Origin of the sequence: Ruminococcus sp. OM06-36AC (genome assembly GCF_003438725.1) — a bacterium.
Classification (GTDB): Bacteria; Bacillota; Clostridia; order Oscillospirales; family Ruminococcaceae; genus Ruminococcus_C; species Ruminococcus_C callidus.
This window is the reverse complement of sequence record NZ_QSTT01000003.1, coordinates 1,612-116,954: the sequence shown is the minus strand read 5'-3', so window position 1 is coordinate 116,954 and position 115,343 is coordinate 1,612. Positions and strand designations below refer to the sequence as shown.

Sequence of the window (115,343 nt, the reverse complement as noted above, 5' to 3'; positions counted from 1 at the left end):
AGCCTTGCAGAGATTCTGGCGTGGACAGGCTGGGACGTACAGCGGGAATTCTATGTCAATGATGCCGGCAACCAGATCGAAAAGTTTGCCACTTCTCTGGAGGTGCGGTATCTCCAGCACTTTGACCCCTCTGTGGAAATGCCGGAAGATGCCTATCACGGGGCAGACATTACAGAGCATGCGGAAAACTTTATCGCTGAAAACGGTGACAAGTATGTCAACACCGATGCCAAGACCAGACGGGACGCACTGGTGGCATTTGCACTGCCGAAGAACATCGCCGGTCTGGAACGGGATCTGAAGAAGTACCGCATTGTCTATGACAACTGGTTCCGCGAAAGCACCCTGCATCAGAATGGACAGGTAAAGTGGGTGGTAGACGAACTGACCAAGCGTGGCTATACCTATGAGCAGGAGGGTGCCGTCTGGTTCAAGGCAACGGATTTCGGTGCGGACAAGGACTTCGTGCTGGTACGTGCCAACGGGATCCCCACTTATGTGGTACCGGACATTGCTTACCACTATAATAAGCTGATGGTGCGGAAGTTTGACAAGGCAATTGACATTCTGGGTGCAGACCACCACGGCTATGTGCCTCGTCTGAAAGCAGCCCTGACAGCACTGGGTGCAGATGCAGCCCGTCTGGACGTGGTGCTGATGCAGATGGTCATGCTGATGCGTGACGGCGAAGTGGTCAAGCTTTCCAAACGTAGCGGCAAGGCGATCACACTGGTCACTCTGCTGGACGAAATTCCGCTGGACGCAGCCCGTTTCTTCTTCAACACCAGAGAGGCAAATTCTCATTTTGAATTTGACTTGGATCTGGCTGTGGAGCAGTCCTCGCAGAATCCGGTATACTATGTACAGTATGCCCATGCCCGCATTTGCAGCCTGCTGCGTGCCATGGCAGAGGAAGGACTGACACTGGAACAGTGCGACCACAGCAACCTGTCCCTGCTGACACAGCCACAGGAACTGGAACTGATCCGGCATCTGGCAGCACTGCCGTCGGAACTGGACGCTGCTGCCAAGGCATATGACCCGTCCAAGGTCACTAAGTATGCTACCGAGCTGGCGACTCTGTTCCACAAGTTTTATGACGTGTGCAGTATCAAGTATGCGGAAACGCCGGAACTGAAGCAGGCACGTCTGCTGCTCTGTGAGGCGGCTCGTCAGGGCGTTGCCAATACCCTCCGGATCCTGAAGGTGACCTGTCCGGAGAAGATGTGATCCTGCTGACAGATGCCGGAAAAAACGGGAAAGATTACAAGCAGGTTACAGCAAAAAAATAGATTCTCTATGGAAAATCGTGCGAAAGCACAAAAAAACGTAGCAATACTCGAAATATCCCATAAAGTTTAACTGCATATTCACAAACATCGTTTCGCAATGTGTTACAATTTGTAATATATTGAACAGGTGGATGCAGTTTGTGATATGCCCGCCGGCCGCAAAACTGGCGGAAGCCGAGATTACAAAAGGAAAGGAAGTTCCATATGTCGAACAGATTATTTCAAGGACTGGTTCACCAGATGCGGGATACCATTGACGCAACCGTTGGCGTTGTCGATGACACCGCGACCATCATCGCTTGCAGCGACCTGACAAAGGTGGGAACGACCAATGAGTTCGTTTCCCTCGACCTCAGTGATGTACATGATATTTTTATCCGCGACGGTTATACCTATAAGCCGTTTGGTTCCCGTGCAAAGCCGGAGTATGCGGTCTTTGTAGAGGGCATGGACGACACTGCTGCGAAGTATGCCAATATTCTGGCAATTTCCCTGTTCAATATCAAGCAGTACTACGATGAAAAGTACGATCGCAACAACTTCATCAAGAATGTAGTACTGGACAACGTACTGCCGGGGGACATCGTCATTAAGGCACGTGAACTGCACTTCAACTCGGAAGTCAGCCGCGTAGTGCTGCTGGTACGCATTGTATCGGCAAATGACGTTTCTGCATACGATGTCATTCAGAATCTGTTTCCGGATAAGAATAAAGACTTTGTCTTTACCATTTCCGAATCGGATATTGTTCTGGTCAAGGAGATCAAGGGTGCTGTGGACACCAAGGATCTGGAAAAGCTTGCCCGTTCCATTGCAGATACTTTGAGCAGCGAGTTCTACACCCGCGTGAACGTGGGTATCGGTACCATTGTGACCGGTGTCAAGGAACTGTCCCGTTCGTTCAAGGAAGCACAGATGGCTCTGGAAGTCGGCAAGGTATTCGATACCGACAAGGCGATTGTCAGCTATGAGAATTTGGGCATTGCCCGCCTGATCTATCACCTGCCGACCACGCTGTGTGAAACGTTCCTTCACGAGGTATTCAAGCGGGGCAGCATTGAATCTCTGGATCATGAAACGCTGTTTACCATTCAGAAGTTCTTCGAGAACAACCTGAATGTTTCTGAAACTTCCAGAAAGCTGTTTGTACACCGGAACACACTGGTGTACCGTCTGGAAAAGATCAAGAAGCTGACTGGTCTGGACCTGCGGGAATTCGACCATGCCATTATCTTCAAGATCGCATTGATGGTCAAGAAGTACCTCTCTGCGAATCCGGCGAAGTTCTGATGAATAAGGACGGGGTGAGGGCGTGAAGCATCGCTCCGGCATAAAAGCCGCCGGTGCAGCGTGTGGCGTTTTGCATCGGCGGCTCTTTGTGCAATTTTATTGGTAAGGGCAGCAACGCAGGAAACCTGTGTGTGCTGTCCGAAAAAGTGGATGTCTGCGATCAACTGAAACGGTATTTCCGGCGGTCTGCCGGAAGTGCCCAGAGAAAGGATGTGTGTGAACTATGGTTGAACTGAAGAACGTGTCTGTGACATACTCCAGCGGCGTAGATGCACTGCACAATGTCAACTTGAAAATCAATGACGGAGACTTTGCCTTTGTAGTTGGTGCGTCCGGTGCCGGAAAAAGCACCATGATCAAACTGATCTTAAAAGAGATCAACCCGACCAGCGGTTCGATCAGTGTCAACGGCTATAACCTGAACAAACTCCGGCGGCGGCGGATTCCTGCCCTGCGGCGTACCATTGGGTTTGTCTTTCAGGACTTCCGGCTGATTCCGTCTATGACAGTGTATGAAAACGTGGCATTCGTGCTGCGGGTAATCGATGCACCGACGAAATATATCCGGAAGCGTGTGCCGTATGTAATCGGTCTGGTAGGTTTGCAGGACAAGACATATGCCTATCCGGACGAGCTGTCCGGCGGCGAAAAGCAGCGTGTGGCAATTGCCCGTGCATTGGTCAACGACCCGCAGCTGATTATTGCGGACGAGCCGACGGGAAACATCGATCCGGAACTTTCTTATGAGATCGTAGAACTGCTGCAGGGCATCAACGACATCGGGACCACCATTCTGATGGTAACCCATGAACACAGTCTGGTGCGGCAGTTCGGCGGACGGATCATCAATATCGATCAGGGACAGATCGTCTTTGACGAAGTGATTGGAGGGAATCTGATCCATGAAAGCTAGTGGTTTCAAGTACCTGATTGGACAGGGTGTGGAAAACATCTGGAAAAACCGGATGATGGCATTCGCTTCATTCTGTGTGCTGTTGGTTTCACTGCTGCTGGTGGGTATGTCGGTGTTGTTTTATATGAACCTGACCTCTATGATCGGCGGCGTAGAAGATAAAAATGAAGTCATTATCTATATGGACGAGGGTACTTCAGATCAGGAACTTGCAGATTTTCAATCGGAATTGGCACAGATTCCGAACATTTCGGAGATTTCTTTTTACTCCAAGGAGCAGGCGTTTGAAGATCTGAAAAACAGCATGTCGGATTATGAAGTGCTGTTCGATTCACTGGGGGACGACAACCCGCTGATCGACAGCTATCGGATCCGTGTTGAAGATATTTCACAGATTTCTGCAACGATTACACAGGTAGAGGAACTGGATCACATTGATTCGATCCGTGCTCCCATGGACTTTGTCAACGTTCTGACCGAGGTACGGAAGATCGTGACTGTTGTATTCGGTGTGATCATTGCAGCATTGGTCGTCATTTCCGTTGTGATCGTTTCCAATGCCACAAAGGCGAGCGTTTTCGCACGGCGGGAAGAAATTCAGATCATGAAATACGTTGGTGCAACCAACTCTTTTATCCGTATCCCGTTTTTCGTGGAGGGTATGATTACCGGCTTGCTTGCTGGTGGCGTTGCACTGGCGATCACTTGGTTCGGCTATGATTCGCTGGTCGGCCTGCTGACCGGACAGGTGGAATTCCTGTCTGTGATCGGCATGGGCAGCATCATTCCGTTCCGTGCACTGGCATGGAAGGTGGCTCTGGCATATCTGCTGTCCGGTACGCTGTTCGGAGCGTTCGGCAGTATGATCTCTATGCGGAAGCACCTGAATGTTTAAAACAATGCCGATGCACATCTTAGGAGGCTATTTTCTATGAGTAAGAAGAAACATCTGAGTCTGCGTTTTACCAGTGCGTTGCTTTGCATGACCATTCTGACAGGCGGCATGGCAGCAAACTGGACACCGATCAGGGATATTCCGGTATCGGCAAAGACGCTGGCAGAATTACAGGAAGAACGCAAGAGCAACGAAAAGAAGATCGCAGAGAAGCAGAAAGAACTGGATTCTTTGCAGTCTGATCTGGAAGAAAAGGAAGCGTACCAGAAGACTTTGCAGGAAAAGATCACCCTGCAGCAGAGCAATCTGGACATCGTTTCACAGGAACTGGATCGCATTGCTCAGTCTATCGACGAAACCACACAGGCAATTTCACAGGCGGAAGATGACATCAAGGTCATGGAAGCCGATATTGCCATTGGACTGGACGAGTTCAAGATGCGGCTTCGTGCCATGTACGTACAGGGCAATGACAGTCTGGCTTCGGCTCTGGTAGGTGCGACTGACTTCTACGACCTGCTTTCCAAGTATGAACTGATGTCCCGTGTGGCAAATCATGACAACCAGCTGGTCAACGACCTGAAGGACAAGCTGGAAACCTGCAACGCAAAGAAGGCGGAACTGGAAACAGAAAAGTCCGATCTGGAAAGCCAGCAGGAAGACCAGCAGGCCAAGAAGGAAGAATTCAAGGCGGCAATCGAGGATCTCCAGCAGACCTATTCTGAAACCGATGAAGCCAAGGAGCAGATGCAGCGGCAGAAAGAGCAGCTGAACGGCGATGTGGCAACACTGAAAGAAAACAACAAGGCTCTGGACGCAGAAGAAGACCAGATCAAGGCAGCAATTGCAGCGGCTGCGGAAGCTGAAAAGAAGAAGCGGGAAGAAGCAGCTGCGGCAGAAGAAGCCAAGAAGAAGCTGGAAGCCCAGAAGCAACAGCAGCAGGAGGAAGCCAAGAAGAATCAGTCCTCCGGCAGCAGCTCTTCTTCGAAAAATGACGATACATCTTCTTCGAACAGCCAGAAGGACAATTCCAGCAGCTCCAGCAGTTCGAACAGTTCTTCCAGCAGCAGTTCAGATTCTTCCAGCGACGACAGCGGCAGTGTTGCACCGTCCGGCGGCGGCTTCACATGGCCCTGCCCGGGATTCTATACCATTTCCAGTACCTTCGGCAACCGCTGGGGTACCACACACGGTGCAATTGATATTGCCGGCGGCAATGCCGGTGCAGCGATCGTTGCAGCAAAGGGCGGCACAGTCGTTCGTGTTGTAACCGGCTGCTCCCACAACTATCCGAAAAGCGGCAGCTGCGGCTGCGGCGGCGGCTACGGCAACTATGTCATTATCCAGCATGACGGTACATATTCTACGTTGTACGGACATATGGCATCGGTGGCTGTTTCTGCCGGACAGACCGTCAGTGCCGGACAGACCATCGGCTATGTGGGAAGCACAGGCTTTTCCACTGGTTTCCACCTGCACTTTGAAGTGCGTGTCAACGGCACCAAGGTGGATCCGATGAAGTATCTGTAATCAAAATGCATTTTTGAGAAAATGAAAAAGGCAGGGGTATGCGTTTGCAGTCCTCTGCCTTTTTTGGAAGAAAGGATTGTAGGTTATATGCGAAAACAATCAGATGCAATGCAGGAGGATATGCCAAAGGAAAAAACAGTGCCGGTGCGGAAATCGACACTGATCCTGCTGTTCTGTCTTTGCGGTGTGCTTGCCGTAGGAACAGGACTGGGCATTTATCGGAACTACGCCGGCAACACGGAGTACAGGGAACTCCGGCAGCTTGCCGCGACTGTAAAGCAGAACTATTATACCGACGTGGACGACGAAGCCGTTATGCAGGGGGCTATGAAAGGCTATGTTGCCGGTCTGGACGATCCTTATTCCCAGTACATGACCAGTGAGGAATATCAGGCTTATCAGACAGAGGAAGCTGGTCAGACCGTGGGAATCGGCGTAACGGTGACACAAACAGACGAGGGCTATTTGCAGGTGGAGGAAGTCAATGCAGATTCTCCGGCAGAAAAAGCCGGTATGCAGCAGGGCGATACTCTCACCAAGGTAGAGGGCGAAGATCTGGCAGAACTGGGCTACGCCGGAGCACTGTCTAAAATTCGAGGCGAAGCAGGTACCACGGTGCAGCTGACGATTCAGCGGAACGGCGACACACTGGAACTGGACGTGGAACGGCAGAACATCGAAGTGACGACTGCCGAGGGACAGATGCTGGACGGACAGATCGGCTATATCCGGATCAGTTCCTTTAAAGGCAACACGCCGGAACAGTTTCAGGCAATCTACGACCGGCTGGTGCAGAACGGGGCAAAGGCGTTGATATTCGATCTGCGGGACGACGGCGGCGGACTGGTGTCGGCTCTGGAGAAGATTCTGGATCCGCTGCTGCCGGAGGGCGAGATCGCCATTGCCACCTATCGGGACGGCACGACCAAAACGCTTGTGGAATCAGATGCCACAGAGTGCAGCTTGCCCATGACGGTGATCGTCAACGGCAACACTGCCAGTGCAGCAGAACTGTTCACCGCTTCGCTGCGGGATTTCGGAAAGGCTTCCGTTGTGGGAACGCAGACATTCGGCAAGGGTATCATGCAGGTGACACAGTCCATGCCTTCCGGCGGAGCACTGACACTGACGGTGGCAACTTATCAGACCACCAAGGGGGAGTGTTATCACAAGGTAGGCATCAAGCCGGACGAGATCGTGGAAGCCGGAGAAGATGCAGTGGACTACAGCGATCCGAATCCAGAAAAAGACCCGCAGCTGAAAAAGGCAATCGAAATGGTGCAGGCGAAGTGATTTTTAAGGCAATACCGCTGGCATAAAATTTTGCCGCAAAAACGTGCATCTCATTTTTGTGTAAATACGTTCTGAATTCTTTTTGAACAGACAGACCGCTGTCCCGCTGCTGTGCTATAATGAAAGAAAAGGAGGCATCATCATGGAAACTGAAAAAAACAGCCGTATGCTGGAACTTTTCTTTCGGGTGCTGCGGGGAGAAACCATCTCTGTAAAAGCAGTGGCAGCGGAATACGGCGTGTCTACCAAGAGCATCGGACGGGACATTGGAAAAATACAGGAATTTCTGGCGGAACACCGCGACCTGATGCAGCAGGCGGAACTGGTGTATTCCTATAAAGATAAAGCGTATCACCTGAACTGTGAGGAGTTCCTCAAAAATAAGGAATTATTTGCATTGGTAAAGGTAATGCTGGGCAGCCGTTGTCTGCCCAAGGAAGACGTGCTGCGGCTGATCTCCAAGCTGAAACGGTTTACCACAACACAGGATCGGGAAAAATTTGACAAGCTGGTACGCAAGGAAATTTACCATTATCACGAAGTCAAGACGGACTGCAATTCGCTGATCGATACGCTGTGGAAACTGATACAGGTCATTGATGAAAAGCGACCGATCACCGTTACTTACTACAAAATGAATCGGGAAGCCGTCAAGCGGAAAATTAAACCGGTTTCGCTGATGTTCAGTGAGTATTATTTTTACCTGATCGCGTATGCATTTGACGACGACCAGTATCTGCCGAAGTTCTTTCGGGCAGACCGCATTGTGTCGATGACAGAGCATCAGGAACACTTTACGCTGGAACGGAAGTACGACTTTGACGAAGGCGATCTGCGGGAGAAGAACCAGTTTTTGTTCCCCGGGAAGACGGAGCGAATCCGGTTTGCCTTTTCCGGTTTGTCGGTACAGGCGATTTTGGACAGACTGCCCACAGCAAAGGTAGTGGAGCAAAACGGCAGAACCAGCATCATCGAAGCGGAAGTCAACCACGGACGCGGCATTATCATGTATCTGCTGTCGCAGGGGGCATGGGTAAAGGTGCTGTCGCCGCAGAGTCTGGTGGACGAAATGCAGGAAGAACTGCATCAAATGCTGGCATTATATGAAAAGGCATAGGAACACGTGGAGTTAGGGCAATACCGCACAAAGAGCGTCTGGCGACTTTGCACGCCATTTGCTTGCAAATTTCCCTTCAGAGCCTGTTTCGCATCTTTCCGCACGCATCTGTCGTACAATCTTTGTGCGGTATTGCCTTAGGGAAACACTAGACCTGACGGGAAATTTTCTCGTCAGGTCTTTTTTGATAACATATCATGAAATTACTACTTTTGTCATGAAAAATAGTATTATCCTTGTGAAAGGTGTGGTATACTAAAGATAATGAATTGTTCGCATAAAGCCGTTTGCACAGAAGATGTGATATTGTTTTTCATACATTCTGTGCAGACAAATTACACAGAAACAGCGGCATGCTGTTTTCAGAAAGAGAGGAAATGAGTATGATGCGAATCAAAGGACTTCGGCAATGTCTGGCAGTGCTCTGTGCGGCAGTGTTGAGCATGGGTAGTCTGGCAGCGATGCCGGCTTCTGCGGAAGTGAAAAATCTGGTCAGCAACTCCACATTTGACAGCGGCACTAGCGGCTGGGACACCTATCAGGCAAGCGGCGGAAAGGCGTCCCTGACTACGGAAAACGGTAAGCTTGCCCTGCAAATCGATTCTGTGGGAAAGCTGAACTATTCTGTACAGTGCAGCTATGATATTATCCCCTTGTACAAAAACGGGGTGTACCGTGTTAGCTATGAGATTTCTTCCACCACAGACCGTTATGTGGAAGCCATGATCCAGCAGAATGGCGGCACCTATCAGGCGTACACCTGGAAAGGACTTGATCTGACCGCAGAACCGCAGACCGTGGATTATGAATTCACCATGAAGCAGGATTCAGATGTCATGTCCAAGCTGGTGTTCAACTGCGGACTGGAAAACGAGGAAGATCTGCCGGCACATACTATTTATCTGGACAATGTAAAGGTAGAACTGGTAGATGATTCCAAGGTGGATTATACTTCTGTTCTGCCTTATGCTCCGTCGATCATGACCGATCAGGTAGGTTATCAGCCGGACGAAACCAAGACAGCTGTGTTCCGCAACGTGACCAGTGAAACCAGTTTTTCCGTCGTCAACGCAGACAGCGGACAGGTGGTTTATACCGGGGAACTGTCGGCTCCGACGTTTTATTCTTCCGCCGATGAAAACAACTGGACGGGAGATTTCTCCGCCGTAACAGAAGCTGGTACATACTATATCACCTGCGGCGGTCTGGATCAGTCGTATTCGTTCACCATTGGTAATGACGTTTACGACAGTCTGCTGGACGACAGCGTGAAAATGCTGTACCTCCAGCGGTGCGGCACGGAGGTGAAGGACAGCACATTCGGGCATGTGGCTTGCCATGACACGCTGGCAACAGTTTATCACACCAACGAAAAAATCGATGTCAGCGGCGGCTGGCATGATGCCGGCGACTACGGCAGATATGTTGTTCCCGGTGCAAAGTCTGTGGCAGACTTGCTGATTGCCTATGATGCCAATCCGGAGTCGTTCAGCGACAGCATTGGCATTCCGGAAAGCGGCAACGGTGTTCCGGACGTGCTGGACGAGGCACGCTATGAACTGGAATGGATGCTGAAAATGCAGGACAGCCAGACCGGCGGTGTGCACCACAAGGTCAGCTGCGAGAATTTCCCCGGTTATGTGATGCCGGAAACGGAAACGGACGAACTGATCGTAACGCCGGTTTCCACCACAGCGACTGCCGATTTCTGTGCGTCGATGGCAATGGCATATGAATACTACCAGAAGGTCGACAAGGACTTTGCGGAAAAGTGCCTGAATGCTGCAAAGAACGCGTGGGCATTCCTGCAAAAAAATCCCAACTTTATCTTCTCTAATCCGTCTGACATTACGACTGGTGATTATGGCGACACTTCCGATATTGACGAACGCTACTGGGCAGCAGCACAGATGTGGCGTGCTACCGGTGAGGACACATATCGTACTGCGTTGGAAAGCATGCGTGTGCAGAATGGCATGGACTGGATGGAAGTGGGAGACTATGGTAATATTGCCATTCTCACTATGGACGGTGTGGATACGAACTCTGACCTCTACACCCGTGCAAAGACTTCCATTCTGAAAGAAGCCGACAAAATGAAAGGTCTTTCCCAGAGCAACCCTTATGGGGTGTCGGTTTCCAAATATAACTGGGGCAGCAACATGGGCGTTGCCACTTCCGGCATGATCCTGAATCTGGCATACCAGATGACTGAGGACAGCACCTATCTGGACACTTCCCGCAGCAATCTCCACTATCTGCTGGGCAATAACGCAATGGGAGAGTGTTTCGTGACTGGCTATGGCACGGTTTCACCGGAACACCCGCACCACAGACCGTCTATGGCCAAGAATCAGGCAATGAAAGGTATGCTGGTCGGCGGTGTCAATTCCGGTCTGGAGGACAGTGCTGCAAAGGCATACTGTGCAAATTCTCCGTCGGCAAAGTGCTATGTAGACCATTGGGAAAGCTATTCCACCAATGAGATCACGATCTACTGGAACTCTCCGCTGACCTGTCTGCTGGCGATGAACAGCACCGCAAGAACACCGGGACATGATGACATCATTTCCGGCGATGTAAATCAGGATCAGACAGTCAACACTGCGGATGTTGTACTGCTGCAAAAGTATCTGCTGGGAGAAGTTTCTCTCACAGAAACACAGGCAAAGGCAGCAGATGTACAGGCAAACAATACGGTAAACGGCTTTGATCTGGCAGTGCTGCGGCAAAAGCTGGTGCAGAAAGATGACAATACTTCCGGCAAGGACGACACCAAGGGCAATGAACCCAGTGCCGATGCGGAAGTACTGGCAGATTTCCGTAAGGGTGCTACCAGTCTGTTTGAAGCTTCGGACGGCTGGACAAACGGCAATCCCTTTGACTGCGGCTGGACAAAGAACAATACTTCTTTCGACAACGGCGTGTTGAATCTGACCATTGACAAGGACAGTTCCGGTCAGTATAACTATACCGGTGCAGAGTACCGTTCTCTGGAGCACTATCACTATGGTTATTACGAAACTTCCATGAAGGCAATCAAAAATGATGGCGTGGTTTCCTCGTTCTTTACCTATACCGGCCCCTCGGAGAATAACCCGTGGGATGAGATCGATGTAGAGGTTCTGGGTAAGGATACCACCAAGGTACAGCTCAACTATTACACCAATGGTGTCGGCAATCATGAGTACATGTACGATCTGGGCTTTGATGCATCAGAGGGATATCATACTTATGGATTCGACTGGCAGAAGGATTACATTACATGGTATGTGGACGGCAAGGCGGTCTACACAGCCACCAGCAATATCCCGTCCACTGCCGGCAAGATCATGATGAACGTATGGCCCGGAATTGGTGTCAACGACTGGCTGAAGCCTTTCGACGGCAAGACACCTCTGACTGCAAGCTATGAATGGGTGACCTACCAGAGCACAGCCAAAGCCAACTAAGCTAGCTTCATTATTCATCTCCATTTCTTTTTACAGGAAATCCGCACCTGTTCCACGCGGATTTCCAAACCCGCAGTTTCGGCTTCTCTGAACTGCTGATTCCAAGCAAACAGCCCCGCATTTCTCTTTCCGGAGAAGTGCGGGGCTGTTGTTTTATGCTGTTGCCTTATCAGAAATGAGTGCTGTCACGGAACTGCTTCCGGTACTCTTTCGGGGTCATGCCCACGTATTTTTGGAATACCTTGATGAAATAGCTTTGAGAGCTGAAACTGAGCAGGCTGCTGATCGAGGCGGCAGTGTGCTCGGTGTACTGGAGCAGGTTCTTGGCAGCTTCTACTTTTTTAATGGCAATGTATTCGCTGATGCTAAGGTGTACTTCGGCCTGAAACAGACGGGATAAGTGCGGTGCACTCACTGCGGCAGCATCGGCAACGTCCTGTAAAAAGATACGGCTGTGCAGGTGAATGCTGATGTAGTCCATAGCTTTCAGCACCAGCGGCGAATAGCGGGTATTGTCTTGCAGCCGCCGCATTTTGCCGGTGAAATCCTGTATTGCCTGATAGTGCAGCACATGGATCTGTGCTTCACTGACGGCAGTGTCCGTTCGCTGAATGTACAGGTCGCTGAGATTGAATGCTTCTTCCTGCGGCATGCCGCCCTGAATGCAGTAGCGTGTCAGCATGGAAATGGTGATGACCAGATGATACTTCAGATTTCGCAGCGGGTCACGGCTCAGCTCGCCGTAGCCTTTTCCGCCAAGGGGTGTGTACAGCAGATGCACAGTGTCGCTGTTTCCAGAAACCACGCTTTCAAAAAAGGCGAGTTCTGTGACAAGCATTGCATGCTGTGTTTCTGCCTCCCGTTGGGCGGCGAGAAAATGGGTGAAGTCCTGTTCTGCCTGTTGGTTCTGCACAGCGGCGTATAGCTGCAAAAACTGCTGCATCTGCTCCAGTGCTTCCTGTTGCAAAACATACCGGCTGCCGGTTTTGGTGAGAAACCCTGCCTGTTCCATGGCGGAGAGCAGTGCCGCAGCAGGGATTTCCGGCGGCAGCAGTTTTTCCAGTTTCGGCAGAGAAGCAGGGCTTTTTTGCAGTGCTGCCAGAAGTACCTGTACTGCCTTCGGATATTGCAGCAGAAGTTTCAGATCCATATTATGCCACCTTTGTCAGAAGCTGTCGCAGAACAGCCAGATCGAAACCGTTGATGCTGTCATCTGCCTGCAAATCAGCTGCCTTTGCCTGTGCTGCTGTCAGGGCAGTTTCTCCCAGCAGGTATTTTTGCAGCAGCACTGCATCTGCCAGATTTGCTGTACCGTCCCCGTTGACATCGCCGGTAACTGCCGGTGTTTCCGTTTCCAGTGTCAGCTTTTTCAGCTGCATCTGCAAGTCAGAGGTGGCGTAAAGGCAGTAGAGAGCCTGCTTCTGTGCTGCCAGTACCGGCTGGTTTACCATGCTCTGTGCAATGGGGTTGCCGGTCAGTGACCATGTGCCGTCTTTGTTTAATCCGTAAAGGACAAATTCTTCCGGATTCTGGGCGTTTACCGTCATATAGAAGTTTCCCTGTGCCACTGCCGGTGTCATCTGGAATGCCCGTCCTTGGACAGCTTCCGGCAGGGGAATATTTGTAACCGTGCCGGATTCCCAGCGGAAAACGTCTGTCTTGCCGCCGGAGGGAACGATCCAGATGCTGTTTCCGTCTGCCAGAACTGAAATCGTGCCGCAGTCCTGTTCTGAAAGCGTTGTGGTATTCCAGGCCGTTCCGTCCCAGACGGCAAGCTTTGGTACATTGTTGTCGTTCAGGTCGCGGTATCCGATGCCAATGCTGCCGTTTGCAGCGGCGATCTCCATGTTGCAGACATTGTCAGCAATGACATCTCCCAGCAGGGAAACGGTGCCGGCGGCATTGTCAAACCGGAATGCGTGAAGAACATAGGGGAACGAGCCGGTGGTGTAGGTCACGTACACGCCGCTGCTGTCTGCGGCAATATCGGCATATTGAGCCAGTTCTGTGCCGGTGCAGCAATCTTGCCATGCACCGGAGGTGCTGTTCCAGCGGTTCAGGTGCAGGAAATACTGGCTGTCCTGCCAGAGCAGGTAGGGCGTACCGTTGGAGAATGCCAGCTTCGGGTTGTACATAGTACCGGAAAGCACAGTGCTGACTGGCTGTAAGGTGTCGTTTTCCACACAGTACAGTGTGGCACCATCGGTGTTGGCGGACAGCAGATACAGCTTGCCGTCATCGCCGGTCACCATGTCGTAGCCGGTCTGGTCTGCGGGAAAGTTCACGCTGTCCACGGTCTGCCACAACAACCGGTCGGATACATCGGCAAAGTCGGCGGAAAAGCTTAATGTGCCGTCACCGTTCAGCTGAATGTCATGGAGAGCGATGCCGCTGTTGGTGCCGTCGGAATAGACCAGGGCACCGTCTGCAAAGGTGCTTTCCAGATCTGTGGAACCGATCGAATCCGGTGCGTTTTTGCCGCCGTAGCAGGAACGTGTCAGGTCACCGCCGCCGGCATTCAGCGTGGTTTCATCGGGTCGGAATACGTAGATGCCGTCAGTATCACTTCGATAGTTGCCCTGTACGGCAGTGTTGACACGATAGACTACCATGCCCTCGCCGTAGATCTTGCAGTCCAGTTCTTCGGAGTACTGCTTTCCGGGAATACGGTATTCCACCGCAAAAAATTCCGTGTCTGAAAACGGCGTTTTCAGCAGATAGAGCCGATCGCCTGTGCTGGAAGATGCCGGCTGTAATGTGTAGGTGCCGGCAGTGGTAATAGTTTTCGCGTCCAGCCAGCCGGAAACCGCGTAACGCTGATAGGCGAGAGGGTATTGCAGAAAGATGGAGTTGGTTGCCATAAGATCCCACTGTCCCACAGGGTTGCCGGAAGAACTGTCTTTGCGGTAGAGGTCGGGATAACCGATACTGTGCAGGAACTCATGGCAGAGTGTTCCCACGCCGCTGAAAATAGTGGAACTGAGCAGTGTGTAGCTGCTCATCAGGTTGATGCTGCCTACAGGGGTATCTCCAAGATACAGTCCGCCCACCTGGAAAGCTTTTGCCCAAAGCGGGTCACCCATAGACTCTGCCCGTCCGTCGATCACCAGTGTGATGTTGTCTGTCATGCCGTCCTGATTGCCGTCCAGCGGTATGCTGTCAGGAATCCGGATATTCTGCACCATTTCAATGGCGTACTGTTCATAGTTGGTGTATTCCGCTTTGGAATTCTGAAGAATGTAGGGCTGGATCACGCCGTCGGAAAGCTGCGGGAAATAAGAGTTCACGTGCAGCTTGCCATAGGAAATGGCGTCGATATAGCTGGTGAGAGAACGCGGTGTGCTGGTGTCGTTGCAAATGGCGATCGCCGTGTCCGTCTTGTCTGCCATAAAGTTGTCTGTGTCGGCATCTGGAAACTGGGCAAACAGAACGATGTTGTTTAGCTGTTGCGTCGTGTCTGCTGCCTGTGCAGAAATGCTGCCTGCGGGGATTCCTGCAAACAGCAGGATCACACCCAGCAGCAGAGCCGGAATGCGTTTGTGTATACTCATAGTCATGCTCCTGTCTGACAGCGTTAGCTGTCCGTTGATATAATTATTATACCATAGTTTCCTGCACTTTTGCAAGAAAAAATGGGAAATTTGTCATAAACACAAAGGAAAAAACGAAAAAATCCGCTGCGGGATCATTTCGCAGCGGATTTTTTTGGCGAGTACCTGTAAACTGTTTTTGAACGGACAAGCGTCTGTCTGGCTTCCTGTGTATAATAAAAGCATGGACGGAAGAGGAACGCTGAATCAAGTCCGTTTGGTATCTCCCTAATGCTCCTGAAAGCGATCAGAGAGCAGGTCCATGAATGCAAGGCAAAGACGTTTGTTGTCAGGAGAAAGATTTTGAAATTTTTCCAGCAGGATCGCATCATCTTTCGAATAATCTGTTTGACGGACAGTACCGAGAAGAATGTGATCCGGTGTGGTTTCCAAGGCAGTACATAATTTCAAAAAGACCTCCAAGCTGGGAATGGAACGTGCGGTTTCAATGCAGGAAAGGTATTTGTCATTGATTTTGGCACGTTCGCAAACTTCATATTGCTTTAACCGTAGCTCTTTTCGTCGCCTTGCAAGATTTTTACCGATTTGTTGGTAGTCGAGAATCATACTGCTGTACCTCCTTATATTAAGAGTATACAGGCATTTTTGGATTGTAAACAGTGTAAAAGCTGAAAAACAACTTGACATAAGAAAAAATATGGTATATAATAAGAATATGCATGTTTTGTGGCAAAAAATCCAATTGTCAGGCAGTATAGAAAACGGACAGGATCCCAACAGATTTTAAGGCAGCACAGGCTTTGTGTCGTGCTGCCCTAGGGAAACACTGAATAAAGCTTGTGCGTAAGATGCGTAGTCAGATTTTTCGGCAGATTGCATAGAAATTCCGCAGGCATACTGTCGTATGGCAAGGTATTTCTGGGCAATATGACGGAAAATCTGCAAGCAGATTGCGTACAAAGCCGTCAGGCGGGCTTTATTCAGCGTTTTCCTAGATAATCAATCCATTTTGAGAAAGGGAGTTATTCTGATGCCATTAGTGCCAACCAAAAGCAGTCCACCCGTAACCAAGCCGAAGCCGAAACCGCAGCCGCCGCAGCCGGAGAAGCAGTCCATAAGCTTCATGGTTTCCAAGCCCAAGTACCGGCTTTCGGATCTGATCTTGTCGGAGAGCAACTTGGACGAATTGCAGACGGTCATCAAAGCGAAAGAATACTGGAACAAGGTATTTGTGGACTGGAACCTGCAATCCGTGATGAAACAGCGGAAAAGCCTGTTCATCAACCTTTACGGAGAGCCGGGAACCGGAAAGACCATGGCTGCCCACGCAATTGCCAACGCTCTGCACAAGGAAATGATCTGCGTCAATTATGCGGATATTGAATCCAAGTATGTAGGCGAAACCAGCAAGAACCTGACAAATCTTTTCCACACTGCCTCAGAAAAAGACATCATCATTTTCTTTGACGAAGCAGATGCACTGCTGAGCAAGCGTGTGACCAATATGTCCAGTTCCACAGATGTCAGCGTGAACCAGACCCGTTCGGTGCTGCTGACACTGCTGAATGACTATGAGGGCATGGTGATATTTGCCACCAACTTTATCAGCAACTACGATCCCGCATTTATGCGGCGGATCCAGTACCATATCCGGTTTGATCTGCCGGACAAGTCTTTGCGGGAAAAGCTGTGGCGGCTGTACATTCCGCAGGAAATGCCGACAGACCTTCGTATTTCCGAGATTGCCGAAAAGTATGACGGCGTAAGCGGCAGCGATATTTCCAATGCGGTGCTGAAAGCTGCCCTGAAAGCGGCGAAGAATCAGGAATCGTTTGTGAAGCAGGCGGACTTTGAAGATGCCGTTGCGGAGATCGTCAAGAGCAAAAAGGCGAACAAAAGCGGAAGCCCCAGAGATGTTAAGATTACAAAATCCGAGATAGTTCCGGAATCGGAAGTACCGAAAGATATTGTAAATAAATCAAAAGAATTTCAGGAGGTGAACTAAAATGATATTGTTTTCAGTACTTGCTGCAGTCGGAGCCTGTGTGGTTCTGACACTGTTGGACGCATTTTACGACAGTATCATCAAATGGCTGTCCAAGATCGGTGAGGTTGCACAGCGGGTGGTCAAGGGTGTACTGATCGGCTGCAAAACATTTCTTTCTGACGTGCGGAAGAATATCGGGAAGGAGATTTCCAAGAACTATTCCAAGGTCGGTGAAAAATGGCAGGTGACAGAGGTTTCCAGAGAAATTCCTGCGGACAAGATTCCGGACGAGATCTATGACAGAATGGAAATGGAAGACAGCGATTCTCTGGAACTGACAGAAGACATCGAAGCACAACTTTTGAGCAACTATCAGTGAGGTGAAGAAAATGGCTGGATTTTTTGAACGACTGGCAAACATGATCGATGAGGAAGTCAGCAAGGCAGGTGCAAACGGAAACACCGCGTCTGTCCCTGCGGCTGCCCCGAAGAAGCCTGTCACATGGAACGAATTCCTCGAGCAGACAGGTAAGGACATAGATCAGCAGGTCATCAGTCACGCCCGAAAAGAGGGCTTGATCTACGTGGGCGGCAAGTGCAAATTTACGGCGACAAAGTGTGAGGAAGACAAAGACAAGGAAACATTTGTTGTCAACGTAGACGCTGCACTCTACTTCAAGGATCAATTCAAGACGGAAAAGAATTTTCAGCTGTATCCGCTGCACCGCGAGGTGAAGTTCAGCGAATTTACAGAAGATGCGGAAACGCAGGAACAGCTGGAAAAGATCAAGACTGAAGTCATGGAGCTGGACGTGGAAACACCCCAGATCAAGACGGAAAAGGAGTAACACATGGGGTTTTTTAGTAAACTGGGAGAAAAAATCGATAAGGGAATCTCGTGGATTGGTCAGCAACTGAAAAAATTTGCGACGCTTGCTGCGGATTTTTTCAGACGTGTAAAAGACGGAATCCGTAAGTTTGCAATGATTATCGGCAAATTCTTCTCGCTTCTGGCAAAGTGGCTGGATACTGCTATTAAATACGTAGAAGCTACATTCCATGTAATCGTTTCTGGTGTACAGACATTTTTGAAGAAGGTAGGAAACGAGTATCAACAGTTGTCCTATAACTATACCCGACAAGATGACGGTACGTTTTTGAAAAACACCGTGATAAAGCAGACGTTTGTATCAGAAGACGAGATACCGGCAGACATCAGAGAGCAGGCACTCAAGCTGGCAGACGGCAAAATGGTGGATATTACAGAAACTGCGGCAGAAAGAGAAGAAGAAGCATGCACGCAGCTGGGTCTGAGTGCGTAAGGGGGAATGATCGATGCCGTTTATTATCATTGGTATCATTATCGCTCTGGTTTTGATTTTCGGCGGAAAGGCCATTGCCAAAAAGGCAGGTGCACTTGCGAAGAAAATCATTAAGATCGTGGTACTTGGTTATGCGTACATGTTTTACATGTCCCTTGTTGTAGGTTGGTTTGCAGACACCAGCGTTTTTTTGATGTTGTTGTTCTGCGTGCTTCCTGTTGCGGTATGGTTCATTCGCAGAAAGCTGACATTCGGAAGCAGAGTGAACAAGCAGATCACCAATTACATCAATTTTGTTTTGAATGAAGATACGACAGGAAAAACCATTCTGTTGAGTGACTTCTTGGCTCTGGATACCACCAAAAAGCTGATGAATGAACGGAAACAGGTAGACGATAAGCCGGTTTCGCAGTACGTCAGCCAGCAGTTCGATCAGATCTTCTACAGCACGCTCCGCAGCAGAATCCAAGAGGACAAAATTGACCAGAATGAAAGAATTTACTTTTACTGGGAATACTATAAGTTTCTCGATTATCTGGAATGCTGCAACGTAGAACTTGCCGATTACATTGACAAGGTCAGTGCCGTAGATATGAGTTATATTTATGTTTCTGGTCTGGCGTTCTTCAGCAGCAAGATTCTGGACAAGATCACGGAAAGCTTCCTGCCCTTTGTAGAGTCGGTTCCGGAACTGAAAGATGCTCCGTTCTCGACGTATACACTGAAAAACAAAGCGTATCAGGTGGGCTTTCTGGATCCGTATATAAAGGAATCCACATTGCAGGCTTTTGATGATGATCCGGATTTGTACAAAGACGATTTTTCCGATCTGTATCACAACATACTGGATTTTGAGATCGGAAACTGCATTGAGCAGAAAGAAATCGTTCACTCCACAATGCATGCACAAGAAGATGATGACGACGAAGAATACTTCGAACTGAACCACGCAAGTCCGGACGGCATCGAAGAATACGGAAGCGAGATCGAGGCACACAGAATTGCCATGGAAGATGATGAGGACGACCTCGACATGCTGGAAGGCTGTGCCGCATAAAAATCTGTTTTGTACAAGTCCTTAGGCAATACCGCACAAAGAGCGTCTGGCGACTTTGCACGCCATCTGCTTGCAAATTTCCCGTCATATTTCACAAAAATGCTCGTGAATACATCAAGTATTCACTCCGCTTTTTGTTTCATCTGACGAAAAATTTGACGACGCATCTGTCGCACAATCTTTGTGCGGTATTGCCCTTAAAAACCAAAAATCCCAGTCGCAAACAAAATGCGGCTGGGATTTTTTGATGACAGCACCGTATAAAGCCGTCAGGCTAGGAAAATGTATACCACTTTTGCAGCTTTTCCCGATAGGCGTTGACGATCGGGTTTTGATTCGGGTTGTCAAGGAGAAACCGATAAAGGTCTTCTTTTGTGATCACATGGATATGCGGGCTGTTCTTGCCCGAATCAGTAACTGCAATGCCGGAAAAAAGATAGATTTTCCAGTAGGTATCCGTATCGGAACTGTAATCGTCAGCGTGGATTTCTTCCTGATTCTTGACCTGACAGGTGATTCTTCTGATTTTTCCGCTTTCCTTTTCCATGCCCAGCAGCTCGAATTCATACTTCGGCGTGTTTCGTTTGCAGCTGGAGGGGAGCAGGCAGAAGTTCGATTTCTTGTTGTTCTCGTTATTCTCGTCGTTCTTGTTGTCCTCGTTGTTCTTATCGAGAATCCACATGGCTGTAAGGTCTTCCAGTTCATCGGGATTCATAGCCTTGCAGAAATTCTCGGCGTGAATCGGAATCTTTTCGTATGTCGTCTGTGTCGCAACACTGTACAAGATGTCCGCCAGTTTTTGCAAGTCCGTGTCCGCGATTCGTCTGATGGTCTGCTGCCGCCGCTGGGAAAACCGCCCGACTACTGCCGACGGCACATCTGAAATCGGATACCACTTTTCCACACGGCATGCCCATGACAACGGATTAGACGGCATTTCCGCTTCTTTGGCGTTATGGTATGTTTCAAAATCAACAGTATCTTCGGTCAGCCACTGTGCGGTTGTTTTCACTTTTGCAATATAATATTTGGCGTTTCGATCTCGGAAAAGCACAAGATCTCCTGCCTGAATGTTCTGATAGGCGTGATATGCTGTTTTGGAAACATTTCCAGAGCCGGTTTCCAGCCATTTCTGCTGATATTCTTCGTAGTCGGGCATGGGTTCACCGGCGGGATAGGCGTTATCATCGATATTCCAACCCATGCCGAAAAGGTTGTTCCGGATACAGTCCTTCTGAAAATTCAGAACAATGTTTTCGTTTCGCTTCTTCGGTGAGAAAGGTTTGATTTGAATGATCCAGTACTCCATAAAAGTTCTCCTGTTCTGTGTTCTCTTGGATATATCTTTATGTTACCATGTGATTTGTGAAAATTCTACATGGAAATTGTAAAATCAGAGATTTGCAGAACATCTCTATAAGAAATCATTCTTCTGTGAAAAGAATAATAGCACAATTTCTTAGAAAATAGCATCATCTCTAATTGATTTTTTCCAGATATGTGATAAAATATAGGTGTGATTAATGATACAATAGGCTGGAGAAGCGAATATGAGGTATGCTTTCTCGAAAATAAGGGAAACACTGCATAAAGCTTGCAAGCAGATTGCATGCAAAGCCGACAGGCGGGATTTATGCAGTGTTTCTATAAGAGGGAATGGAGAACAGAGAACGGCTCTCAAGTGGGAGAGGCTGTTATAGTTCGGAGTGATGCCGCAGGGACAATTGCAGTTGTCTTTGCGGCTTTGCTTTTTGCTTGCAAGGCTGTTTTCGACAAGGGAACAGCTGTTTCCGGCTGACTTGCACTTTTCTTCTCACAGCAAAAGGAAACGGAACTTTCAAAAATCAAGTGCAGTGGAATTTCTGAAAAAATCTGCAGCATTTTCTTTTTTATAAAAGAAAAAAATAGGCGTTTTTCTTGCTTTTTTCGGAAAAATTGAAAAAAACCTATTGACAAAGCCGGCGGAATGGTCTATAATGAATATTAGCAAAAGCGATCAGAGGATCGCAAAATGAAGGAAAGCAATGACGCTTTATGGAAAGAAACAGGACGTTTCTTTTCATAAGGCGTTTTTTTGTTATTTTGCACATCTTGCAAAGGAGAAGTGATTATGGATAACTACAGAAACCAAGAGCCGTTTGCAAAGAACGGCTTGTATGACCCTCGTTTTGAACACGAGAACTGCGGTATCGGTGCGGTTGTCAACATGGACGGCACATCGGACCGGAAAGTGGTGGACAGTGCACTCCGAATTGTAGAAACACTGGAGCACAGAGCCGGTAAAGATGCCGAGGGCAAGACGGGTGACGGCGTAGGCATTCTGCTGCAGATCTCTCACACTTATTTTTCGAAAGTGGCAAAGGAAGCTGGAATCCAGATCGGCGGCAAACGGGAATACGGTATCGCCATGTTCTTCTTCCCGCAGACCAAGGAAAAATACGAAAAGGCAATGCAGACTTTTGAGGAAGTGCTGAAAGAGGAACATCTGGAATTTCTGGGCTGGCGTGAAGTACCGGTAGATCCGGACGTTCTGGGCACCAAGGCTCTGGACAGCATGCCGCACATCATGCAGGCATTCATCAAGAAGCCGGACGACTGTGAAAAGGGTCTGGAATTCGACCGGAAGCTGTACATCGCCCGCATGGTATTCGAAAAGCGGGACAGCGAAACTTATGTGGTATCCTGCTCCAGCCGTACCATTGTATATAAAGGTATGTTTTTGGTCAAGCAGCTGCGTCTGTTCTACCACGACCTGAATAGTCCGGATTATCATTCGGCGATCGGTATCGTACACTCCCGTTTCAGCACCAACACTAACCCCAGCTGGCAGCGTTCACACCCGAACCGCATGATGGTGCACAACGGTGAGATCAACACCATTACCGGTAACGTGGATAAGATGCTGAGCCGTGAAAATATTCTCCACTGCAAGGCACTGGACGACCGCATGAAGGATATTTTCCCGATGCTGGACGTTCGGGGTTCCGACTCTGCCCGTCTGGACAATACCTTGGAATTCATGACCATGTCCGGCATGGATCTGCCGCTGGCAGTGATGATGACCATTCCGGAACCGTGGCAGCATATCCCCACCATGAGCCGTGAAAAGCGTGCGTTCTATCAGTACTACGCAACCATGATGGAACCGTGGGACGGTCCGGCTTCGATCATTTTCTCCGACGGCGACATCATGGGTGCAGTACTGGACAGAAACGGTCTGCGTCCGTCCCGTTATTATGTGACCGATGACGGATGTCTGATCTTGTCCTCGGAGGTCGGTGCACTGGACGATATTCCGGCAGAAAAGATCGTCAAGAAAGAAAGACTGCACCCCGGAAAGATGTTGCTGGTGGATACCGTCAAAGGCAAGCTGATCGACGACGAAACCATTAAGAATTTCTATGCAAAGCGTCAGCCTTACGGCGAATGGCTGGATCACAACCTGTTCAGCCTGAGCGAACTGAAAGTTCCCAACAAGCGTCCTTTCCGTCATGGCGGAAAGGAACTGCTCCGGTTACAGCGTGCATTCGGCTATACTTACGAGTCCCTGTATCATGTTATGGTGCCTATGGCACTGAACGGCGGAGAACCGACTTCGGCAATGGGTGCAGATACCCCGATTCCTGCAATGTCCAAGAAGAATCCGCCGCTGTTTGATTACTTCAAGCAGATGTTCGCACAGGTCACCAACCCGCCGATCGACTCCATTCGGGAATCTGTTATCACCGATACCACCGTTTATCTGGGCGTATCCGGCAACATTCTGGAAGAAGACGAACGGAACTGCCGTGTACTGAAAGTCAACAACCCGATTCTCACCAATCTGGATATGATGAAGATTCGCGGCATGGACATTGACGGACTGAAAACCGCAGACATTTCCATGCTGTATACCAAGGACGTTTCTCTCCATGATGCCATTGAAAACCTGTATCAGCAGGCAGAGGAAGCACACGCCAAGGGTGCAACGATTCTGATTCTGACCGACCGTGGTGTCGATCACGACCACTTGGCGATCCCGTCGCTGCTGGCAGTGGCTGCACTGGAAACCTATCTGGTACGTACCAGAAAGAATACTGCAATTTCTCTGATCATCGAAACTGCAGAGCCTTGTGAAGTACATCATTTCGCAACCCTGCTGGGCTTCGGTGCAAGTGCAGTCAATCCGTATCTGGCACTGGATTCCCTGTATGACATGATCAACCGCGGTCTGGTGGATAAGGACTATTCGCAGGCAAGCAAGGCATATATTGACGCACTGGTTTCCGGTATCGTCAAGATCGCTTCGAAAATGGGTATCTCCACCATTCAGTCCTATCAGGGCTCCAAAATTTTCGAGGCACTGGGCATCAGCGAGAGCGTTATGAACGAGTATTTTCCGGATACGGTCAGCCGCGTGGGTGGTATCGATCTGGACGATATTGCAAAACGCAGCATGACCATGCACGAGAGTGCCTTTGACCCCAACGATCTGGGAATGGACGAGGGACTTCGCAGCGTGGGCTGGCACAAGGAACGGAGCAATCAGGAAGAACACTTGTACAATCCGGAAACCATTCACCTGCTCCAGCAGGCAACATGGCGGGACGATTACAATCTGTTCAAGCAGTATACCGCCTGTGTCAATGCCGAAGACCGGCACATCACGCTCCGCAGCACGCTGGACTTCAAGTTTGCAGAGGACGGCGGCATTCCTATGGAGGAAGTGGAAAGCGTAGAATCCATTATGCGTCGCTTTAAGACGGGTGCGATGTCTTACGGTTCCATTTCACAGGAAGCCCACGAGTGTATGGCAATTGCCATGAACCGTATCGGCGGCAAGTCCAACAGCGGTGAGGGCGGCGAAGATCTGGAACGTATTGTCACCGCAGGCAGTGCTGTCGATAAGTGCTCGGCAATCAAGCAGGTGGCTTCCGGACGTTTCGGCGTTACCTCGAAGTATCTGACCTCCGCCAAGGAGATCCAGATCAAAATGGCACAGGGTGCAAAGCCCGGTGAGGGCGGACATCTGCCGGCAAAGAAAGTGTACCCATGGATCGCCAAGACCAGACATTCCACACCGGGTGTGGCTCTGATCTCACCGCCGCCGCACCACGATATTTACTCTATCGAAGATCTGGCACAGCTGATCTATGACCTGAAAAATGCCAACAAAAAGGCTCGTATCTCCGTGAAGCTGGTTTCCGAAGCCGGTGTCGGCACCATTGCAGCCGGCGTTGCCAAGGCTGGTGCAGGGGTAATCCTGATTTCCGGTTATGACGGCGGTACCGGTGCGGCTCCGGGCAGCTCTATTCACAATGCAGGTCTGCCGTGGGAACTGGGTCTGGCAGAAACACACCAGACGCTGATCCAGAACAATCTGCGTTCCAAGGTTGTCATTGAGGCAGACGGAAAAATGATGAGCGGACGTGACGTGGTCATTGCCGCAATGCTGGGTGCAGAAGAATATGGCTTCGCAACGGCTCCGCTGGTAACAATGGGCTGCGTGATGATGCGTGTCTGCAATCTGGATACCTGTCCGGTAGGCGTTGCCACACAGAATCCGGAACTGCGGAAACGTTTCCGCGGCAAGCCGGAATATGTCATCAACTTCATGCGGTTTATGGCACAGGAAATGCGGGAATACATGGCAAAGCTGGGAATCCACACCGTAGATGAACTGGTGGGACGTTCTGATCTGCTGGTACAGAAGCAGTATCCGGCAGGCACACACGAGAGCAAGATCGATATGTCTAATATCCTCACCAATCCCTATGCCAAGGAAGAAAGCGATGTCAAGATGCACTTCGTGCCGGAAGACGTTTTCGATTTCAAGCTGGATAAGACCATCGATGAAACCGTGATCATTCCGGAAATGAAAGAAGCACTGGCAAAGAAGCAGAAGAAAGAGATCCGTATCAATGTCAGCAACCTGAACCGTGCACTGGGCACGCTGTTCGGTGCGGAGATCACACGGAAATATTATAATACACTGGAGGACGACACCTTTGTGGTACACTGTACCGGTGCCGGCGGACAGAGTTTCGGTGCGTTCATTCCGAAGGGTCTGACACTGGCTCTGGAAGGGGACAGCAACGACTATTTCGGCAAGGGCTTGTCCGGCGGTAAGCTGGCAGTGTTCCCGCCCAAGGGTTCCAAGTTTAAGGAAGACGAAAACATCATTATCGGCAACGTGGCACTGTTCGGTGCGACCAGCGGTAAGGCATTCATCAATGGCGTGGCAGGCGAACGTTTCTGCGTCCGCAACTCCGGTGCTTCTGTCGTAGTAGAAGGTGTCGGTGAACACGGCTGTGAGTACATGACCGGCGGCTGTGCAGTCATTCTGGGCGAAGTGGGCAAAAACTTTGCCGCAGGTATGAGCGGCGGTATTGCTTACGTACTGGATCGGGAAAATGATTTGTACACCAAGCTGAACAAGTCGCTGGTAGGCTTCGGTGCAGTTACCAAGCCGGAAGATGTGGCACAGCTGAAAGGTCTGATCGAAGAACACGTGGCATGGACAGATTCCAAGCTGGGCAAGAAGATTCTGAAGAATTTCGACACCTGCCTGCCGCACTTCAAGAAGATCGTACCCCATGATTATGCAAAGATGCTGGACAGCATTGCAGAATTTGAGGCAGAGGGCATGAGCCGTGAAGAAGCACAGATCGAGGCATTTTATGCCAACACGAGAAATTAACAGGAGGAGCTATCATGGGAAAATCAACTGGATTTCTCGAATATGAGAGAGTCGAAAATGCTGGACAGGAACCGCTGGAACGAATCAAGACCTATCGGGAATTTCATACCCCGCTTTCCGACGAAGAACGCCGGAAACAGGGTGCCCGCTGCATGGACTGCGGTGTCCCGTTCTGTCAGGCAGGCAAGCCGATCTTTGGCATGGTTTCCGGCTGCCCGCTGAATAACCTTTGTCCGGAGTGGAACGACATGGTCTACAACGGCTTCTGGGAAGAAGCTGCGGACCGGCTGCTGCTGACCAACTGTTTTCCGGAATTCACCTCCCGTGTTTGTCCGGCACTGTGTGAAAAGGCATGTACCTGCGGTCTGAACGGCGATCCGGTCACCGTCAAGGAAAATGAATACGCCATTATCGAAAAGGCATTTGCCAGCGGGCACATCAAGGCAAATCCGCCGAAAGTCCGCACCGGCAAGCGTGTGGCAGTGGTCGGTTCCGGTCCGTCCGGTCTGGCGGCAGCATTGCAGCTGAACAAGCGTGGACATCATGTGACAGTATTCGAACGGGAAGACCGTGTGGGCGGTCTGCTGATGTACGGAATCCCGAACATGAAGCTGGAAAAAACGGTAGTACAGCGGCGTGTGGACATGATGCAGGAAGAGGGTGTAGAGTTCCGCACCAGCGTAGATGTGGGCAAGGACATTTCTGCGGAGCAGCTGCTGAAAGAGTATGATGCAGTCATTCTGGCGTGTGGTTCTTCGAATCCGAGAAACATCAACGCAGACGGTCGGGACGCAGACGGCATTTACTATGCAGTGGACTTCCTGAAAGCCACCACAAAGAGCCTGATCAACTCCAACCTGTCTGACGGTTACTATATCAGTGCCAAGTACAAGAATGTCATCGTCATCGGCGGCGGCGACACGGGTAATGACTGCGTCGGTACTGCCATTCGCCACGGCTGCAAGTCTGTGGTACAGCTGGAAATGATGCCGAAGCTGCCGGACACCCGTGCCGAAAGCAATCCGTGGCCGGAGTGGCCCCGTGTCTGCAAGACAGACTACGGTCAGGAAGAAGCCATTGCCGTATTTGGTCACGATCCGCGAATCTACCAGACAACGGTAAAGCGGTTCATCAAGGACGACAAGAATCACGTTCGTGCAGTGGAAACCATTAAGCTGCAATCTGTACACGATCCCAAGACCGGCAGAATGCGAATGGAAGAAATCGAGGGCAGCGAACAGATTCTGGACGCAGATCTGGTGTTGATCGCCGCAGGATTTCTGGGGGCACAGGCATATGTGACAGATGCATTTGGCGTGGAAACCACACCGCGAACCAATGTTTCCACCAAGATCGGTCACTACAGCACCAGCGTGGAAAAGGTGTTCACCGCAGGCGATATGCACCGCGGACAGTCGCTGGTAGTCTGGGCAATTCGTGAGGGCAGAGAAGCTGCCAAGGAAGTAGACCAGTACCTAATGGGCTATACCAATCTGAATTGATGTTATGGAAACACTGCATACAGTTTGCCTGTGGAATTTTTGTACAATTTACGCACAAGCTTTATGCAGTGCTTCCTTATTATTCTGACAATTTCAAGTTATTCATATACCCTTTGCAAAACAGGCTGCATTTCCGGAAACGGAGGTGCAGCCTGTTTTTCTTGGGAAACACTGCATTCTATCATGACATGGAAAACCAGAGCTCAAAAAAACAGAAAAACTGCTCTTATCACAGAATGTGTCCGTTCAAAAATAATTTACAGGAGCACATGCAAAACATATAGCTGGGAATGTCTGTACTGCAGAATCGCCCGATAGACTTGTGTGCAATCTTTCTGTGCTGCCCTTGATTTTATCCCAGTAATATGGTAGAATAAATACGACAGAAATCGTACAGTTGCGATGATATTTACAAGTGGCTCAGAGCAGCTGCAAGCGGATGCACTTCTTTATAAGAAAAGCTGGCATTCGCGTTACGCGACCAAGGGCAATACCGCACAAAGCCCGCCTGACGGCTTTGCACGCAATCTGCGTGCAGATTTTCCGTCATATTGCCCAGAAATCCCTTGCCATACGGCAGTATGCCTGCGGAATTTCTAGGCAATCTGCCGAAAAATCTGACAACGCACCTTACGCACAAGCTTTGTGCGGTGTTGCCCAAGGAACAATTCCTGCACCGGCAGTGGGGGAAGTTTATGCGGCGAAAATAATGGAGGCATAGAACGTGGAACATCAGAATCCTTTTTCCTATGCGGAATTCCTGCGGATCTTTGAACATGACAACTGGTTTTTGATTGATGAAACGGTGTTTTATCTGGACTATGCTCCGGACGAAGAATATTATTTGGGTTGCCTTCGGGAATACGAGGAACCGTATTGGGCAGGGTACTGCGATATTTCGGAGGGCGGCTGTTTTCGTACAGCTTCGGCACTGTTGAATGCAAAAATTTTTCATGGGCGATCTGTCAAAGAACGTTGGGAAAATGTGAGATTTTTTCAGATTGGCGGGATTCCCGTGGAAACATGGCTGGAACTGTATGAAGAAGATTTGCCGAAAGTGGAACGGGAATCGCGAATCGAAGAACTGTACGGGGAATTTTTGCTGTGGAACTGCGGGTTTCATTCCAGTGAAACTTATTTGTCCATGCTGGATACGCTTCTTTCGGAGTACCCCGAAAACGCCTTACTGCTGAAGCTGAAAAAATTTTCTGAAAGCCGCAAAGTCACTTGTCGTTTGTTTCTGCACCACTGGAACTATGAGAGCGTGTCTGCCGGACGTGCGGATTCTTCCAGTTATGCTGCTTTGGGAAAATATCTGTTTTCCGCATTGCAAAAGCAATATGAGGAAAGCCAATTTAACCCTGAAACATACAGCATCGGCTGCTTTTGCCTATGGCATTACTTGCCGGAAGCGGTCAAGGCAAAAGAACCGTTTTCTACGCTGTGCCGCGTGAAAACGTACTGGGACCGCAACGACACACAAGCTTGGAAATTGCTCCAGCAGGCGTTTGCATTTTATGATTCAGGCAACACTGCATAACGCTTGTGAGCAAGATACGTTGTCAGATTGCGTGCAAAGCCTGTTGCCTGAAACACGTTTTTGTGAATGGAGGAACAGTATGGAACATTGCAGGATTCCGATTCAGCGGATTCGCCCCGCGGCATTGCATTTTATGAGAAAAACGGGTTCCGTCTGACCGGAGAAAAAAGAATCGAAGATGAAGTTATTCCGCTGCTGAAAATGGAGCGTGTCACAGAATAAAAAGGAGAAACACATATGACCAAAAAAGAACGTGCCCTGCTGGCGGTGCAGACGCTGGAAGAAGTCTATCCGCAGGCAACCTGTGCACTGCAATATGAAAAGCCCTATGAACTGCTGATCGCGGTGCGGCTGTCGGCACAGTGTACCGATGCAAGGGTAAACCAGATCACACCAAAGCTGTTCGCAGCTTATCCCACACTGGAATCACTGGCGGCGGCAGACATCGGCGATTTGGAAGAGATCGTCCGTCCCTGCGGCTTCTATCACATGAAAGCCAGGAGCATCAAGGAAATGTCTGCCCAGCTGCTGCTGCACTTCGGCGGCGTGGTGCCGGACAATATGAAAGATTTGCTTTCCCTGTCCGGCGTGGGACGCAAAACTGCAAACCTGATTCTCGGCGATGTCTACGGCAAGCCGGCAATCGTGGCGGATACCCACTTTATCCGGATCACCGGACGGCTGGGACTGACCAAATCCAAAGACCCTGTACAGGTGGAAAAAGATCTCCGCCCGCTGATCCCGCCGGAGCGTTCCTCGGACTTTTGTCATCGGGTGGTGTGGTTCGGCAGAGATACCTGCCGTGCACGAAAGCCCCGGTGCAAGAGCTGTCCCATGGCGGCATTCTGTCCCTCCCGAAGCGAGTAAGGGCGAGTTCCGCGACAGCCGGCAGGGGAAATGTTGCGGAATGCACAGAGAATCTGCTTGAAAATGAATTGCACTTTGTGAAAATATTTCAAAATCTATTGACAAGCAGAGTGGTTCGTGCTATACTAGTTATTGTATATTTCGATGAAAAGGCGGTAAGTCAATGGGCATTTTTAGTAAAGTATTCGGTTCGTACAGTACCCGTGAACTGGCACGTATTGAACCGCTGAAAAAAAAGGTTCTGGAGCTGGACGAGGAGTATCAGGCACTTTCTGATGCAGATCTGAAAGAAAAGACCAATGAATTTCGGGAACGTCTGGAGGACGGCGAATCGCTGGAAAGCATGGAGGCAGAAGCACTGGCAACCGTGCGGGAAGCTGCATACCGTGTTCTGGGCAAAAAACCGTTTCCGGTACAGATCATCGGTGCCATTGTCCTGCATCAGGGACGTATCGCCGAGATGAAAACCGGTGAAGGTAAAACACTGGTAGCCTGTGTGGCTGCATATCTGAATGCACTGACAGGCAAGGGCGTACACGTTGTTACAGTCAACGACTATCTGGCAAAGACACAGTCGGACGAAATGGGCAAGGTACTGCGGTATCTGGGCTTGACTGTCGGCTGTATTCTCCACGGTCTGACCAACGACCAGCGTCGTGCGGCATATAACTGTGATGTTACGTACGGTACCAACAACGAATTGGGATTTGACTACCTGCGTGACAACATGGTCATCTATAAAAAGGATAAGGTACAGCGGGAACACAACTTCGCGATCGTGGACGAAGTGGACTCCATTCTCATTGATGAAGCCAGAACTCCGCTGATTATTTCCGGTAAGGGCGATAAGTCTACTGCTCTGTACGGCGTGGTGGACAAGTTCGCCAAGACTCTGACCGCTGCAACTGTCGTGGAAATGGACGATAAGCAGGATCAGGAAGAAGTCAACGAAAACGCCGACTACATTGTAGACGAAAAGTCAAAGACTGCAACCATTACCCGCCGCGGTGTCAAGAAGGCAGAGGAATATTTTGCAGTCGAAAACCTGATGGATCCGGAAAACATGACCCTGCTGCACCATGTCAATCAGGCATTGAAGGCAAACGGTGTCATGCGGAAAGACATTGACTATATCGTAGAGGACGGCGAAGTTGTCATCATCGACGAATTCACCGGTCGTAAGATGCTGGGTCGTCGTTTCAATGACGGTCTGCATCAGGCAATCGAAGCCAAGGAAGGTGTAGAGGTCGCACAGGAATCCAAGACGCTGGCAACCATCACATTCCAGAACTACTTCCGCCTGTACACCAAGCTGTCCGGTATGACCGGTACTGCAATGACAGAGGAAGACGAATTCCGTGAGATCTACAAGCTGGACGTTATCGCGATCCCGACCAACCGTCCGGTACAGCGTATCGACCACACCGACCTGATCTACCGCACTGAAAAGGGCAAGTATAAGGCAATCATTGAGCAGATCGCTGAGTGTCATGAAAAGGGACAGCCGGTTCTGGTAGGTACCATTTCCATTGAAAAATCTGAACTGCTCTCCAGCATGCTGAAACGAAAGGGCATCAAGCACGAAGTCCTGAACGCAAAGTATCACGCAAAGGAAGCAGAGATCGTTGCACAGGCTGGTAAGCTGGGTGCAGTTACCATTGCCACCAATATGGCTGGTCGTGGTACGGATATTATGCTGGGCGGTAATGCCGAATTCCTCGCCAAGGCAGAAATGCGGAAGCGGGAATATCCGGAAGAAATCATTACAGAAGCAATCGGCTATGCAGATACAGACAATCAGGAAGTGCTGGACGCAAGAGCCGTATATCAGGAACTGTACAAACAGTTCGGCGAAGAAGTCAAGGAAAAGGCACAGGCAGTCAAGGAGGCTGGCGGTCTGTATATTCTGGGTACAGAACGTCACGAATCCCGCCGTATCGATAACCAGCTGCGTGGTCGTTCCGGCCGTCAGGGTGACGAGGGTGAAAGCCGCTTCTTCCTGTCGGTAGAAGATGACCTGATGCGTATTTTTGCCGGCGATCGTCTGGAAAACATGATGCGTACATTGAACGTGGACGAGGATACCCCGATCGAGAGCAAGGCTCTGACCAAGATCATCGAGTCCTCCCAGAGAAAGGTAGAGGGACGGAACTTCAATATCCGTAAGAACGTCCTGAACTACGACGACGTTATGAACACCCAGCGTGAGATCATTTATAAGCAGCGTGCACAGGTACTGGACGGCGAAGACATTCACGACAGCATCCTCAAGATGTTCGAGGAACTGATTGCCGGAACTGTAAAGCAGTACATCAACGAAGAAGAAACCGATCACAACCAGTGGAATCTGGTTGGTCTGCGGGATCACTTCCTGGGCTGGATCACAGAAGAAGGCGATCTGGAATATGATGAAACCGATCTGGCAGGTCTGACTACTGCGGACATTACCGAGGCTCTGACTGAAAAGGCAAAGTCTTTGTATGCTGCAAAGGAAGAAGAATTCGGCTCCGAAGTAATGCGGGAACTGGAACGCGTTGTACTGCTGAAGGTTGTCGATACCAAGTGGATGGCACACATCGACGATATGGACGAACTGAAAAAGGGTATCGGTCTGCGGGCGTATGGTCAGCAGAATCCGGTTGTCGAATATCGTTATGAGGGCTTCGAAATGTTCGATGCAATGGTAGATTCTATCCGCGAGGACACTGTCCGCATGCTGCTGACAGTTCGCCTTCAGAAGAATCAGGCTCCGGAGAGAGAACAGGTTTCCAAGCCGGACGCTCCCAATGCAGGAGCAGGCGACGGCAGCTTCGGCGGTCAGCGTCGCAGTGCAAAGAAGAAGTAAGAATGTTTCGGAAAATGCGGCACACGATCTGGTGAAAGTGTGCTGCCCTACCAAATAAGCAAACGAAAACAGGGGGACATGGCATTCGCTGTGTGCCCTTGTTTTGTGTGGAGGTGGATTCATGCAGGAAACGGGCTATGAAACATTTTCGTTTTACTATGATGCCCTGACGGAAAATGTCAACTATCCGGCACGGGCGGCGTATCTGGACGGACTGGTGCAGAAGTACAAACAGTCTGCCGGCAAAGTCATGCTGGATCTGGCATGCGGTACCGGCACCATGACAGAAGAAATGGCAGAACGTGGCTATGACATGATCGGTGTGGACTATTCCGAGGGCATGCTGGGGCAGGCAATGGAAAAGAAAATCGAAAAGCAGCTGCCGATCCAGTATGTTTGTCAGGATATGCGGGAACTGGAACTCTATGGCACCGTTGATGCCGTGATCTGTACGCTGGACAGTCTGAACCACCTGCCGTCGTTTGAAGATGTCACAACGGTGTTTCAGCGTGTGTGGGAATCCACGGAAACCGGCGGCGTGTTTGTGTTCGATATGAACACGCTCTATAAGCATCGGGAACTGCTGGGAAATCAGGTCTACGTCTACGAAACAGATGCGGTTTACTGCGTCTGGGAAAACGCGTTGTGCGAGGACAACTGCACCGTGGAGATCACACTGGATCTGTTTCAGCTTTGTGCAGACGGTCGCTATCGGCGGACAGAGGAGCAGATCACCGAGCGTGCTTATGCACCGGAACAGGTGCAGGCGGCACTGGAAACCATTGGATTTCACGTGCTGGGCATTTATCATGCAGATACAGAAGAACCACTGCATTCGGACAGCGAACGCATGGTGGTTGTGGCGAGAAAGGAAGCATAAACAATGGGAATTCTGAAACGTGCAATTGCAAAAGATGCATCAGTCGTGGCAACTGCGGTAGATGCCACGGATATTGTCGCAGAGATCGAAAAGATTCACCAGACATCTGCGGTAGTTACAGCGGCACTGGGGCGGCTGTCCATTGCGGCAAGTATGATGGGCTATGATCTGAAGAACGAGAACGATACTGTCACCCTGCGTGTCAAGGGTGGCGGTCCGGCAGGCATGCTGGTAGCTGTGGCAGACAGTCGGGGAAATGTCAAGGCAGACGTAGATCAGCCGGTGGTGGAACTGCCGCTGAATGCCAAGGGAAAACTGGACGTTGGCGGTGCCGTAGGTACAGACGGTACGCTGTCTGTGGTAAAAGATTTGGGGCTGAAAGAGCCTTATGTGGGCATTGTGCCGCTGGTGTCCGGTGAGATCGCCGAGGACGTGGCACAGTATTTTGCCACTAGTGAACAGACACCTACGGTTTGCGGACTGGGCGTGTTGGTGAATCCGGATCTGACAGTCAATGTTGCCGGCGGCTTCCTGATTGAAGTGCTGCCTTTTGCCAGCGATGCCTGCATTGATACCATTGAGAAAAATCTGAAAACACTGCCGCCGGTAACCACTATGATGACACAGGGCATGACAACGGATCAGATCGCTTTGCGGCTGCTGGACGGACTGGAACCGAACCTGCTGGACGAGGGCGAAGTGCACTACCAGTGCGACTGCAATCGGGAACGAACCGAGCGTGTCCTGAAAGCACTGGGCAATCAGGAACTGACACAGCTGATCGCAGAAGGGGAACCGGTAGAGGTCAACTGCCATTTCTGCGGCAAGAAGTATACGTTCACACCAGAAGAATTGCAGCAGCTGCGGGACGAGGAGCCGGAAGAATAACGTTTCTCTAAGGCAATACAGCACAAAGACGTGTCTGGGAAAGGATAAGAGCATGCGGAACTGGAAAAAAATCGTGGGATTGCTTGTCGTTATGGCAGTGTGGCTGGGATTGATGTGGCGGCTGTCCACCGCAGACGGAACGGAAACGCTGCAGGACAGCATGCGTTTTGCCCGAAAAATCGGCAGCTGGATCTATGAATCTCCTACTGTACAGCAGCTGAACCATCTGAACCTGCTGCTGCGAAAACTGGCACATGTTTTCCTGTATGCGATACTGGGCGGCATGATGGCTCTGCTCTGGCAGCTGCTTCTGGAACTGCATCGAATCGGGTGGCGTATTCTGGGAGCGGCAGCTTGCAGCACGACAATTGCGTTTTTGGACGAACTGCAAAAAATCCCGATTGCCGGACGGCACTTCGACTTTTCGGAATCGCTGCTGAATGCCGGCAGTGCCCTTGTGGTCATTCTGCTGTTTTTCGGAATTGCCGGACTGCTTTCCCGAAAGAAGTCAACTTCATAATCTGAAACCAAAAGCATTGGAATTGCAAAAGTGATTTGCGGTTCTGATGCTTTTTCTTTTGTGAAAATTTTCAAAAAATACTTGAATTTTCGGCTTGTATTTTGTATAATATAATGGAATTCAAATGCTTTTCAACTTTTGAGGAAGAAAGGGTCGATTCAGTATGGAAACACAGGAAGCTGGTTTAAAAACCGTGGAAAATGCGTATATGGAATCCAGAAGAATCCTGCGGACACCCTCGGCATTGGCACGGGAGGCTCTGCTGTATGTGCAGGAAATCGGAGAAATGACTTGTAAAGAGCCGCGTCAGAACTGGCGGAATTCGTTGGATTCGTATCTGCTGATTCTGGTGGAAGAAGGCTGCGGAACAGTTACCGTCGGAGAGGAAACTCTTGCCCTGCAAGAGGGGGACGTGGCGTTTCTGGACTGCCACCAACCCTATTCTCATTGCTGTGATGCCAGAGAACCGTGGAAAATCCTTTGGGTACACTGGAACGGACAGGTAATGCCACATTTATACGAGGTCTTTCGGCAGCGGAATGTTTCAGTTGTTCTCGGCGGTGCAGCAGACTGGGTAGAACCTGTGCTCCTGCGTTTGGAATCTATTGCAAGAGAAGAAGCACCGGATTATGAACTGTATGAATCCGAGTGCCTGACTCAGCTGATGACGCTGTTGCTGACCAAAAAACCGGAACGCGGCGGGCATGCTTCGGGGGAAACACTCCAGAAATGGGAACAAATTCATCAGTATCTGGAAGAACACTTTGCAGAAAAAATCACACTGGAGAATCTGGGAAAGCGTTTCAGTGTGAGCAAATACTATATGCTGCGTGGATTCAAACGGCGGTACGGCGTAACGATCGTGCAGTTTATCAACCAGTGCCGTATGAACTATGCCAAAAACGAACTGCGATTTACAGATAAGCAAATCGACACTATTGCAGAGGAGTGCGGCATACACGATTCCAGTTATTTCAATCGGATCTTCCGTACCACAGAGGGGATTTCTGCCGGAGCCTATCGGCGGCAGTGGCGGAACTAAAACATAAAAACAAACGGGCTGCGGCAATTGCTGCAAGCCCGTTTTTGTATACACACCAAAAAGAAAAGGACTGCCCTGCAATGGGACAATCCTTTTCCTTTATAATAGGAGTGTAGAAAATATCAAAATGGCATTACTGAGGATTTACCGGCAGAGAACTTATCAGCTGTACCAGGAACTGGAGCAATGTAGTTGCATCATCGCCGTTGATCTCGCCGTTGAACATGCAGTCTGCGTTTGCAGCAGCCTGTGCGTTCAGGTCTACCTGACCAGCTGCCTTCTTGTTCAGCAGAACCGCATCTGTAATGTCTACCTTGCCGTCCAGATTGACGTCGCCGTAGAGCGATGCACCGATAACCGGAACTTCGCCGCTGTCGCTGGCTGTGGTAGAAGCCGCAGTTGTTGTGGTTTCATCAGTGGAAACAGCTGTCGTATCCGAGGAAACATCAGTATTGGATTCGGTGGTTACGACTGTGGTTTCTGTATCGGCAACAGTTGTTTCTGCATCGGAAACAGTTGTTGCTTCTGTTACGGTAGTTGTTTCCGTATCAGAAACGGTTGTTGCCTCTGTTGTGGTTTCTTCAGAAGAAATTGTAGTAGTTGTTCCAGAGGACTCTGTAGAAGTGCTGCTGCTTTTTGGAAGATATGCTCCAGTCAGCTTGACGTTGGAGGATTCCAACGTATCGCCAGCACCATTAGCGACCCACCAGATCTGTACTTGTGCATTCTTCTGCTTGATTGCTTCATCGGAGATCTTCTTGATCATGTCGGCATCAGTAACTTCGTCCTTGCCGTTGTTGTAGGTGATATTATACGGTTTGTCCAGTTTTGCAGTGACCTCGTCAGTGGAGTCCAGATCCCATTTGTAGTTCAGCCAGTAATCCACGCCGTCTACATTAGCAGAAATACCGATGCAGCCGTTTGCTTTTGAAACGTCATCGCTCAGATCGAATGTCAGATCCACGCTGTTACCAATGGACTGTTTGAATGAAATGTTGTAATTGCCGCTGTCAGCCACGATCTTTGCCGCTTCTCCCTTGCCTTCCGGTACGGTAGTTGTGGTAGTAGGCTGTGTGGTGTGGCTGGGCTTGGTGCCGGTGCCCTGCTGACCATTGCTGTACAGGTCGGTCGGCAGTTCGTCCAGTGTAATGCAGTAGTCACTGGTGTACATTTCCTTCAGGTCGTCCTTTTTGTTGAACAGTTCATTTGTCAGGAAGTTGGTGCTTTCGCTGCCGCCGTCATACCACGGGCAGAAATACAGCCAGCCAGCCTTTTCTGATACCAGATTGTTCAGCGTCGGAATGCTGTCGTTTTCAGCCATAGCTACCATCTTCTTGCAGTTGTACTTCTGCATAATGGAGTAGAAGGTACTGCTGATGGCACTGTCATTATGTGTCAGAACTGCACTGCCGGTAGACCAGTCTGTGCAGTTGTACTTGTCATAAGCCACGATGTCTACATATTCATCGCCCGGATACCAGTTTGCGGAAGTGTCATATGCATAACTGTTCCACTCCCAGATCAGGTTGTGCAGACCGTACTGTTCGGTCAGGGTTTCATAGGTGAGGATCCACAGTTCCTTGTAAACAGTGGAGCCTTCCTTGCCCCACCAGAACCAGGAACCGGTTTCACCGCCGCCGCCTTCTGCTTCATGCAGCGGACGGAAGATCAGCGGAACGTTTGCGTCCTGCAATTTCTGCAATTCTGCTGCCAGACCTTTCAGGCAGAGCATGTAGTATTCCCGTTCCTTTGTGCCTTCTTCCAGAATCTTGGACGGCTCAAAGTCGGTTTCCTTCGGAACATAGGTCGCATTTGCCCAGTCTACCTTATCGCCGATGTTGTAGCTGGAGAAATCCTTCGGTACAGTGATGTGCCAGGAAGAAGTTGCGATACCCTGATTTTCCGAATAGGGGTTGTTGTTGACCCACTGAATGATGCGATCTGTAGTACCGTCTTCGCTGCCGTACAGCGGGTTGCAGTTCAGATAGTCAAAGCCGCGGATTGCCGGATATTTGCCGGTGGTGTCGTTGATGTACTTGAACTCATATTCAAAATCGTGGGGGCCATACTTGTAAATTTCCTGCTGTCCGGAAATGATGTGCTTTCCGTAGACGCTGGACAGATACTTCATCAGGCTGTCCGCTTCTTTGGTTGCCGCCGGATCGCTGCAGGTGGTGTCACTTGCGGTGATGTCCGGCAGAGTAGCTTCTTCTACAGTGAGATAGTCGAAGTTGGTCCAGCCCCAGCTGCCCTTAATGGCAATGGTGTTGTCACCGGCAGTCAGCTTGACAGTACCCAGATCCAGTTCTTTCCACACGCCTTCTGCGGTAGATGCAAAGCTGCACTGTCCCTGATCGACACCGTTGACATACAGGTTCTGGATCTTGTCGCCATAAGGAGCAGAATAGCTTACCTTTACCGTGTACATACCGGTTTTTTCTGACGGAACAGTGAGAGAAATTTCATCACCGCCGGTTTTCAGAAAGACATAGCTGCCGCCGGAAGCGTTGCCGTCATCGGTTTTTACTTCCGCGTCACCGGTGAGCTTACCGCTTTCAAATTCGTACTTGGCAGTTGCTGCACCAGCTTGCAGAACACTGGACAGTGCCAGACAGTTGACAGACATTACGCCGGCAACTGCGGTAGTCAGTGCTCTTTTGAGGTTTTTCTTCATAAATCAGATCTCCATTCTGCTGCGTTCAGCAAGAACGCTGGTTTCATTGCTGCCGCAGTGCATTTTCTTTTTATGTTTTCATAGTGATAAAGTACAGATTCGGAGCCGCCCAGCGATGCGACTGTCCACGTTTAATGCTTATTATATCACAAGTATTGTGCAATGTCAATAGTCCTTTCTGTACATTTTCAGAAAAATTTATGCACATAGAGATTGTCCTTCACGGCAATAAATATAAGAATGTTCTGAAAAGATTATTGAAAAAAATAATGCCTTGGCTCTCCGCAGAGGATTTTTGTAAAGCTATGTGAAAAAATGATGAAAACAGAAAAAGGAAGTGGAAAAAGGCTTGCTTTTCCCGCCGTGGTGTGCTATACTATAGGCAGAATCAACGATAGGAGTGAGGCGTATGCGGCATCGGATACAGCACTGGGAACAGCAGACGCTGCTGTGGTTTCAGGAACGGCTGCGGCGTGCATGGCTGACAGCGGCGATGAAAACGGCAACATTTTTGGGGAACGGCGGAATCTTCTGGCTGACGGCGTGTGCCTGCCTGCTGTTTCGCCAGCAGACAAGACGTGCTTCTCTGACGGCGTTGCTGTCACTGGTGTTTTCTGCATTGGTCTGCAATGCTTTCTTGAAAAATCTGGTGGAGCGTGCCAGACCGTTTGACAAGATTCCAAGCCTGCAATTTCTGATTCGGAAACCTCACGATTTTTCATTTCCCTCTGGTCATACGTCCAGCTCGTTTGCAGTAGCGACTGTGTTTCTGGCAATGCTGCCCCTGTGGGTAGGTGTTGCGGCACTGACAATTGCTGTGCTCATCGCTTTTTCCCGTATGTATCTGGGTGTGCACTATCCGTCAGATGTGCTGTGCGGTGCAGTGCTGGGAGTGCTGTTCGGATTGGCAGCCTTGGCAGTGATGCCGCTGCTGCTTCGCATCAGCTGGCTGCCGGAAGCAGTGCGTACCTGGGTTGGGGCATAAACTGAAGGCTTTTTCATCTTCGAATAAAAACAGCGGATACCCGTTTTCGAATCGGGTACCCGCTGTTTTTTTCTGTGTTTTAATCGTTATTCTTCCGGAATATTCTCCAGATCTTTCTGCCACAATGTCACGCAGGCATCACTGGGCATTCGCCAATCTCCTCTGGGGGAGAGCGTTACGCTGCCCACCTTGGGACCGTCTGGCAGACAGCTGCGTTTGAACTGCTGGGAGAAGAACCGCCAGTAGAATTTTTTCAGCCATTTCAGAATGGTGGCGTTGTCATATGTGCCGGCAAAAGCCAGCTTTGCCAGCCGGTAGATCTTATGGGGAGCAAATCCCAGACGCAGCACATAGTACAGGAAAAAGTCGTGGAGAGCATATGGCCCTACCAGCTCCTCGGTTTTCTGGGCAATGGTGCCGTCCTGTTCCGGCGGCAGCAGTTCCGGACTGACCGGCGTATCCAGTACGTCCCGCAGCACCGCACTCAGAGCCGGCTCTGTCTGGGCAGCTTCATGTGCCACCAGATAGCGTACCAGCGTTTTCGGAATGGAAGCATTTACCGCGTACATGCTCATGTGGTCGCCGTTATAGGTCGCCCAGCCAAGAGCCAGCTCCGACAGGTCGCCGGTACCGATCACAATGCCGCCAGCCTGGTTTGCCATGTCCATTAGTACCTGTGTCCGTTCCCGTGCCTGCGAATTTTCATATGTGACATCGTGGACGGATTCGTCGTGTCCAATATCGGCGAAGTGCTGCCGGACGCTGTTCTGAATCGGCACTTCCCGCAGGGTTGCCCCATAGGCTTCCGCCAGCCGGCAGGCATTCTGGTAGGTGCGGTCTGTGGTACCGAAACAGGGCATCGTCACAGCCAGCATGCCGGCAGGATCCAGCCCGCAGATGCGGAACGCGTGTACCATGACGATCAGAGCCAGCGTGGAATCCAGTCCGCCGGAAAGCCCCACCACAGCTGTTTTGCAGCCGATATGCCGCAGCCGTGTGGCAAGCCCCATTGCCTGTAAGGTGAGGATCTTTTCACAACGCTGTGTCAGTTCATCGGTGCCGCTGGGAACAAAGGGGGCAGCGTCCACATAGCGTTGCAGCACGGTTTCTGTCAGCGGCATGGAGAATTTCACAGCCGGTGTTCCAAAGGGTTCTGACTGGAAGGTGTTGGAACGGCGGCGTTCTCCGGCGAGCCGCTGCACGTCAATATCTCCGTAGAGAATGCCCTGTGCAAACAGCTTGGATTCCGCCAGAACAGAACCGTTTTCCAGAATCAGATCGTGTCCGGCGAAGACCATATCCTGTGTGGATTCTCCGAAGCCGGCATCGGCGTAGGCATAGGCACACAGCAGGCTGCCGGATTTCGCCTTGAGAATGGTGCGGCGGTAATCTTCCTTGCCAATGATCTCGTCGCTGCACGACAGGTTGACGATCAGAGTTGCACCAGCTTTTGCCATTGCAACAGACGGCGTATCGCCTACCCAGACATCTTCACAGATTTCCACGCCGAACGTAAAGTCCGGCATTTCTGCACAGCTGAACAGCAGCTTTGCCCCAAAGGGAAAGGTGTATCCGGTATGGTGGTGCAGGGACTGCTGCTGTGGAACAGCTTCTGCGTCCGGTCCGGCGGTGAAGTGCCGGACTTCGTAGAATTCACTGTAGTTGGGCAGATTCTGCTTGGGCACCATGCCAAGTATCTTTCCGGCATAGCAGACTGCGGCACAGTTGTACAGGGCACCGCCGCAGACATAGGGCAGCCCTATCACCAGCAGCATGGACAGGTCAGCGGTTTCCTGTAAAATTTGTACCAGTCCGTCCTCTGCTCCGCAGAGCAGGGGCTCCTGTAGAAACAGGTCGCCGCAGGTGTATCCGGTCAGGCAGAGTTCCGGAAAAGCCGCCAGTTTTGCACCGGCAGCAGCGGCTTCTCTGGCGTGGGCAATGATTTGTTCGGCATTATAGGCACAGTCTGCCACCCGCAGCGGCGGTGTGACACAGGCAATTTTCAAAAATCCGTCTTTCATGGCAATCGCTCCTTGATTTCAGTGTTTCCTTTATTATACCGGAAATTTGAAAAAATTGCAAGGGTATTGCCCTAAATCACAATAAATTCGCTGCTGGCATAACCCACGGTGCCGCGGTAAGAAACCACGTCCCAGCCGTTGGAACGGCTGTACACCGTGAGAACGCTGCCGTTGGGAATGGAACCGATCACGGCTCCCTGTGTGGAGGGAAACTGCCGCAGATTCAGATTGCTGCCGTCAGTGACGACGGTGCCGCGGAAAACCGGTCCCGCTTCGATCAGCGGAATGCCGAAGTAATCGCAGAGGGACTGGGTCAGGCTGACTGCAATTGCCGTCAGATTGTTCCGGATCCAGTCCGCATCTTCCCGATTGTCGTGGTAGCCGATCTCGCACAGCACTGCCGGAGCTTTGGTCTGTGTCACTTCTCCCAGCGTGGTCGTGGGTTTTGCGGAGCATTTGTCCGGCAGGGGATAGATGCTCATAAAGTTGTTGGCAATAATGACCGCGAGAGTTTCGCTGTATTTGTCGTAGGGGGAATAGTATACATCAATGCCCCGCAGCATGCCTGCCATGGATTCCGGTGCGGCGTTGCTGTGAATGGCAAGGTGTACGTCGAAATCGCCGGCGTTGGAATCTGCAATGGCTCCGGCAACATTCCGGTCGGGGTCGTTGCGGACATAGGTGATGCCGCTGGAACGGAGATAGGGTTCCATGCGGTCGGCAATGAGATTCATGTACTGTTCCTCGTTGCCGCCGTCAATATAGGGGTTCCACTCCTGCGTGGAAGGGCTCAGAAAAACTTTTGGCATAATTCGACACCTCTTTCTGTGGATACCCTGTACAATGTTTTTGTACAGGGCTGTCGTTCCTGTTCCATTTCACTGTATGCACAGCTTACGGAATTGGTGCAGTTGCATTTATCTTTAAAATATGATATAGGCAATACCACACAATCTTTATGCGGTATTGCCCTATGAAAAGCTGGGGCGTACTATGACCATTCTGGACGCATATGGACTCATCAGCGGCAAAAAAGATATGATGTACTGCGTGATTACCCGACTGGAACTCATGGAACTGCGGCGAATCGTGGAAAAGTATGACGGCAGTGCCTTTATTACGGTTTCGGACATCTCGGAAATCATCGGCGACCACATCAAAAAGACCTCCAAAGTGCAGCAGGAAGTGATCGCACAACAAATGGAACAGCGGGAGAAAGCGTTTGCAGAATCGGAAGAATAAGGGAAGCACTGAATAAAGCCCGCCTGACGGCTTTGCACGCAATCTGCTTGCAGATTTTCCGTCATATTGCCCAGAAATCCCTTGCCAGACACCAAGTCTGCCAGCGGAATTTCTGTGCAATCTGCCGAAAAATCTGACTACGCATCTTACGCACAAGCTTTATTCAGTGTTTCCCAAGGAAAAAAGCAAAAAAAGCACGCAGTTTCTAACGAAAATTGCGTGCTTTTTGATTTTCAGATGCTGTTGGGAAAACGGAAATCCGTTTCGATAATGCGGGGAGAAGATTCCGGCGTGTACCGCCAGTAGTCCAGATGTGTTTGACTTTCCGGCACGAAATAACGGGGTGGCTGCGGCGGGTCAGTCTGGGCAAATGTGTCGATCAGAATCAGTTTCACCTTCATTTTTTCCGGCAGGATCGCCTTGATATAGACGCTGGCACACTGTCCGGCAACAGCATCTTCGCAGGGCTCCGCCAGTCCGGCAAGGTTGGGTGCCAGTTCCACAAAAACGCCGTAGCTTTCCACCGAACGAATGATGCCGGCGACAGTCTGACCAGCAGAGAAAGCGGCAGCATTTTCCTCCCATGTTCCCAGCAGTTCCCGATGCGTCAGGTGAATGCGGTGCGGTTCTGTCTGCCGTACCACCGCACGGATTTTCTGTCCGATGACAAACCGGTCGCGGGGGTGGGAGATGCGGGACACAGAAATGGTGTCGATCGGGAGCAGGGACGGGATCCCGCAGCCAATGTCCACAAACGCCCCGAACTTTTCCAGATGCGTTACCGTGGCGGGCAGAATATCCCCTACGCGGCGGCGGGAGAGGTACTGTTCCCAGCATTCTTCCTGTACGGCACGGCGGGACAGGATCGCCACAGGAGCACCGGTTTCGTCCTGACTGATGCGGAGGATCCGGAAACAAACGGGCTTTCCGGCACGGGCGATCAGAGCAATGTCTTTGGTGGTGCCGTCTGTGATGCCCATGGCTCCTTCTTCTCTGGGGATCCAGCCCCGCATACAGGGCAGCTGTACGGTAAGATTGTGTCCGCTGTCGCAGAGGACGGCACGGGCTTCTAAAATGGTTCCGGCGTGCATGGCACGCTCCATGGACGCAACGCTGCGGAGTGCAGCTTGATTTTCCGGCGTGTGCAGCCGGCTGCCTTCTGGTAAGTATTGCATTTTGACCTCCTGACAATTTCCTGAAAGAATCGTGTTTCGGCAACGTAGTGCTGCCGTTCTCTGATGCTGTTCCAGTGTATGTATGAGAAGCCTGAAATATGCGGACAGCATTGAAATGAAGAATGCAAGAATTGGAAAATGCAAATTGCTTTTTATGAAACTTCACCGGATTTCACGTTTGGATTTTATAGCATTTCAACAAAGCGAAAAAAATATCCGCAGAAAATATTGCCTTATTCCGAGAAATGGGGTATAATATAATGTACTTATGATGCAAAAAGGGGAGGGCTGAAAATGGACGTTCGTCCGGCGGATATTCTGGTAATGAAAAAGCCGCACCCCTGCGGCAGCCAGACCATGTATGTGATTCGTGCGGGTATGGATTTCAAGCTGCGTTGCACGGGCTGCGGCAGGGAATTCATGGTGCCGCGAAACAAGATCGAACGGCGAATCAAACAGATTCGGAGAGAAGCCCCCGAATCGTGACGTATCGGAGTGCATGCCGGTACATATCGTGACAGAAAGAAAGGCAGGAACGCAGATATGCTGGAAAAGCTTCGGCAAATGGAAGAAAACTATCACGCGATGCAGGAAAAGATGATGGATCCTGCTGTGGTAGGGGATAATCAACAGTACGCCCAGCTGATGCGGGAATACAAGCATATGCAGCCGATCATTGAAAAATATCACGAGTATTTGCAGGCACAGAACGATTTTACAGAAGCCAGGGAAATTCTGGACGGCGAAGAAGATGCCGAACTGCGGGAAATGGCACAGGCAGAGCTGGAACAGAGCAAGGAACGCATGGACTCACTGCACGGCGAACTGATGCGTCTGCTGCTGCCGAAAGATCCGGACGATGACCGCAATGTCATCATTGAGATTCGCGGCGGTGCCGGTGGTGAGGAGGCTTCTCTGTTTGCCGCGTCCCTCTACCGCATGTACACCATGTATGCAGAAACACAGGGCTGGAAACAGGAAGTGCTTAGTGCCAACGAAACGGAACTGGGCGGCTACAAGGAAATCAGCTTTTCCATTCTGGGTGAGGGAGCATACTCCCGTCTGAAATATGAAAGCGGTGTGCATCGGGTACAGCGTGTGCCGGAAACGGAATCACAGGGACGAATCCACACCTCCACAGTCACTGTTGCGGTGCTGGTGGAAGCGGACGAAGTGGCAGTGGACATCAATCCCACAGATCTGCGGATCGATGTGTTCCGTGCCAGCGGTGCCGGCGGACAGCATATCAACAAAACGGAATCAGCAGTTCGCATCACGCATATTCCCACTGGTCTGGTCGTAGAATGTCAGGACGAACGAAGCCAGTATAAAAATAAAGATAAGGCAATGAAAATTCTCCGTTCCCGTCTGTATGAACAGATGCTTCAGGAACAGAACGACAAGATCGCATCGGAACGGAGAATGCAGGTGGGAACGGGAGATCGTTCCGAGCGAATCCGTACTTATAATTTCCCGCAGGGACGCATGACCGATCACCGCATCGGGCTGACACTGTACCGGCTGGAAGATATTATGAACGGAAATCTGGACGAAGTATTCGATGCCCTTGCCACAGCCGACGAACTGGCACGGCTGGCAGGACAGCAGGGAGAGGCGTAAACACGGTGGAAACAAAGTTACTTTCAGATCATGCAGAAGACCTTTTGGAAGCGGCAGAACTGCTGCGAAACGGTGCCGTGGTGGGAATGCCCACGGAAACCGTCTATGGACTGGCGGCAGATGCCAGAAATCCGGAGGCAGTGCGGCAGATCTTTGCGGCAAAAGGCAGACCGGCAGACAATCCGCTGATCGTGCACATTGCAGAAATGCGGGCATTGGAGCAGGTGGCGGCAACGGTGCCGCCGCTGGCGGAAAAACTGGCAGAACGGTTCTGGCCGGGCCCTCTGACCATGATTCTCCCGAAGCGGAAAGAGATACCGGAGATCACTTCCGGCGGGCTGGATACGGTGGGCATTCGTATGCCCTCTCACCCGGTGGCACGGGCATTGATCCAGCTGTCCGGTGTACCGATCGCAGCTCCTTCCGCCAATATTTCCGGTTATCCCAGCCCGACAACGGCACAGCATGTCATGCGGGATATGCAGGGCAAAATTGCCGCAGTTGTGGACGGCGGAGCATGTTCCGTGGGCGTTGAATCCACAGTCATTGCACTGGAGCCAAACGGTACAGTGCGGATTCTGCGTCCGGGCTTTGTCACAAAGGAGATGCTGGAAGAAGTGGCTCCGGAAGTGACACTGGATCCTGCCATTCTGCACCAGCTGCAAGAAGGGCAGACTGTGCGTTCTCCCGGCATGAAGTATCAGCATTACTCTCCCCGTGCTCACGTGATTCTGGTGGAGGGCAGCTGGCAGAACTTTGCGGCACTGGCGGAACAGAATCGGGCAGACGGCGTTTATGCACTGGTGTTCGACGGGGAGGAAACCATGCTCTCCCTGCCATGTCTGACCTACGGAAGATCCGGCAGGGAACAGGCACAGCAGATTTTTTCAAAATTGCGGGAATTGGACGACGACGGTGCACAGAAAGTGTACGTGCGTGCTCCGAAGCCGGAGGGAATCGGGCTGGCGGTGTACAATCGTCTGATTCGTGCAGCAGGATTTGAGGTGATACAGGTATGAACACGCTGGACGGTGTGATGGTGATCGGTCTGACCGGTCAGACTGGTGCTGGAAAGAGCACTGTTTCTAAGGTCTTTGTGCAGAACGGATTCCGGCTCATTGATGCAGATGCGATTTCCCGTCATGTGGTCGCACGCGGCTCGCATTGTCTGGCAGACTTGCAGGAGTGCTTTACCGACCGGATCCTGACGCCGGACGGGGAACTGGACCGGCAGGTGATGGCGTCGATCGCTTTTTCCGATCATCACAAGCTCGAAATGCTCAATACCATTATGTATCCCTATATCATGGGTGAAATTCTGCGAATGATACATCGGTTTTCCCAGCAGAACCACAAGCTGATCTTATTGGACGCACCGACACTGTTTGAAAGTCGGGCGGACGATTTCTGCGACCTGATCATTTCTGTGGTGGCAAAACCAGAATTGCGAATGCAGCGGATCATGGAACGAGATCATATCTCCATGGCGGCGGCGAAGCAGCGTATGGAAATGCAGCTGACAGAGGAATTCTTCCGGCTGCATTCGGACACAGTTCTGGAAAATAATGCAAGCTTTTCCGAACTGCGGGACGCTGCACAGGAACTTTCCGCCAAGCTGATTTGTTATTACGAAACGGAATACGGTGCATTTGTATAAAAATGGGTTTCATATTCTGGAATACGGAATATGTTCAAGAATTGGAGGCTTTTCAAATGGAATCGAAAGAAACACAGGCAAAACAGAAAAAAGACCAGCTTTTCATGAAGTCTAAGCACGGTGCGACCCGCATTTCTGCGGAAACACAGAAGCAGAGCGATGCGTTTGCAGCGGACTACATGGCATTTCTGAACGCGTCCAAGACAGAACGTGAAGCAGCCAAGAATGCAGCTGCACTGCTGGAAGAAAAGGGCTTTGTGCCTTTCACACCGGATATGCAGCTGAAGGCAGGGGATAAGATCTATGTCAACAACCGCGGCAAGGCGATTATTGCAGCAGTGATCGGTACTGCACCGATTACAGAAGGTGTGCGTCTTTGTGCGGCACATATCGACTCTCCGCGTCTGGATATGAAGCAGAATCCGCTGTATGAGGATCACGAACTGGCAATGTTCAAGACCCACTACTATGGCGGTATCAAGAAGTATCAGTGGACTACGATTCCGCTGTCCCTGCACGGCGTTGTGGTAAAGGCTGACGGTACTTCGGTAGAGGTAAACATCGGGGAAGATGCCGGTGATCCGGTATTCTGTGTGACCGACCTGCTGCCGCATCTGGCACCGCAGCAGATGAAGCGTCCGGCAACGGAAATTGTCCGCGGCGAAGAACTGAACCTGCTGGTAGGCTCTATGCCGTTCAACAAGGACGAGGAGAGCGAACAGGTCAAGCTGAATATCCTGAACATTCTGCATGAAAAATACGGTATGACCGAAACCGATTTCCTGTCGGCAGAACTGGAAGCCGTTCCGGCATTTCCGGTTAGAGAACTGGGATTTGACCGCAGTATGATCGGCGGCTATGGTCATGACGACCGCGTTTGTGCTTATCCGGCACTTCGTGCTTTGCTGGACTGCGAAACACCGGTACACACCGCAGTGACGATTCTCACGGACAAGGAAGAAACCGGCAGCGACGGCAACACTGGTCTGTGCTCCTCTTATCTGCCGTATTTTCTGGAAGATCTGGCAGACTGCTTCGGAGCAAAGGGCCGCCATGTGATGCACGCTTCCCAGTGCCTGTCTGCTGATGTCAACGCAGCATTTGATCCCACGTTCCCGGACGTAATGGAACAGAAGAACTGTGCATATCTGAACCACGGCGTTTGCGTGACCAAGTTCACCGGTGCACGGGGCAAGTCCGGCACGTCTGATGCATCGGCTGAGTTTGTCGGCACCATTCGCCGTGTTCTGGACGAAGGCGATGTGGTATGGCAGACCGGCGAGCTGGGCAAGGTTGATGCAGGCGGCGGCGGAACTGTTGCGGCATATATTGCAAATCTGGACATCGACACCATTGACGTTGGTGTGCCGGTGTTGTCCATGCATGCACCTTTTGAGGTGGTTTCCAAGTTGGACGTTTATATGACCTATCGTGCATTCTGCACCTTTATTGCGTCTTAAGGCGACACCGCCTGACGGCTTTGTGCAGTGCTACCTGAAACACGCTTTCAATTGATGATTTCTGAAGTGCCGGCGGATATACCATTCGCCGGCACTTTGGATATGGAGGTGTTTGCATGCAGCTTTTTCAAAAGCGAGTAAAATCGCAGGCGATTCCGGATAGATTCACGGCGGCGGATATTCGAATGGAATCCAGCACGTGTACTGGTGAAACTGTGATCGGCTTTTATGATGCGGCAGAAAAGCGGCTTTGCTATGCGGAGCTGGTGCGGAACGAGGCGGATGTTGCTGCGTTTTATCGAAAATACGGCGTGAAAAGATAAGGCAATACCGCACAAAGAGCGTCTGGCGACTTTGCACGCCATCTGCTTGCAAATTTCCCTTCAGAGCCTGTTTCGTATCTTCCCGCACGCATCTTGCGTGCATATTTTCCGAGATATTTCGGGAAAATACTCGAAAATCCACAAAGGATTTTCTCCGTTTTTCCCTTCATCTCTCAAAAAATCTGACGACGCAATCTGCATACGTCAGATACGAAACAGGCTCTCATATTTCACAAAAATGCTCGTGAATACATCCAGTATTCACTCCGCTTTTTGTTTCATCTGACGAAAAATTTGACGACGCATCTGTCGCACAATCTTTGTGCGGTATTGCCATAAGGCGATTTTGAGGACTTTTTTGTTGCTTGTTGAAAAAAGACTTGACAAAATCGGGAATCTGTGATATAATAAAATTGTTCGTTATCTGATAAAACAGATAACGGCAGTTTCGAGGTGTAGCTCAGTTTGGTAGAGTGCTTGGTTTGGGACCAAGATGCCGCAGGTTCGAGTCCTGTCACCTCGACCATATGTAAAACGGCTTAAATGCGAAATTTGACGCATTTAAGCCGCTTTTTATAAAGCCGAAAAATATGACAACGCGTCTTACGCACAAGCTTTATTCAGTGTTGCCTAAAGTTTGTAATTTTTTCGTATGAAAAGAGCACTTCATCAATTTGCCTGTTTCTTGCACACGTTTACACCGAAACATAGAATCACCACCTTGACTTTCCCCACTCAATTATGGTATAATACAATAGAACATTCATGAAGCAAAGCACATGACTATACACAAACAAGCAAACACTGCACAAAATGTGGAGGCAACTGATATGACTTTATTGGAAGAATGCTTGGATGTTTTAAAAAAATACAGCATCATAGAGGATAAGGAATTGGAAGAACAAGTTCTTTCTAATTTAAAGTCTACATTTTATGGAAAAATTGATTTTTCAAAGTATGCGGACGCTCATGAAATTAACTTTGAGGAAATCCGTCAGTTATCTGATGAAAGTGAATATTATGTCATATGGGATAACGCAGCAATTCCGATCATCAAGTGCAATATTGAGGATATTTTAGATAATATTTATGATGTATTAGCCGTTTCGTTTGATACTTGGCTAATATCAACTGATATGAAGCGGATAATAGAATTTTATCATGAGGGAAGCATCACCACAGCAAAAATTATTTAAATCATATCACTTTGGAAAGGGATAATTAACTGTTATGTACAGCAAACAAGAGTTAAGGAAACACTGCATAAAGCCGTCAGGCGGGCTTTATTCAGCGTTTCCTTTATTCCATGCAATAGCAAAACATCAAATTCGCCTTGACAACAGCCCCTCAACTATGCTACAATAAAAAGGCAAAAAAAAGAAAAGGGAGCAAAATCCATGGAACAGTGGGATATTTACGATGAAAACAAACAAAAGACCGGACGCACAATGAACCGGAATGACTGGCACATGAAGCCGGACGAGTTTCACCTGACCGTGCTGGGAGTGTTGCAGCGTCCGGACGGCAAATATCTGATTACACGCCGTAATCTGGACAAGGAATGGGCTGCCGGCTGGTGGGAAGTTCCGGGCGGCGGTGTTCGTGCCGGAGAAGACGGAGCCGATGCCGTAAAACGTGAGATTCTGGAGGAAACTGGCATTGATGTCACCGGTGCCAAGGGCGGCTATGCGTTTTCCTATAAGCGTGTCAATCCGGAAGAACAGAACAATTACTTTGTGGATATTTACAAGTACGTGCTGGATTTTACCGAAGCAGATGTAAAAGTACAGCCGGACGAGGTAACAGAATTCGCACTGGCAACTGCCGAGGAGATCCGTGCTATTGCTGCACAGGGCATTTTCCTGCACTATGACAGCATCAGGGAAGCGTTTGTCTGATATAGCTTTGTATACATAAAAAACCCCCTGACTTTCTGGTTCAAACCGTGAAAGTCAGGGGGCTTTTTTATAGAATGGTATTGTTACAAAGTGTAGCTTTTCAGTGTGACGTCTTTCCCCAGCAGATACTGTGTCAGCAGGACAATATCCGCTACGCTGAATACGCCGTCGCCGTTGGTGTCCTGCGGGCTGGCAGTCAGCACATCCTCTGTGCTCTGCCATTTGGTGATGTTCTGCCGCATCAGTGTCAGATCCACACCGTTGACCAGCTTGTCACTGTTCACATCACCTGCAATTATTTTGCTGTCCGGTGCTGTTGTGCTGCTGTTTCCGCTGCCGTAGTAGTCGGAAAGGGAAATGCCGTTGGCACCCAGAGCAATTGTGTGATCCAGACTGATAAACTTACCGTTGTCGTCCTGCCACAATGCCGGCTTGACCAGAGCATATTTGTCCTCGTCCCACTTGCCGAAGTTGTCGTAGACCAGTCCGCCGGTGTCGCCGGAGTTTTCGTTGAAGCACCAGAACGTGTGGTGGATCCGGTTTTCGATCATGAAATCGCGGAGATAGGTCATCCACTGCTCGTTTTTGCCGCCGTCCATAAATCCGCCCCATTCGCCCATCAGCAGGGGAGCCACGCCCTCATCCTGGAGGAAGAACCAGTTGTCATACCAGCAGTCTTTCAGCAGCGTTTCCTGTGTGAAGCCGTCGTAGAACCACTTCTGTTCCCATACCAGCGGACCGTAGTCGTGAGGGGAATAGACCAGCTGGCTCTGATATTTGCCCAGATCAATGGGATATTTTTTCGCTCCGCGGAAATTGCCGCCCCACCATGTGCCGTAATAATATTCTGTCATGGTGGTGTAGTCGATTCTCGGAGCAGTCCAGTCATAGCCCTCTTTGGGGTAGACTTCCGTACCCTCTACCATGACCAGCAGTTCCGGATTCTTTTCCAGTACCCGTGCCGCACAGGTTTCTGCGGCGTATTTCCAGTTGGTAGGGTCGGTGGAATCGTCCCACTTTGCCATTTGGTCTTTTACATCAGCTGTGCCGTGGGGTTCGTTTTTCAAGTCAATGGCAAGAATGGTGTCATCGTCTTTATAATAGTCTGCGAACCATGCCAGTGCATCGCACCAGTCCTCTGTGCTGAATTTGTCCGTATACCACAGGCTGATCTGATGACCGGCGGAAGCCGTTTCTGCACTGTGAATATCGATCATGATCTTGATGCCCAGTTCCCGACACCACTTCACCGCCATGTTCCAGATGTCGAAGCTGTACTTGATCGTGCCGCCCTCAATGCCTTCTTCCGTCAGTTCCGGATTGGTGTACTGGTTGACCTTGGGGGTAGCGGGATCAGGGTCGCCGTTTTTCCACTGGAGCAAAATTTCCGTAGACATGGGAACGCGGAGAAAGTTGAATCCGTGGTCGGCGATCTGCCGGAGCATATCGTGCATGTTCTGGGACCATACTCCGTCGAAAACCTGACTGCCGACATTGTAGCCGAACCAGTTGCAGCCGGTGATCCAGACCGGATTGCCGTCCTTGTCTACGATTTCGGCGTTGTCGTTGACGTGCAGCCAGTCGTCGTGGTAGCTGTCCGGCTGTGTGGCAGCCTGTGCCGCGAGGGACACCGCCGGAGCCGCTGTGCCGGCAAGCATGGTTCCCGCCAGAGCTGCCGGCAGCAGCAATTTCTGAAAAATGTGATGCAGCATAAAGTCCTCCCTGTATCATGTGCGTGCGGAATGCTTCCGCGGCTGATTTCTGTTTTGCCTATATTGTAGCACAATTTGTGGGAAATGTCAATTGTTTTTGTGGGAATCGGAGAACAGAGAAAAACTTTTGCTGGATTTGCCGGAGCAGTTATGTCTTTTCTAAGTATTCCTCCAAGCAAACATTTTCCGACTGGATTTCCTGTGCTGCCTCTTTTCCCACATAGCGATAGTGCCACGGTTCGTAGTCAATGCCGGTAATGTCCTCTTTGCCCTCCGGATACCGCAGAATAAAGCCGTAGCGATAGGCGTTTTGTGACAGCCACTGATAAATGGTGTCGTTGTCGCACCGGCTCTTGTCGGCGTTGATGTCCAGTGCCAGTCCCAGCTGATGCTCGCTGTAGTTTGGCTTTGCCACCCACTTTTCCGCTTCCTTGCGTGCTTTGCGTTCACTGTAGCCCTCTGCAAGGTAGGCATCGATTTTTTCCTGCATCATCTCCTGTTGCTGCTGCTCCGAACGATAACCCTCGCCGACAACAGGGTAGACACCTTCCGTTCGCATGTCATCAAACATACTCTGTAAATCAGGGTAGATGCGGGAATCCACCTGCACACCGTTGGAAAGTGTCGTCAGTTCCGGCGAGTATCCTCTGGGCAAGGCGTGTTCATTGTTGACCAGTATCAGATTCCACGGGGTGTTGCTTTGCGTGGAAAATCTGGTAGGTAAACCGGCATGCTGTCGGAACAGCACCAGTCCGAGAAGCACTGCCAGAATCAGCAGGGGAATAAACAGAAAACGAAAAAATCTGTGTCTTTGTGAAGTCATAAAAAGCACTCCTTTCGCTTCTGATTGTATCACATCTGCGAAAGAAGTGCCTGCGGAAATGCATATGGCTTTCTGTTTTTTTTCTGAAAAAAATCATACGATTTTCTGACGAAGCGGGAGCGTTACGGTGAATCGAATCTGCTCGTTCCGGCTGTCTGCTTTTATTGTGCCACCGTGCAGTTCGGTGATCTGCTTGGCAATTGCCAATCCTAATCCAGCCCCGCCGGTAGCAGTGGCACGGGAACTGTCCCCGCGGAAGAACTGTTCAAAAATGCGGTCTAACTTTTCCGGTGAAATAGTGCGTCCGGTATTGCAGATCGTCAGCACGGTATATTCCTCGGTGGTGTGCATCTCCAGTGAAATGGCGGTATTGGGATAACTGTAGCTGATAGCGTTGCGAATCAAGTTGTCTACAACCCGTTCCAGCTTATCCGGATCACAGGTAAGTTTCACATCAGGGGCAATTTCCGTTTGCAGCTGTAGGTGCTTTTCCTCCAGAATCGGCTGAAATTCAAAGGCAGTTTGCTCCAGCATACGGGAAAAGTGAATCGTTTCCCATTCCAGTTCCATATGCGTCAGCTGAAAACGGGTGATCTCAAAGAATTGGTTAATGAGTTCTTCCAGCCGCTGTGCCTTGTTCAGAGCGATGCCGGTATATTTTGCACGCAGTTCCTGTGAAATTTCCGGCTCGTCCTGCAATAGAGAAAGGTAGCCGATCACACTGGTAAGCGGTGTTTTCAGGTCGTGTGCCAGATAGACGATCAGATCATTTTTCCGCTGTTCGGCTTCCTTTGCGGCAAGTGCATTTTGGTTGGAGGATTCCCGCAGGCGGTTCAGTTCGTCCTGAATCGTCTTGACTGGTGCGGAAAGGGTAATTGGTTTTTCCGGTTCCTGCTGCATTTGCTCTGCTGCTTGTACGATCTCCTGTAAATAGGAGAACGGCTTTCGGAAAAGCAGCAGCGAAATGACGACCACGCCGACAATTGCCAGAAACGGAGTCAAAAAACGTATTGTCTGCAAGATATATGCCATGGAAGCCGAACCGTTCCAAACAATATCCCAGCGAAGCAAAGACGAAATGCCGACAAGCAGCAGAATCATTAGTCCCAGCCACAGCACGATCGACAGAAATAACAGCAGTACCGTTCGCAGCCATAGCCGTCGAATGGCACGGGAACGGTCAGAAACTGCTCTGGGGACATAGAAGAAAAAACGGTAAATCAAAAACCCCCAGCCTGCCAGAAAGAGTACTGGTGCGATGCCAAATTCCGCCATTTTCAACAGGATATAGGGCGTTTCGTAGGACTGCCATGTGACCAGATGACAGAGAATATACCCTAGTCCAAACAAGACCACCATGCCAATGGTGAAGCCGATGCCGCACAGCCAGAACTGTACCAGTTTTTTGTGTTTGCTGTTTTGCTTATTCATCGATCTTGTACCCCACGCCCCATACCGTTTTGATCCACTTGGGCTTGCGGGGCAGTTCGCCCATTTTTTCCCGCAGGCGGGCAATGTGTGCCATAACGGTATTGTTGTTGTCCAGATATTTTTCGCCCCAGACTGCTTCGAACAGTTCTTCGGAAGAAACCACATGCCCCTTGCGGGAACAGAGATACCAGAGGATCTCGAATTCCAGCGGTGTCAGCGAAAGCGGTTTGCCGTAGAGGGTGCATGTATGGCTTTCATGGTCGATGTACAGTCCGCCGCAGTCGTACACTGCCGCCGGAGCAGGTTCCGGTGCAGTCTGGTTGTACCGGATATATCGTCGCAGCTGTGTCTTGACGCGTGCAACGACCTCCAGCGGGTTGAACGGCTTCGTGATATAATCGTCTGCACCCAGTGTCAGCCCTGTGATCTTATCCACATCTTCCGTTTTGGCAGTCAGCATAATCAACGGAAACAAATGCTTTTCCCGAATTTTCCGGCAGAGGGTGAAGCCGTCCAGATCCGGAAGCATCACGTCCAGCAGTGCCAGTGCAATGGGCTGGGTGTCTGCAATATGCAGAGCCTCTGCGGCACAGGAAGCCTTTTTCACCAGATAGCCTTCGTTTTTCAGGTAGACCTCCACAAGGTCTGCAATTTCTGTTTCATCATCGACAACCAATATCATTTCTGCCATAGCTTTTCTCCTAATGATAAAATACAACTATATTATAGCATAGGCTTGGAGAAAATGCAAATGGTGTTCGAATGTTTTCAGATATATGTTTTTTGGTAAAATTTCACGCATCACTTACACCAGACAAGAACCGCTGTGCAGAAATGTACAGCGGTTCTTTCAGTTTCCCCACACTGCACAAAATATTCGTCTGCTGTTCGAAAAATAATTCTTGACAAATTACTTAAATTACTGTATAATTAGCTAAAAAAGCAACTTTGCAAAAAGAAAGGGCGGAGAAACGTGGCAAAAGCAGTACGAATGTCTGACATTGCCGAGCGGCTGCATGTCAGCATTGTAACAGTTTCCAAGGCACTTGCCGGAAAGGACGGTGTCAGCGAGGAGCTGCGGCAGGAAATTCTACAGCTGGCAGAAGAAATGGGTTACAAGAACAAGAAAGCCAAGCCGGTGGCTGCGGCGAAAACCTATACGCTGGGAATTGTGACATCTTATCGATATATTGAAAAAGGACAGTCGTTTTACTGGAGTCTGTACGAGCGGATCCTGTTTTATCTGGCACAGACCGGACATATCGGCATTCTGGAAGTGGTGAACGATACTGCGGAGCAAAACTGTCAGGTGCCGCGGCTGGTGCAGGAAGAACGGGTGGACGGCGTGATCGTCATGGGCAATTTCTCAAAAGCCTATCGAAATATGCTGGCGGAAACTGAAATTCCCTTGGTTGTGCTGGACGCGTTTGACGCACGGTATCATCGGGACTCCGTGATTTCCGACGGCTATTACGGCATGTATACCATGGTGGATTATCTGCTGCAAATGGGACATCGAGATATTGTCTTTGTGGGTTCTGTCAATGCCACCAGCAGTATCACTGACCGCTATTATGGCTATTGCCGTGCCATGCGGGAAGCTAGTGTGACTGTGACGGAAGATCGTATTCTCCCGGATCGTGATGCAGAAGGAAAGGTGACAGTTTCTCTGGAACGTCTGTCTAAGCTGCCCACTGCGTTTGCCTGTAACTGTGATGTTACTGCATATGTGCTGCTGAATGCTCTGAAAGAAAATGGGATCCGTGTGCCGGAGGACGTTTCTGTGGTGGGATTCGATGACTACATTCTGGCAGATCTGGCTGTTCCATCGCTGACGACTTACGCCATTGACGTAGATCATATGGCAAAAGTCAGTGCCCAGCAGCTGATTCGCCGGATCCAGAAGCCCGAAGCCGAAGTTCGCCGCATTGTCGTCAGCGGAAAACTGGTGATTCGGGAAAGCGTGCAGAAACATTCAGGAAACATTGCATAAAGTCCGCCTGACGGCTTTGCACGCAATCTGCTTGCAGATTTTCCGTCATATTGCTCAGAAATCTGTCGAAAAATCTGACTACGCATCTTACGCACAAGCTTTATTCAGTGTTTCCTTAGGAACAATTTTGCTTATATGTCAGTCTGACAGGGGAGAATTTCTCTGTCGGACTTATTTTTTAGCTAAAAAATCGGAAATTCCGAATCACGATACCGAATTGCACAACAAATCCGGCGAAATGTTTGTTGAATATAGCTAATTCGAATAGAATCCTTTTGTGAAAAATGCAGAAAAGCTGTTTTAAGCTTAAATTTAGCTTGACTTTTAGGTAAAAATAGAGTAAGATAGGATCATAGAGAAACGGAATATAAAAAAGATTCCGGAAACCTACACGTGAAAAATCAGCATAAAATTGCGATTCGGCACGAGAACGCAATACCGAAATGGAGGAACTTATTATGAAACACAGAATTCTGGCTCTGGTACTGGCAGGCATGCTCACTGCTGCGGCGACCGCGTGTGGAAGCACCAACAGCAAAACCAGCAAAAATGCAGACGCAAAGCCGACCGTTGCCTATAAGGACATGCAGGTAGGCGAAACGGCTACTGATCTGAAGGCAGACCTGAAGATCCTGACCAACCGCACCGATCTGGTGGATTCCGATTTTCAGGACTACATCAGCGAATTCAATGCCATGTATCCGAACATCACAATTACCTATGAAGGTATTACCGATTACGATACTGATGCTACAACACGGCTGTCTTCCGGTGACTGGGGTGACATCTGCTGTATTCCAACTACGGTAGACAAGAGCGAACTGAGTAATTATTTTGAAAAGATCGGTGACTACGGTGACTTCAAGGATACTTACGAATTTGCAGATAAGCAGATGTTTAATAATGAAGTCTACGGTATCCCTACCATGGGCAATGTCAGCGGTGTCGTTTACAATAAAGCGGTTTTTGAAAAGGCAGGCATCACAGAACTGCCGACAGATCCGGAAACATTTCTGGCAGATCTGAAGCTGATTCAGGAAAAAACTGATGCCATTCCGCTGTATACCAACTACGCTGCCGGCTGGACATTAACAGCATGGGATGCTTATATCAGCGGCGGTGCAACGGGAGATGCGGATTTCAAAAACAACAAGCTGGTACACTCCAAGGATCCGTTTGCAAAGCATGACGATATGACCGGACCGTTTGCCGTATACGATACTCTGTATGAAGCAGTAAAGCAGGGGCTGACGGAAGAAGACCCGACTACAACTGACTGGGAGGGCTGTAAGGCACAGATCAACGAAGGCAATATTGGCTGCATGGTTCTGGGCAGTTGGGCAGTGCCGCAGATGCAGGCAGGCGGTCCCAATGCAGATGACATCGCCTATATGCCGTTCCCGATCAGCGTGGACGGCAAACAGTATGCTTCCGCAAGTGCAGACTATTGCTATGGTGTCAATGTGAACAGTACCAGCGAAGAAAAAACGGCAGCGATGCTGTACATCAAGTGGCTCACCGAGTCCTCCGGCTTTGCGAAAACTCAGGGCGGTATCCCGATCGTAAAGGGCGATGCGTATCCGGATTCTCTGGAAAGCTTTCAGAGTATCACGCTGGTGACCGATAATCCTGCTCCTGCCGGAGAAGAAGACTTGTTCGGTAAGATCAACAACGATTCTGAAATTTCTCTGGATTCTGATTCCACGCATGTGGCTTCGATTATAGAAGCAGCCATCGGCGGCAATCAAACGATGGAAGAAATCGCCGATGAATGGAATGCTGCATGGACCAGTGCACAGGAAAAGAACGGTGTAACTCCGGAATAAAGATAACGCTTGAAGTCAGAAAGGAAGTGCATGGACATGGCAGAACATCACACAGAAGTCGGATTGTCCAAACGAAAGCGGCGGCTGCAATGGTCCAATGTGAATGTACAGAAAGTGGTAGTGACCCTGACATTTCTGTTTGTACCATTGTTCCTGCTGGTACTGTTTACATATCTGCCGTTTTTCAAAATGGTGCAGTTCAGCTTTTACGACATGAAATATATCGGTGCCAGAAAGTTTGTGGGACTGCAAAACTATGTGGACGTTTTCACACGAGATGATTGCTTCAATGCCCTGAAACTCAGCCTGTATTATATGGTTGGTTCCGTTGTGCAGCTGGCATTGGCACTGCTGCTTGCAACGATTCTCAGCTTTAATCCAAAAGGCGGAAACTTTTTCCGCGGAGCACTGTACTTTCCGAGTTTGGTCTGCGGCATTGCCGTGGGATTCATTTTCAAGTATTTCTATACCCACGGATTCGTGCTGGACTCCATTTTGGGCTTGCTGGGAATTCCCGAAGACATGCTGCCGTTCTGGCTGAAAGATACCCGCATCAACAACTGGGTGCTGGTGGCATCTTCTATCTGGCGGTACATGGGACAAAACATGGTACTGTTTATCGGAGCGATTGCCAGCGTAGACAAGACTCAGTACGAAGCCGCAGCCATTGACGGTGCCAACGCATGGCATCGGTTCCGTTACATTATCCTGCCGTCCATTCGCACGATCGTAGTACTGAATATGATCCTCGCCATTTCCGGTTCGCTGTCCGTATTCGAAATCCCTTATGTAATCACAGACGGCGGCTTCGGAACATCGACCTATTTTGTCTTAATGGATAAGCTGGCACACGCCAACCAGAAGGTTGGTCTGGCATCGGCAATGGCAGTGGTACTGCTGGTGCTGATCCTGTTGGTCAGTGCTGTGCAGAAGTTGGCAGAAAAGAAGTTGGATTCTGGTATTCGCACCAGTAAGAGGAGGGCGAGAAAATGAAACAGGGACACGTCTTTCTAAAAAAACTGCCGAAGCAGATTCTACAGTATGCGATTCTGCTGCTGGGTGCATTCTGTGCACTGGTGCCGATCGTCAGCTGTGTGACAACGGCATTTAAAAACGATGAAGAATACCGCACGACCAGTGTTATGACACTGCCGGAAAGCTGGCTGAACTTTGAGAATTTCAAGGTGGCATGGGAAAAGGCAGACATGGGAAAAGCGTTTCTCAACAGCTTTCTGATTCTGGTTTGTGTGCTGGTGGGCAGTACCATGATTTCCGCCATGCTGGCATATGTGCTGAACCGATTCCAGTTCCGCGGCAATCACCTGATTCGCAATCTGTTCATGGTTGCGGCACTGATCCCGGGAATTGCCACACAGGTCACCGTCTATCAGATCATGACGGTTCTGCATCTGGTCAATACGCTTTACGGCTACATTTTCCTGATGCTTGGGACTGATGTTATCGCCATTTATATCTTTTTGCAGTTTTTCGAGAATCTGCCAAAGACATTGGACGAGGCGGCAATTCTGGACGGTTGCAGTTATTTCGGCGTATTTTTCCGAATCCTGCTGCCGCTGCTGAAACCGGCGATCGTTACCAGTGCGATTCTGAAAGGTGTCGGCACCTACAACGAATACTATATGGCAAACCTGTATTTGCAGGACAAGAACCTGTATCAGGTGGTATCCACTTCTTTGTACACATTCACCGGACCTATGGGCAGCCAGTATCAGTATATCTGTGCCGGCGTAATTATCACCATGATTCCGATTCTGATTATTTTCCTGTTTTGTCAGAAACAGATCTACAGCGGCATGGCAATGGGTGCTGTAAAGGAATAATAGGAGGCAATATATATGAACCCGACTTTGACACAGGCAGCCAGCCTGCCGAATATTCCGTGGCAGAACCGACCGGGAAACTGTTCTGCACCGGTGTGGCGTTATACCGAAAACCCTATCATTTCCCGCAATCCGATTCCCGATGTTGCCCGCATATTTAATAGTGCTGTGATTCCCTATCAGGGTGCCTATGTGGGTGTGTTCCGCGGAGAGCAGGTGAACGGCATTCCGTTTATCTACTTCGGCAGAAGCCGCGACGGAATCCACTGGGAGTTCGAACCGGATAAGATCCAGTTTGTAGATGAGAACGGCGAGCCGTTTCAGCCGATCTACGCATATGATCCCCGACTGGTAGAAGTGGACGGAACTTATTATGTCATCTGGTGTCAGGACGCATATGGTGCAGCGATCGGCATGGCAAAGACGACCGATTTCCAGACATTTGTGCGGGTAGAAAATCCGTTCCTGCCGTTTAACCGGAACGCGGTATTGTTCCCGCGAAAGGTCAACGACAAATATCTGATGCTGTCCCGTCCCAGTGACAGCGGACACACCCCGTTCGGGGACATCTTCCTGAGCGAAAGCAAAGACATGGAATACTGGGGACACCACCGTCATGTTATGGGCAAGAGCAGCCGCTGGTGGGAAAATACCAAAATTGGCGGCGGAGCAGCACCAATCGAAACCAGTGAGGGCTGGCTGTTGTTTTACCATGGTGTTACCAATACCTGTAACGGATTCGTCTACAGCATCGGCGGTGCCATTCTGGATTTGGACGAACCGTCCAGGGTGAAATACCGCTGTGAGAACTTCCTGCTGACACCGGAACAGTGGTACGAAGAACGTGGCTTTGTGCCGAACGTTTGTTTCCCCTGTGCCACCCTGCAGGACGGCGACACCGGCAGAATTGCGATTTACTATGGCTGTGCAGACAGCTATGTGGGTCTGGCGTTTACTGATGTACAGACTGTAGTCGAATACATTCAGTCCCATGATGCGGCTTGTGATGATGACTGCAGCGAGGGCAGACGATAATTGCAGATATGCCAACAATAGGAGGGATGGACATGAAACTGACCGCAGAAGTGCAAATGATGCTGGAACAAAAAATCATTCCGTTCTGGCTGTCGCTGCAGGACGATCATTATGGCGGGTTTGTCAGTTATGTGGATCTGAACCTGCGGCGGAATGAAAAAGCCGAAAAGGGCTGTATTCTCAACAGCCGGATCCTCTGGTTTTTTTCCGAAGCGGCAATGCTGCTGAAACGTCCGGACCTGCGGCAGGCGGCAGATCATGCGTACCGGTTTTTGATGCGGTACTGCATGGATCGCAAAGCCGGCGGCGTGTATTGGTCGGTGACTTTTGATGGAAAACCGCTGGACACCACCAAGCACACTTACAATCAGGCGTTTGCGATCTACGCCCTGTCTGCTTATTATCGGCTGACCGGAAATCCGAAGGCGTTGTTTGCAGCGAATCAGTTGTTTCAGTGCGTGGAAAACCATTGCCGCGATGCAGGCGGCTATGGAGAAGCCTATGACCGTTTCTGGAATCCGGAATCTAACGAAAAGCTTTCCGAAAACGGTGTTATGGCAGAGCGTACCATGAACACCCTGCTCCATGTTTTTGAAGGCTACAGCGGACTGTATCAGGCGACACAGGCACCGGAAGTGGGAACAGAACTGCGTGCCCTGCTGGACATCTGGGGAAAGCACATGTTCCAACCGGAAAAACGCCGGCAGGAGGTATTCTTTGATAAGAACTATCACAGTCTGATCGATCTCCAGAGCTACGGACACGATATTGAAAGTGCATGGCTACTGGACTGGGGCTGTGATCTGCTGGGAGATGCGGCATTGGCTGAAAAGGTACACCGCATGACCGATGTGCTGGCACAGTCTGTACTGGAACGCGGCTTTGACGGCGAAGCCGTTTGCAACGAAATCGAAAAAGGTGTGACAGATACAGACCGGATCTGGTGGGTGCAGTCAGAGGCGATCGTTGGATTTGTCCATATGCTGGAAAAACATCCTGAACAGAAACAGTACGGCGAAGCCGCCGCGAAAGTGTGGAAGTATATTCTGCGGCAGCTGGTGGACTCGCGGGAAAACAGCGAATGGTTTTGGAAAGTGGACATCACCGGCAAACCGGTGAAAAAGCTGACGATCGTTGACCCGTGGAAGTGTCCGTATCATAATGGCAGAATGTGTATGGAGATCATAAGGAGGAATCCAGATGTATCATGTTGAATATCTGCGGCAGAAAGAGAAGCAGGAAGAATTGCTCCGCCGCAAAAATGAGAAATCTTCTTTTTATAATGGTATCTACCTGCGGTGGAAAAATCCGGTGCTCACCCGTGACCATGTGCCGCTGCACTGGCGGTACGATCTGAATCCGGAAACGAACCCGTTTTTTCTGGAACGGCTGGGAGTCAACGCGGTGTTCAACGCCGGAGCAATTTATCTGAACGGCAAGTATTGTCTTGTGGTTCGGGTAGAGGGCAATGACCGAAAAAGCTTCTTTGCAGTTGCAGAGAGCACCAACGGCATCGACAATTTTCGCTTTCGGGAAAAGCCCGTTGTGCTGCCGGATCTGTATCCGGACGAAACCAATGTCTATGACATGCGGCTGACTCAGCACGAGGACGGCTGGATCTACGGTGTGTTCTGTTCTGAATCCAGTGCCAAAGACCCTGCCGATTTGTCAGCGGCAGTGGCGGCAGCAGGCATTGTCCGCACCAAGGATTTGAACACGTGGGAACGCCTGCCGAATCTGGTGACCAAGCAAAGCCCCCAGCAGCGGAACGTCTGCCTGCTTCCGAAATTCGTAGACGGGAAGTATGCGTTTTATACCAGACCGATGGACGGCTTCATTGAAACTGGTTCCGGCGGCGGTATCGGGTTCGGACTGGCAGAGGACATCACCCATGCGGTGATTGAAGAAGAACGTATGACCAGCCTGCGGAAGTATCACACCATTACCGAATCCAAAAACGGAGCCGGTGCGGTGCCTATCGAAACGGAACAGGGCTGGCTGCATCTGGCACACGGCGTGCGGAATACGGCAGCAGGACTTCGCTACGTATTGTATGTATTTGTCACAGACCTGCACGAGCCGTGGAAAGTGATTGCCGAACCGTCTGGCTATTTTCTGGCTCCGCTGGGCGGAGAACGGGTGGGTGACGTTTCCAACGTGGTATTCACCAACGGTGCGATCGTTCGGCCGGACGGCACGGTATACATTTATTATGCATCATCAGACACACGGCTGCACGTTGCCACTACCGACATCAAGCGACTGTTGGATTACGCTTTTCACACCCCGCAGGACCCGCTTCGCAGTGCCGATTGTGTCAAGCAGCGGTGTGATCTGATCGACCGGAATCTGGAATTTATGCATCAACAGGGATAACACTCTTTTGGAATTGTTATGAGGAGGAACCAAAATGAAGAAGAAATGGATCGCAGCAATCAGCAGTGTCGTTCTCGGCTGCAGCACCGTAATGATGCCGTTTGCATCATCATTTACCGTAAATGCAGCTGATACCCGCAGCGGATTCGTTACCACCAACGGCACCCAGTTCATGCTGGATGGCTCTACATTCTACTATGCCGGCACCAATAACTACTACCTGAACTTCAAGCCGAAGGAAAGCGTAGATGCAGTGCTGGAAGATGCCGCAGAAATGGGACTGAAAGTTGTCCGCACATGGGGCAACTTAGATGCCGGTGTGAAAACGGATAAGGTTTCTGATAAAGGTTACACCGTATTCACCGACAGCGTAGACGGCTCCGGCGAAAAGGAAGGCGTGTACTATCAGTATTTCGATGCCGATCTGGGCAGACCGGTCGTCAACGAAGGCGAGGACGGCTTGCAGAAGCTGGACTATGCACTGTACAAGGCAGAGCAGGAAGGTATCAGATTGCTGATCACCTTTACAAATAACTGGGAAGCATTCGGCGGCATGGGACAGTATGTCCAGTGGGCAAAGCTGGCAGGGGAAAATGTCAGCGGTCACGATGACTTCTACACCAATGAAACCATTAAGGGCTGGTATAAGGATTACATCAAGACACTGCTCAATCATGAGAACGTATATACTGGCGTAAAGTACAAGGACGATCCCACGATCTTCTCATGGGAACTGGCGAATGAACCTCGCTGTGAATCCGATGCAGGCTGTGAAAACAACACCGTTGTAAAGTGGGCAACCGAAATGAGTGCCTATGTGAAGTCTATCGACAACAACCACATGCTGGCTGTTGGTGACGAAGGTTTCTATAACTATGGTTACAACGATTTTCCGGAGGGCGACCACAAGTATGTATACCACGGCAGCTCCGGTATGGACTATTTACAGCTGACCTCGATTCCGGATATTGACTTCGGCACTCTGCATGTGTACTGCGACCAGTGGGGACTGACCAAGGAACAGGGCGAATTCTGGTTCAAGAAGCACGGCGAGGACACCGCGGCAATGAATAAGCCGCTGATCGCAGAAGAATTCGGCTGGAAAGACCAGGGCGAAAGAGCCGATGTTTATACAGACTGGTTCAACATTTTCGAGGGCAACACCTACGAGGGCGTAGAATTCGCCGGAACCAACTACTGGATGCTGGCTTCCATGGACGGCGGCAGCCTGTATCAGGACTATGACGGATATACCGTTTATTTTCGGGATTACCCGAAAACCAATGATGCACGTGATGTCATTATGGCACATGCAGAGCGTATGAATGCCCGCAATGCACAGAACAGCGTTTCTCCGAAAAAGGCAGACTTTGACATTGTGAACCCGAAAGATGTGACCTTGCAGGCAACGATCAAACTGGGCAGCATCTCCGGACTACAGCTGGACGACACCGCACTGACTGCTGACACCGACTACAGCATCAGCGGCACTACAGTTACCATTTCGAAAAATGCACTGCAATCGCTGGAACTGGGCAATCACAAGGTAACGCTGCTTACCACCGAGGGTGCACAGCCGACCGCATTGATTCGCGTGTACGATTCCACTGCGGAGGAACAGTCCCGCAGCGTGATCGACGACTTCGAAAGCTATGCAGACAGCAAAGCAGTTGCCGCAGCATATCAGCGGAATTCCAGTGGTGACAGCCTGACCCTTTCGCTGGACACCGAACATGTAAAGAACGGCAAGGCTGCCCTGAAATACGACTACAGCGTAACAGACGGCGGTGCAGGCTACTGCGGTGCCACCAAGAATCTGGGCAGTGCAGACTGGACCGGCTTCGACGGCATTCGCTTCTGGATCCTGTCGGACGGCAGCAACCGCGAAACTACATTCCAGTTTGTGGACGGTGCCGGTGCATACTGGGAGAGCGTTCAGAAAGTCACTGCCGAGGAAGGCTGGACAGAGGTAAAGATCCCGTTCTCAGACTTCTATGTGCAGCAATGGGGCACTGCCGCAGAAACTCCGACACTGAGCGGTGTGAAAGAATTCTCTCTCTACACCGGACAGAACGGCAATCCGGGAACCGGTGTATGGTATTTCGATGACATCGGTCTGTACCATGACGGTACGGTCACGGTACCCGATGCAGAAGCAACAGAAACAGAAGCGACCTTTGATCCGCAGGATCCCACAGACATCATCTTTACCATTATCACTAACGGACATGTGCTGACCGGCATTACCGAGGACGGAAATGCATTGCAGCAGGGAACGGATTACGCTGTCAACGGCAGCCAGTTCCGCTTCAATCGCTCCTATCTGGAAACCCTGACAGAGGGCAAGCACACCCTGCATGTGACATTTGCCACTTGTCCGGACGTTGTTCTGACCATTCAGGTGCTGGGACAGTCCGGCACGACCGAAACCACAGTCACGACCACAGAAGAAACCACGACCACAGAAACAGAAACCACTTCCTCTGCGGCAGACACCACAAGTGAAACCGCTTCTTCGGAGAATACCACAGAAACCGTTGCCTCCACCACAGAAACCACAGCTCAGACAACTGCATCTTCTTCCGAAGTGCTGGGACAGGTGCTGTATGGTGACGTGAATCTGGACGGCAGAGTAGACATCACAGACGCAGTGCTGCTGAACAAGGCGACTGCCGGCGTGGTAACCTTGAATGATGCTGCACGGCAGAACGCAGACTGCGATGCCAACGGCATGACAGATACCAATGACGCAACCGTTTTGCTCCGGTTCTTGGTGCAAATCATCAACAACCTGCCGGAAATGGCAGAATAAATTTTAGGGCAATACCGCACAAAGATTGTGCGACAGATGCGTCGTCAAATTTTTCGTCAGATGAAACAAAAAGCGGAGTGAACACTTTATGTATTCACGAGCATTTTTGTGAAATATGACGAGAAATTTGCAAGCAGATGGCGTGCAAAGTCGCCAGATGCTCTTTGTGCGGTATTGCCTTAGGCAATCCCTTTCAAAAATATTCCTCTCTTAAAGAAAAGCGACCCTGTACAGAACCTGTTTTATGGTTTTATACAGGGTTGTTTTTTGCATTTGCAGCAACACAAATTTCATAATTCACAGAATATTCTCAAAAAAGTTGTTTATTTTTTTGCGGTATAATAGAAAATGCTAGCATATATAGTGGAAAGATATACGTTCGTATCATGGAAAATTTGTGAGAGGAGTAAATAAAGTTGAAGAAAATCGGAAAAATTTTAGCCGCTTTGACGGCGGTGACCTTGTGTGTCGGAGCATTGCCGGCAGTGCAGGTTGCTTTGCCGCGGGTGTCCATTGCGGCAAGTGCGGAATCCGCAGACGGGTTGACTTACCAACTGATTAACGACAGTACAGAGGTGGCTATCACAGGCTGTGATGATGTGACTTCAGTCATCGTTCCGTCGGAGATCGAGGGAAAGCCGGTAACAACGATTGCAGAACGTGCATTGTCCTCAAAGTCCAAGTTGCTGAAAGTAACATTACCGGATAGTGTGACCACGATCGAAAGCCGTGCTTTTAATGACTGTAGTCATTTGAGAAGTGTGGACATGGGAAATGGTGTAAAAACAATCGGAACGTTTGCTTTTTCAGGCTGTAACGAATTGACAAGCATTACCCTTTCGGAAAATCTGACCGAAATTGGTGAATCGGCATTTAACCAGTGCAGTGCTTTAACGGAACTGGCACTTCCGGATTCTGTTGCTACGATAGGAAATGGTGTATTTGCATCTTGCAGCAAGCTGAAACAGGTGACCTTGCCCAATGGCTTGACAAGCATCAGCGAAAGTATGTTTTCGGATTGCTCTGCTTTGACCTCTGTGGAAATTCCGGATTCTGTCACTTCCATCGAGTATCGTGCATTCAAAAACTGTTTGAAATTACAGCAGATACCGCTGCCGGAAGGTCTGACAACGATCGGCGAAGGTGCATTCTATAGTTGTTCCGGATTGGAACAGATAACTTTTCCGGAAGGTCTGACAAGTATGGGTGCCAGTGCATTCTATAATTGTTCCGGATTGGTGCAGGTGACTTTGCCGAACGGTCTGACAAGTACAGGAAAAGAAGTATTTTCCGGTTGTTCTTCTCTGACTTCCGCGGAAATTCCGGAGGGATTCACTGAATTGGCAGACGGCACATTTTCCAACTGCGGCAGCTTAAAAGATGTGAAATTGCCGAACAGCCTACAGAAAATCGGAGGTGGTGCATTTTGGAATTGTGATGCACTCACAGAGATCACAATTCCGGGGAACGTAACCGACATTTGCGGTTCTGCCTTTGCCAAATGCGATGGACTGACAAGTATTGTTATTCCGGATTCCGTCACTTTTATCGGTGATAATATTTTCAATATGTGCAGCAAACTGGAATATATCTATCTTCCGAACAGCGTTATGAGCCTAGGGAATAACGCTTTTTACGGCTGTTCCGCTCTGAAATTTATTGCGATTCCGGAAAATGTTTTGACCTTGAAGGACGGTACGTTCTATTTCTGCACTAGCCTGGAAAGTATTTTGTTTTATAAGGGACTCTCAAAAATCAATACCCTTTGTTTTAACCGCTGTGATAAACTGACTGATGTGTATTATACAGGATCTGAGGAAGATTGGAATGATATTCCGGGTGTAGGTGCTCTTGGTGGTGCAGAACACCACTATAACTGGGATCCCAACGAACAGATTCCCGGTCAGCCTATCATGACAACTACCACAACGACTACTACAACCACCACCACAACCACTACTGCCACCACGGAATCCACAACAGAACAGACTACCACAGAGCAGACCACCGCATCAACCACAACAGCTGCTACCACCACCGAAACCACAACCACCACCGCAGAAACTACAGCTACAACTACAACAACTACCACCAACACCACCACAGCAACAACCGCAACGACTGCAACCACTACCACAACGGCTCCGGCAGCTGCAAAGGGTGACGCTTCCGGTGACGGCGTGCTCGACACCAACGATGTATTCGAAGCCATGCTCTGCGTGGCATACCGCGGTGCAGGCATGTCCAGCAATCTCACCGCTGACCAGATCGCCGCTGCCGATATTGACGGTGACGGCTCGGTAGATTCCACCGACGTGTACTATATCCTTTACTACGTTGCCCTGCAGGGTGCAGGCAAGAATCCGACTTGGGACTTCGTGCTGGGCAGAAAGTAATTCCTAGGGAAACACTGAATAATGCAAAGCCGACAGGCGGGCTTTATGCAGCGTTTCCCTAATTTTCCTGAAATAGAGAGCCGCTGTGCAGTTGTGCATGGCGGTTTTTTGTTGCACGTGTAATAAAATGGGATTTGTTTTATTGCAGAACACTTGACTTTGCAAACAAATTCCGTTATAATAAAAGACAGGCTTTTGTGCATCTTGACTTGCGAAAAGCCGTTCCCAGCGGACTGGGATTCCCAAAACAGATTGGAAGGTTAACATGCATACAGAATTTTTAATGGGAAATGCTGCGATTGCCATGGGTGCCATTGCGGCAGGTCTGAACGTGGTTTCCGGTTATCCCGGAACGCCGTCTACCGAGGTGCTGGAAACGACTGCCAAGCACAATGACGGCAGCATTTATGTGGAGTGGTCCACAAACGAAAAAGCGGCAATGGAACTGGCTGCCGGTGCGGCGTACTGCGGTGCACGAACCATGGTGACCATGAAGCAGGTGGGGCTGAACGTGGCTTCTGATCCGCTGATGAGTTTGGCATATATTGGTGTCAAAGGCGGCATGGTGATACTGGTGGCAGACGATCCCGGGCCGATCTCCTCGCAGACCGAACAGGATACGCGGCGGTTTGCGGCGTTCTCCAAGCTGCCCTGCTTCGACCCCTCCGGCGTGCAGGAAGCCTATGACATGATTCAGGAGGCGTTTGCCTATTCGGAGCGTTACCACACACCGGTGCTGTTCCGCCCGACGACCAGAGTCTGTCATGGCTACGCTTCGATCACGGTGAAAGATGCGGCAGAATATCAGGTCAACTCGCCGGAGGGGTTTGTGAAAGACTCCTCCAAGTGGGTGATTTTTCCCAAGCTGTCCTATCAGAATCATATTCGTATGGAAAAGCGGAATACCGAACTGCAAAGTGTCTTTTCCGACTATCCCCGCAACCGGATCTATCCGGAAACAGATACCGCATGTCAGAAGGGCATTGCCACCCATGGCATCAGCTTTTCCTATACCATGGAAGCCCTGCACGGCAAAGCTGCACCGCGGCTGCTGAAAGTGGCAACACCGTTCCCGTTTCCGGAACAGCTGGCAGTGGAGTTTTTGCAGGGGCTGGACGAGGTGCTGTGTCTGGAGGAGCTGGATCCTGTCATTGAACAGGAACTGGTGTACCTCTGCGGCAAGTACCACCTGCCCACCCGTATCCGCGGCAAGCTGACAGAGGACGTGGCTCTTGCCGGAGAGAATTCCTGCGACAGCGTGGCGGCAGATTTGGCAGCCTTTCTGGGCTGGCAGCCGCCGGAGCAGAACACAGCAGACCAGCCGCCGGAACTGCCGGTACGTCCGCCGGTGCTCTGTGCCGGCTGTCCGCACAGAGCCTCGTTCTTTGCCGTAAAAGAAGCGATGAAAGGCAAAAAGAGCGTATTCTGCGGGGACATTGGCTGTTATACGCTGGGCAACGCCATGCCGCTGGACATGGTGGATACCTGTCTGTGCATGGGTGCCGGTGTCAACATGACGCAGGGCATTGGAAAAATCGAACCGGATACCACTTGTTTTGCTTTCGTGGGGGATTCCACATTTTTTGCGTCGGCAATTACCGGCATGGTCAACGCAGTATACAATCAGGCAAATATGACGCTGGTGGTGCTGGACAATTCCACCACAGCAATGACCGGACATCAGCCTCACCCCGGCACCGGAAAAACCATGATGGGGCAAGTGGTGGACAAGGTGAGCATCGAGGACACGCTCCACGGCATCGGTGTGAAAACCGTAGAAACCGTAAACCCGCTGCATTTGCAGGAGGCAATTGACTGCGTAAAGCGGGTGGCTGTGCAGGACGGTGTAAAGGCGATCATCTTCAAGTCGCCCTGTGCCGTACTCATCAAGTCCGGCAAACCGGCACAGATCGAAGAGAGCAAATGTATACAGTGTAAGAAATGTATCCGGACACTGGGCTGTCCGGCGATCATGCTACAGGACGGCAAGGTGCAGATCGAACAGGCACTTTGTACCGGCTGCGGACTGTGTGCACAGGTCTGCCCCACTGCGGCAATAGGAGGTGCTTGTCATGCGTAAGAATATCATTCTCTGCGGTGTCGGGGGACAGGGCATTGTCCTGACTTCCAAACTGCTGGCAGCGGCGGCAATGGCAAAGGGCATTCCGGTAATGAGTGCGGAAACCATTGGCATGGCACAAAAGGGCGGCAGCGTGTTCAGCTTTCTCCGCATGGGAGAGGAGCTGTACAGCCCCATGTTCCCCAAGGGCACAGCAGATCTTCTGATCGGCTTTGAGCCGGCGGAAGCTGTCCGCATGCTGCCTTATCTGAAATCGGAGGGAACAGTTGTTCTCAACACGCACCCGATTCAGCCGGTAACAGCAACGCTGGGCGGCGGTGCCTATGATGCCGCGGCAATGATTGCCTATTTGCAGAAGCATGCCGGCAATCTGACGATGCTGGACGGCGATGCTGCCTGCCGGAAGATCGGTTCCCCGAAAGTGCTGAACATGGTCATGCTGGGAGCCGTACTCCGCAGCGGGGTACTGCCTTTGACATTGGAAGAAGTGACGGAAACCATGGAACGTACTGTAAAGCCGCAGTTTCGGGAATTGAACCGGAAAGCACTGCATATTGAAGAATAAGAGGTTTTGACAATGAAGATTACACAAACACAGTTGGAACAGGTCAACGATCGCATGCAGGCGTTGATACGCTCAAACAGCTTTTACGGCAAAAAGCTGGAAGCTGCCGGCATGACAGAAGTGCACACGCCGGAGGAATTCGCGAAGCTGCCGTTTTCGGAAAAGAAAGATTTGCGGGATGCGTATCCGCTGGGACTGATGGCAGTACCGGAAGAAGAAATCGTCCGGATCCACTCGTCCTCCGGTACTACGGGCACACCAGTCATTATCCCGTATACCGCCAAGGACGTAGACGACTGGGCAATCCAGTTCAAGCGTTGTTATGAAACTGCCGGCATCACCAAAAAAGACCGGATTCAGATCACACCGGGCTACGGTCTGTGGACAGCCGGTATTGGTTTCCAGAACGGTGCGGAAAAGCTTGGAGCAATGGTCATTCCCATGGGACCGGGCAACACCGAGAAGCAGCTGCAAATGATGATGGATATGGAGAGCACCGTGCTGTGTTCCACATCTTCTTATGCGTTACTGCTGGCGGAGGAAATTGGCAAGCGTGGCATCAGGGACAAGATTCATCTGAAAAAGGGTGTTATCGGTTCGGAGCGTTGGAGTCAGAAAATGCGTGACCGGATTTCCGGCGAACTGGGCATTGAACTGTATGACATTTACGGTCTGACAGAAATCTATGGTCCGGGCATCGGCATCAGCTGCAAGGAAAACTGCGGTATGCACTACTGGAACGACTATATCTATCTGGAGATCATCGATCCGGTCACCGGCGAAAATCTGCCGGACGGCGAGGTCGGCGAAATCGTCATCACAACATTGGTCAAGCAGGGTGCACCGCTGATTCGCTATCGTACACACGATCTGTCCCGCATCATTCCGGGCACCTGTGCCTGCGGCAGCAAGTTCCCGCGTATCGACATCATTATGGGCAGAACCGACGACATGATGAAGATCAAGGGCGTAAACGTATTCCCCAGCCAGATCGAGGAGATTCTGAGCACATTTGATGAAATTTCCAGCGAGTACCAGATTCGCATCTCTCATCTGGACGGCAAGGACACCATGCGAATCTATGTGGAATCCACCGGTGATGTGGACTTCGCAGACTTGAGCCGCCGCATTGCAGAGCAGGTCAAGAGCCGTATCGGCTTCACACCGATCGTCAAAGTGGTAGAAGTTGGCGTACTGCCCCGCAGCACCAAAAAGACTGCCCGTGTCATTGACGAACGGTTTAATTGAGGCAACACCGTACAAGGCTGTCATATTGTAAAACTGTAGAACGTGTTCCCACAAAATGATTGTACGGAAAATCGTGCATTGCATCTTTGCGGGAACACGTTTTTGCTGTTCGAAAAAAGCAAAATGTTGTAAATTCTTTTTGAACAGACAGTCACCTGTCCGATATGAAGTGTATGATAGAGTATGTAAGGAGAATCCCATGCAGCGAGTACATAGCTGCGGCAGACGACTTGCAGGAATATCGGAAATACCGGAGCATTCCGGACGGAAAGGTGAGGAATATGGCAAAGTACACACTTTTGAAAACGGCAAAAAAATGCGTGTTGTGCCGTCATTGGAACGGTGCAATGGGCAGCACAATGATCCAGATGAAAACGAAGGACTATTTCCAGGTGGAAATGACAGAAAAGCAGACCTGCTACCAGACTGCAAGAACGACACAGGCGTTGAACTCCTGTTCCAAATTTGAACCCAGATACTAAGAGAAACGCTATATAAAGGATTTATGTGTGAATGCGGAATGTGCCCTGTGGCATGTTCCGTATTTTTTTTGCAAAAAACACTTGACAAACGGTTTGAGTTATGCTATACTAGCTATTGTTAGTGAAAACTAACTACACAGAGCAGGAAAAAGCTCTGTTTTTTCGGGAAAGTAGTTAGCTTTTTCTAACTCTTGTATATTTCCTGAAGTATACAAAACGTACAGCATTGCAAATCAGAGGTGAAACCATGTCCGAAAGAGAGTGCAGAACATTCGAAAAAAAGCTTGCCCATTTTACGGCACCGACACTGCTGGGCATCAAGTGTGCCAGTCTGGTGTCCTTGTCCCGAGAGGAATTTGACATTCCGGCGTATGCGGCAGCGTTTAATGCACAGGCAGTCCGCGGGGGATTGCAGATGCAGATTATGTGCCGCTGTCAGAAGCGGCAGCTGGTACTGCTGTATCGCCCGAAGCTGCTGCAAAAACGGCTGGAACAGCCGGAAATCCGGCGTTTTCTGCTGCGGTATGGTTACACCGCTGATATGGATCTGGCGGCATGTCTGATGCGGTTGCAGAACCGCATTGCGGAGAAGCCGGAATTTCCCCATGAGATCGGAATTTTTCTGGGGTACCCTTTGGAAGATGTGGACGGCTTTATCACGCATCAGGGGGAGAACTGCAAGCTGTGCGGTTGTTGGAAGGTGTACGGAAACGTGGAACAGGCACGCCGGACATTTGCCAGCTATGAGAAGTGCAGAGTATTTCTCTGTGCAAAGTTGAGTAAGGGCTGTAATATTTTGCAGGCTCTGAAAATATCATAAAGGTAATATTGCAAAAGCTTTGCAATGTCACCGGTTGCCGGCGAAAGTCAGCAGAATTTTTAGGAGGAAAAAAGCATGAAAGCAGCAGTAATTTATTGGAGTGGCACAGGCAATACCGAACAGATGGCACAGGCAATTGCAGATGCAGCAGGTGCAGAACTGTTCGCAGTATCTGACTTCAGCGGCAGCGTTGCAGACTATGACCGTATCGCATTTGGCTGTTCTGCAATGGGCGACGAGGTTCTGGAAGAAGACGAATTCGAACCGTTCTTCGCTTCGATCGAAGGCGACCTGTCCGGAAAGACCATCGCTCTGTTTGGCTCCTATGGCTGGGGCGACGGCGAATGGATGCGGAACTGGGAAGAACGTGCCAAGAATGACGGTGCAACACTGGTTGGCGGCGAAGGTTTGATCGTCAACGAAACTCCGGACGATGAAGCACTGGAAAAGTGTGCGGCTCTGGGTGCAGAACTGGTAAAGGAATAAAAGGAAACACTGCAATAAAGCCCGCCTGACGGCTTTGTACGCAATCTGACTACGCATCTTACGCACAAGCTTTATGCAGTGTTCCCTAAGCACCGAAATACAGACAATATCATCTCCTTTATATTTGCAAAAAAGCTGTGCAGGTTTTTGATAACCTGCACAGCTTTTTTATCTGGTCACAGCAGTCGGAACGTGCTCCGTTCGCTTTCCAACACGCCCTCTTTTCGCAGCTTGCTGATCTCTGCGGAAAGCCCGCTGCGGTCCACCTCCAGAAAATCCGCCAGTTCCTGCCGGTCAAACGGAATGGTAAACGTGCTGCACCGGTGCCGCTGGGCTTGCTGATTGAGATAGGTCAGCAGCTTTTCCCGTGTGGTACGTTTGGAGGTGATCTCCAGCTTCTGGTGAAACACCAGATTTTTGCGGGCAATGATTTGCAGCAGATGAAAAATCACCTGCTGATGAAATTCGCAGCCGTTGCCGCAGGCATGCAGAATGCGGCTGCCGTCGATCAGCATCACGTCGCAGGACGCAGATGCCACTGCCTGTATGGGAATCGATTCCACTTCTGCACAGACAAAGGATTCGCCGAAAATTTGTGCAGGCTCCACGTTTGCCATAATGCTCCGGTTGCCGGAGTAGTCGATACGCCACAGCTGCACCGCACCAGTCAGCACAATGCCAAATCGTTCTGCCTTTTCGCCTTCGTGTATCACAATTTGCCCTCTGTCATAGTGCTGTACCGTAACTTGCAGGCAGTGCAGCATGGCGGACAAGTCGCTTTCGGCAATGTGAGCAAACAGCGGACACTGCTTTAAAATTGGAAAAAATTTCTCCATGTGAACCTCCGCTTTGTTGAAATTTCAACATACAAGATGCTGTTATTATACTATAATGGATACAGAAAGTCAAGGCAACAGCATGGAAAAGCAAAATCGTACAAAGCTTTTGCGTATGATATGAGGAGGAATACACATGATAAGAAAAATCATTCACATTGACCGTGACAAATGCAACGGCTGTGGAGCCTGTGCCAGGGCGTGTCACGAGGGTGCGATCGACATCATTGACGGAAAGGCAGTGCTGGTGCGGGAACATTTCTGCGACGGTCTGGGCGACTGTCTGCCGGCATGTCCCACCGATGCGATCACTTTTGAGGAACGGGAAGCCCCTGCCTATGACGAAGCAGCTGTGCAGCATGCCCAGAAGCTGGCACAGAAAAAGCCCTTTTCCGGCTGTCCGGGAATGCGTGCCAAACAGTTTCAGCGAAGCACTGCTCCCGCAGCAGGAGCAGCCTGTCCCAGTCAGCTTTCCCAGTGGCCGGTGCAGATCAAGCTGGCAGGTGTCATGGCACCCTATTTTGATGATGCCGATCTGCTGATCGCGGCAGACTGTACCGCCTATGCCTACGGAAATTTTCACGAAAAATTTATCCGCGGGAGAATCACTCTGATCGGCTGTCCCAAGCTGGACGCGGTGGACTATGCGGAAAAGCTGACGGCGATTTTTGCGGCACATTCCATTCGCAGTGTCACTGTGGCACGAATGGAAGTGCCCTGCTGCGGCGGTATCGAACAGGCAGTGCAGCGTGCCATTGCGGCAAGCGGAAAAGCCATTTCTTGTCACGTAACGGTGATTGGAACAGACGGAACCATTCAGGAGGAGAGATAACATGGAACAGAAAATGTTTTGCTACCAGTGTGAACAGACTGTAGGCTGTACAGCATGTACCGGAGCCGCAGGCGTGTGCGGCAAAAAAGCCGGCACAGCGAAGCTACAGGACGAACTGACCGGTGCTCTGATCGGACTGGCGAGAGCCGTGGACGGCAATGAAGATCTTGTTACAGAAAAGACAGATACGTTGATGATCGAGAGCCTGTTTATGACTCTGACCAATGTCAATTTTGACGGCAGCCGGATTCAGGCACAAATCGACCGCGTGCATCGGGAACAGGGCAGAATGATTCCTCGGTGTGCCGTCTGTGCATCGCCCTGCGGCAGAAACGAAGATTACAACATGGAACAGCTGTGGCAGGCGGAAGAAAATATCCGTTCGCTGAAATCGCTGCTGCTGTTCGGACTGCGTGGCATGGCAGCCTATGCCTATCATGCTATGGTGCTGGGTTATACAGACAACACGGTAAATCAGTTCTTCTATGAAGCACTGATGCAGATCGGGCTGGATCTGACCATGGAGGAACTGCTGCCGGAAGTGCTGGAGCTGGGAGAAGTCAACCTTCGCTGTATGGCACTGCTGGATCGTGCCAACACGGAAACCTACGGCACACCGGAGCCGACCAAGGTATCCATGCAGATCGATGCCGGCCCGTTTATTGTAGTTACCGGACACGACCTGAAAGACCTCCAGCTGCTGCTGGAACAGACCAAGGACAAGGGCATTGCCGTCTACACACACGGGGAGATGCTGCCGGCACATGCGTACCCGAAGCTGAAAGCTTATCCGCATCTCAAGGGCAATTTCGGAACAGCATGGCAGAACCAGCAGAAAGAATTCGATGCCATTCCAGCACCGGTGCTGTTTACTACCAACTGCCTGATGCCGCCGAAGCCCAGCTATGCCGACCGTGTTTTTACCACAGAAGCAGTGGGCTTTCCGGAAATGGTACACATCGGCAAGGATAAGGACTTCACGCCAGTCATCGAAAAGGCACTGGAACTGGGCGGCTATGCAGCACCGCAGCAGCAGACCGGTATCAACGGCGGCACAGAACTGACGACCGGATTCGGACACGGTGCTGTACTGTCGGTGGCGGACAAGGTGGTGAACGCTGTCAAGGCAGGAAAGATTCGGCACTTCTTCTTGGTCGGCGGCTGTGACGGTGCCAAGGCGGGACGAAACTATTACACAGAATTCGTAAAGCAGACACCGCCGGACACTATTGTGCTGACACTGGCATGCGGCAAGTATCGGTTTCATGATCTGGATCTGGGCACCATTGACGGGCTGCCGCGAATCATGGACATGGGACAGTGTAATGATGCCTATAGTGCGATTCAGGTCGCAGTGGCACTGGCAGAGGCATTCGGCTGCGGTGTCAACGAACTGCCCCTGTCCTATGTGCTGTCGTGGTACGAACAGAAAGCAGTCTGCATTCTGCTGACACTGCTGCATCTGGGAATCCGGAATATCCGGCTTGGCCCGTCGCTGCCGGCATTCCTGTCACCGGACGTGCTGCAATATCTGGTAGACAGTTACGGTATCGCCCCGATCACCACACCGGAGCAGGACTTGGCGGAATTGCTACAGTAACTGAATTGCGATATAGAGAAAATCAAAAAGCCATACCCCAGAGAATAAACGCTCTGCGGTATGGCTTTTTACTTATGGTGTTATAACTTGTAGAATTATTCCGAACGCAGTGCCACAACAGGGTCTTTCTTTGCCGCACTCTTGGACGGGATAAATCCGGCAATCAATGTCAGCAGAACACTGATCGCAATCAGAATGATCGCTGCCGGAACGGGGAGAACCGCACTCAGATTCTGAATGCCGGTGAGGTGGTGTACCAGCAGGTTGATCGGAATGCAGAGCAGATATGTGACCACGATGCCCAGCAAACCAGAGGCAAATCCAATGATAATGGTTTCTGCATTGAACATGCTGGAAACATCTCGCTTTGATGCACCGATCGCACGGAGAATACCGATTTCCTTGGTGCGTTCCTGTACAGAGATCAACGTGATAACGCCGATCATAATGGAGGAAACGATCAGCGAAATGGCAACAAATGCGATCAGCACATAGGTAATGGTGTTGATGATCTTCGTCACAGAGGACATCATCAGCCCCACATAGTCGGTATACTGGATCTGTGCCATTTCGTCCTTGCCCTCGTTGTAGTCTGCAATGGCATCTTCGATCACGTCCTTGTCCTCAAAGGTTGCTGCATAGAGATTGATCGATGCAGGGTCGTCCAGATCAATATCCCCCAGTGCTTTCAGGTTGTCCTCATAGGTGGAATCGGAGAACTGCATCATTTCGTCATAGTAATTCGCACACTGTTCCGTGGTCAGGGTGGGGAGCAGCTGGTTCAAAGCTCCTACCAGTTCTGCCGGCTGCATGGCAGCCATTTGCTGCTGTACCTGCTGGGCATACTGTGCCTTGACTTGCTGCTGCATCATCTGGGTGAATGTGTCGGTGATTTCGTCGTCACTCATGGATTCCAGATAGGACTGCACATCGCTTTCGCTCATGCTCATCTGCTGTGTCATGCCCTGCAGCATTGCCGCTTCCATATCGCTGCGGCTCATGCCCTGCATTGCCTGCTGTACGGAATCGTTCAGCTGTTCCTCGGTGGGAATGCTCATTATCTGTACATATGCCTGTGCTTTTCCGCCGTCGTCCAGTTCGTTCAGATATTCCAGAAAGGCAGTCTGCTTGTCCGCATCAGAGGTGCTGCCGGAGGTATCCTTGAACGGCAGACCGGTGAAAATATCGGTGTTCTTGCTGTCCTTCTGAGCAGTGATCGCATCGGATTCCTTGCTGTGTTCAATGATATACTTGGTCAGGTCGCTGGTATAGGCAATGGAGCCGGACAACATCGGAGCAGTGGTATCTTCATTGGGGCGGATAATGCCAGTCACTTTCAGTTTCAGACCGTTGTCGTAGAGGTACTGCAAGCCGGCTTCGGTGTCCCGCAGGTCGGTGTACAGCCCTGTGCTTTCGTCATAGCGGTAGCAGTCGGAATTCAGGATCGTGCGGAAGTCCATGCTGCAAATGTCGGCATAGGACCAGCTTTTGTTGTCCTTTTGCAGTTCCTTGCCGTTCACTGCCGCTTCCATGATGCTGTCCACATCTTCTTTCGGTTCCAGACCGAGGGCGTATAATGTCATGTCGTCCAGTTCGTTGTTTTCGTCCAGCACCAGTACGATCTCGTCGTAGCTGTTCGGCCATGAGCCGTAGACCACATCGTACTGCTTTTTCAGCAGGTCGTTGATGGGCTTGCCGTTGTCGCCGGGGAGAAGTTCCTGCCACAGATTCATGGACGAACCGCCCATACCCATGGACATCATCGAGGTAGCGTCTTCGCCGAACATGGAAGTGCTGGCATTGGTCATTGCCTGCATATCAATGCCCATGTGTTCCAGTACCATTTCCTGCATCAGTTCTTCGGTGTCGGAGTGGATAATGGTGCCGTCCACATTTTTGGTGTAGATCAGCATGTCCAGATCGTAGGAATACTGTACGCCGTTGACTGCCCTGTGCAGGTCGCTTTCGCTGTCTTTCCGTTTCGATTCAATATAGGACTTGAAGCTTTTCAGGTCGTTTTCGGAAGTTTCCATGTTGTTCAGAGCGTCCATCATATCGTAGATCGCCGACTTCTTGTACACCGCATCATTGCTGTGGGTGCTGTCCGAGGTGGCATAGCCCATAAAGGTTTCCATCAGGGCACTCAGGTCGGTGTTGGTTTTCTGAATCGTCAGGGGATAAGAGGACAGGGTTTCTTCCTGAATGGTGTTGATATAGGTGTTGAAGCCCTGCGAAATAGAGAGCACCAGTGCAATGCCAATGATGCCGATGCTTCCTGCGAAAGAAGTCAGCATGGTTCTGCCCTTTTTGGTAAACAGGTTTTTCAGGGACAGGGAGAATGAAGTGCCGAAAGACATAGAGGGCTTTTTCAGCTTTTTGCCGTTTTCGTTTTCCGCCTTGTCTGCCTGTAATTCCCGCTGGTATTCTTCCTCCGTCAGCGGTCTGGAGTCGTCAGTCAGACTGCCGTCCAGGACACGAATGATGCGGGAGGAATACTGCTCTGCCAGTTCCGGATTGTGTGTGACCATGACGATCAGGCGATCCTTGGAGATCTCCTTGAGGATCTCCATGACCTGAATGCTGGTTTCTGTATCCAGAGCACCGGTAGGCTCGTCCGCCAGAATGATGTCCGGATTGTTGACCAGTGCCCGTGCGATTGCCACACGCTGCATCTGTCCGCCGGACATCTCACTGGGCTTTTTGGAAAGCTGGTTGCCCAGCCCCACATCTTCCAACGCTTTTTTGGCATGCTTCCGGCGTTCTGCCTTGGACACACCGGACAGCGTCAGAGCCAGTTCCACGTTTTGCAGCACAGTCTGGTGGGGGATTAGGTTATAACTCTGGAACACGAAGCCGATCGAGTGATTTCGATAGGTGTCCCAGTCGCGGTCTTTGAAATCCTTGGTGGAGCGTCCGTTGATAATGAGGTCGCCCTCGGTGTACTGATCCAGCCCGCCGATAATGTTCAGCATGGTAGTCTTGCCGCAGCCGGACGGTCCCAGAATGGAAACGAATTCGTTCCGTCGGAATCGTAGGTCAATGCCTTTCAGAGCATGGACGGTGTTTTCTCCGGCGAGATAGTCTTTTTTGATGCCTTTTAATTCCAGCATAAAGGTGCTTTTTCCTCCTTTGGTTGCAGGGAAAGTTCCCTTGAGGCAATACCGCACAAAGATTGTGCGACAGATGCGTCGTCAAATTTTTCGTCAGATGAAACAAAAAGCGGAGTGAATACTTGATGTATTCACGAGCATTTTTGTGAAATATGACGGGAAATTTGCAAGCAGATGGCGTGCAAAGTCGCCAGACGCTCTTTGTGCGGTATTGCCTTGAAGCAACTCCGTGCAAGCTTTGCACGGTGCTGCCTTTAAAAAATTTCGGTTGATGTCTAGATTGTAACATATTACTGGAAAAATGTCAATATGCTGTCAGCTGTCATTTCTTTTTCCGCATCTGCCGCAAAGTCCGAATTGTTCAATTATTTCGGAAAAAACCGTGGTACAATAGAAGCATCAAAGGAACTGGTGAAACCGCAAAACGGCGTGTTTCGGAAAGTTTCCGGCAAGGAGGAAATTGCAATGGATTTTGAGAGAGTGAACATCAAGGGCGGCTCCGCTTATGAGGACGTGGCAGGCTATTCCCGTATCGTGAAAGCTGGTCCGTTCGTGTACGTTTCAGGTACCACATCGGTGACACCGGAGGGCACGGTTTACGGTGAGGGCGATCCCTACGAACAGGCAAAGTACATCTTTAACAAGCTGGTCGGTCTGCTGGAAGAAAACGGCGTTTCCCGCGAAGAAGTTGTGAAGGTGAACATCTTTGCCACCAAGTCTTCCTACAACAACGAGATCACCCGTGCTTATTCCGAGTACTTCAAGGAAAGCAGACCCTGCTGCACATGGATCGGTATCAAGGAACTGAACCGTCCCACACAGCTGGTGGAAATCGAAATGCAGGCAATCGTAGGGGCTAAGGCGTAAAAGCACGATAAGTTCTTACGACAGGTTTTATGAGATTTTCGTTGATTCCATAGAATGCAGAAAGACACCGCCGAACTTCTCCGTCCGGCGGTGTCTTTTTTGTCTGCGTTAGTATACTTTATAATTCAAGAAAAAATTTCACCAGAATCCCTCCACCAGCTTCGCTGGTCCCCCTCCCTTTTCAAGGGAGGCTAATCTAAAGTTTTAGAAAAATTTCAAAAATTATAGTTTTAGCCGTTACATTGTACTAGGAACTTACGTTATTTCAACACTTTATACCCTTGTTCCGTCACAGCTTTTTTCAGGGCAGCCAGATCTGCCGGTGCATTCAGAGATACCACAGCAGTTCCCTCGGTGTGGCTGACAACGGCTTCGTCCACTTCCGGAAATGCCTCCAGACACTTTTTCACCGTTGCTTCACAGTGACTGCACATCATACCCTTGATGTGCAGTGTGACCTGCATGCCGGAGTTTTTTCCCGTTGCCCCAGTCTGCTGTTCCAGCTGAATGGCTGCCACAGCGTGTTTCAGCTTTTTGTCCCTGTCGGAACGGTTCAGCTGGAACAGGTTCAGCCGCAGGGCGTTGGTGACAACGCAGAAGCTGGACAGGCTCATGGCAGCGGCTCCGAACATGGGGTTCAGCTTCCAGCCCAACAGCGGGATCCAGACACCGGCTGCCAGCGGAATGCCGATCACATTATAGATAAATGCCCAGAACAGGTTTTCGTGAATGTTCCGCAGTGCCGCACGGCTCAGACGAATGGCAGCAGGCACGTCTGTCAGCCGACTTTTCATCAGTACAACATCTGCTGCATCAATGGCAACATCGGTACCGGCACCAATGGCAATGCCGATGTCTGCACGTGTCAGTGCCGGTGCATCGTTGATGCCGTCGCCGACCATTGCCACTTTGCCCAGTGCGGACAGCTTTCGAATGACGGCTTCCTTGCCGTCCGGCAGTACGCCGGCAATGACATGATCGACACCAGCCTGTTTTCCGATCGCCCTGGCGGTCTGTTCATTGTCGCCGGTGAGCATGACCACCTGAATGCCCATGCTTTGTAGCTGGCGAATCGCCTCTGGACTTTCCTCTTTCAGCACGTCTGCCACGGCGATGATTCCCAGAAGCTGGTTATCGCGGGCAAAGAACAGCGGTGTTTTTCCGGCTTTCGCCAGCATTTCCGCCTGCTGCTGTACTTTCTCCGGAATGGTCGTCGCCTGGGCGATACAGCCGGCATTGCCGCCGTAGAGCACTTGCCCGTTCCACTTTGCTGTCAAACCGTTTCCCACCAGAGCCTGAAATTCAGTGACCGGCGAAGCGGGAATCTGGTGTTCTTCGCTATATTGTAAGATCGCTTTTGCAAGCGGGTGTTCGCTTTTCTGCTCCAATGCAGTTGCGGCGGAGAGCAGTTCCTGTTCGGTGACATCTGCCGCAGGGAGAATATCTGTAACGCGGGGTTCGCCGCAGGTGATCGTACCGGTCTTGTCCAGTGCTACGATCTGAACCTTGCCGGCTTCCTCCAGAGAAACCGCGGTTTTGAACAGGATTCCGTGCTTGGCTCCGACACCGTTTCCCACCATAATGGCAACTGGTGTAGCAAGTCCCAGTGCACAGGGGCAACTGATGACCAGCACGGAAATGCCCCGTGCCAGAGCATATCCCACGGTTTGTCCCACCAGCAGCCATACCACAATTGTGACAACAGCAATGGCAATGACAGCCGGTACAAACACACCGGAAACCTTGTCTGCGATCTTGGCAATGGGAGCCTTGGTGGCAGCGGCATCGCTGACCATGCGAATGATCTGGGAAAGCGTAGTATCTTCTCCCACACGTGTGGCTTCACACCGGAGAAAACCGGACTGGTTGATCGTGGCAGCTGAAACATTGTCGCCGACTGCCTTGTCCACCGGAATGCTCTCACCGGTGAGGGCAGATTCGTTGACGGCACTGGTACCCTCGACAATGACACCGTCCACCGGAATGCTCTCGCCGGGGCGGACAACAAACTGTTCGCCGCGGTGCACCTGCTCCACCGGAACCGTGACTTCCTCACCATTCCGGATCAGCACGGCGGTTTTCGGGGAGAGGTTCATCAGCCCTTTCAGAGCATTGGTCGTTTTGCCCTTGGAGTGTGCCTCCAGCATTTTTCCCACGGTAATCAGTGTCAAAATCATAGCGGCGGATTCAAAGTAGAATTCGTGCATATAACTCATCACTGCGTCCATGTCGCCCTTGACCTGGGCATCTGTCATGGCAAACAGGGCGTAGGTACTGTATACGAATGCCGCACCGGAACCCAGTGCCACCAGTGTGTCCATATTCGGGGCACGGTGGAGCAGGCTCTGGAATCCGCTGACGAAGAATTTCCGGTTGATGACCATGATGATAATGGTAAGCAGCATCTGTACCAGACCCATTGCCACATGGTTGCCGTTGAAGAACGGGGGCAAGGGGAATCCCCACATCATATGTCCCATAGAGATATACATGAGCACTGCCAGAAATCCCACAGAGGCGATCAGCCGCCGTTTCAGCACCGGTGTTTCGCGGTCGGCGAGGGCATCACTGTCCGGAGCCGCTGCTTCGTCAGAGCCGCCCTTGCGGGAAGCACCGTAACCGGCTTTCTGGACGGCATCGATAATTGCTTCCGGAGAAGCTGTGCCCTCGACTCCCATGGAGTTGGTCAGCAGGCTGACAGAGCAGCTGGTGACACCGTCCACCTTGGAAACCGCTTTTTCCACACGGGCACTGCACGCGGCACAGCTCATGCCCGTAACATTGTATTGTTCCATTGATTGAAAACCTCCTACTTCATCAATTTTTGCAGGGTGATCACCAATTCGTCGATGACTTCGTCCTTGCCGGCACGAATATCATCTGCCACACAGGTGCGGATATGGTTGGCAAGTAGTTCCTTATTGAAGGCGTTCAGGGCAGCGTTGGCGGCGGCGACCTGTACCAGAATATCCGGACAATAGGCGTTTTTCTCCACCATGCCCCGAATGCCCCGAATCTGCCCTTCGATGCGGTTCAGGCGGTGGATCAGTTTGGTGTATTCCTCCTGCGAGCGTTCCTTTGTCTTGTGACAACAGGGACATCCCTGTTTTTCTGTATGTTCCATAGCGGATAGGCTCCTTTCTGTATTTGCGGTGTATCGGGGATATACCCCCTACCAGTATTATATACCCCTAAGGGGTATTTGTCAAGGCGGGGAAGGTGCAAAAGTTTTGTTGCAAATTTGTTTCCTATATTATTGCCCTGAATATCATACAGATAGCTGAAATAGCATTGCAACTTTTGCAAAGATATGCTATAATAGAAAAAATGGAACAGGAGGAGTTCATATGACGTGGGAAACCATTGAAATTGCCGGAAAAATCTGCCGGATCGCCGCCGCAGATTCGCCTGTCTGTGTGCTGATCCAGCCCACAGGGGAACATGAGCAGGCACATCTGACAGAGGAAGCCGGACAGATCTTACAGCATGCCTCATGTGAGGCGTTGTTTGTGTCGTTTCCGATCGCAGACTGGGATCAGGAACTTTCTCCGTGGCATGCAAGACAGGCATTCGGAGAAGAATCGTTTGGCAGCGGTGCCGGTGCAACCTTGCAGTGGATTCTGGAAAAGCTGCTGCCGGCACTGCGATCTCAGCTGCATCTGCCGGAAAATATACCGTATATTTTGGGCGGTTACTCTCTGGCGGGATTGTTCAGCTTGTGGGCAGCGTACCAGACCGATGCTTTTGCGGCAGTGGCAGCTTGTTCCCCCTCAGTTTGGATGGACGGCTGGGCAGAATATGCTGCATTGTATCGTCCTAAGACACCGCACATCTACCTTAGTCTTGGAACCAAAGAACACAAAACCAGAAACCCGCTGCTGCGAACGGTAAAAGAACGCATAACAGAACAGGAAGAACTGCTCCGGCAGGGCGGCGTGGATACAGTGCTGGAATGGAATACCGGCAATCATTTTCAGGAAAACGCAGCACGCACAGCGAAAGGCTTTCTGTGGTGCATAAAACAAGTGGAGGAATGCTGATGTTGGAAGCTTTTGAGATCTACCAGCCGCCGCAGGCAGACCGCAACAAGATTGCCGGAAAAATGCTGGGGCATGTTTTGATCGTCTTTGCCGCCCTGGCGGTCGTCATGGTCAAGCTGTTTCTCTGCATCGGGGCAGATTCTGCACGGAACCGTGATGCAGTCCGCAAGGTGACTTCTCCGGAAACGGAACAATGGGCACTCATCGTGCTTCTGGTATTTGTTGCGGCAGTGATCTATCTGAGTGTGGCAGGATTCCTGCTTTCCCGAAAAGTTCGCAGACAGTTTACAGCCTGGGTGTACAATGGGGAAAAACTGTACGTGGTGACGGCAAAGGTACCATCTGCCGGAAGGTACAGTTCTCCCCGTAGAGTTTCCAGCGTGTTTCAGATACAGGAACGGGCATTGGAGATACTGCACGACCCGCGAATGCTGGTCAGTCTGATAGAGGGTACCGTTTCCGAACCGCTGTTTCACGTCACGCCGGTGACAGAGGTGCGGCGAATCCGGCAGCGGGAGCAGGAAGTGATCGTGTGTTTTGACCGTTATCGGGAAAAGATTTCCAAAAAAACAACAAATTTCGAAGCACTGATGATGCATTTGCGAGCATTAGGAGCAGAGTAAAGGCAGTCCTGTATGATATGCGTACAGGACTGCTTTTTTTGCAAAAAGACTTGCCAATCTGCGAAAAATGTGGTATAGTAGTACGTGGGCATTTGAAAAGCCCTTTTTATCGAACAATTGGCAGCAGATGTCAGGGAAGCAGGTGAGAATCCTGCACAGTTCCGCTACCGTGTCGGGGAGCACCATACACATGCCACTGGAATGTTCTGTTCCGGGAAGGCGTATGGTCCGCGGAGAGCCGAAGTCGGGATACCGGTCTGCTGCTTTGGAATAGATCCCATCTACGAGAATAGAGGAAATTGTTGGTGCATGTGTATTCTGTGCTTTGCATAACTGCAAAGGCTCTGCTTTTTGCACCCATACGAAGGAAATATGATCGGTATTTCCCAAGACAATCACACAAGGCTTGTGTGTTGTATCCCGTGTTCTTCTGGAAACACGGGCTTTTTTGACATTGGAGGAAACTTATGCAGCTGCTCTTGATTCGGCACAGCATCACAGCCGGCAATCTGGAACACCGCTATATCGGCTGCCGCACAGACGAACCGCTTTGCGAAGCGGGAATCGCTCTGGCACAGCAGAAATCGGTGGAATTTCGCCGGTCGTTTCCGGCACCGGAACTGGTGCTGGTCAGCCCGATGCAGCGTTGCCGGCAGACGGCAGAGATCCTGTTTCCCCATATGCCGCAGAAAATCGTATGGGGACTACAGGAGTGCGATTTCGGAGCGTTCGAAGGAAAAAATTATCAGGAGTTGTCCGGTGACACGTCCTATCAGGCGTGGATCGACAGCGGCGGTACGCTGGCATTTCCGGAGGGCGAATCCAGAGAGGGATTTGTGCGGCGATGCTGTGCGGCGTTGGAAACGGCACTGCAAAGCCGGCAGGAATCTCATATCGCAGCAGTAGTACACGGAGGCACAATTATGGCGGTGCTTTCTGCATTGGAACAACAGCAGAAAGCGTATTTTTCATGGCAGGTAAAACCTTGTACGCCGGTTTTTTGCAGGGTGGTGACTTTATCCCCCCTGCGGCTTGCTGCATCAGGGAGTTGAAACAACGAGATGTGCATTTATATGGCAGGAGTGGACGTGCATTCCGCAGACGTTTCCGCTAGGGAACAGTTTGCATTTTCGGAAGAACAGGTCAGGCAGATTCTGACAGAACTGGTGCAGAAAGACGGCATCAGCGGAGCAGTATTGCTTGCAACCTGCAATCGGACGGAACTGTATCTCTCCGTACAGGAACGCCGGTCTTCCGCAGAAGACGATGCTGTCAGCCAGCCGGCAATGGACATCTCTCCGGCAGAGCTCCTGCGGCAGTATGCCCATGCACCGGAAAAGCCTTTTACAGGGCGGGTTTTGACGGAAATCGATGCGGTACAGCATATCATGGAAGTCGCCTGCGGTCTGCATTCGCAGATCCTGCATGAAGAACAGATCGTCACACAAGTGGGACATGCGGTGGAACTGGCACGTGCCTGTCGCAGTACAGACGGCGTGCTGGACACCCTGTTCCGAACGGCAGTTTCTGCCGGAAAAGAGGCACAGACACAAGTGTCCGTGCAGAATGTACCGCTTTCGGTTTCTTATAGTGCGGTACAGCAGCTGGAACAGCATGCCGGAACACTGGACGGGAAAACCTGTCTGGTGATCGGCAACGGCAGCATGGGACGGCTGGCAGCTTCTCTGCTGGTGCAGCACGGCTGTCGTGTGTTTATGACACTGCGTTCCTATCATCACGGGGAAACGGTGATCCCGTTCGGTGTGCAGCCGGTTCCTTACGAACAGCGTTTCCTGCAAATGGAAGCGGCAGAGATCGTCATCAGTGCCACCAGAAGTCCGCATCACACCATTACCAAAAAGCAGCTGGAAGCACTCTCGCGAAAGCCGGTCTGGATTCTGGATCTGGCAATGCCACGGGACGTGGAAGCAGACTGCGGCACAGTGGAAGGTGTTACGCTCTGGAATCTGGACGACCTGCACAGCAGCACGGCTCCGGACGAAACGGCGTTGGCGGCTCTGCGGCAAATCGCGGAACAGTATACCGACACCTTTCAGATGTGGCGGAATTATCGGGACGCGGTGCCCTATATGCAGCAGCTGAAAGAGCTGACAACACAGCGAATCCTGCACAGTACGGCAGCAGAACCTTATGCAGAACTGCCTCAGCTGGAGGAGATCGTGCGGCTGGTGACGGAACGAACGGTGGATATGCTCATGGGCAGCATGAAATCGGAAATTACACCGGAACTGGTGCGGCAAAGCTGTGCGAAAATCAAAGACAGAGGAAGATTTTGAACCCATGGGAAGAAAAATTCGTATCGGCAGCCGTGCCAGCCGGCTTGCCGTGGTACAGAGCGAACTGGTCATGGCAGAGATCCGGAAGATCCTGCCGGAAGCAGACTTGGAACTGGTGACCATGAAAACCACTGGGGACAAGATCCTGCACAAGACGCTGGACAAGATCGGCGGAAAAGGGCTGTTTTTGAAAGAACTGGACGCGGCACTTCTCGCCGGACAGGTGGACATCTGCGTGCACAGCCTGAAAGATGTGCCGGTGACAGAGAATCCGGCACTGCCCATTGGGGCATACTCTGTGCGGGAACTGCCGGCAGATGTGCTGGTGTTCCCGAAGGAAACTTCACACTGGAATCCGGCACTGCCGGTAGGGTGTGCCAGTGCCCGAAGAAAGATGCAGTTTCAACAGCTGTATCCGGAAGCAGTGATACAGCCGGTGCGTGGCAATGTGCTGACACGGCTGGAAAAACTGGACAGCGGTGAGTATGGTGCACTGATTCTGGCGGAGGCAGGGCTGAAACGGTTGGGGCTGTCTGACCGGATCGCCTACCGCTTTTCACCGGAGGAACTGGTGCCGGCGGCAGGGCAGGGGATTCTGGCGATACAGACTCGTGCCGGCGAATATGCCGACCTGCTTGCCCGGCTGAATTCCCCCGACGGGGCACTTTGTGCGAAAACAGAACGGCAGCTGGCATCGCTGCTGGGCGGGGACTGCTCGGCACCGGTGGGCTGTCATGCACAGCTGCATGGAACGGACATGACCCTTTATGGGTTTTCCGGTATCGGCGGGGTGCCGCGGTACGGCAGCGTGCAGGGAAACCGAAATGATGCGGACTTGCTGGTACAGCAGCTGGCATCAAAACTGACCATTACGGAATAAGTAAGAAGGTATCAATATGAATCTGACCAATCGGCCGCGTCGCCTGCGAAACGGTGCTCTGCTTCGCAGCATGGTGCGGGAAACCCGTATTTCTGCGGATACACTGATCTATCCCATGTTCGTGCAGGAGGGGGAGCATATTCGGGAAGAGATTCCCTCCATGCCCGGACAGTATCGCTGGAGTCTGGACTGCGTAGATGAACTCTTGCAGCAGATCGTGGATTCCGGTGTGAAAAGCGTGCTGCTTTTCGGGATCCCTGCTCAAAAAGATGAGATCGGCAGCAGTGCATGGCAGCCGGACGGCATTGTCCAGCAGGCGGTGCGGCATATCAAGAGCCGGTTCCCGCAGCTGTATGTCATTACTGATGTCTGCATGTGTGAGTATACGTCGCACGGACACTGCGGCATTCTCTGCGGGCATGACGTGGACAACGACAAGACACTGGAAGTGCTGGCAAAAACAGCACTGTCCCATGTGCAGGCAGGTGCGGATATGGTTGCCCCCTCGGATATGATGGACGGCAGAGTGGGACGTATCCGGCAGGTGCTGGACGAAAACGGCTTTGTCAACACGCCGATCATGGCGTACTCCGTAAAGTATGCTTCGGCGTTCTACGGTCCGTTTCGGGACGCAGCCGGTTCTGCACCGGCGTTCGGCGACCGGAAAAGCTATCAGATGGATCCCCACAATGCCAGAGAAGCTTTGCTGGAAGCGGAATTGGACGTGCAGGAAGGTGCGGACATTCTCATGGTAAAGCCGGGTATGGCGTATCTGGACGTGCTGAAATCGCTGAAAGAACAATTCCGCCAGCCGGTGGCACTGTACAGCGTCAGCGGCGAATATGCCATGATTCAGGCAGCGGCTGCGGCAGGCTATATTGATCGGGAAGCTGTCATTTGCGAATCGGCGGTCTGCATGTACCGTGCCGGTGCAGATCTTTTGATCACATACTTTGCAATGGAACTGGCGAAGTACATTCGCGAGGGGAGGATCGGATAATGGAACAGATGCACATTGCTCATTCCGAGGCGTTGTACGACCGTGCCAAGGAACTGATGCCCGGCGGTGTCAATTCGCCGGTGCGGGCGTTTCAGTCTGTGGGCGGTACGCCGCGGTTTATTCAGCGTGCCAAAGACCAGTACCTCTACGATGAGGACGGCAACGTCTATATCGATTATATCGGCTCCTGGGGACCGATGATTCTGGGACACAATCCGGACATCGTGCTGGAAGCTGTCCGGAATCAGCTGGAAAACGGCTTGAGTTACGGTGCTGCCACAGCACTGGAAGTGGAAATGGCAGAACTGATTCACCAGATCGTTCCCTGTGTGGAAATGATGCGTATGGTAAACTCCGGCACAGAGGCAGTAATGAGTGCTGTCCGTGCCGCAAGAGGATTTACCGGACGGGACAAGATCGTCAAGTTTGAGGGCTGCTATCACGGGCATGCAGATGCCATGCTGGTGAAAGCCGGCTCTGGCGTGATGACTGCCGGCATTCCGGATTCCAGCGGTGTGCCGAAAGGCTGTACCGCGGATACTCTGTCCGCAGTCTATAATGATCTGGACAGCGTGGAACAGCTGTTTCAGCAGTATCCGGAGGAAATCGCCTGCGTGATCGTGGAACCGGTGGCTGCCAATATGGGCGTTGTGGTTCCGGAAAAGGGATTCCTGCAGGGAATCCGTCAGATCTGTGACCAGTACGGTGCTCTGCTGATTCTGGACGAAGTCATTACCGGATTTCGTCTGCAGCTGGACGGTGCTGTCGGACACTTTGGTGTCAAACCGGATCTGGTGACCTATGGCAAGATCATCGGCGGCGGCATGCCGGTCGGTGCATACGGCGGCAGACGGGAGATCATGCAGCTGGTGGCTCCGCTGGGCTCTGTCTATCAGGCGGGTACGCTCAGCGGCAATCCGGTGGCAATGCGTGCCGGTCTGACACAGCTGCGGTATTTGCAGGCACATCCGGAAGTTTATCATCAGGTAGGCTTCCTGTCCCACCGGCTTCGCAGCGGTCTGGAAGACATTATTCGCCGGCACCACGGCAACTGCATCGTCAACGGTATCGGTTCGCTGTCCTGCCTGTATTTCACACCGGAACCGGTGCGGAACTATACTGATGCCAAAAAGGCGGATACCGCAAGATTTCGGGAATATTTTCATTTCATGCTGGATGAGGGCAACTATTTCGGTCCCAGCCAGTTTGAAGCAATTTTTGTATCGAACGCACACACGCTGCGTGAGATAGATAAAACGCTGGGTGATGCAGATGCATTTTTCTCTGCACACAGCGGAAACTGAGAATCTCTTTCTGTTCTCAGCCGGGAGCCAACGGAGAGGGGTTCCGAGAGGAGAGGTTTTCATATGAACAAACACAATGGCTCTGTTTTGCAGAACCGCAGCACCAGAGGCATGACGGGATGTCGTGTGCTGGTGTCTGCTCTGGCAGTTTGTCTGCTGCTGTCCGATATGGCAGCAAGCGGCAAATTCGGTGCATCTGCGATGCACATCATGGAGGGCTATCTGCCCGCTGGCTGGTGTATTGCATGGGGTGCACTTTGCATTCCGTTTCTGGTGGCTGGTGCAGTCAGCCTGAAGCGGAAAATCGCGTATCAGGGAAAAGTGAAGCTGCTGATCGCACTTTGTGCAGCCTTCGTCTTTATCATTTCTTCCCTGAAGATCCCGTCGGTTACCGGAAGCTGTTCTCATGCGACCGGTACCGGACTGGGTGCGATTCTGTTCGGACCGTCGATCATGTCCGTGCTGGGCATCATCGTGCTGCTGTTTCAGGCGATCCTGCTGGCACACGGCGGTCTGACCACACTGGGTGCCAACACATTTTCCATGGCGATTTTCGGGCCGTTCGTTTCCTACGGACTGTTCCAGCTGCTGAAAAAGTGCAAGGCACCGATGGGACTGGCAGTATTTCTGTCGGCAACGATCGGAGATATGGCAACTTACTGCCTGACTTCGGTACAGCTTGCAGCTGCTTATCCCGGAGATAACTTCTGGGCATCGTTCGGCAAGTTCATTGCCGTTTTTGCACCGACTCAAGTCCCCATTGCCATTGCAGAAGGCATTCTGACTGTCATTGTCTATAATGTCATTCAGAAGAACTGCGTCAAGGAGTTGAAGGAACTGTCCGGCATTACAGTTTCCAACCCCAACCGCGGCAAATTGTGGGCAAGAAATCTGGTGCTGGCACTGGGTGTTGTTTTACTGGTCACCATTCCGCTGATGCTGCTGGGCAACAGTGAATTCGGCGGTTCTGATGATGCCGGTTCTACTGTAGTAGAAGAAATCAACGGCGGCTACACCCCGTGGTTTGAGTCCTTCTGGGAACCGCCTTCGGGAGAGGTCGAATCTCTGCTGTTCTGTGTACAGTCGGCGATCGGTGCAGGCATCTGCGGCTTTGTGCTGGGACGCATCAGCCGGAAACCGAAAACATCTGCATCAGAGGACGATGCTGCATTGACAGACCAGAAGCAAACTTCTGCTTCCTGACCGCAGGAGGCAACAGATGAAACGACATACACATTCCCATAGTCACGGAGAACGAATCCTCATTGATGAGATCGCCTATGCATCTGCATTGCGGCGTGTTTCTCCGTTCTGGAAAATTTTTGTGTCCCTGTATAGTCTGCTTCTGTGCCTGATCTCACATACATGGGCGGTGAGCGTGCTGATCTTATGCTGCATGCTGACCGCGATGACTGCCATCGGGAAAACCCGGTGGCATCATGTTATCCACTTAATGCAGATCCCGCTGGCTTTTGTTGTGCTGGGGTGCATCATGATCCTGCTGCAGATCTCACATCATGGCGAGTCCATGCTGGTATCGCTGCATCTGGGAAGCTGGTACTTCGGCATCACCGGAGAGAGTCTGCATCAGTTCGGACAGGTGTTTTTACAGTGTCTGGCGGCAGTCAGCTGTCTGTATTTTCTCTCTGCCACTACGCCGATGACAGAACTGTTTACGGCACTACGCCGTCTGCATCTGCCGGCGTTTCTGGTGGAGATGATGGAACTGGTCTATCGGTATATCTTTGTGCTGATGGAGTCGGCTTCGCAGATTCGGAACGCACAGGAATGCCGCCTGGGGTATGGCTCGTTAAAGACCAGCTTTTACTCCATGGGACAGCTGATCTCCAATCTGTTCCTGCGGGCATACCGGCAGGCAGACCGTACCTATACGGCAATGGAGTCCAGAGGGTACACCGATGAAGTGCGGACACTGGGATTGACATATGAAACAACAGGCTGGCAGAAAGGGCTCGCCGTCGGATACAGTGTGCTCCTGACCGGAGCCGTGCTCTTTTGCAGAATAGGAGGCAGTGTATGGGGATTATTTTAGAGGCAAGTCATCTTACCTATGGCTATGACGAAAGCAGTCACGCCATTGAGGATTTGTCCATTGCATTTGAAGAAGGCAAGACTACCGCGATTCTGGGAGCAAACGGTGCCGGAAAGTCTACGCTGTTTCTGCATCTCAACGGCATTTTGCAGCCGGAGCAGGGAGAGGTTCGCTTTCGCGGGCAGCCGATTTCTTACAAAAAAGCAGGCTTGCGGCAACTGCGTTCCAAGGTGGGTATCGTCTTTCAGAATCCGGACGACCAGCTGTTTTCGGCTTCGGTATATCAGGACATTTCTTTCGGAGCAGTCAACATGGGCTTGCCCGCGGAGGAGGTGCACCGCCGTGTGGAAACGGTCATGGAACAGGTGGGGATCACATACCTGAAAGACCGTCCCACTCACGCCCTGAGCTTCGGACAGAAAAAGCGGGTGGCATTTGCCGGCATTATGGTCATGCAGCCGGAAGTCATTATTCTGGACGAGCCCACGGCAGGACTGGACCCTGTGGGCATCAGTGAACTGATGCACCTGCTCCAAGATGTCTGCCGGCAGCAGCACACCACCATTATTTTATCTACCCATGATATTGATGTGGTACCCATTTACGCCGATGTGATCGACGTTATGGACAAGGGACACATGGTGGCACATGGTACGCCGGCGGAAATTTTCGCCCAGCCGGAACTGCTGCGGGAGCATCATCTGCGTCTGCCGCGAATTTCGCATTTGCTGGAAATTTTGCATAAGGAGGATCACTGGGACGTAGATGCTTCGATTTCTACCATTTCCGGTGCAAGAAAAGAATTGCTGCGGCATGCGGCGGAGTGAGGAGGAATACCCATGAAAACAGGAACGGTATTTCTGGTGGGAGCAGGTCCGGGAGATCCGGCACTGCTGACAGAACAGGGAAAGGCTTGTCTGGAACAGGCGGACGTGGTGGTCTATGATGCACTGGCGTGTTCGTCGGTGCTGAATCTGACACGACCGGACTGCAAACTGATCTTCGCGGGAAAGACGGCGGGAAATCACCACAAAAAGCAGAGTGAAACCAATCAACTGCTGGCAGAACTGGCACAGCAGGGAAAACGGGTGGTACGGCTCAAGGGCGGTGACCCCTTTGTCTTTGGACGCGGGGGAGAAGAAGCACAGGTGCTGCAATCGCTGGGAATCCCTTTTCAGATTGTATCCGGCGTTTCCTCCTGCTATAGTGTGCCGGCTTATGCCGGAATCCCTGTGACACATCGGGAATACGCTCCTGCATTTCATGTTATCACGGGACACCGCAAAACGGAACAGCATACCGAACTGGACTATGCCACGCTGGCAAAACTGGACGGCACTCTGGTGTTCCTGATGAGCCTGAGCAACCTGCCGGCAATTGCCACTTCGCTGATACAGCAGGGGAAATCTCCGGATACACCGGCGGCAGTGATCCAGCAGGGAACAACTGCACGGCAGCGTGTGGTGACGGCTCCGCTTTCTGAGATCGCGGCAGAAGTACAGCGGCAGGGAATCCACACGCCGGCAATGACTGTGATCGGTGACGTGGTTTCTCTGCGGCAACAGCTGTCGTGGTTTGGAATGGGCGAACTGTCCGGCAAAAAGGTACTGCTGACCGGTACACCGGCGTATACCCGCAAGGCGGCAGAACAGCTTTGTTCCTGTGGAGCAGAGCCGGTGGAAGTCAGCCTGATCTACCCGAAGGCTTCTTCGCCGGACGTGCTGAAGGCGTTGCCCTGGCAGTCGTATACGTGGGCAGTGCTCACCAGTGCCAACGGCGTGGAACAACTGTTTGCATCGCTGAAGCAATCCCATGTAGACCTCCGGCGGCTGCTGCATCTGCATTTTGCTGCCATTGGAAACGGCACGGCACAGGCACTGGCGGAATACGGCATTTTCGTGGACTGTGTGCCGGAGCACTTCGACAGCCGCAGTCTGGCAGAGGCACTGATCCCGCAGCTGACCATGCAAGACCGTGTGCTTTTGCTGCGAGCGGAAAACGGCTCTGTCATTCTGCCGCAGCTGCTGGAACAGGCGGGGAAAGCCGTCGATACAGTGCCGCTGTATCGGGTGCAGACCGACCTGCGGAAACGGGAACTGCTGTTGCAGGAACTGGCAGATACGGACTATGTTTTCCTTGCCAGTGCCTCCGCTGCACGTGCCTTTGCAGAAATGACGGCGGGAACGAAAACTGCGGCGAAGCTGATCTCTATCGGAAATGCTACCACAAAGGCAGCGGAAACGGCAGGACTTTCTGTGGCGGAAACTGCGGTACAGTCGGATATAGCCGGCATGATCGCATGCATTCGGAAAGAAAACGAGGTGTAGAATATGTATCCTATCGCATTGCATTTACAGGGGAAAAAGTGCATCGTGTTCGGTGCGGGAAAAGTGGCACAGCGGCGTGTCTGGGGCTTGCTGGAATCTGGTGCGGAAGTCACCGTGGCAGCACCGGAGCCTATGCCGGCGTGCTGGAAAAACGCAAAGCTGACTTATTTGCAGCAGCCCTATGCACCGGAACTGCTGGGGGAAAACCTGCTGGTGTTTGCCGCAACTGATGACAGTGCAGAAAATGCCCGCATTGTACGGGAAGCTCAGGCTGCCGGAAAGCTGGCATCGTCGGTAACTGTATCGCCGGACTGCACGCCGGACTTTGCTGTTCCGGCACATCGGAAACACGGCGACATTACCATGGCAGTGACAACCGAGGGTGATGCTCCGTCACTGGCGGGGGCGATCTGTCGGGAACTGGAACCGAAGCTGGCAGAGTACAGCGAACTTTGCACCTGTCTGGGAATCCTGCGGCGGGCATGGAAAGAAACCATGCCGGACGAAATTCGCCGCATGCAGCTGCTGCGAATTCTGACGGAGCCGAAAGCGTTGGAGCTGTTTCGGGAAAAGGGAAAAGGGGCATATCTGGCATATGCTTCCAGCCTGACAGAAGAACAGCTGCCAGCGTGCCGGAACGCACTGCTCATGGTCAGCTTTGGCACCAGCTATGCGGACACCAGAGAGCAGACCATTGGTGCAGTGGAATCTGCTGTAAAGCAGGCGTTTCCGGAAATGGACGTTTTTCGGGCATTTACCAGCGGCATGATCATTCGGAAGATGCGGCGGCAGGGCACTGCGGTAGATACGGTGCGGGAGGCACTGGAGAAGCTGAAACAGAAAGGGTATACCCATGTGTATATTCAGCCGACTCATGTCATTCCCGGCGAGGAGTACGACCGCCTTTGTGCAGATGCGGCATCGTATGCAGGAGCCTTTGCGGTGTTCCGCATCGGCAGACCGCTGCTGACAGAAACGGAAGACTATCCGGCACTGATTCAGGCAATGGAGCAGGACGGCGTAATAGAAAAGGCATCGACCAAGGCATATCTGTTAATGGGACACGGCACGCCGCACATCATCAATCAGGCGTATCCGGCATTTGACTACTGGCTGAAACGGTGCGGGTTCGACAATGTTTTTGTGGGAACGGTAGAGGGCTATCCCACGCTGGATACCATTTTGGAACAGTTGAAAGAACGGCAGTATCAGGAAGTGGTGCTGGTGCCCATGATGCTGGTGGCAGGCGACCACGCCCAGAACGATATGGCAGGGGACGAAGAAGATTCGTGGAAGTCTGTATTGACCAGACACGGCTATACTGTCACACTGCAAATGCAGGGGCTGGGAGCATATCCGGCGGTGCAGGCACTCTATGTGGCACATGTACAGCATATGCTGGAATTGTCACCAGAGGGAGGTGAACGGTAATGCCGAACATTCCTAACGATCCGATCATGCTGATGAGTTATCTGAATACCCAGCTGCGGGACAACTATGCCTCTCTGGAGGAACTGTGCAAGTCTATGTGTCTGGAACAGGCAGAGATCACCGCAAAGCTGGAAGCAGTTGGCTTCGTATACAAGCCGGAACGCAATCAGTTTGTATAAGAGAGCCTGTACTCGAAAATCCGTGCGTAAACAGAAAATATTGCAAAACAAAGCGGAACATCAGCTTTTACAGCCGGTGTTCCGCTTTATTCAGGGCAATACCGCACAAAGATTGTGCGACAGATGCGTCGTCAAATTTTTCGTCAGATGAAACAAAAAGCGGAGTGAATACTTGATGTATTCACGAGCATTTTTGTGAAATATGACGGGAAATTTGCAAGCAGATGGCGTGCAAAGTCGCCAGATGCTCTTTGTGCGGTATTGCCTCAGTGTTTCTTTTATATTGATAAAAGCTGTACTCAGCAATTCGGGTGTTCTTTGAGATATGCCTGTACCGTTTTCAGCAGTTTTTCACTGCACTGTTCTACAGAGCAGCCGGTGAAATCTACGGTGAGGTCTGCGTACTTCTCGTACAGCGGGCAGCGTTCCTCATAGAGGTCTTCCAGTGTGGTGCAGCCGCTGTGACAGACAACGCCCCGTGTGACCAGATTGCCGACACGCTGTGCCAGCACGTCCAGCTGGTGGTGCAGATAGATTACAATGCCGGTAGATTTTAGATACTGCATGGCATCATCGCTGTAAACAGCACTGCCGCCGGTGGAGATCACTGCCTGATTGGTGTAGATCGACTGGAGAACTTTTCCCTCCAGTGTGATGAATCCTTCTGTGCCGTATTCGTCGATCAGTTCCATCAGCGGTTTGTGATAGGTTTGGATAATGACATCGTCGGTGTCGATAAAGTGATAGGAAAGCCCCGCCGCCAATGTTTTTCCAAATGTTGTTTTTCCGGAACCCGGCATTCCGATCAGTGTGATGTTATGCATACTGCAATGCTCCTTTTCGATTGGAATTTTCGCTTTTCGTGAAGTGTCTTTTCTATTTTAACATATCGATTACAAAAAAGCAAGTCATATCCGAAAATCTGACTGAAAAAATCGCAATCGCGGAACAACAGCAAAAAATGTTTCTGACTTTTCCGATTTAGTTTGAAAACATGCACAAAAACGTTTATATAATTACGATAAATATCGTTGAATTCGTTATAATTTTATGCTATAATAAAAGGCAATACCGCACAAAGAGCGTCTGGCGACTTTGCACGCCATCTGCTTGCAAATTTCCTGTCATATTTCACAAAAATGCTCGTGAATACATCAAGTATTCACTCCGCTTTTTGTTTCATCTGACGAAAAATTTGACGACGCATCTGTCGCACAATCTTTGTGCGGTATTGCCAAAAGGAAAAAGAAGGCGGAATGCATGGGGCGTTTCGCGGTAAGACCTGGGGAAACACTGAATACAGGAGATGGAGGAAAATGAAAAATCAACAGTATCATTATTTGTGTCTGATCGAGGAATTGCGGAAGCGGCTGCAAAACGGACAGCTGCATGCCGGCGATGTGTTGCCCTCGGAACAGGAATGGGCAGAAGCTCTGTCTATCAAAAAGCGGGATGTGCGTCCAATTCTAAAGAATTTGGAAATGACCGGTGTGCTGTCCTGTTCCAAAGAGGGGGAGATGACACTTTCTAAAGATATGTCCGACAGCATGGAGGAACTGCTGCATGTGATGTTTCTGATACAAAAAATTTCACCCTATGAGGTGTGTCAGATGCGGCGGGCAATGGAGTTGTCGGCATTTCCTATGGTATTTGCCAGACGGGAACGGCTGGATCTGGACGAATTGAAAAACTTGCTGGACGAATTCCGATACGGCAACGGACTGGACAGTATTCGTGCTGATGAAGAAATGCACCGCTGGCTGATCAAGGCTTCAGGAAACCGGCTCATGGAATGTGTGATGCAGGGCATCTGGGATATTTGTTCTGCACAGATCAACCTGATCTTGTCAGACAGCACGGAAAAACTGCGGCAGAAGCAGGCAACCATTCATGAAAAGATTTATAAGAGCCTGATGATCGGTGATCTGAAAATGGGTATGGGAGCGTTGCAGACCCACTATGATATTATTGAACAGGCATTGGCAGATCAGTCACTGTATGACCTTAGTTCTATTGCGTGAGTGTTTTGTGTCGGTGCAGGGGAGGCTGGTATGAATTTATTTTTGACATTGGCGTTTTTATTTTTGATTGGCAGTGTCCTCGGCTGGGGACTGGAGGTAATATTCCGTCGGTTCTTTTCAGCACACCACTGGGTGAATCCGGGATTTCTGGTAGGGCCGTATCTGCCGCTGTATGGCTCCAGTTTGTGTGTGCTGTACCTGCTGGCGATGCTGGAACCGCTAATGCCGGTGGAAAATCCGTTGTTGAAAAAGGTCTTGCTCTTTGTGGTCATGGCGTTGGCGATCACGGCACTGGAATATGTGGCAGGGCTGATCTTTATCCGCGGCATGAAAATCAAGCTGTGGGATTATTCTGACCGTTGGGGCAATATCCAGGGCATTATCTGTCCGTTGTTTACATTTTTCTGGATGGTGCTCAGTGCAGTGTACTATTTTCTGATCCACCCGCACATTTTGAATGCGTTGCACTGGCTGGCAGAAAATCTGGCGTTTTCGTTCGGCATCGGTTTTTTCTATGGGGTTTTTCTCATCGATGTAGGATATTCCACACACCTGATGGTAAAGATCCGCGAATTTGCGAAAGAAACCAATATCGTGGTACGGGTGGAAGAACTGCGGGAGGACATTCACGATGCCCTGCAAAAGAAAAATGTACGTCGGTTCTTCTTTCCCATGCATGGCGGTGTGCCGGTGCGGGAAATGCTGGATCAGTACGTGAAGCAGCATTTCTCACGGGAAAAATCGCAGGGGAAGTGGATTCGCCTGCCCGTGAAAAAAGCCCGAAAGCAAAAAGATACCCAAAAGAGATAAAGCAATGCCGCACAAAGAGCGTCTGGCGAATTTGCACGCCATCTGCTTGCAAATTCCCCTTATTGTTTCATCTGCCGAAAAATCTGACAACGCACCTTACGCACAAGCTTTGTGCGGTATTGCCATAAGAATTAAACAGCCCGACAGTTTCTCTTGCTGAAACTGTCGGGCTGTCTGTGTGCAGGATCAATCTTCTTCCGGAGCCGTCTGCTTTCGGCTGCGTCTGCGGCTTTCCGATTCTACCGGCAGCACATCCTCAAACATGGCATAGAACTTCATGGGAATAAAGCGGTCCATGTGGCACTTGCCGAAGAACCATTTCCGATAGCTGCACTGTTTGATGATGTCCTCGAAGAACGTGTGAATTTCCAGACGCTGCTGCATATCGACACCAAGGCAGTCTTTCAGAGAAGCCGGCGGTTCGTGGGTGATGATGTAGTCCACCTGTGCATTGTGCTCGTTCAGGTTGTGAATGGCACGGCGAATCTCTGCATGTGTGGGTTGTTCCCGCTGCCACCAGTTCCGACCCTGCCGGAACTCGAAGTCCTGACTGTGTCCGCCGCCGAATGTGAAGTAGGTGCGGTCGTCAATGGTGAAGATCTCGCCACGCATCATGTGGAAAATATTCGGGGCAATGAGATGTGCCCTGCCGCCACGCCAGCGGACAGTCCGGAAGCTTTGTTCCAGAATGTCAAAGTTTTCGTGGCAGCCGTCTACAAAGGCAATGGTAAACGGCATTTCCCGCAGCTTTTTCAGATTTTGCTTTTCCTGACGGGAACCGTCCCAGATAAACCCGAAGTCGCCGCAGACGATCAGAACATCGCCGGCTTTCATTTTTTTGAAAATGGGATTTTTGAAACGGGACAGATCTCCGTGCATGTCACCTGTGATATATACCAAAAGGAAGCCCTCCTTAAAAAGTGAAATCAAATCTCATGCTCTGGTGTTTATTTTTGCATGATTTTCAGTTACATAGATTATTTTATCATATTTTCCGTGAAAGGTAAATAAATTTTCGAAAAAAGTCTTTTCGAATCGGATTTTTTTTGTTATAATAAGAATGTGGAGTTTGAAAACTTTCACGAATAAAGAATTTTCGGGAGGATTGCATCTTATGCACTTGTTCCATTTGATAAAACGACTGCGTGTCGCATTGGCGATCGGCATTGTTGCCGCGGTACTGCTGTGCGGAAACGCACTTTCTGTACAGGCTTATACCTTTACACCAGACGCAACGATCCACAGTCAGGCGGCGATCCTGTACAATCGGGATACCCAACAGATACTCTATGAAAAAAATGCTGACCAGCAGCAGATGCCCGGTCATCTGGTGCAGATCATGACTGCCATTGTGGTGCTGCAAAACTGCACTGATCTGGACGGCACAACGATCACTGCCAGTGATGAACTGTATAAAACGCTGTACAGCTATGACGAACCGGACGACCTGCGGTATGCGGACATTGACAACGGCGATACATTGACCGTGCGGGAATACCTCTATGCCATGATGCTGACTTCGTCCTGTGAAGCTTCTCTGATTCTGGCGAACCAGTTCGGGGACGGCAGTATTGACGGGTTTGTCGCCAAGATGAACGACACCGCCGCTGAAATCGGCTGTACCGCCACCACGTTCGCCAACCCTACCGGACTGTACGATACCAGACAACAGACCACGGCACGGGATATGCTGACGATCACCAACTACGCTCTCTCGCTGGACGGCTTTGAGGAAATTGCAACAGCCACTGCATTTACTCCCACCACTGCCAATCCGGCAAATCACCCTGACGCTTCCGCATGGAACTGGACACAGGCAAATTCCATGACGCTGGAGGACAGCTCCTATTATTACGAGGGTGCCAAGGGTATCAAGACCGGCAACCTGAGCAAGACCGGACGGAGCATTATCACCGAGGCAACGCGGGACGAGAACACATATCTGGTAATTCTGCTGAACGCACCTTTTGAAGATGCGGACGGAAAATTGCAGTACTATCATTTGGACGATGCCACATCGCTGCTGAACTGGGCATTTCGTTCCTTTGCCTATACCACGCTGCTGGAGAGCAGTGAGGAAACCGCAGAGGTGGAAGTGATGAACTCCGACGGGAACTCCTATGTGCTGGTGCACCCAAAGACAGACTGCGTTTTGCTGTGGTGCAAGAGTGTGGATATTACTGCGGTACAGACCGTTATTCATCTGGACAAAAATGTCATGGCACCAGTGAAAAAAGGGGACGAACTGGGAACGATGGAACTGAAATTTTCTGGAGAAACCATTGCGGAGGTGCCGCTTGTGGCAGTGTCTGATGTCAGCCGTTCCTTTACCAAGTTTAACGCCTATGCTCTGAAAAATTTCCCCAATTCACCGTGGTTCCGCAACGGCATCATTGCCGGATTTGTGCTGACTGCCCTGTATATCGGTTTGTGTATCTACGCTTCCTATCGTGCCAAGAAAAACGTGACACCGGAGGATCCGATTCATCTGGTGCCCCATGCAACCGAATTCCATGACCGTCCGCGGCAGAACTGGAAACGTTCTGATACTGTATTCTATCACGGTCCGGAGTCCAGACAAACAGACCGGACATCTGCACCGCAGGAGAACGAACGGGAAAAAGAACTGACAGGTTCTCACCGGAAGTAGGGGATAACATGAAGATAGCCATTGCACAAACAGAGATCATATTTGAGCAGCCGGAGGAAAATCTGGCGAATGCCGCCGCGTGGATTGCACAGGCAGCAGCGGCACAGGCGGACTGTATTGTCTTTCCGGAGATGAGTTTTACAGGCTTTTCCATGCGGGTGGAGAAGATTGCGGGATATGCCCCGAAAATTCATGAGAAAATGCGGCAGCTGGCAGTGCAGTGCGGTATTGCGATTGGATACGGTTGGACTTCACAGAAGCAGCATGGAAAAGGTGAAAACCACTACACTCTGCTGGACAAAAACGGTGGTGTACTGTCAGATTATGTGAAGATACACCCGTTTTCCTACGGCGGGGAAGACCGGTTCTACCACAGCGGCGAGAAGCTTACCAGTGCTGTGCTGGGAGAGTTTTCCGTGGGAACGCTGATCTGCTATGACCTGCGGTTTCCGGAAGTGTTTCGGGCGGCAGCACAGAAAAACCGCTTGCTGTTGGTACCGGCAAACTGGTTGCATCAGCGGACGGCTCACTGGCGGATTCTGCTGCGGGCAAGGGCAATCGAAAATCAGGTCTATGTGCTGGGTGTCAACTGCGTGGGGCGGCAGCAGTCTTACACATTCGACGGGAAAAGTTGTCTGGTGAATCCGGAGGGAGAGCTACTGTGTACCTGCGGCGGCGAGAAACAGCTTGTCTATGTGACCATTGCCGACGATACCGAACAATTCCGGCAGGCATTTCCCACATGTAAGGACGTGAAAATCCCCCTCTATCGAAAGCTGTATGAAGATATTTTTTAAGGCAATACCGCACAAAGAGCGTCTGGCGACTTTGTGCGGTATTGCCTTAAATTACATGAGAAAAAGCCCGGTGCGTTATAAGAAATACGCACCGGGCTTTTGCATTTGCAGCAGCTTTTTTCAGTGTTCCGGATAAGTCACTTCCATGGCTTTCTGGAAAAAGGCATGCATTTCCGGAAATTTGTCCCGAATCCGCATCGGCTTGATCTTCGTGTCTGTGAAGCAGTGGGAAGAAGTGGCAACCGCACAGAGCTGTCCGGTTTCGATACAGACAATGTCATACCGCAGTTCCAACTTAAAGCCGTTGTACTTGGTGATGTAAGAGTATACAGCAAGATGTTCGCCGAAGTGCAGGGAGTGCTTGTACTCACAGGTAACGCCCAGAACCGGCAGCATAATGCCCTGTTCTTCCATGCGGCTGTAGCCGATGCCGATCTTCTCCATAAAGTCTACGCGGGCTTCTTCTGCCATGTGAATGTAGTTGGAGTGGTTTACGATGTCCATGCGGTCTGTTTCATGGTAAAAGACCATGCGGGTATATGGTGTAATTTCCATAACAGGAACTTCCTTTCTGTTATAGGCGGCATCATGCAATGTTGCCTATATGGGAATCATTTGAATATAGCTTTAGTATAGCACAATTTCTTCGGTTTTGCTGTTTCTTTTTGTGAACACAGCGTTAAATACAGAAAAGTACCGTAGAGGTTTTCCTATTTTTTTCACAGGCACTATTGCAATTTGTCACTTTTTCGGGTATAATATAAGGTACGATATTTGGTTTCAGGAAGCAGGAGGAACAAGATGAAGAAGTGGCAGATTCATCAGCCGTCAGAAGAAGCGGCAAAACAGATTCGCAGCAGCAGCGATCTGTCCATGCTGTGTGCACAGGTTCTGGCGGCACGCGGTATGCATAATGTGCAGGAAGCGGCGGCGTTTTTACAGTGTGACGGACTGGCGGATCCGTTTCTGACAGCGGACATGGAGGCTGCCGCGGCATGCATCAACACGGCTCTGGACGACGGCAGACGTATCTGCATCTACGGCGACTATGACTGTGACGGTGTGACTGCCACGGTGATCCTGTACTCTTACTTGCTGGAAATGGGTGCCGATGTGACTTATCGCATTCCGGAACGGGACGAGGGATATGGTCTGAATGTGGACGCTGTCCACGCCATGCACGAGGACGGCGTGGAACTGATCGTGACGGTGGACAACGGTATCACAGCCATTGCAGAAGCAGAACTGATCGCGGATCTGGGCATGACGCTGGTGATTACTGACCACCACCAGCCGTTGGAAACACTGCCGAAAGCGGCGGCAATTGTAGATGCACACCGTGCAGATGACACATCTCCGTTCCATGATCTGTGCGGTGCCGGCGTGGCGTTGAAACTGGTGGCGGCACTGGACGGCGGCGATACGGCAATGGCGTTGGAGCAGTTCGGCGAACTGGCGGCAATTGCGACGATTGCAGACGTGGTGAATTTGTCCGGCGAAAACCGCTATCTGGTACAGCTGGGGCTGCGGCTTCTGGCGAATACGGAACGCGTGGGGTTGCTGGCACTGCTGGAAAAAAGCGGACTGCTGGGAAAGAGCTTCACTTCCACCTCAGTCGCGTTTGGCATTGCACCGCGTATCAATGCTGCCGGACGGTTCGGCTCACCCAAAACGGCTGTGGAACTGCTTCTCTGTGAAGACCAAGATGAAGCGGCAGAATTGGCAGAGGAACTGGAACGCCGTAATCAGGCACGCAAGGCAGAGGAAGTTCGCATTCTGGAAGAAATCGCAGAGCAGGCGGCAGAGAATCCCCGACTTCTGAAAGAACGGGTGCTGGTGTTTGCCGGAGAGGGTTGGCATCATGGTGTCATCGGCATTGCGGCTTCCCGACTGGAGGAACAGTTCGGAAAGCCAACGATTCTGATTACCCTTGAGGGCGACCGTGCCCGCGGCTCCATGCGTTCCTTTGGTGCGTTTTCTGCGTTTCGCTGCCTGCACGCGTGTCGGGAATTGCTGTCACGCTATGGCGGTCACCCCGGTGCAGGCGGATTTTCTTTGCCGACCGAGCATGTAGAGCGATTCCGGCAGGCGGTACAGCAATACGCCAAGGAGTCCAATCCGGTCATGCCGGTGCTGACACTGGAGGCGGATAAGCTGCTGATGCCGCAGGAGATCACCATGGAGAACATCACCGGACTGGAGGCACTGGCACCGTTTGGCGAAGGCAATCCGGTGCCGGTATTTGCCATTTGCCACGCGGTTCTGCAAAGTGTCCTGCCACTGTCCGGCGGAACGCACTCCAAGCTGAAAATCACCTACGGCGGCATGGCAATGGATCTGCTGCTTTTCCGGACTAGGCCGGAAGAAGTGATGCTGAAAACTGGCGATGTGTGCGATTTTCTGATCAACATAGAGGTCGGCAGTTTTCAGGGCAGACCGCAGCTTTCTGTGATTGTCAAGGACTATCGGAAAAGCGGCCTGAAACAGGCAAAGTATTTTGCCGCGGAAAATACATACGAACAATATTGCCGACATGAGGAATTGCAGCCCAGCTTTTATCCGGCGATCACACCGACGCGGGACGTGCTGGTGCAGATCTACCAGCGGATCCCGCAGACAGATACCACTTTTGACGGACTGTTCGGCGGCATGCAGGATCTGCCGCAGATGAACTATTGCAAGTTCCGTCTGGCATTGGATATTTTTTCAGAATTGGGATTGGTACAGCAGGATCTTTGGACACGGCAGGTGCACCGGAAACCGGTTTCGGCAAAGGTGGATCTGCAGCAGTCAGTCCTGCTGCAGGGATTACAGAAAAGAGGAGTGGATGTTGTATGACACAAGAGAACACAAATGGGGATACCCGATCTGCTGCACCGTCTGCACAGGACAGACCGCAGATTCCGCAGCATGAAGTTAGCATTGCAGACCTGTCCAAGAAGATTCTGGCGACAGATAAGCAGTATGACTTAAGTAAAATTCTCTCGGCGTACCAGCTGGCAGAAAAAGCCCATGCTGATCAGAAGCGGTCTTCCGGAGAACCATATATCATTCACCCGCTGGCTGTTGCAGATATTCTGCTGGATCTGGGCATGGATACCGATACTATTTGTGTGGGACTGCTGCACGATGTGGTAGAGGATACGAATTATACGCTGGACGATATTCGCAAGAAATTCGGGCAGGACGTGGCAATGCTGGTGGACGGTGTGACCAAGCTGAACCGAATTCCCATATTTGACAAAGAGCAGCAACAGGCAGAAAATGTTCGGAAGATCCTGCTGGCAATGTCCCATGACATTCGCGTGATGATTATCAAGCTGGCAGACCGCATTCACAATATGCGGACACTGAAATTCCTCCCGCCGGAAAAGCAGCGTCGCATCGCACTGGAAACCATGAACGTGTATGCTCCGATCGCACACCGTCTGGGAATCCGTACAGTCAAGGAAGAACTGGAGGACTTGTCGTTCTACTATCTGGACTCCTATGCGTATTCAGAGATCGAACACATCATGGAGATCAAGAAGGACGAACGGGAAAAGTTCATCGACTCGATCAAGGAGCGAATCCGCAAGCGGCTGGAAAAAGAACACTTTGCCAAGGAACCTATTATTGAAGGCCGTGTCAAGAGCATTTATGGCATTTACAAAAAAGTTTATGTCAATCATAAAAGCATGGACGAGATTTATGATAAGTATGCTGTTCGTGTGATCGTTTCTACTGTGGCAGAGTGCTATATGGTGCTGGGTATTGTGCATGATATGTTCCGCCCGCTGCCGAACCGGTTCAAGGACTATATTTCCACGCCGAAGTCGAATATGTACCAGTCCCTGCACACTACAGTTCTGGGACGGGAGAGTATTCCCTTTGAAATTCAGATTCGGACATGGGATATGCATGTTTCTGCGGAATATGGTATCGCTGCCCACTGGAAATACAAAGAGGGCATTCAGGGCAAGGACAAAATGGAAGAACGCCTTGCATGGGTTCGCAAGGTCATTGAGGCACAGCAGACTTCTGACGATGTAGAAGAAATTGTTCGTGCGATCAAGAACGACCTGTCACCGGAAGATATTGTGGTCATGACACCCCGCGGAGATTCCATTTCCCTGCCGGTGGGTGCAACGGTAATTGACTTTGCCTATCGGATCCATACGGAGATCGGACACAAGACCATTGGCGGCAAGGTGGACGGTAAAATGGTGCCGCTGGATTATCAGCTGCAAACCGGAGAAATTTGTGAAGTCCTCACCAGCAAAGACCCCAACAAGGGCCCGAATCGGGCATGGCTGGGAATTGTCAAGACCAACGAAGCAAAATCGAAAATCCGTTCGTGGTTCAAAAAGGAATGTCGGGAGGAGAATATCACTACCGGCAAGGCAAGTCTGGAACAGGAATTCAAACGCTGTCATATCAATTTGCCGGAATCGGAATGGGAAGCTTTTCTGGCAGATGATCTGAAACGGCACAACTGTGATACACTGGACGATTTCTATGCCTCTATCGGTTACGGCGGTGTAATGCTGTCCAAGATCATGCCGCGTCTGAAAGAACTGTATGTGAAATCCCATGGGGCAGAGGAAGAAGAAGCCAATCCGGTAGCACCGGTAGTGCCGCCGGAAACTGCAAGCGGCAAGGACTGTATTGTACTGGATCGCATTGACGACTGCGTTTTCAAGTTCGCCCAGTGCTGTAACCCGCTGCCGGGAGATGACATTGTGGGATTCATTACCCGCGGACATGGCATTTCGGTGCATACCAAAAACTGTGTCAATTATCAGGCAGCTTTGAAACGGAATGATCCGGCGGAAATGGCTCGGTGGCTGCCGGTGCAGTGGACCAATAACACTTCCACGCTGATCCCCACCAGCATTGAAGTCATTGCCACAGACCGTGTGGGACTGGTATTCGATATTACGAAGATTCTCTCGGAGTCCCATATTCTGATCGTGCACTCCTCCTCCCGTAACCTGCGGAACGGCAATGCGATTTTTGAGGCAAGTGTACAGGTTGCCGGAACAGACCAGTTACAGGCGATCATCGATAAGCTGCGGAAGATTCGCGGTGTGATCTCGGTAGAACGTGCAAAAAAGTGAGGTGGCATGCAATGGAAATTACAAAAATAATGCTGGGTGAACTGGCTTCAAACTGCTATGTGCAGCCAGTGGGAAATGGAAAATGTGTTGTCGTGGATATTGGCGGAGATGCACCGGTGCTGTTTCGCCGGCTGGGAATGCTGGGACTGGAACCGGCGGCGATTCTGCTGACTCACGGACACTATGATCACATTGCCGGTGTGGAGCAGGTGCGGGAGAAATATGACATTCCCGTTTATGTGCACACGCTGGATGCCCATATGCTGACGGACGGTCATGCCAATCTGGGGGACTGGATCTCCACACAGCCGTTTCAGCCGGTGCAGGCGTGGGAAACTGTCGAGGACGGCGACACGCTGCAATTTGGTGACAGTACTTTTACGGTGCTGCATACGCCGGGGCATACTTCCGGAAGCGTTTGCTGGCGATCCGACGATGTGCTGTATACCGGTGATACGCTGTTCCGCATGTCGCGGGGCAGAACGGATTTTCCGGACGGCGACGATGCCAAGATGCTGGAATCGTTCCGGAAACTGAAAGCTCTGGAAGGGGAGTATCGGGTGCTGCCGGGGCACAATGAGGAATCGACGCTTTCCTTTGAAAAAGCACACAATCCAACCATGCGAGGACTTTGATTCATGTCGAATGTTGAAACCAATCTGATAAAGCCGTTTCCGGTGGCATTTTCCGGACACACGCTGAAATACGAAATCGAATGTATCTGCAAAATCTTCCTGCCAATGCGGAAGTTTACCTTTCTCTACGACACGACACAACTGCCGGCAGATGCAGAGGAGGGGGCTGTTCTGATTCTGGAACAGCTGGGCGAACAGAGCCGCTTTTGGGTACAGGTACAGTATCGGGGGCAGGTGATGGAGCAGGAGCAACAGTTTCCAGCCTGTTCTCCGGAAACGGAAAAACAGCTTTGCGAATACCGGTTCAGTGCCATGCTGTTCCGGCTGTTGGAAGAGATCACTGATCTGCACCCTGCATGGGGACTGCTGACGGGAATTCGTCCGGTGAAAAAGGTACAGCCTTTGCTGGGACAGGGGCTTTCCAAGGCGGAAGTCTGTGAGAAATTACACGAAAAGTACTGGATTGCTCCGGAAAAGCTGTCGCTGGTCTATGATACAGCAATGGTGCAGCAGCCGCTTCTGGAAAAAACACCGAAGCACGGCATCAGTCTGTATGTGTCGATTCCGTTTTGTCCTACACGGTGCAGCTATTGTTCTTTTGTGTCCCATTCCATTGCACAGGCTCAGAATCTGATTCCGGCATATCTGGAAAAGCTGTGCGAGGAACTGAAAATTTGGGGGCAGCTGGTACGGGAACAGGAATTGCTGGTGGATACGGTCTATTTTGGCGGTGGTACGCCCACTTCGCTGACGGCGGCACAGTTGGAACAGGTGCTGACGGCGGTGCAGGAAAGCTTTGATCTTTCGCATTTGCGGGAATATTGTGTCGAGGCAGGACGACCGGACACCATTACCTCGGAAAAGCTGCAAACACTGCGGCGTTTCGGCGTAGACCGCATTTCTGTCAACCCTCAGACTATGCAGGATCACGTGCTGGAAACGATCGGCAGAAAGCACACTACGGCACAGACGGTGGAGGCATTCCGCATGGCACGGGCTGCCGGCTTCGAGAACATCAACATGGATCTGATCGCCGGCTTGCCGGACGATACGCCGGAAGGATTTCATGACACGCTGGAACAGATTCTGGCATTGGATCCGGACAGCATCACGGTGCACGCTCTGACGCTGAAACGGGCGGCGAATCTTTTTGCGGAGGGTGAGCAGCAGGTACATAATCCGGTGGAACAAATGGTGCAGGAGAGTATGCGGCGGCTGCCGGAGCACGGCTATGCTCCGTATTATATGTACCGGCAGAAGAATACGATCGACAATCAGGAGAATGTGGGCTATGCCCGTGCAGGGAAAGAGTCGCTGTACAATATTCTGATCATGGACGAGAGCCAGTCCATTTTTGGAGCAGGGTGCGGAGCTTCTACCAAGCTGGTGGAACCCTGCGGCAGAATTACACGAATTCACAATTATAAATTCCCCTATGAGTATATCCGCCAGTTCGATCAGCTGATGCAGAAAAAGGAACAGGTACGGGAGATCTGCGAACGGATTCGGGAACAAGAGGCGGAAAAATGAGTTTGATTTGTATACAGGACCAAGATGAATATTTCCGGAACGGAACCTTTGCATCTGTTTTATTTCAGCGTGCAATCCCCGTTCACATTGATCCGGAAGTCGATATGGCATATGCGGAGCAGTGCGTGGAGCATTTTAATCATCTCTCTGACCAGATGATCGACAAATTTTGCGAGATGGCAATTGCGTATTGTGAGTTTATGCGGAAGGAATGGAAAGAATTTGAAGATGTCTATCCGGACATTGTAGAAGACATTCAGCGTGAAATTCCGGAGAAACTGCACGGGAGAGAAGTGCTGGCATTTTTGACCACGCCTGAAATGTACATTGAACCGCCGGAGGAAGCTGTTTGCGGATATAGCATTTCCAGTGCCTGCGTCTGGGAACCGGAGCATGCACTGGACTGGATCATTCGTGGAGATAAAATTCTCTATGTAGGATCTTGTGAGGGTATGGGTGCATGGCAAGAGGAAGAAGATTATGAAACGATCTTCTGAGCTTTAATGGAAAGAAGAATGTATGGACTTTGATAAAATCGGAAAATATCTTTGTTTTATTTTACGGCATCATCCGGAGAAAATCGGCATCACGCTGGACGAGCACGGTTGGGCAGATGTGAACGAACTCCTTGCCGGTATTTCAGAACGGTGCCCTTTGTGTCGGGAACAGCTGGAAGACATTGTTCGTACAGATGCGAAAAGTCGCTATTCGTTCAGTGCAGACGGGCAGCTGATTCGCTGTAATCAGGGACACTCGATTCCAGTAGATGTGGAACTGGAACAGGTGCTGCCGCCGGAATTCTTGTGGCATGGAACGGCAGAACGGTTTTTGCCGGCGATTTTTCAGGAGGGATTGCGGCGAATGAGCCGGCTGTATGTGCATCTGTCTGCCACGCCGGAAATTGCACAGACAGTAGGAGCACGTCACGGAAAGCCAGTGGTGCTGCGGGTGCAGACTGGAAAAATGGCAGAGGACGGCTATGCTTTTTACCGTTCGGTAAATGGTGTCTGGCTGACGGAAGCAGTTCCGGCGAAATATCTGGAAGAAATGAAATAATCGGGCAGCATCGCACAAATGTAAAGGCAATTTTGTGCGGTGTTGCTTCTATATCAGGCGGTGGAGAGTTGAAAAAGAACGACATTTTTGAAACAGAAATCATTGATATGACCACAGAGGGCAGCGGTGTCTGTCGGGTGGACAACATGGCAGTATTTGTGCCGCATACAGCAGTAGGAGATCGGATTCGGGTGCGAATTGTGAAAGTGCTGAAAAGCTATAGTTTTGGCATCGTGGAAGAATTGCTGGAACCTTCGGCAGATCGTATTTCGCCTGCCTGCCCGTTGTCGCAGTGTGGGGGCTGTCTGTTTCAGCATATCACTTATGCGGCAGAACTGCGTGTCAAGGAAAAGGCAGTGCAGGACGCTTTTATACGAATCGGGAAACTGTCGCCTGTATTTCTGCCGATTCTGGGGGCAGAATCTCGCACCAGATACCGTAATAAGGCACAGTATCCTTTTGCAATAGACAAGGCAGGAGAACCAGTTCTGGGCTTTTTTGCCAGAAGAAGTCATCGGGTCATTCCGGTGAAAGACTGCTTGCTACAGCCGGAACTGTTTGGGGAAATTGCTGGTGTCGTGCTGGAGTTTGTGAGAAAAAATCGGATTCCGGTGTATGAAGAAGCCAGCGGAAAAGGGGAACTGCGGCACTTGTATTTGCGGTGCGGGCAGCATTCCGGCGAGGTGATGGTCTGCTTCATTGTGCGAAAGCCAATTCGGAAAAAGCTGATGCCTCTGGTGCAGCAGCTGACGGAGCAGTTTCCGCAGATCCAGAGCATTGTCATGAACTGTAATTCGAAGAAAACCAACGTGATTCTGGGAGATTCTACAGAAACGCTGTGGGGGAAAGATACGATTACAGACACCATGTGCGGCAATGCTGTAGACCTTTCGCCGGAGTCGTTCTATCAGGTGAACACGATACAGGCGGAACGGCTTTATGGTGCGGCAAAGGCTTTTGCACAGCTGACGGGAAAGGAACGATTGCTGGATTTGTACTGTGGTGCCGGAACCATTGGGCTGTCCATGGCAGATGCAGTGTCGGAATTGGTTGGCGTGGAAATTGTACCAGAAGCGGTAGAAAATGCCAAGAAAAATGCTGCGAGAGCCGGCGTGGGAAATGCGAAATTCCTTTGCGGCGATGCAGGCAGCATTGCGGAACAGCTGGCAGCAGAGGGGACTGCTCCCGATGTGATCGTGGTTGATCCGCCCAGAAAAGGCTGCGATGAAACAGCGATTTGTGCTATGGTACAGATGCAGCCTGAGCGAATTGTGATGATCTCCTGCAACGCTACGACTGCGGCGAGAGATTGTGCGGCGTTGAGAAAACTGGGATATGCGGTGGAACAGGTGCAGCCGGTGGATTTGTTCCCGGGGACGGGGCACGTTGAGTGCGTGGTATTGATGTCAAGGAAGCAAGGATAATAGATGAAAAAGTGCTGATTTTTCGGCACTTTTTTCTTTTTGGAGAATATTTGAGAGGTAGCTGAGATGCCTTTTTTCTGTATGCGGGAACAAGTCAGGATAAGATCAGAAATACACAAAATTGAAATTGACACAACGCATACAAGCCAAGAGCGTATCAGGGAACAAATCCAGAACCATAAAAAATGCCATGCTGGGAAAGCACATCTTCTCAGCATGGCATTTTGTTTCTATGAAATGTAGATTTCTTCGTAAAATCCGCCCATTTATTTGCAGAAATTTCAGACAAAACAGCATCGAATCTGCTATCATTATAGCAGATTTTCAGAAAAAGTAAAGTATATATTTCTGAAAATTCATGAATAAATCATCATAATCGGAGAAAAAGCAGGAGTTTTCTTGCTTTGAACAGTCCGAAAACTTGTCAGGAGGGATTTCAAATGCCGAGAAGAGGCAGCAACATTTACAAGAGAAAAGACGGTCGGTTTGAGGGACGTGT

94 protein-coding genes, 1 tRNA gene, 1 pseudogene and 1 riboswitch (1 of these 97 running past the window's edge) are annotated in these 115,343 nt (G+C 50.9%); of the genes and pseudogenes, 77 read left to right on the top strand and 19 right to left on the bottom strand.

All coding sequences use genetic code 11. The annotated features are described in order from the left end of the window. From argS to DXB92_RS04130, 8 genes are all read left to right on the top strand, one after another. Nucleotides 1-1,230, top strand: partial view of an arginine--tRNA ligase gene (gene argS, locus DXB92_RS04170; RefSeq protein ID WP_021680635.1) — the 3' portion only. 462 nt of this gene lie to the left of the window's left edge; only the last 1,230 of its 1,692 coding nucleotides appear in the window; the start codon falls outside the window, past its left edge; the stop codon is at nucleotides 1,228-1,230. Nucleotides 1,231-1,496: 266 nt separating this feature from the next. Continuing rightward, entirely contained in the window at nucleotides 1,497-2,582 is a 1,086-nt protein-coding gene (locus DXB92_RS04165) for a helix-turn-helix domain-containing protein (protein WP_117732650.1), read from the top strand. A 223-nt stretch (nucleotides 2,583-2,805) separates the two neighbouring features. Continuing rightward, nucleotides 2,806-3,495: a cell division ATP-binding protein FtsE gene (ftsE, locus tag DXB92_RS04155; protein WP_021680638.1), complete on the top strand. Its 690-nt coding sequence runs from the start codon at nucleotides 2,806-2,808 to the stop codon at nucleotides 3,493-3,495. Further along, nucleotides 3,485-4,390, top strand: coding sequence for a permease-like cell division protein FtsX (gene ftsX, locus DXB92_RS04150; RefSeq protein WP_117732646.1), 906 nt, complete (start codon nucleotides 3,485-3,487; stop codon nucleotides 4,388-4,390). Before ftsE ends, ftsX begins: the two co-directional genes overlap by 11 nt. Before the next feature lie 36 nt (nucleotides 4,391-4,426). Then, entirely contained in the window at nucleotides 4,427-5,920 is a 1,494-nt protein-coding gene (locus tag DXB92_RS04145) for a M23 family metallopeptidase (RefSeq protein WP_117732644.1), read from the top strand. An 87-nt stretch (nucleotides 5,921-6,007) separates the two neighbouring features. Then, entirely contained in the window at nucleotides 6,008-7,213 is a 1,206-nt protein-coding gene (locus DXB92_RS04140; protein WP_181976891.1) for a S41 family peptidase, read from the top strand. Between the two features lie 142 nt (nucleotides 7,214-7,355). Beyond that, complete coding sequence (locus tag DXB92_RS04135; RefSeq protein ID WP_117732640.1) at nucleotides 7,356-8,330, top strand: WYL domain-containing protein; 975 nt, start codon at nucleotides 7,356-7,358, stop codon at nucleotides 8,328-8,330. 383 nt (nucleotides 8,331-8,713) lie between these two features. After that, entirely contained in the window at nucleotides 8,714-11,782 is a 3,069-nt protein-coding gene (locus DXB92_RS04130) for a glycoside hydrolase family 9 protein (protein WP_147330015.1), read from the top strand. 169 nt (nucleotides 11,783-11,951) lie between these two features. Here the strand turns inward: DXB92_RS04130 and DXB92_RS04125 are convergent, their stop codons facing one another. From DXB92_RS04125 to DXB92_RS04115, 3 genes are all read right to left on the bottom strand, one after another. Further along, on the bottom strand, nucleotides 11,952-12,932 hold the full coding sequence (locus tag DXB92_RS04125) for a helix-turn-helix domain-containing protein (RefSeq protein ID WP_021680645.1): 981 nt from the start codon (nucleotides 12,930-12,932) through the stop codon (nucleotides 11,952-11,954). A 1-nt stretch (nucleotide 12,933) separates the two neighbouring features. Beyond that, complete coding sequence (locus DXB92_RS04120; RefSeq protein ID WP_117732636.1) at nucleotides 12,934-15,333, bottom strand: dockerin type I domain-containing protein; 2,400 nt, start codon at nucleotides 15,331-15,333, stop codon at nucleotides 12,934-12,936. A gap of 267 nt (nucleotides 15,334-15,600) precedes the next feature. Continuing rightward, the gene (locus DXB92_RS04115; protein WP_021680647.1) at nucleotides 15,601-15,939 is read right to left on the bottom strand and encodes a helix-turn-helix transcriptional regulator; all 339 of its coding nucleotides are present in this window, start codon (nucleotides 15,937-15,939) and stop codon (nucleotides 15,601-15,603) included. A 424-nt stretch (nucleotides 15,940-16,363) separates the two neighbouring features. On the opposite strand from DXB92_RS04115, the gene DXB92_RS04110 reads away from it, so the two are divergent. From DXB92_RS04110 to DXB92_RS04090, 5 genes are read left to right on the top strand one after another with little or no spacing between them, the layout of a single operon-like run. After that, on the top strand, nucleotides 16,364-17,338 hold the full coding sequence (locus DXB92_RS04110) for an ATP-binding protein (protein WP_040646472.1): 975 nt from the start codon (nucleotides 16,364-16,366) through the stop codon (nucleotides 17,336-17,338). A gap of 1 nt (nucleotide 17,339) precedes the next feature. Beyond that, nucleotides 17,340-17,699: a hypothetical protein gene (locus tag DXB92_RS04105; protein ID WP_021680649.1), complete on the top strand. Its 360-nt coding sequence runs from the start codon at nucleotides 17,340-17,342 to the stop codon at nucleotides 17,697-17,699. A 10-nt stretch (nucleotides 17,700-17,709) separates the two neighbouring features. Continuing rightward, complete coding sequence (locus DXB92_RS04100; protein ID WP_117732634.1) at nucleotides 17,710-18,168, top strand: hypothetical protein; 459 nt, start codon at nucleotides 17,710-17,712, stop codon at nucleotides 18,166-18,168. A gap of 3 nt (nucleotides 18,169-18,171) precedes the next feature. Next, nucleotides 18,172-18,642: a hypothetical protein gene (locus DXB92_RS04095; RefSeq protein WP_021680651.1), complete on the top strand. Its 471-nt coding sequence runs from the start codon at nucleotides 18,172-18,174 to the stop codon at nucleotides 18,640-18,642. A gap of 13 nt (nucleotides 18,643-18,655) precedes the next feature. Continuing rightward, nucleotides 18,656-19,699, top strand: coding sequence for a hypothetical protein (locus DXB92_RS04090; RefSeq protein ID WP_117732632.1), 1,044 nt, complete (start codon nucleotides 18,656-18,658; stop codon nucleotides 19,697-19,699). 274 nt (nucleotides 19,700-19,973) lie between these two features. Here DXB92_RS04090 and DXB92_RS04085 read toward each other — a convergent pair whose 3' ends face one another. Continuing rightward, on the bottom strand, nucleotides 19,974-21,008 hold the full coding sequence (locus DXB92_RS04085; protein ID WP_021680653.1) for a hypothetical protein: 1,035 nt from the start codon (nucleotides 21,006-21,008) through the stop codon (nucleotides 19,974-19,976). A gap of 801 nt (nucleotides 21,009-21,809) precedes the next feature. On the opposite strand from DXB92_RS04085, the gene gltB reads away from it, so the two are divergent. The 10 genes from gltB to DXB92_RS04040 all read left to right on the top strand — a co-directional run bounded on the left by gltB (nucleotide 21,810) and on the right by DXB92_RS04040 (nucleotide 36,462). Further along, complete coding sequence (gltB, locus tag DXB92_RS04080; RefSeq protein WP_021680655.1) at nucleotides 21,810-26,378, top strand: glutamate synthase large subunit; 4,569 nt, start codon at nucleotides 21,810-21,812, stop codon at nucleotides 26,376-26,378. Nucleotides 26,379-26,392: 14 nt separating this feature from the next. Beyond that, entirely contained in the window at nucleotides 26,393-27,880 is a 1,488-nt protein-coding gene (locus tag DXB92_RS04075) for a glutamate synthase subunit beta (protein WP_021680656.1), read from the top strand. 724 nt (nucleotides 27,881-28,604) lie between these two features. Beyond that, nucleotides 28,605-29,420, top strand: a complete 816-nt coding sequence (locus DXB92_RS04070; RefSeq protein ID WP_117732630.1) for a hypothetical protein — start codon at nucleotides 28,605-28,607, stop codon at nucleotides 29,418-29,420. 66 nt (nucleotides 29,421-29,486) lie between these two features. Continuing rightward, nucleotides 29,487-29,642: a hypothetical protein gene (locus DXB92_RS13495; protein ID WP_181976889.1), complete on the top strand. Its 156-nt coding sequence runs from the start codon at nucleotides 29,487-29,489 to the stop codon at nucleotides 29,640-29,642. Between the two features lie 15 nt (nucleotides 29,643-29,657). After that, complete coding sequence (nth, locus tag DXB92_RS04065) at nucleotides 29,658-30,287, top strand: endonuclease III (protein ID WP_021680664.1); 630 nt, start codon at nucleotides 29,658-29,660, stop codon at nucleotides 30,285-30,287. 163 nt (nucleotides 30,288-30,450) lie between these two features. Then, nucleotides 30,451-33,132 carry a preprotein translocase subunit SecA gene (secA, locus tag DXB92_RS04060; protein ID WP_117732628.1) on the top strand — a complete coding sequence of 894 codons (2,682 nt, stop codon included), beginning with the start codon at nucleotides 30,451-30,453 and terminating at the stop codon, nucleotides 33,130-33,132. A gap of 121 nt (nucleotides 33,133-33,253) precedes the next feature. Beyond that, nucleotides 33,254-34,012 (top strand): class I SAM-dependent methyltransferase, encoded by a 759-nt coding sequence (locus tag DXB92_RS04055; protein ID WP_117732626.1) that lies wholly within the window; start codon nucleotides 33,254-33,256, stop codon nucleotides 34,010-34,012. 3 nt (nucleotides 34,013-34,015) lie between these two features. Beyond that, nucleotides 34,016-34,900, top strand: a complete 885-nt coding sequence (gene hslO, locus DXB92_RS04050; RefSeq protein ID WP_117732624.1) for an Hsp33 family molecular chaperone HslO — start codon at nucleotides 34,016-34,018, stop codon at nucleotides 34,898-34,900. A gap of 52 nt (nucleotides 34,901-34,952) precedes the next feature. Next, the gene (locus DXB92_RS04045) at nucleotides 34,953-35,420 is read left to right on the top strand and encodes a VanZ family protein (protein WP_117732622.1); all 468 of its coding nucleotides are present in this window, start codon (nucleotides 34,953-34,955) and stop codon (nucleotides 35,418-35,420) included. 163 nt (nucleotides 35,421-35,583) lie between these two features. Continuing rightward, complete coding sequence (locus DXB92_RS04040) at nucleotides 35,584-36,462, top strand: AraC family transcriptional regulator (protein WP_117732620.1); 879 nt, start codon at nucleotides 35,584-35,586, stop codon at nucleotides 36,460-36,462. A 133-nt stretch (nucleotides 36,463-36,595) separates the two neighbouring features. On the opposite strand, the gene DXB92_RS04035 is transcribed toward DXB92_RS04040, so the two are convergent. Beyond that, nucleotides 36,596-39,136, bottom strand: a complete 2,541-nt coding sequence (locus DXB92_RS04035; RefSeq protein ID WP_117732618.1) for a glycosyl hydrolase — start codon at nucleotides 39,134-39,136, stop codon at nucleotides 36,596-36,598. A 409-nt stretch (nucleotides 39,137-39,545) separates the two neighbouring features. Between DXB92_RS04035 and DXB92_RS04030 the strand changes: the two genes are divergently transcribed. After that, complete coding sequence (locus tag DXB92_RS04030) at nucleotides 39,546-40,121, top strand: phosphatase PAP2 family protein (RefSeq protein ID WP_117732616.1); 576 nt, start codon at nucleotides 39,546-39,548, stop codon at nucleotides 40,119-40,121. Nucleotides 40,122-40,207: 86 nt separating this feature from the next. On the opposite strand, the gene DXB92_RS04025 is transcribed toward DXB92_RS04030, so the two are convergent. Beyond that, nucleotides 40,208-42,142, bottom strand: coding sequence for an NAD(+) synthase (locus tag DXB92_RS04025; protein ID WP_117732614.1), 1,935 nt, complete (start codon nucleotides 42,140-42,142; stop codon nucleotides 40,208-40,210). A gap of 71 nt (nucleotides 42,143-42,213) precedes the next feature. Beyond that, nucleotides 42,214-42,951, bottom strand: a complete 738-nt coding sequence (locus DXB92_RS04020; protein ID WP_021680732.1) for an N-acetylmuramoyl-L-alanine amidase — start codon at nucleotides 42,949-42,951, stop codon at nucleotides 42,214-42,216. A gap of 184 nt (nucleotides 42,952-43,135) precedes the next feature. Between DXB92_RS04020 and DXB92_RS04015 the strand changes: the two genes are divergently transcribed. Beyond that, nucleotides 43,136-43,384, top strand: a complete 249-nt coding sequence (locus tag DXB92_RS04015) for a DUF2179 domain-containing protein (protein WP_117732612.1) — start codon at nucleotides 43,136-43,138, stop codon at nucleotides 43,382-43,384. A gap of 233 nt (nucleotides 43,385-43,617) precedes the next feature. Here DXB92_RS04015 and DXB92_RS04010 read toward each other — a convergent pair whose 3' ends face one another. After that, a complete protein-coding gene (locus DXB92_RS04010; RefSeq protein WP_117732610.1) occupies nucleotides 43,618-44,559 on the bottom strand; it encodes a S1 RNA-binding domain-containing protein in 942 nt (313 codons plus the stop codon). Nucleotides 44,560-44,853: 294 nt separating this feature from the next. Here DXB92_RS04010 and DXB92_RS04005 point away from each other — a divergent pair, with 294 nt between their 5' ends. From DXB92_RS04005 to DXB92_RS03965, 9 genes are all read left to right on the top strand, one after another. Continuing rightward, the gene (locus tag DXB92_RS04005) at nucleotides 44,854-45,045 is read left to right on the top strand and encodes a DUF951 domain-containing protein (protein WP_021680737.1); all 192 of its coding nucleotides are present in this window, start codon (nucleotides 44,854-44,856) and stop codon (nucleotides 45,043-45,045) included. Between the two features lie 57 nt (nucleotides 45,046-45,102). Continuing rightward, nucleotides 45,103-46,179, top strand: coding sequence for a peptide chain release factor 1 (gene prfA, locus DXB92_RS04000; protein WP_021680738.1), 1,077 nt, complete (start codon nucleotides 45,103-45,105; stop codon nucleotides 46,177-46,179). A 5-nt stretch (nucleotides 46,180-46,184) separates the two neighbouring features. Beyond that, nucleotides 46,185-47,198 carry an L-threonylcarbamoyladenylate synthase gene (locus DXB92_RS03995; RefSeq protein ID WP_021680739.1) on the top strand — a complete coding sequence of 338 codons (1,014 nt, stop codon included), beginning with the start codon at nucleotides 46,185-46,187 and terminating at the stop codon, nucleotides 47,196-47,198. Beyond that, complete coding sequence (coaE, locus tag DXB92_RS03990; protein WP_021680740.1) at nucleotides 47,195-47,836, top strand: dephospho-CoA kinase; 642 nt, start codon at nucleotides 47,195-47,197, stop codon at nucleotides 47,834-47,836. Before DXB92_RS03995 ends, coaE begins: the two co-directional genes overlap by 4 nt. Nucleotides 47,837-47,892: 56 nt before the next feature. Beyond that, nucleotides 47,893-49,296 (top strand): aminopeptidase, encoded by a 1,404-nt coding sequence (locus DXB92_RS03985; RefSeq protein ID WP_117732608.1) that lies wholly within the window; start codon nucleotides 47,893-47,895, stop codon nucleotides 49,294-49,296. Between the two features lie 116 nt (nucleotides 49,297-49,412). Next, nucleotides 49,413-49,619 (top strand): hypothetical protein, encoded by a 207-nt coding sequence (locus DXB92_RS03980; RefSeq protein WP_117732606.1) that lies wholly within the window; start codon nucleotides 49,413-49,415, stop codon nucleotides 49,617-49,619. 449 nt (nucleotides 49,620-50,068) lie between these two features. Then, nucleotides 50,069-50,145 (top strand) — tRNA-Pro (locus DXB92_RS03975). Between the two features lie 253 nt (nucleotides 50,146-50,398). Further along, a complete protein-coding gene (locus tag DXB92_RS03970; protein WP_147330014.1) occupies nucleotides 50,399-50,815 on the top strand; it encodes a hypothetical protein in 417 nt (138 codons plus the stop codon). A 201-nt stretch (nucleotides 50,816-51,016) separates the two neighbouring features. Next, complete coding sequence (locus DXB92_RS03965) at nucleotides 51,017-51,517, top strand: NUDIX hydrolase (protein WP_117732602.1); 501 nt, start codon at nucleotides 51,017-51,019, stop codon at nucleotides 51,515-51,517. Between the two features lie 83 nt (nucleotides 51,518-51,600). On the opposite strand, the gene DXB92_RS03960 is transcribed toward DXB92_RS03965, so the two are convergent. The 4 genes from DXB92_RS03960 to vanR form a co-directional block, all read right to left on the bottom strand. Beyond that, complete coding sequence (locus DXB92_RS03960; protein WP_117732600.1) at nucleotides 51,601-53,229, bottom strand: cellulase family glycosylhydrolase; 1,629 nt, start codon at nucleotides 53,227-53,229, stop codon at nucleotides 51,601-51,603. Between the two features lie 148 nt (nucleotides 53,230-53,377). Beyond that, on the bottom strand, nucleotides 53,378-54,052 hold the full coding sequence (locus DXB92_RS03955; protein ID WP_117732598.1) for a M15 family metallopeptidase: 675 nt from the start codon (nucleotides 54,050-54,052) through the stop codon (nucleotides 53,378-53,380). A 93-nt stretch (nucleotides 54,053-54,145) separates the two neighbouring features. After that, complete coding sequence (locus tag DXB92_RS03950) at nucleotides 54,146-55,483, bottom strand: HAMP domain-containing sensor histidine kinase (RefSeq protein ID WP_242986600.1); 1,338 nt, start codon at nucleotides 55,481-55,483, stop codon at nucleotides 54,146-54,148. After that, nucleotides 55,476-56,174 (bottom strand): VanR-ABDEGLN family response regulator transcription factor, encoded by a 699-nt coding sequence (gene vanR, locus DXB92_RS03945; protein ID WP_117732596.1) that lies wholly within the window; start codon nucleotides 56,172-56,174, stop codon nucleotides 55,476-55,478. The genes DXB92_RS03950 and vanR overlap by 8 nt, the downstream gene beginning before the upstream one ends. Before the next feature lie 282 nt (nucleotides 56,175-56,456). Between vanR and DXB92_RS03940 the strand changes: the two genes are divergently transcribed. The 15 genes from DXB92_RS03940 (at nucleotide 56,457) to DXB92_RS03870 (ending at nucleotide 75,443) form a co-directional block, all read left to right on the top strand. After that, the gene (locus tag DXB92_RS03940) at nucleotides 56,457-57,476 is read left to right on the top strand and encodes a LacI family DNA-binding transcriptional regulator (protein WP_147330013.1); all 1,020 of its coding nucleotides are present in this window, start codon (nucleotides 56,457-56,459) and stop codon (nucleotides 57,474-57,476) included. A 458-nt stretch (nucleotides 57,477-57,934) separates the two neighbouring features. Then, a complete protein-coding gene (locus DXB92_RS03935; RefSeq protein ID WP_117732592.1) occupies nucleotides 57,935-59,302 on the top strand; it encodes an ABC transporter substrate-binding protein in 1,368 nt (455 codons plus the stop codon). A 36-nt stretch (nucleotides 59,303-59,338) separates the two neighbouring features. Further along, nucleotides 59,339-60,295, top strand: a complete 957-nt coding sequence (locus tag DXB92_RS03930) for a sugar ABC transporter permease (RefSeq protein WP_117732590.1) — start codon at nucleotides 59,339-59,341, stop codon at nucleotides 60,293-60,295. Next, nucleotides 60,292-61,143: a carbohydrate ABC transporter permease gene (locus DXB92_RS03925; RefSeq protein WP_021681645.1), complete on the top strand. Its 852-nt coding sequence runs from the start codon at nucleotides 60,292-60,294 to the stop codon at nucleotides 61,141-61,143. The genes DXB92_RS03930 and DXB92_RS03925 overlap by 4 nt, the downstream gene beginning before the upstream one ends. Before the next feature lie 15 nt (nucleotides 61,144-61,158). Then, entirely contained in the window at nucleotides 61,159-62,178 is a 1,020-nt protein-coding gene (locus DXB92_RS03920; RefSeq protein ID WP_117732588.1) for a glycoside hydrolase family 130 protein, read from the top strand. Nucleotides 62,179-62,210: 32 nt separating this feature from the next. Beyond that, nucleotides 62,211-63,392 (top strand): AGE family epimerase/isomerase, encoded by a 1,182-nt coding sequence (locus DXB92_RS03915; RefSeq protein ID WP_117732586.1) that lies wholly within the window; start codon nucleotides 62,211-62,213, stop codon nucleotides 63,390-63,392. Further along, the gene (locus tag DXB92_RS03910) at nucleotides 63,379-64,554 is read left to right on the top strand and encodes a hypothetical protein (RefSeq protein WP_021681648.1); all 1,176 of its coding nucleotides are present in this window, start codon (nucleotides 63,379-63,381) and stop codon (nucleotides 64,552-64,554) included. The genes DXB92_RS03915 and DXB92_RS03910 overlap by 14 nt, the downstream gene beginning before the upstream one ends. Nucleotides 64,555-64,588: 34 nt before the next feature. Continuing rightward, nucleotides 64,589-67,366 carry a CIA30 family protein gene (locus tag DXB92_RS03905; protein WP_117732584.1) on the top strand — a complete coding sequence of 926 codons (2,778 nt, stop codon included), beginning with the start codon at nucleotides 64,589-64,591 and terminating at the stop codon, nucleotides 67,364-67,366. 416 nt (nucleotides 67,367-67,782) lie between these two features. Then, complete coding sequence (locus DXB92_RS03900; protein WP_117732582.1) at nucleotides 67,783-69,762, top strand: leucine-rich repeat protein; 1,980 nt, start codon at nucleotides 67,783-67,785, stop codon at nucleotides 69,760-69,762. Nucleotides 69,763-70,027: 265 nt separating this feature from the next. Continuing rightward, nucleotides 70,028-71,842, top strand: a complete 1,815-nt coding sequence (gene iorA, locus DXB92_RS03895; RefSeq protein WP_117732580.1) for an indolepyruvate ferredoxin oxidoreductase subunit alpha — start codon at nucleotides 70,028-70,030, stop codon at nucleotides 71,840-71,842. Further along, a complete protein-coding gene (locus tag DXB92_RS03890) occupies nucleotides 71,835-72,407 on the top strand; it encodes an indolepyruvate oxidoreductase subunit beta (RefSeq protein WP_117732578.1) in 573 nt (190 codons plus the stop codon). The genes iorA and DXB92_RS03890 overlap by 8 nt, the downstream gene beginning before the upstream one ends. A gap of 12 nt (nucleotides 72,408-72,419) precedes the next feature. Next, the gene (locus tag DXB92_RS03885; protein WP_117732576.1) at nucleotides 72,420-73,655 is read left to right on the top strand and encodes a phenylacetate--CoA ligase; all 1,236 of its coding nucleotides are present in this window, start codon (nucleotides 72,420-72,422) and stop codon (nucleotides 73,653-73,655) included. A gap of 173 nt (nucleotides 73,656-73,828) precedes the next feature. Further along, on the top strand, nucleotides 73,829-74,137 hold the full coding sequence (locus tag DXB92_RS03880) for a hypothetical protein (protein ID WP_147330012.1): 309 nt from the start codon (nucleotides 73,829-73,831) through the stop codon (nucleotides 74,135-74,137). A gap of 247 nt (nucleotides 74,138-74,384) precedes the next feature. Next, on the top strand, nucleotides 74,385-74,957 hold the full coding sequence (locus DXB92_RS03875) for a DUF3793 family protein (protein ID WP_021681657.1): 573 nt from the start codon (nucleotides 74,385-74,387) through the stop codon (nucleotides 74,955-74,957). A gap of 75 nt (nucleotides 74,958-75,032) precedes the next feature. Continuing rightward, complete coding sequence (locus DXB92_RS03870; RefSeq protein ID WP_117732574.1) at nucleotides 75,033-75,443, top strand: flavodoxin; 411 nt, start codon at nucleotides 75,033-75,035, stop codon at nucleotides 75,441-75,443. Between the two features lie 176 nt (nucleotides 75,444-75,619). Here the strand turns inward: DXB92_RS03870 and DXB92_RS03865 are convergent, their stop codons facing one another. After that, the gene (locus tag DXB92_RS03865) at nucleotides 75,620-76,279 is read right to left on the bottom strand and encodes a Crp/Fnr family transcriptional regulator (protein WP_117732572.1); all 660 of its coding nucleotides are present in this window, start codon (nucleotides 76,277-76,279) and stop codon (nucleotides 75,620-75,622) included. A gap of 136 nt (nucleotides 76,280-76,415) precedes the next feature. Here DXB92_RS03865 and DXB92_RS03860 point away from each other — a divergent pair, with 136 nt between their 5' ends. After that, on the top strand, nucleotides 76,416-77,111 hold the full coding sequence (locus DXB92_RS03860) for a 4Fe-4S binding protein (RefSeq protein WP_117732570.1): 696 nt from the start codon (nucleotides 76,416-76,418) through the stop codon (nucleotides 77,109-77,111). A gap of 1 nt (nucleotide 77,112) precedes the next feature. Next, the gene (gene hcp / locus DXB92_RS03855; RefSeq protein ID WP_117732568.1) at nucleotides 77,113-78,711 is read left to right on the top strand and encodes a hydroxylamine reductase; all 1,599 of its coding nucleotides are present in this window, start codon (nucleotides 77,113-77,115) and stop codon (nucleotides 78,709-78,711) included. A gap of 95 nt (nucleotides 78,712-78,806) precedes the next feature. On the opposite strand, the gene DXB92_RS03850 is transcribed toward hcp, so the two are convergent. Then, a complete protein-coding gene (locus tag DXB92_RS03850) occupies nucleotides 78,807-81,821 on the bottom strand; it encodes an ABC transporter ATP-binding protein/permease (protein WP_117732566.1) in 3,015 nt (1,004 codons plus the stop codon). A 309-nt stretch (nucleotides 81,822-82,130) separates the two neighbouring features. Here DXB92_RS03850 and DXB92_RS03840 point away from each other — a divergent pair, with 309 nt between their 5' ends. Next, nucleotides 82,131-82,688 carry a Rid family hydrolase gene (locus DXB92_RS03840; protein ID WP_330015255.1) on the top strand — a complete coding sequence of 186 codons (558 nt, stop codon included), beginning with the start codon at nucleotides 82,131-82,133 and terminating at the stop codon, nucleotides 82,686-82,688. A gap of 260 nt (nucleotides 82,689-82,948) precedes the next feature. Here DXB92_RS03840 and DXB92_RS03835 read toward each other — a convergent pair whose 3' ends face one another. After that, the gene (locus tag DXB92_RS03835) at nucleotides 82,949-85,483 is read right to left on the bottom strand and encodes a heavy metal translocating P-type ATPase (RefSeq protein WP_117732562.1); all 2,535 of its coding nucleotides are present in this window, start codon (nucleotides 85,481-85,483) and stop codon (nucleotides 82,949-82,951) included. A 14-nt stretch (nucleotides 85,484-85,497) separates the two neighbouring features. After that, nucleotides 85,498-85,812: a metal-sensing transcriptional repressor gene (locus DXB92_RS03830; protein ID WP_021681665.1), complete on the bottom strand. Its 315-nt coding sequence runs from the start codon at nucleotides 85,810-85,812 to the stop codon at nucleotides 85,498-85,500. A gap of 223 nt (nucleotides 85,813-86,035) precedes the next feature. Between DXB92_RS03830 and DXB92_RS03825 the strand changes: the two genes are divergently transcribed. From DXB92_RS03825 to DXB92_RS03765, 14 genes and pseudogenes are all read left to right on the top strand, one after another. Then, nucleotides 86,036-86,728 carry an alpha/beta hydrolase-fold protein gene (locus DXB92_RS03825; RefSeq protein WP_117732560.1) on the top strand — a complete coding sequence of 231 codons (693 nt, stop codon included), beginning with the start codon at nucleotides 86,036-86,038 and terminating at the stop codon, nucleotides 86,726-86,728. Continuing rightward, the gene (locus DXB92_RS03820; protein ID WP_117732558.1) at nucleotides 86,728-87,351 is read left to right on the top strand and encodes a hypothetical protein; all 624 of its coding nucleotides are present in this window, start codon (nucleotides 86,728-86,730) and stop codon (nucleotides 87,349-87,351) included. The genes DXB92_RS03825 and DXB92_RS03820 overlap by 1 nt, the downstream gene beginning before the upstream one ends. A 108-nt stretch (nucleotides 87,352-87,459) precedes the next feature. Next, nucleotides 87,460-87,627, top strand: a riboswitch (cobalamin riboswitch). Nucleotides 87,628-87,818: 191 nt separating this feature from the next. Next, nucleotides 87,819-88,403 (top strand): histidine phosphatase family protein, encoded by a 585-nt coding sequence (locus DXB92_RS03815; protein ID WP_117732556.1) that lies wholly within the window; start codon nucleotides 87,819-87,821, stop codon nucleotides 88,401-88,403. Between the two features lie 21 nt (nucleotides 88,404-88,424). Beyond that, on the top strand, nucleotides 88,425-89,648 hold the full coding sequence (gene hemA / locus DXB92_RS03810) for a glutamyl-tRNA reductase (RefSeq protein ID WP_181976886.1): 1,224 nt from the start codon (nucleotides 88,425-88,427) through the stop codon (nucleotides 89,646-89,648). A gap of 4 nt (nucleotides 89,649-89,652) precedes the next feature. After that, a complete protein-coding gene (gene hemC, locus DXB92_RS03805) occupies nucleotides 89,653-90,528 on the top strand; it encodes a hydroxymethylbilane synthase (protein WP_021681672.1) in 876 nt (291 codons plus the stop codon). Nucleotides 90,529-90,544: 16 nt separating this feature from the next. Continuing rightward, entirely contained in the window at nucleotides 90,545-91,528 is a 984-nt protein-coding gene (gene hemB / locus DXB92_RS03800; RefSeq protein ID WP_040647173.1) for a porphobilinogen synthase, read from the top strand. 8 nt (nucleotides 91,529-91,536) lie between these two features. Further along, nucleotides 91,537-92,832, top strand: a complete 1,296-nt coding sequence (hemL, locus tag DXB92_RS03795) for a glutamate-1-semialdehyde 2,1-aminomutase (RefSeq protein ID WP_117732807.1) — start codon at nucleotides 91,537-91,539, stop codon at nucleotides 92,830-92,832. Between the two features lie 168 nt (nucleotides 92,833-93,000). Beyond that, nucleotides 93,001-93,681, top strand: a pseudogene (locus tag DXB92_RS14090) (energy-coupling factor ABC transporter permease); the annotation flags it as partial. A 45-nt stretch (nucleotides 93,682-93,726) separates the two neighbouring features. Then, entirely contained in the window at nucleotides 93,727-94,035 is a 309-nt protein-coding gene (locus DXB92_RS14085; RefSeq protein ID WP_276712355.1) for an energy-coupling factor ABC transporter substrate-binding protein, read from the top strand. Between the two features lie 16 nt (nucleotides 94,036-94,051). Beyond that, nucleotides 94,052-94,885 (top strand): cobalt ECF transporter T component CbiQ, encoded by an 834-nt coding sequence (cbiQ, locus tag DXB92_RS03785; RefSeq protein WP_117732552.1) that lies wholly within the window; start codon nucleotides 94,052-94,054, stop codon nucleotides 94,883-94,885. After that, nucleotides 94,870-95,712 (top strand): ATP-binding cassette domain-containing protein, encoded by an 843-nt coding sequence (locus tag DXB92_RS03780; protein WP_021681677.1) that lies wholly within the window; start codon nucleotides 94,870-94,872, stop codon nucleotides 95,710-95,712. Before cbiQ ends, DXB92_RS03780 begins: the two co-directional genes overlap by 16 nt. Before the next feature lie 12 nt (nucleotides 95,713-95,724). Further along, nucleotides 95,725-97,212 carry a uroporphyrinogen-III C-methyltransferase gene (gene cobA, locus DXB92_RS03775; RefSeq protein ID WP_117732550.1) on the top strand — a complete coding sequence of 496 codons (1,488 nt, stop codon included), beginning with the start codon at nucleotides 95,725-95,727 and terminating at the stop codon, nucleotides 97,210-97,212. Between the two features lie 3 nt (nucleotides 97,213-97,215). After that, complete coding sequence (locus tag DXB92_RS03770) at nucleotides 97,216-98,643, top strand: sirohydrochlorin cobaltochelatase (RefSeq protein WP_117732548.1); 1,428 nt, start codon at nucleotides 97,216-97,218, stop codon at nucleotides 98,641-98,643. Beyond that, the gene (locus DXB92_RS03765; RefSeq protein WP_021681680.1) at nucleotides 98,643-98,822 is read left to right on the top strand and encodes a DUF4250 domain-containing protein; all 180 of its coding nucleotides are present in this window, start codon (nucleotides 98,643-98,645) and stop codon (nucleotides 98,820-98,822) included. Before DXB92_RS03770 ends, DXB92_RS03765 begins: the two co-directional genes overlap by 1 nt. Before the next feature lie 299 nt (nucleotides 98,823-99,121). Here DXB92_RS03765 and DXB92_RS03760 read toward each other — a convergent pair whose 3' ends face one another. Next, the gene (locus DXB92_RS03760; RefSeq protein WP_021683552.1) at nucleotides 99,122-99,646 is read right to left on the bottom strand and encodes a shikimate kinase; all 525 of its coding nucleotides are present in this window, start codon (nucleotides 99,644-99,646) and stop codon (nucleotides 99,122-99,124) included. A gap of 492 nt (nucleotides 99,647-100,138) precedes the next feature. Here DXB92_RS03760 and DXB92_RS03755 point away from each other — a divergent pair, with 492 nt between their 5' ends. Both DXB92_RS03755 and DXB92_RS03750 read left to right on the top strand, forming a co-directional pair. Then, nucleotides 100,139-100,843, top strand: coding sequence for an FCD domain-containing protein (locus DXB92_RS03755; protein ID WP_040648324.1), 705 nt, complete (start codon nucleotides 100,139-100,141; stop codon nucleotides 100,841-100,843). 30 nt (nucleotides 100,844-100,873) lie between these two features. After that, nucleotides 100,874-101,653 carry a putative ABC transporter permease gene (locus DXB92_RS03750; protein ID WP_117732544.1) on the top strand — a complete coding sequence of 260 codons (780 nt, stop codon included), beginning with the start codon at nucleotides 100,874-100,876 and terminating at the stop codon, nucleotides 101,651-101,653. Nucleotides 101,654-101,839: 186 nt separating this feature from the next. Here DXB92_RS03750 and DXB92_RS03745 read toward each other — a convergent pair whose 3' ends face one another. Next, the gene (locus DXB92_RS03745) at nucleotides 101,840-102,553 is read right to left on the bottom strand and encodes a metallophosphoesterase (RefSeq protein ID WP_051343890.1); all 714 of its coding nucleotides are present in this window, start codon (nucleotides 102,551-102,553) and stop codon (nucleotides 101,840-101,842) included. A 214-nt stretch (nucleotides 102,554-102,767) separates the two neighbouring features. On the opposite strand from DXB92_RS03745, the gene DXB92_RS03740 reads away from it, so the two are divergent. After that, a complete protein-coding gene (locus DXB92_RS03740) occupies nucleotides 102,768-104,303 on the top strand; it encodes a D-alanyl-D-alanine carboxypeptidase (RefSeq protein WP_181976885.1) in 1,536 nt (511 codons plus the stop codon). A gap of 8 nt (nucleotides 104,304-104,311) precedes the next feature. Beyond that, complete coding sequence (locus DXB92_RS03735; protein WP_117732540.1) at nucleotides 104,312-105,100, top strand: nitrilase-related carbon-nitrogen hydrolase; 789 nt, start codon at nucleotides 104,312-104,314, stop codon at nucleotides 105,098-105,100. Nucleotides 105,101-105,220: 120 nt separating this feature from the next. On the opposite strand, the gene DXB92_RS03730 is transcribed toward DXB92_RS03735, so the two are convergent. Continuing rightward, a complete protein-coding gene (locus DXB92_RS03730) occupies nucleotides 105,221-105,655 on the bottom strand; it encodes a thioesterase family protein (protein WP_040648328.1) in 435 nt (144 codons plus the stop codon). Nucleotides 105,656-105,901: 246 nt separating this feature from the next. On the opposite strand from DXB92_RS03730, the gene recJ reads away from it, so the two are divergent. The 7 genes from recJ (at nucleotide 105,902) to rlmD (ending at nucleotide 114,844) form a co-directional block, all read left to right on the top strand. Continuing rightward, on the top strand, nucleotides 105,902-107,938 hold the full coding sequence (gene recJ, locus DXB92_RS03725) for a single-stranded-DNA-specific exonuclease RecJ (protein WP_117732539.1): 2,037 nt from the start codon (nucleotides 105,902-105,904) through the stop codon (nucleotides 107,936-107,938). Next, nucleotides 107,935-110,199 carry a bifunctional (p)ppGpp synthetase/guanosine-3',5'-bis(diphosphate) 3'-pyrophosphohydrolase gene (locus DXB92_RS03720; protein WP_117732537.1) on the top strand — a complete coding sequence of 755 codons (2,265 nt, stop codon included), beginning with the start codon at nucleotides 107,935-107,937 and terminating at the stop codon, nucleotides 110,197-110,199. The genes recJ and DXB92_RS03720 overlap by 4 nt, the downstream gene beginning before the upstream one ends. An 11-nt stretch (nucleotides 110,200-110,210) precedes the next feature. Next, on the top strand, nucleotides 110,211-110,834 hold the full coding sequence (locus DXB92_RS03715; RefSeq protein ID WP_117732535.1) for an MBL fold metallo-hydrolase: 624 nt from the start codon (nucleotides 110,211-110,213) through the stop codon (nucleotides 110,832-110,834). Between the two features lie 3 nt (nucleotides 110,835-110,837). Then, entirely contained in the window at nucleotides 110,838-112,364 is a 1,527-nt protein-coding gene (hemZ, locus tag DXB92_RS03710; protein ID WP_117732533.1) for a coproporphyrinogen dehydrogenase HemZ, read from the top strand. After that, complete coding sequence (locus DXB92_RS03705) at nucleotides 112,361-112,861, top strand: hypothetical protein (RefSeq protein WP_117732531.1); 501 nt, start codon at nucleotides 112,361-112,363, stop codon at nucleotides 112,859-112,861. Before hemZ ends, DXB92_RS03705 begins: the two co-directional genes overlap by 4 nt. A 22-nt stretch (nucleotides 112,862-112,883) precedes the next feature. Continuing rightward, nucleotides 112,884-113,420, top strand: coding sequence for an RNA 2'-phosphotransferase (locus DXB92_RS03700; protein ID WP_117732529.1), 537 nt, complete (start codon nucleotides 112,884-112,886; stop codon nucleotides 113,418-113,420). A 68-nt stretch (nucleotides 113,421-113,488) separates the two neighbouring features. After that, on the top strand, nucleotides 113,489-114,844 hold the full coding sequence (rlmD, locus tag DXB92_RS03695; protein ID WP_242986598.1) for a 23S rRNA (uracil(1939)-C(5))-methyltransferase RlmD: 1,356 nt from the start codon (nucleotides 113,489-113,491) through the stop codon (nucleotides 114,842-114,844). The last annotated feature ends 499 nt before the right edge of the window (nucleotides 114,845-115,343 follow it).

Excerpts from the sequence above, each read along its gene's own strand:
- DXB92_RS03930 (WP_117732590.1), top strand. The coding sequence starts at position 59,339 with ATGGCAGAACATCACACAGAAGTCGGATTGTCCAAACGAAAGCGGCGG.
- DXB92_RS03850 (WP_117732566.1), bottom strand. The coding sequence starts at position 81,821 with ATGCTGGAATTAAAAGGCATCAAAAAAGACTATCTCGCCGGAGAAAAC.
- DXB92_RS03700 (WP_117732529.1), top strand. The coding sequence starts at position 112,884 with ATGGACTTTGATAAAATCGGAAAATATCTTTGTTTTATTTTACGGCAT.
- DXB92_RS03980 (WP_117732606.1), top strand. The coding sequence starts at position 49,413 with ATGCAGCTTTTTCAAAAGCGAGTAAAATCGCAGGCGATTCCGGATAGA.
- DXB92_RS03885 (WP_117732576.1), top strand. The coding sequence starts at position 72,420 with ATGAAGATTACACAAACACAGTTGGAACAGGTCAACGATCGCATGCAG.
- DXB92_RS04025 (WP_117732614.1), bottom strand. The coding sequence starts at position 42,142 with ATGAAAGACGGATTTTTGAAAATTGCCTGTGTCACACCGCCGCTGCGG.
- DXB92_RS03840 (WP_330015255.1), top strand. The coding sequence starts at position 82,131 with ATGCTGTCAGCTGTCATTTCTTTTTCCGCATCTGCCGCAAAGTCCGAA.
- DXB92_RS04035 (WP_117732618.1), bottom strand. The coding sequence starts at position 39,136 with ATGAAGAAAAACCTCAAAAGAGCACTGACTACCGCAGTTGCCGGCGTA.
- hemB (WP_040647173.1), top strand. The coding sequence starts at position 90,545 with ATGAATCTGACCAATCGGCCGCGTCGCCTGCGAAACGGTGCTCTGCTT.
- gltB (WP_021680655.1), top strand. The coding sequence starts at position 21,810 with ATGGATAACTACAGAAACCAAGAGCCGTTTGCAAAGAACGGCTTGTAT.
- hcp (WP_117732568.1), top strand. The coding sequence starts at position 77,113 with ATGGAACAGAAAATGTTTTGCTACCAGTGTGAACAGACTGTAGGCTGT.
- DXB92_RS04010 (WP_117732610.1), bottom strand. The coding sequence starts at position 44,559 with ATGCAATACTTACCAGAAGGCAGCCGGCTGCACACGCCGGAAAATCAA.
- DXB92_RS03835 (WP_117732562.1), bottom strand. The coding sequence starts at position 85,483 with ATGGAACAATACAATGTTACGGGCATGAGCTGTGCCGCGTGCAGTGCC.
- prfA (WP_021680738.1), top strand. The coding sequence starts at position 45,103 with ATGCTGGAAAAGCTTCGGCAAATGGAAGAAAACTATCACGCGATGCAG.
- DXB92_RS04055 (WP_117732626.1), top strand. The coding sequence starts at position 33,254 with ATGCAGGAAACGGGCTATGAAACATTTTCGTTTTACTATGATGCCCTG.
- DXB92_RS03830 (WP_021681665.1), bottom strand. The coding sequence starts at position 85,812 with ATGGAACATACAGAAAAACAGGGATGTCCCTGTTGTCACAAGACAAAG.
- DXB92_RS03935 (WP_117732592.1), top strand. The coding sequence starts at position 57,935 with ATGAAACACAGAATTCTGGCTCTGGTACTGGCAGGCATGCTCACTGCT.
- iorA (WP_117732580.1), top strand. The coding sequence starts at position 70,028 with ATGCATACAGAATTTTTAATGGGAAATGCTGCGATTGCCATGGGTGCC.
- DXB92_RS04120 (WP_117732636.1), bottom strand. The coding sequence starts at position 15,333 with ATGAGTATACACAAACGCATTCCGGCTCTGCTGCTGGGTGTGATCCTG.
- DXB92_RS04105 (WP_021680649.1), top strand. The coding sequence starts at position 17,340 with ATGATATTGTTTTCAGTACTTGCTGCAGTCGGAGCCTGTGTGGTTCTG.
- DXB92_RS03770 (WP_117732548.1), top strand. The coding sequence starts at position 97,216 with ATGTATCCTATCGCATTGCATTTACAGGGGAAAAAGTGCATCGTGTTC.
- DXB92_RS03825 (WP_117732560.1), top strand. The coding sequence starts at position 86,036 with ATGACGTGGGAAACCATTGAAATTGCCGGAAAAATCTGCCGGATCGCC.
- DXB92_RS03985 (WP_117732608.1), top strand. The coding sequence starts at position 47,893 with ATGGAATCGAAAGAAACACAGGCAAAACAGAAAAAAGACCAGCTTTTC.
- DXB92_RS04040 (WP_117732620.1), top strand. The coding sequence starts at position 35,584 with ATGGAAACACAGGAAGCTGGTTTAAAAACCGTGGAAAATGCGTATATG.
- hemA (WP_181976886.1), top strand. The coding sequence starts at position 88,425 with ATGGCAGGAGTGGACGTGCATTCCGCAGACGTTTCCGCTAGGGAACAG.
- DXB92_RS03925 (WP_021681645.1), top strand. The coding sequence starts at position 60,292 with ATGAAACAGGGACACGTCTTTCTAAAAAAACTGCCGAAGCAGATTCTA.
- coaE (WP_021680740.1), top strand. The coding sequence starts at position 47,195 with ATGAACACGCTGGACGGTGTGATGGTGATCGGTCTGACCGGTCAGACT.
- DXB92_RS03910 (WP_021681648.1), top strand. The coding sequence starts at position 63,379 with ATGTATCATGTTGAATATCTGCGGCAGAAAGAGAAGCAGGAAGAATTG.
- DXB92_RS04030 (WP_117732616.1), top strand. The coding sequence starts at position 39,546 with ATGCGGCATCGGATACAGCACTGGGAACAGCAGACGCTGCTGTGGTTT.
- DXB92_RS03905 (WP_117732584.1), top strand. The coding sequence starts at position 64,589 with ATGAAGAAGAAATGGATCGCAGCAATCAGCAGTGTCGTTCTCGGCTGC.
- DXB92_RS04005 (WP_021680737.1), top strand. The coding sequence starts at position 44,854 with ATGGACGTTCGTCCGGCGGATATTCTGGTAATGAAAAAGCCGCACCCC.
- DXB92_RS04165 (WP_117732650.1), top strand. The coding sequence starts at position 1,497 with ATGTCGAACAGATTATTTCAAGGACTGGTTCACCAGATGCGGGATACC.
- DXB92_RS03865 (WP_117732572.1), bottom strand. The coding sequence starts at position 76,279 with ATGGAGAAATTTTTTCCAATTTTAAAGCAGTGTCCGCTGTTTGCTCAC.
- DXB92_RS04100 (WP_117732634.1), top strand. The coding sequence starts at position 17,710 with ATGGCTGGATTTTTTGAACGACTGGCAAACATGATCGATGAGGAAGTC.
- DXB92_RS03715 (WP_117732535.1), top strand. The coding sequence starts at position 110,211 with ATGGAAATTACAAAAATAATGCTGGGTGAACTGGCTTCAAACTGCTAT.
- DXB92_RS03955 (WP_117732598.1), bottom strand. The coding sequence starts at position 54,052 with ATGACTTCACAAAGACACAGATTTTTTCGTTTTCTGTTTATTCCCCTG.
- DXB92_RS04125 (WP_021680645.1), bottom strand. The coding sequence starts at position 12,932 with ATGGATCTGAAACTTCTGCTGCAATATCCGAAGGCAGTACAGGTACTT.
- DXB92_RS04130 (WP_147330015.1), top strand. The coding sequence starts at position 8,714 with ATGATGCGAATCAAAGGACTTCGGCAATGTCTGGCAGTGCTCTGTGCG.
- DXB92_RS03920 (WP_117732588.1), top strand. The coding sequence starts at position 61,159 with ATGAACCCGACTTTGACACAGGCAGCCAGCCTGCCGAATATTCCGTGG.
- hemZ (WP_117732533.1), top strand. The coding sequence starts at position 110,838 with ATGTCGAATGTTGAAACCAATCTGATAAAGCCGTTTCCGGTGGCATTT.
- DXB92_RS03760 (WP_021683552.1), bottom strand. The coding sequence starts at position 99,646 with ATGCATAACATCACACTGATCGGAATGCCGGGTTCCGGAAAAACAACA.
- ftsE (WP_021680638.1), top strand. The coding sequence starts at position 2,806 with ATGGTTGAACTGAAGAACGTGTCTGTGACATACTCCAGCGGCGTAGAT.
- cobA (WP_117732550.1), top strand. The coding sequence starts at position 95,725 with ATGAAAACAGGAACGGTATTTCTGGTGGGAGCAGGTCCGGGAGATCCG.
- DXB92_RS04135 (WP_117732640.1), top strand. The coding sequence starts at position 7,356 with ATGGAAACTGAAAAAAACAGCCGTATGCTGGAACTTTTCTTTCGGGTG.
- DXB92_RS03820 (WP_117732558.1), top strand. The coding sequence starts at position 86,728 with ATGTTGGAAGCTTTTGAGATCTACCAGCCGCCGCAGGCAGACCGCAAC.
- DXB92_RS04140 (WP_181976891.1), top strand. The coding sequence starts at position 6,008 with ATGCGAAAACAATCAGATGCAATGCAGGAGGATATGCCAAAGGAAAAA.
- DXB92_RS04090 (WP_117732632.1), top strand. The coding sequence starts at position 18,656 with ATGCCGTTTATTATCATTGGTATCATTATCGCTCTGGTTTTGATTTTC.
- DXB92_RS03815 (WP_117732556.1), top strand. The coding sequence starts at position 87,819 with ATGCAGCTGCTCTTGATTCGGCACAGCATCACAGCCGGCAATCTGGAA.
- DXB92_RS03960 (WP_117732600.1), bottom strand. The coding sequence starts at position 53,229 with ATGCTGCATCACATTTTTCAGAAATTGCTGCTGCCGGCAGCTCTGGCG.
- hslO (WP_117732624.1), top strand. The coding sequence starts at position 34,016 with ATGGGAATTCTGAAACGTGCAATTGCAAAAGATGCATCAGTCGTGGCA.
- DXB92_RS04085 (WP_021680653.1), bottom strand. The coding sequence starts at position 21,008 with ATGGAGTACTGGATCATTCAAATCAAACCTTTCTCACCGAAGAAGCGA.
- DXB92_RS03950 (WP_242986600.1), bottom strand. The coding sequence starts at position 55,483 with ATGAATAAGCAAAACAGCAAACACAAAAAACTGGTACAGTTCTGGCTG.
- cbiQ (WP_117732552.1), top strand. The coding sequence starts at position 94,052 with ATGAAACGACATACACATTCCCATAGTCACGGAGAACGAATCCTCATT.
- nth (WP_021680664.1), top strand. The coding sequence starts at position 29,658 with ATGACCAAAAAAGAACGTGCCCTGCTGGCGGTGCAGACGCTGGAAGAA.
- DXB92_RS03970 (WP_147330014.1), top strand. The coding sequence starts at position 50,399 with ATGACTATACACAAACAAGCAAACACTGCACAAAATGTGGAGGCAACT.
- DXB92_RS13495 (WP_181976889.1), top strand. The coding sequence starts at position 29,487 with ATGGAGGAACAGTATGGAACATTGCAGGATTCCGATTCAGCGGATTCG.
- DXB92_RS03740 (WP_181976885.1), top strand. The coding sequence starts at position 102,768 with ATGCACTTGTTCCATTTGATAAAACGACTGCGTGTCGCATTGGCGATC.
- DXB92_RS03750 (WP_117732544.1), top strand. The coding sequence starts at position 100,874 with ATGAATTTATTTTTGACATTGGCGTTTTTATTTTTGATTGGCAGTGTC.
- ftsX (WP_117732646.1), top strand. The coding sequence starts at position 3,485 with ATGAAAGCTAGTGGTTTCAAGTACCTGATTGGACAGGGTGTGGAAAAC.
- DXB92_RS03915 (WP_117732586.1), top strand. The coding sequence starts at position 62,211 with ATGAAACTGACCGCAGAAGTGCAAATGATGCTGGAACAAAAAATCATT.
- DXB92_RS04075 (WP_021680656.1), top strand. The coding sequence starts at position 26,393 with ATGGGAAAATCAACTGGATTTCTCGAATATGAGAGAGTCGAAAATGCT.
- DXB92_RS03720 (WP_117732537.1), top strand. The coding sequence starts at position 107,935 with ATGACACAAGAGAACACAAATGGGGATACCCGATCTGCTGCACCGTCT.
- DXB92_RS03965 (WP_117732602.1), top strand. The coding sequence starts at position 51,017 with ATGGAACAGTGGGATATTTACGATGAAAACAAACAAAAGACCGGACGC.
- DXB92_RS03890 (WP_117732578.1), top strand. The coding sequence starts at position 71,835 with ATGCGTAAGAATATCATTCTCTGCGGTGTCGGGGGACAGGGCATTGTC.
- DXB92_RS03705 (WP_117732531.1), top strand. The coding sequence starts at position 112,361 with ATGAGTTTGATTTGTATACAGGACCAAGATGAATATTTCCGGAACGGA.
- DXB92_RS04015 (WP_117732612.1), top strand. The coding sequence starts at position 43,136 with ATGACCATTCTGGACGCATATGGACTCATCAGCGGCAAAAAAGATATG.
- DXB92_RS04020 (WP_021680732.1), bottom strand. The coding sequence starts at position 42,951 with ATGCCAAAAGTTTTTCTGAGCCCTTCCACGCAGGAGTGGAACCCCTAT.
- DXB92_RS03730 (WP_040648328.1), bottom strand. The coding sequence starts at position 105,655 with ATGGAAATTACACCATATACCCGCATGGTCTTTTACCATGAAACAGAC.
- DXB92_RS03780 (WP_021681677.1), top strand. The coding sequence starts at position 94,870 with ATGGGGATTATTTTAGAGGCAAGTCATCTTACCTATGGCTATGACGAA.
- DXB92_RS04110 (WP_040646472.1), top strand. The coding sequence starts at position 16,364 with ATGCCATTAGTGCCAACCAAAAGCAGTCCACCCGTAACCAAGCCGAAG.
- DXB92_RS03755 (WP_040648324.1), top strand. The coding sequence starts at position 100,139 with ATGAAAAATCAACAGTATCATTATTTGTGTCTGATCGAGGAATTGCGG.
- hemC (WP_021681672.1), top strand. The coding sequence starts at position 89,653 with ATGGGAAGAAAAATTCGTATCGGCAGCCGTGCCAGCCGGCTTGCCGTG.
- DXB92_RS03735 (WP_117732540.1), top strand. The coding sequence starts at position 104,312 with ATGAAGATAGCCATTGCACAAACAGAGATCATATTTGAGCAGCCGGAG.
- DXB92_RS04045 (WP_117732622.1), top strand. The coding sequence starts at position 34,953 with ATGCGGAACTGGAAAAAAATCGTGGGATTGCTTGTCGTTATGGCAGTG.
- DXB92_RS04095 (WP_021680651.1), top strand. The coding sequence starts at position 18,172 with ATGGGGTTTTTTAGTAAACTGGGAGAAAAAATCGATAAGGGAATCTCG.
- DXB92_RS03765 (WP_021681680.1), top strand. The coding sequence starts at position 98,643 with ATGCCGAACATTCCTAACGATCCGATCATGCTGATGAGTTATCTGAAT.
- recJ (WP_117732539.1), top strand. The coding sequence starts at position 105,902 with ATGAAGAAGTGGCAGATTCATCAGCCGTCAGAAGAAGCGGCAAAACAG.
- secA (WP_117732628.1), top strand. The coding sequence starts at position 30,451 with ATGGGCATTTTTAGTAAAGTATTCGGTTCGTACAGTACCCGTGAACTG.
- DXB92_RS03870 (WP_117732574.1), top strand. The coding sequence starts at position 75,033 with ATGAAAGCAGCAGTAATTTATTGGAGTGGCACAGGCAATACCGAACAG.
- DXB92_RS04115 (WP_021680647.1), bottom strand. The coding sequence starts at position 15,939 with ATGATTCTCGACTACCAACAAATCGGTAAAAATCTTGCAAGGCGACGA.
- DXB92_RS04145 (WP_117732644.1), top strand. The coding sequence starts at position 4,427 with ATGAGTAAGAAGAAACATCTGAGTCTGCGTTTTACCAGTGCGTTGCTT.
- DXB92_RS03860 (WP_117732570.1), top strand. The coding sequence starts at position 76,416 with ATGATAAGAAAAATCATTCACATTGACCGTGACAAATGCAACGGCTGT.
- vanR (WP_117732596.1), bottom strand. The coding sequence starts at position 56,174 with ATGGCAGAAATGATATTGGTTGTCGATGATGAAACAGAAATTGCAGAC.
- hemL (WP_117732807.1), top strand. The coding sequence starts at position 91,537 with ATGCACATTGCTCATTCCGAGGCGTTGTACGACCGTGCCAAGGAACTG.
- DXB92_RS03875 (WP_021681657.1), top strand. The coding sequence starts at position 74,385 with ATGTCCGAAAGAGAGTGCAGAACATTCGAAAAAAAGCTTGCCCATTTT.
- DXB92_RS03880 (WP_147330012.1), top strand. The coding sequence starts at position 73,829 with ATGATAGAGTATGTAAGGAGAATCCCATGCAGCGAGTACATAGCTGCG.